Source organism: Dyadobacter sp. HNCC25DJ187 (assembly GCF_056895255.1).
In genome coordinates this window covers 1,095,758-1,211,100 of record NZ_JBXHAT010000001.1, presented here as the reverse complement: position 1 = coordinate 1,211,100, position 115,343 = coordinate 1,095,758, and the positions used below count along the sequence as shown (strand labels likewise).

Below are 115,343 nucleotides of genomic sequence, written 5' to 3'. Positions count from 1 at the left end.
GGCCCAGTACTGCAGTACCATTGCTGATTACAGCAACAAGGTTTCCTTTGGCTGTATAGAGGTATGCATTTTCGACATTTTCTGCGATTTCAAGGCAAGGCTCTGCAACACCTGGCGAATAGGCAAGAGAAAGGTCTCTCTGGGTATTGGTTTCCTTGGTAGGAATAACCTGGATCTTCCCTGGTCTTCCTTTAGAGTGGTAGTAAAGAGCGTCTTCTTTTCTAATTTTTTTGTTCATACCTGTGGACAATTATTTGGCACTAAGGTACAAACAATCAATTTACAGCATTAAGAAAACAGACTTTTAATGTTGAAATTGATAATATCTGATTATAGGTCTTTCAAAAGTTTTTGAGTAGGTGAAATCCCTTTCTCATTGAATGTGGGTGATTTAGTGCGTTTTTTTTTCTCTTGTGAAGTGGCAATCCTTTTTTTCATATAGTAAGCCACCACCATATACGCGCAGAACATACCTATATAGATATAGAGTGATGCTGTATTAGTGATATTACCATGGAAAGTGAAGAATAATGCAGTGTTCATGATTGTTACCATCCAAAGAGTAAATGAAGCCCAAAAGTGATTCAGACCACAATCAATAAGGATGTGATGCATATGGTTTCTGTCCGCAATAAAAGGAGATCCGCCTTTTACAATACGCACAATGAATACTCTCAAAGTATCAAAAATAGGGACAATCAAAAGGACCATTACAATAATGGGCGCATTAAAATAGGCGTTTGGATCGTGCAGGTAGCCAACATTCAATGACAGGAATTCAACCGCAAAAATTGATAGCAGATAACCTACAATAAGGGATCCTGTATCTCCCATAAAGATTTTACTGGTTTTCGAAAAATTGAATCTGAGAAAACCCAATAGTGAGCCTGACATGGCAAAGGCAAGACAACCGAATGAGAAATGGTCGTTAAGGATAAACCAGATTCCAAATCCGAGTCCCGCAATTAGACTGATACCTCCAGCCAAACCATCAATACCGTCAATCAGATTGATGGCGTTGATAATCGCGATAAATACGAATACTGTAAGGGGAATGCTAACAATATCGGGAACTGCATCTATCCCGAAAATTCCATAGAAATGATCAATTTTAAAATTACCCATCGCTACCAGTATCAAAGAAGCGAATATTTGTATAATGAGCTTCTTTGTCGGGTCAACAGCGAGTATATCATCCTTTAAACCTAGAAAAAACAGGATTAATACTCCCGTAATGGAGAGATTGATAATATTGGAATCAATCGCATTTTCAGCATGTGGCCATAAAAAATAGGCGATCAATGTAGACGCAAAAATGGCTATACCGCCCAATGTAGGAGTTTCGGTATGGTGTGAGCTACGAAAACCTGGCTTAGCTGTAAGATGTAGCAAATTGGACAGGTTAATAATAACAGGAATGGAAATGATTGATAAGAAGCAGGCAATGAGGAATGACAAAAAGCACTGATACACATCATGATGTACCATACTGTTAAAGTTTCCGTCACTAATGATCTGCAGGGGTATTTGTAAATCCATTTTTATTGATGACTAAGCAATCTTCTATAAATGAACTTTAACATATTTACGCCAAATTTTAACAAAATATGTCGTAAATCAAATATGTAAAGTTCTGTGTGTCAAAATATTTATTCCTTCGTGCCTTCTGTCAGCGTCTGCGATAAAAGAGTTCTATATAAACTGGAGAACTTTTCGTAGCGGTTTTAGCCAGAGCGTATAAAATTTCGGTCTCAATTCATTGATTTTCCAGGCAAGCCTGTCATTTTTATTGGCGGCAATCCTGTTGGATACATTGCTGTTACTTACGCCACCCGCTCTCATTTTGACAAGCACCTTAGGTACATAAGCCAAGGTGATACCAAATTTGTGAATCATTCTCAGCATCAGCTCATAGTCTGCAGCACTTCCCAAATCCAGTCTGAACTTGCCATATCTTTCATACAAACTTCTTTTAACAAAGAAGGTGGGATGTGGAGGCATCCAGCCGTGTACAAAAGATACTTTACTATAGCTACCGGATTTCCAGTTTCTTTTTACCCTGGTCAAATCAGTCGCATCTACATATTGTAAGTCGCCATAAGCTCCATCGGTATTTTCTGATATCATTGTCTGCATAACATCTGATAACACAGTATTGCTAGCATAGAAATCATCCGCATTCAGGATACCAACAACGTCTCCACTTGCCAGTGCAATTCCTTTATTCATGGCATCATAGATACCTTTATCGGGCTCGCTTACAAACTGATGAATTTGATCGCCATACGATTTGACGATAGCTTCAGTATCATCCGTGGATTTGCCATCAACAACGATGTACTCAACAGATTCATAGTCCTGCGACAGCACCGAATCAATACATGATCTCAGTGTAGAAGCTCCATTAAACACAACCGTTATAATACTTACTTTCAATGTTTAATCTGTCTTTTTTTTACAAATACCGCAGGATTCCCCTGGTAAATTCCGTACGATTCCATGTCCTTAGTTGCGACCGAATTAACGGTCAGCACTGCATGGGATGCAACAGTTACGCCTGGGCAAACCGTTGCCTGGGCCCCAATCCATGCCCCATCTTCCAACGTAATCGGCTTTACGATCAGGTCAAACGTACTGATGGTGAAATTGTGATTGCCGGTCAGCAGCATGCAACCTTGTGATAAGCATACATTTGCCCCAATATTCACCGTCGTGAGGTTGTCTATCCACACTTTTTCACCGATCCAGGTATGATCCCCGATACTGAGAAACCAAGGATACTTAATAATTACTTTGGGCTTTAATACTACGTTTCGTCCGAGTTTTGCTCCAAATATTTTTAAAATAAATCGCTTTACTGGCATGGGTACCGGTAGATAAGTGTCTATAAACACAATAGATGTCAGATACCATACCAACCGTTTGATCCCGCTTCCCGGCTGATACCAGCTATTATCATACCCGGACAGATTGGTTTGGGTTTGCAAGGTCTTTTCCATATTCCGTCCTGAAATGTTCTATAATACTATCTTTATCCTTGCCCGCGCGCTGGTATACTTCGAAGATTTTCGCATCAACCAGAAACCGATACCAGAAACCTTGCAAAAAGTGCCAGATCAACCCTTTTTTGCCATCCAGAAATCCAAATTTGATAAAGTATCTGTAAACAAAATAGATGAATGGTCGTGTAAACAAAGGCATTCCTGCATACTTAATCTTCAGGTATCTCGTTCGTTGTTCTTGATTGCCCCAAAAATTAGGGGTTACTGTAGCTTTACTATCAAAGTTATATTTAATATTCAACAAGTCTATTACCTCCCTGATAGCATAATTGTTATGCTTTTGAGTCCACCAGGTAAGGTTATTCAAGTTATGATCTACGATATCATTTCGTAATTGAGCTGTACTACCGCTGCTTAGCTTGATATGCTCATCCATCCACAACTCTTCACAAATTCCCGTATCTCTGCGCCATAATCGTAACAACCAGATAGGATAGTAGCCTCCGCGACTAATCCACTGATTCATAAAAAATACCCTTCTTTTAACATACAATCCTGTAATGTTCGTAGGGGTAGTTATCAGGTTTCGATTGAGCTCTTCGGCGAGTTCGGGAGTGAGGTATTCATCTGCATCCATACGCATCAGCCAGGCTGTTTCAAATGGGTTGTTCTGTATACCAAAATTGTACTGGAAGGCGTAGGATACCCATGGATTCTGAACCACAGTGGCACCCAGCGAGGTTGCAATCTGTACGGTGTTGTCGGTTGAAAAAGAATCGACAATAAAAATTTTATCCGTTACCTGTTGCAGGCTTTTAATGCATCTCTCAATGTGCAAGGACTCATTATGCGTTAAGATGATGACGGATAAATCAACCATATAAATTATTTCAGGGCAATTCTATTAACGATGGACGTGTGTATAAATTCGAGGCAAAGATACTTAGATTTTCTTTACTTTCTTGTATTCTTCTAATAACTGATTCGCGACTACTTTGATGTCGAAATTTTCTACTACCATGTTGTAGGCGTTATTTGCAATGAGATTGGCATAAGATGAGTCTTGTAATATTTTAAGAAGTCCTTCTGCAACACTCTTAGGTTTTAAAGCAGTTAGAAATGCTGCATTATGTTTTTTAATATAATCTCCGAAACCTACCCGGTCGGAAACCAGTGCAGGAACGCCGGAAGTCATCGCCTCCAAAACAGCAATTGAAAATCCTTCTGAATAGGATGGGAGCACAAATAGGTCTGCATCTGCCAATGCTTCTTTTTTGTCTGAGTCGGTGAGCATACCCACCAGCTTCACGCGATCCAGCAACTGGTGTTTTTCAATAAATTCTTCTGTTTCTTTTTGATAACCGTCGTCGGGGCCTGCCAGGATAAGGATCGCTTTTGGAATTTGCTGATGTACTTTTAAAAATGCAGGTAAAAGAAGATCAAGACCCTTTTTGATATTGAGCCTACCCATAAATAATATGACTTGCTGATCCGGTGAGATGCTGTATTTTTTCCTAAAAAGCCCTTTTGCAGGGAGTTTAGTATACTCTGACACCTTCATGCCGTTGGGAACGATAACCATGTTTTTCGGACGATATCCAAGATACCGGATCACATCCTGTTCCTCGTCAGTATTATTAATCTGTATCAGGTCCGCCTTACCCAGTAACCGCTTTTGGTATAAAACAGTTACCAGCTTTTTCTTCCATTTGCTATGTTCTACGGCCCAATGGTCGAGCAGTCCATGAATCGTGATAACCAATACAGCTTTATTGGGAATAAGAAATGGGGCCAAACTCCCGAAATGCCAAATACCATGCATGTGTATGACGTCGTACAGATGGATATTAGCTTTCAGGTAGCGATACATTTCCACAGAAAACTCGCGGTAGTAATTGCTGATCGGAGTCGTCCTGGCACATTCTATCAACTTAGCTCCTTCGGGCACAGGATAGCTTTTTTCACCCGGCGTCATCGGACTAAGTATATCGACCTGATGTCCTTGTTTAAGTACCTCGTTGGTATGGTCGTATATAATTCTGGCCGGGCCACCAATTGCCCATGTATAGGCGCATATATTTAGAATTCGCATCGCTAGATTGTTGTGTGCGTAGTTTTACTTTATTAATATTAACTGGTCAGCTTAGCATAACATGCAACCATTTGCCGCGCAACATGGCTTGAATTAAAACGTGCTACTAATTTTTCGGAAACTTGTCCCATAGCATTAATGCTGTCGGAATTGGTTATGAAAAATTGTAGGGCATCTTTCAGTGTTACGGGATTGTCGGGATCTATGATAAAGCCATTTTTCCCATCATTTACTAAATCTTCAACACACCCGCAGGTTTTCGAAACGATGACAGGTAGCCCGCAAACCATCGCCTCATTCACTACAAGACCCCATGGTTCAGAAATACTTGGAAGAACAAGCACGTCACTCTGAGCGAGCCATCCCGGCACTTCGTACCATGGGAAAGCGCCCGCAAACTGAATACTTTCCGGGTTAGGACTTGTTGATGCCAGTTCTTCTAATTCATTTCGCATGGGGCCGTCTCCAACAAATAGCAATTTCCAGTTGGTGGCAGGTTGCAGCTGTTTGAATACCTCAATAAGCATCCGCAGGTTTTTCTCAGGAGCGAGCCTGCCAACGTAAATAAATGTCTTGTTTACGGGTATTTTATTTTTTTGTTTCGACCGTTCGAAAGCATTTTTAACTAAGGTCTCATCGATTACGGCCGCGTTGTTAACTACAATCTTTCTGGTGTCAACGCCCAGAGAAATGAGATAATTTGCGGAAGACTTGCCGAAGCAGAAAAAAGCATCAGCCATGCCTACGATGCCTTTTTTTATCTTTTCTTTAATTCCTGACCTGTTGTGATCCAGTGTTGAAGATTCTGAAGAGAGTACGATTTTGACTCCTTTGCTACGGGCATATATCATCAGCAAAACCTGCGCCCAGTCGAACCATCCCGTTACGTTAAGTACAGTTGGTTTGAATGTATTGAAAGTTTTGAACAATTCCCTCAGCTTTTCCGGAAAACCTACCTGATCCAGACTTTTATTGAAAAGAACCTGATACGGATATATATATGGGAAGCTTTTCTCATCCTGCATGCTGCTGCGGCTGGCTTCATATAATGCTATATGCGCTACTAAAAACTCGCTTTCGGGATGCTGGCTGAGCATAGACTGATGAATCTCGCTGAAAAGTTTCGATTTATAATGTGCCCAGAGCTGGTTATGAATGATTAAAACGCGCATCAGGGCTTGTGGGTTAAATATTCAGAAAACAATGGGTACAAATTATTTGCCAGAAAGACCTGTCCCTTGTTGTTATAATGCACAACATCCAGATTCCGGTAGTATTCCAGTTTGACGCCCAGATCAAATTCATTGATCAGACGGATGTTTCTTTCTTTGGCAAACGCAATGATTTCCATACCCTGGTCATTAAAATGTCCCAATTCGATTTCAGAAATTTCGGGATGCAGATATATGAAGAATGGAATGTTCTCCCTTTGGGTCATTTCATAAAGTTGCTGATAACCAGGATTGAATCCTATACCGGGTTTTCGGATCCCTGCGTCGTTAAGTTCTATTTTTTTAATTGTGTCTTTCCGAATAGAGTCCGGAACAGTTTGCTTTACCTCTTCTTTCTTAGCTACCGTTTCCTCGCTTTGCAATTTATCTTCATCAAAAGAGGGTAGAAGAGCAAGGAAATTGTACCAAATCCACCAGCGGTATCTGTCCCAAAGTTCTACCCAGGCGATACTGTACTGTTTGTCGGGCATGCCGGGATCAATACCCACCGGACTGATGTGCGACATGATATCGTGCGCATCGTGGCTGCTGGTCACCAGACCTATCACTTTGGCATTGAAGAAACCGTATTTTTTAAGATAAGCGGCAATATTATCGGGTCCCCAGGAGCCTGCAGAAATATTCAGCACCCTTGTCTTCTTCCCAAAACTTTTCTGGAAACGCTTTTCAAGCATGCTGGTGCCAATGCTGTCATGGGTAGTGAGGCTACCGCCATTGATTACAGAGTCGCCAAGAAGAAGTATGATAAGACTATCGGATTCAGAAAGCTCTTCACTTCTCATTGACAGGCTATTGGTTCTGATCAGATTTCCGAAACGATTAACTTCCTGATTAGGTGCGTATATGTATTCAAAGTCAGGATCATTGATGTACAAAGGTGCATTACAGAATCCATAAACTTTTCGGAGTACGATTTCGGTAGCACCTGCTAAAACAACAATTACAACTAATACTTTTAAAAAAACTTTAAACATACATGTTATTGGCCTGCGATGAATGCGGGTGCAAATTTAGAATTACTTTTTCCATTTACGAGCTTTTCACAGTCAGGAAAGGAAATTAGTAAAACGAAAGAACTGAGTATGACTACCATTTTTCAGGCAACTCAAAGATATTCGATTAATTCAATGCGATTTCCGAAGGGGTCTCTGAATGAAAAGCGGTTACGATCAGGAATTTTGCTGAGGTAGGTAACTGCTACTCCATTTTCGGTAAGGATACGATCTGCTTCAGCCAGATTTTGCACCGTAAATGCCGGATGACGCTGTGAAAGTTGCTGTTCTCCTTCTGCGCGAATATGAAGCTGTACATCACCCATTTGAAACCAGATAGCTTTGTGAGGAATAGGATAACCCAAATCTGTCAGCTCCTGTAAACCCAGTACTTCTCCATAAAACTGACGTGCCTGTTGTTCTGCTCCATCAGGAATGCAAAGCATGATATGGTCAAATTTTTTAAATTCAATTTTCATTATGTATTAAACTGATGAAGTGTAACTTATTTCAGTGCAGGCTTACCATCTTTCCAAACAGCATTAATTTTTCTCGTATTCGTTATATCTGTAAGCGGATCTGCATCCAAAATGACAAAGTCTGCTTTTTTGCCTACCTGTATGCTCCCATAGTCTTTCCCAATTTTCATGGCATTTGCAGCATTCAGCGTACTTATCTTAATTACGTCAATGGGTTTAATGCCCGCATTCACCATTAGTTCCATCTCATAGTGTTCGGCAAACCCTTGGGCTCGCTCAGGAAACGCGCCGGAATCCGTACCTAGGGCGACAGTAATTCCATGATCGAAAATCTTTTTTAGATTATGCAGCGCGATCTGAGCGTCCTTTTTCTTTTTGTCGTAATCGGCAGAATTTTTCAATTTTGTCTGATAACCTGGATCAGACAGCATTTCCCATACACCTGGTTCAAGTGAATTTTTGAAAAAATCGGATTGCATCCATTCGGGCTTATCGGCATAGATATAGGCAAAATGATCAAGAGTCAGGGTGGGAATGTACACTATGTTTTTTGCTTTCATTAAATCCAGTAATTCTTTGTCGACTTGTTTATCACGAATACTATGACCAATGATATCCAATCCGGCATTGACCAGTTTTTTTGTGTCCTCAACATAGAAGAGATGGGCAGTAACCGATATATTGTTTTTATGTGCTTCTGAAATGATTTTTGAATAAATCTCAGGCTTCATCTTCGCAGCTTTGCCACCATGGTCATCCACCCACATTTTGACTGTTGTTGGCTTAAGTTCAGCAAGCTTGTTCATCATAGCAGGCACCTGATCCGGATTTTCGGGGCGGAATAACAGATTCATCCATGAACCAGGATTAGGATCAGGCACATTGAAACCATAACCTGCTGAATAAAGTCTTGCTCCTGGTAAGAGCCCTGCAGTTGTGGAATCACGCAAACCACCTTCAAAAATAAGTGGCCTGTCTGTTCCCATTACCAAAACCGAATTGATGCCATACTGCTGATAATGTCGAAGTTGGCGAATGATGTTCTCGCGGGTATAGTTCTCTGCTTTGGATGTAGTTCCTTTCAGCGTGCCCACATGGGTATGTGCAGATATAAAGGAAGGAACTATTGTCTTTCCGCTTAAGTCCAGAATTTCAGCAGCATCTGATTTAATATTCTCTCCGATTTCAACGATCCGGTCGCCTGCAACAAGAATATTTGTTTTTTTGATAGCTGGTTTTCCGGTACCGTCAATGAGTGTGACATTTGTAATTAATGTAGACTCCTGCGCAAAAGTTGCTGGAAGGTAAATTAATTTCAGAAATAAGATATATACAAGATGGCGATAGCACATAATAGTAATGTTTCAATTTTGATTTACTAAAATACTTCCCAAATAAGTATACCATTCCTACGTGTCAGCTTCATACCAAAGGTTCGGCACTGTTATCGATCATAATTATTTTCAGAAACTATTAATCAGTCTAAACCGGCGAAGTAGTCAATAGTAGCTTGTTTATCAATATTGATCTGAGCAATCAATTCCGGCAATCCGTTAAACTTTTGCTCGGCACGTAAATAGTGCAGCAATTCAAGTTTCACTTCTTCACCATATATTTCCCGATCAAAATCCAGGATATTCACTTCAATCGTTTTCGAGGTACCGTCAACGGTAGGTCTTACGCCAATATTAAGCATTCCGTTAAAAACCCAATCTTTGTAACTGGCTTTCACCACATACACTCCGTTTTGTGGGATAAGTTTATAGGATTCGTCGGGATGAATATTAGCTGTAGGAAATCCGATTGTTCGTCCCAATTGCTTTCCTTTCACCACTGTTCCTGAAACCGTGTAGGCGCGGCCCAGTAGTTCATTGGCTTCATGAATTGCTCCGGTCAATAATGCTTCACGAATGCGTGATGAACTGATAGCAAGATCTTCAATATCTTGTCGGGGAATTTCCTCTACCTCGAAGCCAAATGACGAACAGTTCTTTTGCAGAAATTCAAAACTACCTTCCCTGTTTTTTCCGAATCTGTGATCATAACCGATGACAAGCTTACGGGTTCCAATTTTATCAACAAGTACCTGCTGAATAAATTCCAGTGAAGAGAGCTCTGAAAATGATCTGGTGAACGGAATAATGAGCAGATGATCAATACCCATTTCAGCAAACAATTCAATCTTTTCATCAATGGTCGATAATAGCTGTAAGGATTGGCTATCTTCCGAAACCACCATACGGGGATGCGGCCAAAAGGTAAGCACCACAGTTTCTCCTCCAGACTGCTGACTGATTTCTTTCAGTCGGGACAATATTTTTTTATGGCCTACATGAACACCGTCAAAAGTTCCACTTGTAACTACACCGTAGCCGAGTTTTTGAAACTCGTCCAGATTATGGTAAATTTTCATTCGTCAACTGATAACTTCAATTCAATCCTTTTCTGGTAAATAAACTCGGTGAGGTCCGCTGCATTTTTTAATTCAAATGCTCCTATTCGAGTCCGGCATAAAGCACTAAGATAAGCACCACTGCCTGCATATTCGCCAAAGTCACGGACCATACTACGGATATATGTTCCTTTGGTACATACAATACGAAAGTCGATAGAAGGAAAACGGGTTGTATCAATCTCAAAAGCAGAAATTTCCACTTGCCTCTTCTTAATTTCAGCTGTTTCTCCTCTTCTGGCTTTCTTATATAATCTTTCTCCATCCACTTTTACGGCTGAGTAAATAGGAGGAATCTGTTCTATAACACCTGTTAGTTTTTGCCGGGCACTTTCCAGAACTTCTGCCGTAATGTGCTCTGTTGGGAACTCTGCGTCAAATTCAGTCTCCAGGTCAATGGACGGTGTGGTTTTTCCCAACACAAAAGTTCCAGTATATTCTTTTTCCTGAGCCTGATAAGTATCAATTTGTTTTGTTTTTTTTCCTGTACAAAGTATAAGCAGGCCCGTAGCAAGAGGATCCAGTGTGCCTGCATGCCCGATTTTTTTGAATTTGCATGCTCTTTTCAGCTTATTGGCAACATCAAATGAAGTCCATTGAAGGGGCTTGTTGATCAGTATTACTTCACCTTCATCAGGTAGGGGCGCTTCCGTATTCAAGTTCGTCAGTTATTTAAATTTCAGGTTTTGCGCTCCATATACAGTAATAGGATGCATAAAAACCACATTCAGTAAAAAATAATAAACCACAGAGACTACCCTGTGGTTTACTGTAAGATGTCGTTACGTATATTAAACCACGTCCAGTTTGTAGCCAGATGCCAGTAATCCGAGTAACACAATTCCAAGAATAATTCGGTAGTAACCAAACACCTTGAAGCCATATTTAGTCACAAAACTGATAAAGAATTTGATAGCTAAAAGCGCTACAACAAATGCAACAAGATTGCCAATTGCTAATACTTTGATATCTTCCGCTTGGATCGTATCGTAAGTCTTTAACAACTTATATCCTCCTGCTGCGGCCATTGTGGGTACAGCCAGAAAGAATGAAAACTCTGCCGCCTGCTTACGTGATAGCCCCTGCAACATACCTCCAATAATGGTAGATGCCGATCTGGAAACCCCAGGAATCATAGCAATGCATTGGAAAAAACCAATTTTAAGGGCGTCAAAGTAAGATATTTCTCTTTCTGAAACCGTATTGTTTGCAATACGATCGATAAATAGAAGAATGATACCCCCTACAAGAAGAGAAATCGCTACAACTATTACATTTTCAAGCATGGCATCAATGATGTCGTTCAGGAGAAAACCCAGAACAGCTGCCGGAAGAAATGCAACGAAAAGTTTAAAATAGAATTCGGTAGATTGAAAAAAGCGCTTCCAGTAAAGTACCAATACTGAAAGAATGGCACCAAACTGAATATTAACCGTAAACATTTTGGTGAAATCCAGGTGGCTGATGCCCATAAAGGATGACGCTATAATCATATGTCCCGTAGAAGATACGGGTAAAAATTCTGTAATCCCTTCAATGATAGCAAGGATAATGGCCTGCCATATACTCATGAATTCGAAGGTTTACGTAAGATTGCCCAAAACTCTATAATGAACCCTGCGATGACGATCAGTGGTCCGACGGTAAGCCCTAACGCGCCAAAGCCAAATTCCGCAGTTTCAAATGTCATAATCAGAAAACCTCCCAGAATTACAGCAAGACCGATCAGCATGGTCGTGTAATTGGCAGAAGAAAAGGGTAAATTACTTTTTGGGTTGCTCATAGTCAATTATTAACTGTTTTGGTTATAAATCAGTAAAGGTCATCCAGTGCCATGCGAAGGTATCGGGACAGCGACTGGTAGGTGCTGGCAATACCAATGCATATGCCCAAGGCCAGAACTATACCTACTAAAATTACAATTTTGTCGTACTCCTGAAGCATTGCTAGTCCTTCCACATTACGAACGGCCACCTGTTGCATAGCGATCAGCAAGCCGCCCGCTACAATTCCGCCCGTAAGTCCCTGTAATGCTCCTCGAAGAATGTAAGGACGCTGAATGAAACCATTGGTGGCACCTACAAGCTGCATACTGCGAATGAGGAATCGCTGTGAGTAAATAGCCAGTTTGATTGTATTATTAACCAGAAGTACAATGATGATCAGCATGATCAGTGCAAAGCTGGCTAAAACGATGTAAATTTTAGTTACATTTCGGTTAATATTATCGGCAAGGTCTTCCTGATAGACCACTTCATATGTACCATTCATCTGTTCCAGATCCTTCTTGATCTGTTGCAGTTTAGCCTCTTCGAAGTATTCTTCCCCGATTTTTACCCGGTAAGAATCTCTCAGCGGATTTTCACCTAAAAATGCGGAAAAATCCTCCTTTGTGCCATCAATAAATTCTTTGGCAGCCTCTTCCTTTGAAAAGAATGTGATAGGAGTAACCTCAGAAGAAACAAGTACGTAAGGCTTGGACTTGATGATGTTAAGAACAGAATCCTGACCAGCTTTTGTAATTTCCTTATCCAGAAACACCCGAACTTCTATATTCTGACGGATGATAGAAACCAGTTTTTTGGATTGTATCACCAGCAATCCACAAAATCCAATCAGAAATAATGCCGCCGTAAGGCTCATTACAATCATTGCATTGGGATAACTACCAATCTTCTTCTTTTTAGGCATAAGCGCGTGAGATTTCGCATTTTGCTGTCCGGTTTTCATTTAGAACCAGATGCGATATGGGCAAAAGTACGATTTAAATGATAAGGATTTTTACTTAAAACGATGCTTAACTATTTTTAACTAAACAGACATCACTAGTTTCTGCGTCCCATTTCATCACGTACCTGGGCCGCTTTTTCATAATCTTCTTTTGAAAGTGCGTCGTCGAGAATACGCTGCAGCTCTTCAAATGACATATCCTGAAGGTGATCCTTATTGCCTTTTGATGATATAGTTTCGCGTACTGTTTCGTGATCGTCTTCCTCTTCTTCATCATCTTCTGAGGAGGAACTTGATATGATGCCTGCTTCGGACAGAATGGCTTCATATGTATAAATCGGAATGTCGAAACGCAGGCCTATAGCGATCGCATCGGAAGGACGGGCGTCTATTTCAATTTCCCGAAGGTCATCCTTACAAACAATCTTAGCGTAAAATATACCTTCCTTCAAGTCTGAAATCACAATCTCTTTTAGTGTGTAGTTCATACCGTCTGCAAATGACTTAAACAAATCGTGCGTCATGGGCCTGTTGGGAACGATGTTCTCTATCTGCACGGCGATTGCCTGGGCCTCAAACACGCCAATGATAATCGGTAAACGGCGATTCCCTAATTCTTCACCAAGAACCAATGCAAATGAGCCTGCCTGAGACTGGCTGGGGGAAAGACCCAGAATTTCTAACTTTATTTTTTTCACGTTTAAACTTTGATGCGCTAACGCAAGTTTTTGTTAACAGCTGTGGTGATTCAAACCTTGTCGTCACTGAATCAGATCTGATCGAATTTACTACAATCGCCAGGAAAATGATTGAATTTCAGTTTCTTAACGAAATAGCATATTAAACCGTTCCTGATGATGTGTACGGAACACGGGCTTTAAGCTTGCAAAAGTAAAAAACCCGTCCTGCATAAAAAAATGCCTGACGGGTTAAGTAATTTCCTGATATAATTACCAATTAACTAAATGGCTCTAACAGGTTGATTATCGCCTGTTTATATGCCGGTGGAATTTCTGATAAAGTTCATTAACCTTATTAAACAAGCACCGGAATAGCAGTTTAGCTTTTAGCGGAGTGCTTTTGCAGCTTCGGTAAGTTTAGGTAGTATTTCAAAAACATCTCCGACAATTCCGTAATCCGCTGCCTTAAAAAATGGTGCTTCAGGATCTTTATTGATAACCACAATACATTTCGAACCATTAACACCGGCCAGATGCTGTATAGCACCTGAGATGCCACACGCTATATAAAGATTAGGTGCGACTTTGATGCCCGTCTGGCCGATATGCTCATGGTGCGGGCGCCAGTCCAGATCTGATACCGGTTTGGAGCACCCTGTGGCCGCACCAAGTGCACCCGCCAGATCCAGTAAAGGTTGCCAGTGATCAGCCCCCTTCATTCCCCTGCCTCCGGAGACAATAATGTCGGCTTCTGTCAGAGACAATTCTGAACTCGCTTTCTCCACATCGGTTACCTGTGCCTGAAAGTCAGATTCCCGGCGGGATGGAGTGAAAGTCTCCACAGAAGCTTCAGTTCCAGCAAGAGCGGACTCATCCATTTCAATGGCATTTTTGCGGATCACCAGTAATTTGATATCAGACTTAATTTCCGTGGTTGCGAAAGCCTTACCGGTATAAATGCTTCTGGTTACCCTGAACGAGCTGCCGATCTGTGGAAGTTCGGTCACACCGGAAACGACACCCGCCTTGAGCCTGGCTGCTGCTCGTGCTGCAACGGCATCACCTAGTCCTGACTTGGAAAGGATAATGACTTTGCTTCCTTCTTGTGTCGCAGCCTGAAACAGAGCATCCGAGTAAGCAAGCGCATTTTCGTGCGCGAAATTCTCGTCAGATACATGTAATACCTTCGAGGCTCCATAGGATCCTGCTTTTTCCAGTTCTGCTATTTCCGCTTTTCCGATCGCAAGGACGGTTGCTGTTGAACCAGTCTGTGAAGCAACATTAGCGCCATAAGCAATTGCTTCCAGCGATGTTTTTTTGATTATACCGTTATCTAATTCTACGAATATGAGGACTGACATAATGAATCAAATTTGAATTGTGAATAATGTACGGGAGGCTACAATACCTTTGCTTCGGTTTGCAGCAGTTTGATCAGGCTAGCCGCCTCTTCGGCAGGTATCATCCTGCAGGCTCCCTTTGGTGCAGGCAAAGTGAATTTCTCCGGCGCTGTCATTTCATCCAGGCTAATCGGTTCAACAACTTGTAACGGTTTACTGCGCGCCGTCATAATTCCTCTCATATTTGGTATTTTCCATTCAGCAATGGGTTCCTGGCATCCAAGTACCAGTGGAAGCGTTGCAGTCAGCGTTTCTTTGCCTCCGTCAATCTCACGCGCAATTGTTGCTGTATTGCCGCTCAATTCCAATTTCATCACCGGCGAATAGGAGGGGATTCCCAGCATCTCTCCAACCAGGCCATGTACCACACCACTATTAAAATCGATGGATTCACGTCCCATTAATATCAAATCGTAATTATTTTGTTCAGCGATGTGCGCAATTTGTGCAGCAGTAAAGTAAGAATCCTGTGGGTTCGCATTGACACGGATTGCATCATCCGCCCCGATTGCCAGTGCTTTACGTATTTGCGGATCCGCGTCAGCTTCGCCAACATGCAGCACGGTAAGTGTTCCGCCGGTCTGATCTTTGATCTCAACTCCACGGGCCAATGCGTAGTCATCGTAAGGTCCGATGATGTATTGGACACCATTTTTATTAAGTTTGGTGTCATTATCTGTGAAAGATATTTTGGCTGTCGTATCTGGTACGTTGGTTATACAAACAAGTATTTTCATGATATTCGAGTTACCTGGTTAACTTATTCGGGAAATAACTTATGTCTTTCACAAATAAATAAAAATCTAAAATAGTATGCAAGCATAATAATTCTGATGAGCAATTCACTTCTTACTAATCTCCTGGCCTTCTATGAGGAGGATCCGGCCGATCCTTTTAACATTTATGCGTTAGCTTTGGAATACCTGAAATCGTCTCCTGAAAAGGCAGAGGTGTTTTTTAATATTTTACTCAAAGATCATCGTGATTACCTGCCTACCTATTATCATGCGGCAGATTTTTTCGCCTTAAAAGAAGATACCGACAGAGCAGAAAAGATCTATAAGGATGGCATCGCTCTGTCACTGGCTCAAAGCAATGTAAAGGCGCATCAGGAGCTCCAAAGGGCATACAGAAACTTTCTTGATGACCTGGAATATTAAATAGTTTAATAATCAAAATTTGTTTAGCTTAGCAAAAAGCCCTAACTTTCGAGGTTATTAGGAAATACTACATCACAGACATGCCGGGTATACTTCTAGTCTCTGCATCCGGTTCAGTTTGATATTTGTTTTTGAGTTCCTCGCTTAATTGAATAAAAATTATTCGTTGATATTTATGGAAAAGGAATCGTTCATTCCACTTGTTGTTAAGTGGGCACAAGCTCATGGTTTTAAGGAAATTCAAGCCAACATTGAAGGCTATGAGACTCCGAAATCGTACGAAAGAGCTGCTGATAATCTGAAGTTTACTCCGGATGTAACAGGAGTAAATATGTTTAACAGACATTATCTGGAGGTGTCTATGAAAACAGAACAGTTGAGAGGCAGTATTTCTAAATGGAAACTACTGAGCGAATTGGCGGGTATGAAAGGTGCAAAATTGTATTTAATGGCTCCAAGAGGCCATGTCCGTTTTACGCGTGAGGTAATAGAGCAGTATAACATTCCTGCTGAAGTTGTGAAAATCGACTAAGTACATTGGAATTGTTAAAAAGGCGGTTGAGCAAAGTTGTTTTTCAACCGCCTTTTCATTTACATAAAGGTCAGCAATTCTTTAAGGATCAATCGCATGGAAGGTTCGGCCTTTTTTGCCGCCGCTATGATTCTGCTTATATCCGCTTTCTCCAATGTCTCAGGAATTCCCAGGTCAGTAATCACTGACAAACCGAAGCAGCGCAGGCCTAACTGACGGGCTGCAATTATCTCAGGAACTGTACTCATTCCTACAACATCCCCGCCAAGCTGGCGGAGCAATCTGTATTCAGCACGGGTTTCCAATTGTGGCCCGGTAACTGCCACATAAACTCCTGAATGAATTGGAATCTCATGCGTGGTCGCTATGTCCAAAGCCCTGCTTACTAAAGTTTTGTCGTAGACCTCACTCATGTCGGGGAATCTGTCGCCAAATTCAGGAATATGCTTTCCCGTAAGCGGGTTGTGAGGTAAGAAAAGGCTAATGTGATCTTCAATGACCATTAGCTCCGTCACTTTATATGCAGGATTGAGACTTCCGCAGGCGTTGGATACGAGCAGCGTATGAACGCCCAGCCATTTCATAACACGTACCGGTAATACCACTTGCTGCATGTCATATCCTTCGTAATAATGGAAGCGTCCCTGCATACAAACAACCTTTTGTCCTGAGAGTTTTCCAAATATCAGCTTGCCGGAATGTGATTCGACAGTCGATACAGGAAAGCCCGGAATATCAGTGTAGGATAATGTATGGCTGATTTCTATCTCATTGACCAGAGAACCAAGACCGGTTCCGAGAATGATTCCGAAGTCAGGAATGAAGCCATCTGTTTTTTCTTTGATATATCGACTTGCTGTTTCAATTTGTTGTAGAGGCATTTTAATATGGATTGAATGGAATAAATTGTAAATGAATACAAAAAACAAATGCCAAGGTGGGGACCTATGGCACTTGAAATGGTTTTCACTTAAAATAATTGCTGCAAATTCAGTGATTGACGGCTTGACTATTTCCCTTTCAATTTGCCGACCAGCCAGTTATTCATAATTTCTCTTTCATCTGCATAGGTCCAGTGACCTGTATCCAGATACAGCTTTAAATCCTTCGGGGCTGTGGTTACGTTGTAAGCCGCATACATGGAAGTAGGAGGGCAGGTTTCGTCATTAAATCCCCACATATAGTATCCGGGTACTTTCACCCGGCGGGCAAAATTAACGACGTCATAGTAGCCCAGCGTATTTAGCTTTTCTTTTGTGTTGTTTAACTGAACATTATTTTTATCAAAATAGTGAGGCCAGCCACCTGCTCTTCCATGCAGATAGCCTGTCACATCGCTGAGTGCAGGATAGAATGCGCCCAGCCATTTCACGCGAGGGTCAAGTCCGGCCGTGATGATGGATAATGCCCCTCCCTGGCTACCACCTGTTACAGCCAGATTCTGCCCGTCGTACTGAGGCAGGCTCGTCAGGAAATCGTTGGCACGCACGCAACCCATGTAAACCCTTTTGTAATAGAATTTATCACGATCGTCCAGATTATAATTTGGATATCCGTTCAATACGCCTTGTCCCATGTCGGTATATACCGATGGATCCATGGTTACAGGAATGCCATGAATACCAATCTCCAGCGTGATAATATCTTTCTCGGCTGTGGCTGCATCGCCGTAATAAGGTCGTACTCCCGCTCCAGGTACGCGAAGCAAAGCCGGATACTTTCCTTCCTTTTTAGGCACACTTAATATTCCGTAGATACGTACGTTTGTGCGATTGTTTTGCAGGTTGACGTGATACACATTAACATTGGCAGTACAGCGTTCAGGCAATAAAGTCATTTTTGCATCAATGGGTACCGCTGCCAACTCCTTTTTAGCGGCTTCCCAGAAGGCATCAAAGTCATCCGGGTTATTTACCGTTGGCTGAATCTTTAACGGGTCGAAGCCTGCTGTAGCCAGGCCGCGGTACTCAGCTCCATCTACGGTTGCATACGCTATACATCGCAGGAAGCCCGGCGTCTTCAACGTGCCCGCATCAATGGTGATTTTCCCGTCTGTTGTCGTTTTTGTCTGTTTGATTGAAGGCTCCATTTTTTCAGGACCAACTTCATAGCGAACGGGAACATTTTTAACAAGATGACCATTGCGCATTACAGATATAGTAAATTGTGCCTTTTCTCCGGTTTTGTAAGTCCAATCTTCATGGTCGGCTGCCACTACTACTTCCACATAGCGCTTTACTGGTTGGGCATGTACTGTAATGAGGGATAGTAATAGTAAAATGGGAATCAGGTAATATCGATTTTTCATAAATTCTGTTTTTGTTTTTCTTAAACCTTCAAAGTATCCGTGTGATTGAATCTCTATGAATTAACCCGTATTTTTTTTGATTTAACCTCAGCTATTACCTCAGGCGAATTGTATATCCTGATTTTTGGCCGGAACTTTGTCATAGCGCAGTGCGTATCAGAAAAGATCAATTTGTCTGAACCCTGCAGCGATTGTGTTTAAACTTAAACTGAATGATCCGAATAAATAAATTTATAAGTGAAACGGGTTACTGCTCGCGCCGGGAAGCAGACAAGCTTGTGGAACTAGGACGAGTAACGCTGAATGGCAGAACGGCTGTGCTTGGTGATAAAGCATCAGATACTGATGATGTCAGAGTTGACGGCAAACTATTAAAGGAGAAGAAAGCTCCGGTGTATATTGCGTTTAATAAACCAGTGGGAATTACGTGTACTACAGAAAGGCAGATTAGAGGCAATATCGTTGATTTTATAGGACACAAGGAAAGAATTTTCCCGATCGGCAGGCTTGATAAGCCGTCCGAGGGTTTAATTTTCCTGACCAGCGATGGCGATATCGTGAACAAGATACTCAGAGCCGGTAATAATCATGAAAAAGAGTATGTTGTCACAGTTGACAAGATCATTACGTCTGACTTCATCACAAAAATGTCGGCAGGTGTTCCGATACTGGATACAGTTACAAAAAGGTGTTTTGTCAGAAAGGACGGGAGCCATGTATTTACAATTATATTGACGCAGGGACTTAACAGGCAGATCAGAAGAATGTGCGAGTATCTGGGTTACTCGGTCAACAAGTTGAAGCGGGTGCGGATCATGAATGTAACACTGGATAACATACCTGTTGGTAAATGGCGCGATCTTACAGATGAGGAGATGGCTTTCATTCACGCAGCAGTTGAAGGTTCTGTTAAAACAGAAGAAGGATCTTATATGGATACAGAGGAATAGATGAATCTGCATCTGCTAATAAAAAAAGCCGATCGGAAGTTGTAAAAACTGACTCCGACCGGCTTTTTATGCGTGTAAGCTATTTACTTATTCCACCAAAGGGCTGTCGTAATATCATCATTTCCCTGCGCGCCTACAGCTTTCTGATAATTGGCAAGATTCACACTTTGTTCTTTTGTAGGATAATAAAGCCGAAGTGGAACACCATTGCCAAAGAGAGGCTGGAACTTGTACTCAGTAGCGACGCCATCAACGACTCTTCTCCAAACCACATCACCTGGTTTTACTAAAAACGAAGGTCCGCCGGTTCTGCGAATTTCGCTCCATGCTTCATCACCTTGTGTAAACAAAGCCAGGTATTTCTGCGCGATCACGTTCTGTTTTGTTGCTGCCGGTAGTGCTGCAAGATATGTACTGATCTGCGTTTGAGGAATACCCCATTTTTCCAAAGAAGCAGTAACACCACTTACATAGGATTGCTGATCCCAGTTTTTATATTCAGATATCAAGAACGCTACTTCAGCATACTCCTGCAACACTTCACCAAAATTAGCTGCGTTTACAAGTGTACCAGGCAAACTGACGTCATTGGTAGTTAGCAACCCTGCTGCGGCAACAGGTAAGCCGTAGGGCTGCCCTACATAATTTCCAGCTGCATTTTTATTAGCATACACAGCCAAACGGGGATCTTCTACTTTCACAGGACCGGTCTGGCCTTTTAAAACATCAATGAGAACATGTGAAATAGCGAAGTCCTTACGGTTAGCAGTAACGGTTGCCCGGAAAAGAGGCGCTTCATTCGGAGCCTGTGTGAGGTACCTGAAAACCGCATTGTCGGCATTGGATGTAAATACACCTTTTTGCAATGCATCTGCGAAATGTGCTTCTGACTGCTCAGGAAGTTGTTTACGAATCCGTGTAGCTACACGAAGACGAAGTGAGTTGGCAAACTTCGCCCACTTTTCATTACTTCCTTTGTAAATCACATCATAGTTGCCAAAGGTATTCAGCGTCTTATACTTGATCAATGTATCTCCGGCTGCTTTCAGTTCATTGAGAATATCTGTATAAATCTTCTGCTGACTTGCATAAACCGGGCTTAAATTCTCCGGACTTTGCTGTAAAGCTTCAAACTCGGGGTCATTGTTGCCATAAGACTGATAAGGAATGTTGCCGAATACATCTGTCAATCCCTGAAAGGCGTAGGCCTTCAAAATCCTCGCAATGGCAATCTGATTCTGATTGGCCCCGGCTGTTCCGGCAGCTGCTACGTCCTTGGTGGCAGGATCCGTATTTTTGATGATGATATCATTCAGGTTATTCAGTGTCTTATAGGTCGTATTCCAGTAAGTATCTGAAGTAGAACGAGGGATATCATATCTGGATTGGTCGCTGTAAATATTCTGACTGTAATATTGTGCAAACAGTTGCGATCCTCTGAGCGAAATGTTCTCATTACGCAGGTTATCCATCAGTTGCTTTTCTGCAGCCACCAGAATTGTAGTGGTCGTCGCATTGCCTGGTCTGTTCGGATCTTTATTGATTTCCTCAAAATGGCTGTCGCTGCATGCATACAGAAACGCTGTGGCTGCAATAACAAGCGACTGTATGGTATATGATTTAATGGTTGTATTCATCATTTGAATTTGTCTTCTGAAATCGGAACCTAAGGGAGTCCCCATTAAAATTTAACATTAACATTTAGTCCGTATGTTGCAGGAACAGGGATATTACCTCCTTCAATGCCCTGGATGTTACCTCCGCTGCTGGTCATTTCGGGATCGATATATTTGCTTGCAGCGTAGAGATTCGCCAGGTTCCGTCCATACAAACCGAAATAAACCTGTTTGATCAGCTGATTCTTCAATGGCAAATTGTATCCAAAAGTAACTTCACGAAGTTTTACAAATGAGGCGTCGAAAATAGTAAGCGGAGTAGGGCCGTTGTATTCGTTACGGGCCCAGGCCTGAGCCGTAATGCGGGTATCATTCTGCGAAGTATTTGTTACGGCGTAAGAACCATCATTGTTGTAGGTAACAGTTCCTTTTACACCATCCAGTACCACACCTGTTTCGCGGACATCGTTGGCTGCCGTTTTATCCAAAATACCTGCATACATCGCCACCTTATAAGTTTGAGAGAAAAATTTACCTCCCACACGTCCATCGATCAAAAAGCCAAGGTTGAAGTTTTTGTACGTGAAACTGTTTTGGAAACCAAACAGATACTTCGGTAATACACTACCCAATGAGGTAAGTTGCTGTGCCCTTTCATAAGTTCCGTCTGCTTTGATCACCTTTTGTCCATCTGCAGCATATATAAAATCGTATCCCAATAACTGACCATACTGCTCTCCTTCACGTGCAACAAGTGTAACAAGGCTGTTGGATAGTTGGAAAGTGTTTACACCTTCTGCAAGCCTGATGACTTTGTTCTGATTGCGTGACCAGTTCAATGTACTGTTCCACTCAAATCCGTTGCTGCGTACAGGTGTGCCTGATAGGGTAATCTCGATACCTTTATTGTTAATCTTACCGGCATTGATCACCTTGGAGTCATATCCGAATGCAGAGGAAACAGGAATGTTAATGATCTGGTTACGGCTCACATTATCATAGTAGGTAAAGTCAAGCCCGACCCTGTTTTTAAATGCCTGAATATTCAGACCTGTTTCCCAGGAAGTGGTAATCTCTGGTTTCAGCAAGCTGTTATTGAGGCGTTCGGGAAGCTTGTATCCTGCTATTCCGTCAAATGACTGAGTTGCTTCGTAGGCGCGTTGCAGCTGATAAGGGTCTGTATCGTTACCTACCTGGGCCCATCCCAAACGTACTTTGGCGAAGTCCAGCCAACCAATTTCCTTGATACCGTTCAATTCGCTTAGTATTAAGCTTGTGGTAACAGAGGGATAAATGAACGAATTTCTGTCAACCGGCAGGGTAGAAGACCAGTCATTACGAACTGTACCATCTACAAAAAGCAGACTTTTATAACCTAAAGAGAAACTTCCGAATACGGAGTTGATCTGTTTCTGATAGAAGTTTGAATTAGGCAATACAGAACTTGCATTCCTTAAGTTATAGTACTGGGGCAAGGTTAGACCACCTTGTGTAACCTGATCATTAATACGTCTTTTCTGACTCATGATGTTTCCACCCACATTCACATTTAAAGACAGGTCGCCCCAGCTTTTGTTCGCCGAAGCAAGTAATTCGTAGTTAAACTCGCTGAAATTATTACTGTATTCCTGGTACTGTGATTGTGTACGTGAGTAAACCGCTATACGGTCCTGATACTGGTATTGATATACGTCGGCATTCACTTTACCACTTACTTTCAACCAGCTGTTTACATCATAAACCAATCCTACATTGCCGTAAAAGCGGTCACGGTTTTCATCCATGTAACTTTCGTAAGCCGACCAGTAGGGGTTGTCAATGAACCTGGCTGCTTCAGCCGCTGGTGTATTCTGGTATCCGGTACGGTTCCAAAGAATCTGGGTGCCATCCGCTCTTTTGTAGTTTTTCAGCTTATTGTAATCCACCTGAACAGCTCCCCATTGAAAGGCTTCCAGAATAATGTTCCGGTTGGTAGCACCTGTCCATGGACGACCTACAGATGTATTCCTCATGTAGTTGAAATTATTAAATACCTTCAGTTTCCCGAGTTGTGAGGAGCCAGAAAAGTTAATTGAATTCCGTTTCAGAGAAGAGTTGGGTACTGTTCCGTTTACATTTTTGTTGGTATACGAAAGTCTGTATGTAGAATTGCTATTACCACCGCTGATCGAGAAACTGTTGGTATTGGCTACACCCGTTTCAAAGAATGAGTGAACATCGTTTTTAGGGTATAGCCATGGCTGCGGCTGCAGATACTCTGCCGTGTTTTCAGGGTCTAGGTTATACCAGTGCAGTACAGGAGTGCCATCCAGCCTGGGTCCCCAGCTTTCATCAACAGCATATTCTACAATATTGTAATCATTTCCGCCGATATTGGCTTTCTGAAATGTGGAAGAGAAACCTTGTCCATACAATTTTTGACGCTTGGGCAGACGTACAATGTTTTCAAACTCAATACCTGTATTCAGCGCTATATTGACTTTGCTGTTTTCTTTTCCCTTTTTGGTTGTGATCAGAATTACACCATTGGCAGCACGCGTTCCGTAAAGTGCAGCTGCAGAAGGTCCTTTCAATACCGAGATATTCTCTATGTCGTCAGGGTTGATATCCTGGATCATGTTTCCCACATCCTTTCCACCGCTACCTGCACTGGTAGCTGCACTGTTCAGATCGGCATTGTCAACAGGTGTTCCGTCGATTACATATAAAGGCTGGTTGTTTCCGGAAATAGAGTTGATACCACGCAATAATACGCGAGATGATCCACCCATATTTCCTCCAGAACTTACTACCTGCAAACCAGCTACTTTTCCGGACAGAGCAGCCAGTGCGTTGGTGGGGCGAGTTTGCAGAGCCTCGCCTTTGATCTCCTGTACAGCATAACCGAGTGCACGTTTTTCACGGGATATACCGAGTGCGGTTACAACCACTTCGTTCAGAACTTTGGTATCAGGTTTCAGAGCGATATTGATCTCATTCTGATTGGCAATCTGAATTTCTTCTGCCAGGTAACCTATAAAAGAGATGACCAAGGTTGTGGCGTTCTGATTCACTTTGAGACTATAAGTCCCGTTCACGTCCGTAAGTGTACCTGTGGAAGTTCCTTTCACAGCAACCGATGCCCCCGGCAACGTACTGCCATCCGACACATCTGTAATAACACCGCTAATGGTTCTTTCCTGTGAATAAGCAAATCCCAATCCGCTTAACAGGAACCAAAAAAGTAATAAAGTTTTTCTTTTCATAAAATATGATTTTTGTAATATCACGCAATTGTAGCTTTGCCATCTGATTCTAATGTTTTCCATCTTTACAATTACTAATAATTTTTGGATATCTCTCTAAATCAGAATATTCTTCTCATTTCGCTTAGTTTATCCTGGTTTACTTATCAGTTGACAATAGATTGCTGAACAAAATTAATTAAAATTTATTAATTATTTATTCTCTATCGGCATTGTATAGTAATAATTTTTTTGTCTTTTTCTAATATTTCGTTTTTTTTGGTCAACCGAACTGACTGTGATATGGAGCAGGTCTCACACATTGAGCTTGTTAGATGTGGTATGTATACGGCAGGTGAACACGAGGATCATCCATACTGGATTTGGCCATTCGGATTTAACTTTTATCACCGGATATCCTGCGCCGGATCATTTTTTTTAGTTAATTATCCTTGAAAATTGCGTTACAAAAAATGGTTCGGTATACCAGAACTGATTAAAGTCATTAAACTTAGGCCGGTTATGAACACGATTCTTGTTCCCATAGATTTTTCTGAAAATGCAGCACGTGCTATTAGTGCTGCTAAGCTAATTGCTTCAAAAAATGAAGCCGAATTGGTATTTTTACACGCCTATCAGCCCTATATCACGGACGTCTCTCTTCCGGTAACAATGAGCTCGCTTCCGGTTTATAAAGAACACGAGGATGGCTTGAAAGCGCTGTTGGAAGAACAGGCAGAGTTAGCCAGGCAGGAAGGTTTTGAGGCTCACAGTATTTGGGAAGTTGATGCAATTCATGATGCTGTGATTCGCAATGCGGAAGAGCTCGTAGCAGATTTAATTGTGGTAGGCCGAACTGGTAAAGGTAGTTTTATGGATAAACTGATCGGAAGTTCTGCTACCCATATCGCCTTGGACTCGCCTTGTCCTGTTTTGGTCATACCTTCCCAGATTGAAAATTTTGAAGTTAATCGGGTTGTTTATGCCACTCAACTTGAATTTGAGGAAATGAGTAATCTGCGACAAGTGGCTGACTTGACAAAACAATTGGGAGCAAGCCTTTCTTTAATCAAAATCAGCTCTTTGGAACAACCTAATATTCAGCCAGATCACCAGTATATTTCTCAGATTGCTACCGGACTCAATATTGCGGAAAGTGATATTGTTGTCCGCAAAGGGGGAGGTGTTGAAGAAGGCATCATGAATTATTGTAAGGAAGTAAATGCAGATCTTCTCGTATTGTCGACCAGAGAGCGCGGTTTTCTGGAGCAACTGATCATCAATCCAAGTATTACTAAAAAGTTATTGGTTGAATCTCCACTTGCTTTACTTGTACATCATATCAGATGATGTACTACGATTCGGGAAAAAGTAAACGGGTAAGCTTATTTAAATAAAACAAGCTTACCCATTTTGCTATTTACGGCTGCGCATTACCTCAAAGTGATGCTTCCCTGATCTCACATTATCAATTTTATAAAATACACCATCTGTCATTGTTTTGATGATTTTGCCGTTGTATTTCACTGTACCTTTGGCTTCATTTTTTGGTAGGTAAACTACTCCGGTCATATTTGCCGGAAGTTGTACAGTCATAGAGAATGTACCTGCCTTATTCTGTATGCTTGTGTTGATATCTCCGCGAAGTGTACCTAATTTCAATGATGCACTTTCCAAATCACCTAATTGGGGCTTGATGCTTACCGTCTCGTATCCTGCAGTCAAAGGTTCAATTCCCATCAGTTTTCTTACAATGATATTAGCCGGTGCGGCACCCCATGCATGGTTCCAGTCCTGGTTGGGTTTGTATTTGGTATCCCAGGCTTCTGTTGTGATGGTAGAACCTGTTCTGATCATATTATACCAGCTTCTTTCAGCATCTGAGTTCATCAGAGAAAGCGCATAGCGCGCCTCATTTGCGTTGTATAGTCCGTCGAGCAGAAACTGAGAGCCGTAAACGCTGCATGCCATACCTCGTGAGCGTATATGTTCCAGTACCTGCTGGTGGTATTTGGCAGGTACCAATTCAAATGCAAGCGCCATCATGTTGGCATGCAAAGACGCGTGATCTGTACCTTCGCCGTCACGAACCAGGCCCGTTTCAGGATCAATAAAAGTTTTTTGAAATGCCAGCTTCACCTTGTTGGCAAGATTGAGATATTGAACTGCATCATCCTGACGTCCTAGGACTGTGCCTAGTTTGCTCATATAAATCAGCGCCTGATAATGAAACGCGTTTACAACTGAGTTGTAATCGGTAAACACAAAACCGTCAGTTTCACCTGCCTGCTTTTTTTCTAAACCTAAAACGCCCTGCTGAGGCCAGTCAACGATATCAACCAGTGTGCTTTTGCCATCGAAAGTATTAAAGTGAATCGATTTTTTAAAGGCATCATCCTGTTTGCCGGTACGGGTACTGATCAGGCCGTCAGCCCTGGAAAGTTCAGTAAGTAGTTTAGGTTTAAGTTGAGCATAAAGCGAAGCAACGGTTCTTGAATCTCCAGAATACAGGTAGTCATACCAGGCGACTAATAAGTTCTGAAGACTCCATTCGGTAGGCCAGGTAGCGTGATAAATCAAATAATCCAGCGAGCGTTTGGCCATATTGAATTCTGTGTCAGTTGCGTAGTGCGAAAGCTGGTTGATAAGCGCGTCGGCCTCATAAGGAATACGCTCACGATCTCCATCGACGTAATAGCCGGAAAATGTAGTGGCTTTGATAGAATATTTACAAAGATCCCATATCTGGTTGAGCGTTGTATCTGAACTACTAAATGTAACAGCATCGTCATTAAATGTATAGTTAATTACCTGCCGGCTAAGCTGATTGATCTTAACATCTTCTTTCTGAGCCTGTAATTCGATATACCGGAAAGGATAAACTTCGCCGATATAGTCCGGCATCAGAATAGCCTTTGAGCCGGTATTCCGCTTATCTGCTGCAAATTGCACGGCGTAGTCATGGGTGCCTTTCTGTAGTCTGAGAGGAATCCGACTGTAACGCAAGCTTCCTGATGGCTTTTTGTCTACAGTGTGCTGCGCAGTTCTAGCTTCACCAATATGTATCCATAATGTATCGCCTTCGGTACCTGACGTTACAGTGAGCAAAGGTTGCGAGAAAGCATCTTTCCCAAAATCATAAAAGATGTGTCCAGGCGCCATTTGTTTCTGACTGACAGGTTGCTGGCTTGTTTTGAGCAGCGGAACGAATGGCGGCTGATAGTCTGTGAGTTGTTTGTCGGTACGGAATGCTTTGATGGCAGAAAACGCACTTGCGACATCACTTTGATCCCAGGTTCTCACTTTCCAGTAATATATCTGGTCGGGAATCAGTAATTCTCTTTCTGGAATGATACCTGCACTTTGTTTACCTGCTGTTTTTCCTGAGTCCCAGACATCAGCTATTCCATTTTCAACTTTCTCCATAGAAGTGGCCACTACTATTTGGTAAGCAGACTGATACGTGCCCGGTATAGTATCACTGATGATCCAGCTAAACGATGGTTTTTTACTTCGGATGAGTGTAATCTGTCCTTTAAATTGTAGTGCTTGTGCCTGGGCCAGGGCCAGGCTGAAGTTAGTTGCCACACCATTTTGCCAGACTTTGTCCGTTTGTTCTGCCAGGTCAGTACGGAGGCGGACTGGCGCCGGACGTTGCGCATATAGGGGAATGGTACAAAAGAAAAGGCAATACAAAATCAGCAATCTCATAAAATAGGAAGTTCTCACAAAAAATTAAAATAAAATAATCTATAATATAAAACATGTGTTGTTGTTTTATCACTACATTTAGATAAATCTATTCTTTTATAGTGAAAATATATCTATATGTAAGACAAACAGTTTTGGTTTTTCAACTTTTTGCCTTATTTGTGTAGATTTATTTCTATAAAATCAAATTCGTTGTCTTTTTTGTCGAATAATTTTATTATTTATGACTATACCTTATACGTGGAGTACTATATTTGCCTAGAAGTTTAGCTTATTTGAAATTTGGAAATGAAACGTATTTTGCTTGCCGAGGATCATCCACTCATTGTCCTTGGCATTGAAAGTCTATTAAAAAGTTGCCTTCAGGATGTAGAGGTACATATTACAGGGGACTTCAACGTGGCACTGAGCACGCTGGAAAAGCAAAGTTTTGATCTGTTGATCATGGATGTAGGCATCCCGAACGGAGATCGTATGGACATGGTAGATCTTGTCAGACGTAAACAGCCGGATATTCCCATATTGATCTGTTCCGATTATGAAGAGAAATACTACGGTATTCCTTTTTTAAAAGCGGGAGCCAGTGGCTTCATCCCCAAAAACGCGCCCATTGAGGAATTCAAATTTGCCCTGGATCTTGTGATCAAGAACAGGATTTATATGAGTCCGTCACTGTTTGAAAGCTCTTTTGAGCAGCTTGTCAACCCTCAGAAGTCGGAAAATGTGATGGATATTCTTTCTGAGAAGGAATACGAAATTGCAAGACTTCTTGTAAAAGGCATGTCGATCAAGTCAATCGGGGAGATGGTGAATATATCTTCACCTGCGGTAAGTAACCATAAGTCGAAGGTTTTTAAGAAGTTGGGCATCAGCAATATTATCGAGCTGAATAGCTATTTCGATCAGTCTGCGTCATAGCATAGCCGGTGTTGCAGCACTGACTATTCAGAAAAAAGTTCTTTTCGACCTTCTTTGGTTATCATATCCGGATTCCATGCCGGCTCCCACACTAATATCAATCGTATTTTTCTGTCAGGGAAAGCTTCTGCCAATGCATGCTGAGCACCGTTTGTAATTGCTTCACCTAACGGACAATGCGGGGCTGATAGGGTCATTTTTACTTCGAGGAGGTTACTGGAGAAGTTAATGGCATAAACTAATCCCAAGTCTATAATATTGACAAAAAGTTCAGGATCAATAACCGTTTTGAGCGCCGTTACAGCCTGATTTCGGAAACCGATATCTGTAGATTCTTTATTGGTGTACATGGTGATGAAGTGGTTTATGAAGGATTATTTTGAATACGTTCACTACATAGAGCAGGGCCGTTATAATCAGCATCAATAGTGCAAAGCGGATCATTAGAAGCTGCGCGGAGAGAATTCCTATCGGCAGTACGGTCATTGAGGCGAAGTATAAATAATACTGGTATTTCAGCAACGAGTTTGAAAATAGCCCTGCGGGAAGTGGAATTCTCCCTTTTTCGTTTGCTGATTTGTAATGGTGATTCCAGACAATGAAAGGGAGCGTTTTAAAGGTTTGTCCAAGAATGATTGAGGTGATCCAGCCTAAGAAAAGTAACACACCATATACCATTGTCCAGTTGGTTTGAGGACTGTAATGGGCAATCGGTATAATCAGAAGCGCTGCTACAAGAAACAAACAGGATGACAAGGTCAGCTTCATGACGCGGTCTATTCGCTTTTTGATTCTGTGAACGATTACATCATACAGAAAATACAACCAACAAAATATACCAGTTCCGCAAACCAGTGCGTATAAAATGTCACGTACTGATGAGTTACTGAGATGGCTGTCTATCAGAAATCCGAATAAGCCGGCATTCTGAAAAATCCATGCCGCTTTAATCCACCTGTTTTTGGTGATTTTGGCTACCAGAAACATAGGTATCAGTTGTACGCTAATACCTGTAATCAGTTGTAGAAACCATCCGGCTATTCCTGCATGTGCGTGAAGTTTCATGATATCCAAATGGTTGCGACTCATGAATGGATACCGAAGATTAATCACCAGACAAAGTCCAAGTGTCACGGTAATCAATAGCCATAACGCAGAGCTGATCAGGAACTTCTGATGTAAGGAATGACTCTGACAGTTTCCTGCCGTGAACACTACATTTAATACATAGCAAAGCACTGCGACACATACGCACGAAGCTCCGGCAATCATGCGTGTGCCTGCTTCGAACAACCAAAATGCCGGTACAAGCTGTGTAATACCAATCAAAAGAAAAACGTAGGAGCCCGCGGCCAGACGGTTGCTGTACAGGGTCCTTTCACAGAGTACCGGCAAAAGCTCGTAGGCGGCTCCAAAAATAACCATGGTTCCCCATCCCAATACAGCAGTATGTACAACTGCCAGGAGGTGAGGACTGAAATAGTGTCCGGTCAAATCATTGAAGCTAATCAATAACATCACAGTAAAAATCAGAAAGAACAGCGCTCCGGTAATATAAAAAGGAATAACTACGCCCAAAGGTGGTGCTTTACTAATGTGTATATTATCCATTTTTCGGCTGGATTATTTGTAGATCAGCAAGCGAACTTCTCCTGCGCTCAGATCCAGAATGTGGATGGTAAAAGATTCGTTATGGATTTCTTCCAGCAAATACACAGGCACCTTTTTATGATATATATAAAGAGCGCGGCCGGCAGACAGAGTCTGCAACTGGTTTAGAATAACGTGCATGGGTTCGGGCATAGACAGCCCCCGCACATCTATACGAATGAGCTGCTGTTCTTCAAAATTGGTGAGGATTTTTCCGAATAATTCTTCATCCTCCATGTGAACGCCTTGGGCTACAGTCTCCTGCAATTCTTCGTGTCTCTGTCTCTTCAGGAACCATGTGTAATGTGTGGTCCCTTCCTTACCTTGTTCTGTATAGGTCAGCGATTGCTTAGCAAGTAAATTGATGAGAGGATAAGGAACAAAGGAATTGATGATACACAATATCTGGCCATCCCGCAGGACTCCGAATTTTTCGATAATTTGCCGGAGTGGATCTTATCCTTGTTCAATGACAGGCCGTACGTCAATCATGTCCTGTGGTACAGATAAAAACCATTGAGGTTTCTTTTCTTCTTCATTCATATCATTTTCAGCATTAAATGGTATGTGTTTAAATCCCAGAGGGATCAGTGCGCCGATGATATCACCAAGGTCACAACCACCAATAGAAGCTGCTTCTTGCAGAGTAACCCTTGGCGCCATAATTTTCCGGAGCAGGGGATTTTTTAGTTTTTGAAGCGGTCTGGCTATTGCAGCGATGACTTCAATACTGTCTGGATTGGCGTTGATGATCTCAGAGATCTTTGTACGATTGGTGATGGTGATCATGGCGATACGGTGTGGGTGATCAGGCGATTGCGTTGAGCGTTTGCCGCTGAATTTTTAGTACTTTCGGGAACAGAATATTGTTTTCAAGATGAATGTGATTGAACAGGTCGTTCTCAAATTCTTTCAGCTTTTCGAACAAATACGCATAGGAATTACAGGCACCTTTCGGCAACTCGTATTGGTTGCTGATCTTGCGCAAATTTCTCAGGTCATCACCGGCCGATTCATGTTCTGCTTCCATCAGTTCAATAGCCGAGGTAACACTGATCACATCCTGCAGATCATCTGCACTTTTAGCCGTTGCCCAAGCTTTAATAGCAGGGAACAAAATTGTTTCTTCTTTCACCAAGTGCTTGTAAAGGTCTGAGAGTAGCAAATGAACCTGCTGGGCAAGGGCGAATAGTTCAGGGTGATGATCCCCATGACGGTTTGCAACCTTATTGGCTAACCCGGCAATGATGGGTCCGTTTTCGCGTACATAGCTATGGTGGACATTGGTGATATAGTCAGCCAGAAAAGCGGGTTGCCAGCTGCTGAAATTCAGCGGTAACTGAGTAGCCGGTAATTTCGCGTTATCGTCCATTGTTTGTTGAAGCTGCTCTTCGGTAACACCTGCATCCCGTAGTGCATCTTTCAGTTTCTTTTTACCACCGCAACAGAAATCGATTCCAAGTTTCTTGAAGGCATCAGCCTTTCTGATATCCTGAGAAGCTATTTGTCCAACAGTTTGCTCTGTGAGTGAAGCTGCTTTTTTCTCAATTTTAACCTGCCAGTATTCGGGACCCTGCTGCTCATATTCCCAGGTAAAAATATCACCTCTTTCTCCAAGCAGCTGATAGTATAAGGGTTTTGGATCGTGGTCATTAAAGATGATAAAAGCTTCACCGCCGCTGAGTGCGTCGAAATGCTGGAAAATGGTTGAGTGCTTCAGTCTTGGTTCAATAACCGTTACGTCAATGGTCGGTATGGTTTGCATGCTATGAAAATTAAAGTGGATGATCAATTAAATGTGTATTTGTATTAAAGGTCTTTACTTCTGAAGCGCGCAGTTGAAATGTAAGCAGGTATTCCGATCCAAATCAGCATAATTGTTAAGGCGATCAGCATTCCGCCAGTGCTGCCAAAGAAGTCACGGAAGATAGCTCCCGTATATCCCATCATGGCGGAAACATCTATACGTAACAGGATGATTACGCGGCTCAGGTCTATAGGATTCAGGGCAGTTAGTGCCAATACGCTGTTCTCGATCGGATAGTCTGAGAATTGCAGAAGCAGAAATAGCAAAAGAGTATCAAACAACATGGAGAAATAGAGCCATAGCATGATCGCAGCACCGATGCCCCGAGCTTTGTCGCGGATGCCAACGGATGCCAGAAGTGAGATAGCCACAAACGCAATGGAAAGTAATATCCCCGATGCAAGCATGATGAGTCCGGTAGCCGACCAGGTGTAGATGATAATTACGACACCTGCGCCGAGTAAAAAGGCAATACTTAGTGATAACGACAGGCCGGTAAACATGCTGAGCCAGATCGCTTTTCTTTGCAATGGCTGGCTGACGAGCAATTCTATAAATTCACTGCTATTATAAATGTATATCGTTGAAAAAATGATACTTACCAAAGGCACGATAAACAGGACGATGTTCAAAAGACTCAATATTCCTTTGGCAGGATTGTCTTCAATCGCAAAAACGGAAAATGAGATAATTAAAAGCACAATCGTGTAGGCGATCATAATGCGGCTCTGCAGAATATCTGCAACGATGTATTTGATCATCTTTTTCATAGCCAGTGACCTTTTAAAGCTTTCTGCTGAATACTGTTTTGCTGCGCTTGTGCATCTTCGCGGCGCAGGATTGCAGCGATTGCGCGAGATAGTTTTTCTTGCCCTGTATCACTTTGCAAGGCTTGTATGTTCCTATGAAATCTGATGCTGCCATCCTGCAAATAAATTACTTGCGTGATCAGGTCATCGAGCTCACTGAGAATGTGGGACGTAATGATGATAAGCTTGTTGTTTTGCTTTTCAGTCAGGATTTTTTCACGGAGAATTTCGGAGGAAACAGGATCAAGACCGGCTGATGGTTCGTCGAGGATCAGCACCTGTGAGTTGAACATAAATGCCAGGCAGGCACTGACTTTTTGCCGCGTTCCACCCGAAAGCGTTGCCATTTTTTTGTCAGACAAATTCCCGATTTTGAACGCTTCGTAAAGATCCTGATCAAGATTTTTTTCAGGTATTTTACGTATGTCTTTGATCATATCCAGCACCTGACCAATGGTCATGTTTTCCGGGTAGCGTCCTATCTGAGGCATGTAGCCTATATTGCTGCGATAGGTCCAGTCATTGGCTATACTTTTTCCGTCAAATTCGATGGTGCCCTGGTCCGGAATAACCATGCCGAGAATCGTTTTGATGATTGTCGTTTTACCACTTCCGTTAGAGCCGATCAGCGCAATACATTGGCCTCTTTCACATTCGAAGGATATGTCATCCAGGGCTTGAAATTTGCCGAAGCGTTTAGAAATATTTTTTACAGAAATCATAGTTGCACAGGTTTCATCGCAGGAGTTGAGTCTTTGAGTTGTTCGGGCGTCATGCCGGGAATCATTTTTTCAGTTCGGTCCAGAAGTGTGACCATAAAACTTCTGAACAGGATCATGGCAGTAGGGAAGCGCTCGACAATCATCGAATACAAGCTTACAGGGCGGTAGGGAATATCTCCGATACCATCTTTGTCTAAATCGTAGCCTTCATATTTATCCCAGTAATTGGAATCAAAAGTGTTGAGTACCAGTGAGCTGTTTGTTGCTATATCGAAGGTGTTGCCCAGGAAATTGTTTTGCTCAATTTGGTTTTCCATACAGCTTGCCTGAATTTTTAAAGCCCATCCATTCGCATTGAAAATGTTGTTTTTGATACGTACCCGGGAGGCGCCTTCCATAAATATGGCCGAAGTATTGGCATCGAAACGGTTATTTTCAATATCACTGTCTGAGATTTCTTTTAGTAAAATACCGTATGACGAATCGCCCCAGTTGTCTTTGAAAATATTGTTTTTCATATGTACATGGTGCGTGTACATCACTGCTACGCCCGCTCCGTTGCTGCTGAATGTATTGTGTGTATAGGTATTATGATGTGCAAACATAAAGTGCAGACCGTACCGCAGGTTACCATGACTTGTATTCTGCCGGACCTGAGTATTGGTGGTGAATTCCAGGTAAATGCCATCACGATGACCTTCAATCCGATTTTCTGTAATGGTCAGACTATCGCTTTTCCAGCTATGTATTCCGTTTCCTATCAGATGTTCTGCTTTTCCATAAGCTCTTAGTCTGTTACCGGCAATCAGGCAGTTGTGAGAGTGCTGCAGGTATATCCCGAAAAAATTGTTTTCCAGCACATTGCTACTGATCGTGACGTGGCGTCTGTTATAGACCTTTATACCTGCTATATCTTGCATGGAAGATTGCCCGGAAGATTTTATGGTAAAACCTTTAACGGTTACATGATCTGATTTGATCGAGATGATCTCATACTTGCTCTGGCCATCCAGTATTGGCTGTTGAATCCCGACCAGATGTATAGGTCTATCGATCAAGACGTTTCCTTCACGATATAGGCCTTTGTCGACCAGAACTGTATCGCCCGGTTTAGCCATGCCAATTCCTGCGCGTATGCTCTTCACCGCACGCGTTTTTCCCACTCGGATCGTGCCAGCAAGTAATTTCGTGGCAAGTCCTGCAGTTAACCACATAAATAGGAGAAGAGTGATATTTTTATTGGTTTTGAGCATGGTAGTCTGTTTTGGTTTTATCTGTGACAACGGTCCGTTCTTCATCGCTGTCACCCTGAGCTTATGGTCCGCTGCTGCGGTCGAAGGGTATTTTGCACTGACGCAGATTGATTCCCTTTTTTAGCTTGGTAACCCTGGCTTCGACAGGCTCAGCCTGACAAGTCCATCGCATTGTTTTTTAAACTGACAAGGTTACAGGTATCATAATCACTTATTCAAGTACTCCCACTTCACCACCTCACCAGGAAACTTTTCCTGAGCATTTTTTAAGTCTGCTTGCATTTTGAAAGCGGCATAATTTCCACCCATCGGACTCCTCACATCTTCGCTATGCAGGATGTGCATTTCGTTTGCCTCTGACAACTCGTTAGTCGTGAAGTCGGGTAGATAAAATGTTTCAATTTCAGTCTTTCCGGTGCCATCTTGCTTCACGAACGAAGTCATGCACTGGAGATCGTCGAATTTGAATGCTCTTCCTTTTTTTGAAATAAACTCACAGCCAAACCGAAGATCGCTGATCGTCATTTTGCAATGTGCACAGGCATCTACCCCGGCACGGATCGGCTCTGCGCCACGAGGGCCACAGGATTGCGCTAAGAATAGTCCGGCGTACAAAGCAAGAGTAGATAACACCAAACGTGCTGTTCGTGAAATGGCTATGGTTTTGCGGGTGGCCAGCCATTCACTGACCATACAGTAGGCTGCCACAACACCGGTCAGAATGAAAATCCAACCGCCGGTTGCAGGAATACTGTAAGCGCCAAAATTGAGTAATTGTTTGAAACCAATCAACGGAGGTTGGTACGACATCCCCGGAACTTTAATGGCAGCATCCGGACTCAGATTATGCCCGTAATCGTATTCCCACAACCAGAAGTCAACCATGGCTGCTACACCAAACATCGCAAAAAGAACCAGCACGGTATACCCACACCAACGTTTCCCCCATACTCCGGCAAGCACAAATGCACCAGCAAAAAACACAACCAGATAGGGCAGGACGCTGAACTCGATGAAGTCATCAGTATGAAGTGTTTTCATGCCGATGTAGTGGTTTAATCCGTTTATGATGTCAACATTTCCGGCTAGTTTATTGCTGAAAATGAGCAGTTCGAGCCCTTCCGGATACTGTGGTGCATCCAGTTCGATACGCCATATGGGAAAGTAGTTTACCAGCAGCAGTGCTATTCCGCATAAGACCAGTAAAATCCTGTGTATACCAAGCATTTGGTTCGCTTTCATGGTGTTAAATTTGAATGAAAGATCAGTTCGCAATTCCTGTACGTACACTTGATGTTTGCACGTACAGGTTATTTTTGCCTTATTATTCAGCAGGCAGATTGGTGCCTGTGTTTCCTATTAAGGCGACCTTGCTGCCAGCAGGAGACACACGTACATATCCGGACATTTCCTGGTGGAGCGCACTGCAGAAGTCGGTGCAATAGATCGGGAATATACCAACGCGGTCAGGGACCCATTTCAACGTTTGCGTTTCTCCCGGCATCACGAGCAACTCTCCGTTGTTTGCACCTTTTACGGCAAATCCGTGAGGAACATCCCAGTCCTGTTCGAGATTGGTTAGGTGGAAGTAAACCTCATCACCGATTTTGATCCCTTCGATATTGTCCGGTGTTAAATGGGAGCGGATGGCAGTCATATATACATGTACCTTGTTTTTGTCACGAACGACTTTGGTTTCTCCTTCGCCTTTGGACACATAGGGATGCTTGTTTGCTTCGAGTTTGAAGGTTTTTACCGACTGCTCTTTTACTTTATCTGCTCTGATCGCCTGCGCATAGTGCGGTTCTCCAATGGTTGGGAAGTCAAGGATCAGCTGCATTTTGTCTCCTGAAATATCAAATAGTTGCGCACTTTGAGCCAGCTCAGGTCCGGTGGGCAGGAAGCGGTCTTTGGTGATTTTATTATAAGCAATCAGGTATTTGCCGTCCGGTTTTTTCGAATCTCCGCCGGGAATCATCAGGTGACCAGGGGAATAGTAAACCGGCTGGCGGTCGATTACTTTCAGATCTTTGATGTTCCATTTCACGATTTCAGAAGAGACAAACATGGTCGTAACTGCATTTCCTCTTCCGTCAAATTCGGTATGGAGAGGTCCGAGTCCAGGTTTTTGTACTTCACCATATAAAGCAGCCTCATATTTGATGACCGGAATGCCATTGTAATCACCTTCAAAGGTTTTGTTTTCAATGGCTTTGATCATTTTGCTGAATGAGAAAACAGGAATCAGAGCAGCCAGTTTTCCACTGCTTACCATGTATTCGCCCGTGGGGTCAATATCAATTCCGTGCGGCGATTTCGGGCAAGGAATGAAATAGCACAGGTCCTTCAATTCTTTTGAGCTCAATACGACAACTTCATTTTTGATTTCAGAAGTGGATGTATGGCTTTCTTCGCTGTACTTGTTATGCGCATATTTTACTTTTGTTTTTTTTCCCTTCCCGGCTTTCAGGTATTCTTCTGCTTTTTTCCAGTTGACCGCCATAATAAAGTCTTTGTCATTTTTAGAAGCATTGACTTCCAGTAATGTATTGGCCTGTTCGGTATTGTAACAGGAGAAGAAGAACCAGCCGTGTGACGGACCTTTCCCGGAACGGCTCAGGTCAAAGTTTACTCCTGGTGTTTCGATCTGAAAAGCGATATCCATGTTGCCGTCTTTCTGGTCTACACTCACGAAACTGAGCGTTCCCTTGAAGTTTTTCTTGTAGGTGTTGATAGGCACATCGCCATCAGATTCGTCAAGTGGTACGCTGAAACGTGTTCCTGCCACTACATATTCAGTGTTTTCAGTAATAAAAGGAGAGGAGTGATTCCCTCCGCTGTTCGGTAGTTCCAGTATCTCCGCAGTACGGAAAGTTTTCAGATCGATCCTTGCCAGACGGGGCGTATTATTGCCATTTACAAATACCCAGCGTCCATCATTTTCTCCGTTGGTTTTAGAAAGCTGAACGTGGTGCAGATCATCCCAGGGAACGCTGCCGTGGGAAGTGTAGAGCATGGGCTTGGTTTCTTCACTGAACCCCCATCCTTTTTCGGGATCCTGGGAAAACACAGGAATTACCCTGAGCAGTCTACCTGACGGAATACCATATACCGACAGTTGGCCACTGAAACCACCTGAAACAAAATTATAGAATTCGTCATACTTTCCGGGAGCTACGTATGTTTTGGCAGCGGCATCACCACTGATGGCCGTGTCGGCGCTTTTGGGTTTGCAAGATTGGATTCCACTGGCGAGAAGGGCTAAGGAAGCAACGCCAAGGGCATATTTTATTGGTTTCATAGTTTTATGGGTTGGTAAATATTTTTAGGGCTTTCGACAGTCGGCTTTCGGCCGTCAGCTCGTGGGTCCTAATAGAGGTTACATTTGATACATTACATTTTTTTAAGCCGATAGCTGATTGCCGAAAGCCGATTGCCAACTACTTCACTCCATCATTCTGCCGCATGAATTCAAGAATGTGGCGGGCGTCGTCATCAGTAAGATTTTGATTTGGCATTCGTACCAGACAAAGTTCGAGCTGTGCCTGTAGCTGTGGATCCTTATCAATCATCGCATCAGGGTTTGTAATGAAGTTCATCAGCCATTCAGGTTTGTGTTTGGTGCTGACACCCTTCCAGCCTGGCCCTACCATCTTTTCCTCGGTTAGTTTGTGACAGGCAGAGCACTTCATATCGAATACCTGTTTCCCGCTGGCAGCCATGGCAGCATCAAGCTTATCGGATATTTCAACGTTGTCGAATTTTCCTTCGCCGCGTTGTGGGTCATATTCTTCGGTTTTGGTCTTTTGTTCGGCTGCTGTGCTTTCTCCGGTTTGCTCGGTTTTCTGTCCGCATGCATACAGCATAACGGCGCCGAATATCAGAAGCATGGTCTTTTTCATTGTGGTAACATTTGGGTGAAAAATTGTTTCATCAAACAGTTTCTCAGCCTGACTGATTGCTGTCTGTTGCAAAAGTATCAGCTGCTTGTGCCGGTTTTTATGCGTGTACGCATAAACGGTTTTTTGCAGTTTATGACTAGAGGAAATATCCTTTTTAATACATTGTTTTGTTATTTAATTATTTGATAATCAATGGTTTGTACAATAGTGACTTATGTCAGTATTGGTTATGGGATTAATCATCACACCAGGTTTGGAATAGGATTAAGTTTGGGCGTAAAAACGTTATGACTATGATGATTCAAACTGATTTGCTGGTGCGCTACGGAGCAACTTACAAGAAGGTATCTGCGGGCGAAATCATTTTTCTTGAAGGCGATACAGGTCACTATTATCATCAGTTGGCGGAAGGGCGGGTGTGCTGGTCGAATTTCAATGATGATGGAAAGGAGATATTGCAGGAGCTGGTTTGGCCTGGTGAGTCATTTGGTGAACTGGTTCTATTCGATCAGATGCCTTATGCCTGCTCAGCTGTGGCGCTTACGGATTGTGTGATTCTGCGGCTTTCTGCTACTGCGTTTCAACAAATGCTGCAGGACGATGCTTCGATCAGTCGGGATTTTAATAAAATGTTTGCTGAAAAGCTGAGATTCAAACTATTCCTGATTCGTGAATTGGCAGGAAATTCTCCTGAGCACACAGTTGACAAACTTTTTCAGTATCTCCAGAAGCATAGTAATCAAGTTTGTCATGAGTGTAATAAGCTATTACTTACCCGACAGCAAATTGCGAATCTGACCGGCATGCGCGTTGAGACGATCATCAGAGCAACGAAAGCGCTGGAAAACAAGGGTAAATTAAGTATTGTGAAAGGGAAAGTTTTTCTGACTTCGGAAAACGAAACCAGTTGCTGTAAGTCGCGCCAGTCGATTGTATAGCGTGCAGATTCCAAAGTAATGAGTGTATGTTTAAATCCATGAAGGCCAGTCAATGGGCGGCAATTAGTATTTTAAATCTGGTTATAGTAGCAGGTCTTGGCCTTTTAATGAGACTGAAAATCCTTTACGAGCTTCCATGGATCGACCAGCGTTTCACACTGCACGCACACTCACATTTTGCTTTTTCGGGATGGATTACTCAGACATTAATGCTGTGTATTGCTCTGGTCATACTAGGTAAAAAATTTTCGGCCGCCTTACCGGTCCGTTACAATTATCTTCTGACGTTTAATCTGTTTTGCTCCTACGGCATGCTCATCAGTTTCCTTCAACAGGGATATGCGCCGGCTTCTATTGCTTTCTCAACTTTGAGTATTCTGATCAGTATCATCTTTTATATATTTTGTAAAAAGGATGTATCTGTCAGCAGTCAGAAGTCAGTTTGGTGGAGTTATATACATGCAGCGATGTTGTTTAACATGTTGTCGGCATTGGGAACATTTTCACTGGCATATACCATGTCGATGCAACCACAGCACACTGAACTGCGACTGGCGTCTGTATACTTTTATCTGCATTTTCAGTATAATGGCTGGTTTTTCCTATCCTGTATGGGGCTGTTCCATTACTGGCTGTCGGTGAATGTGATCCATATTCATACTTCAGGGGGTGTCAGTAAAGTTTTTATCATATGCTGTATCCCGACTTACCTGCTGTCCATTAACTGGATGCAACTTACTGACTATATACACACTTTTAATATTGTTACAGCTTTTGTTCAGTTTGGTATATGGAGTGTTTTTACATTATGTGTCTGGCGAAAGAGAAATGATATTTGTGCCAAACTACCTCTAACATCGCGCCTTCTTTTTGTATTGGTTCTGATTGCTGCCACCATCAAATTTGGTTTGCAAACTGCCTCCGCCTTCCCGTTTATTGCGACTTGGGCTTTCGGTCTCCGGCCGGTAGTGATAGCCTATTTACATCTGGTGCTTTTAGGGATGATCTCACTCTTTCTGATCGGATGGCTTTACTGCCAGAAGGCACTGGTACTTACCGGATCGAAAAGATCCGGCCTTTTTGCTTTTGTAGGTGGCGTAGTTTTAAACGAAGTATTTTTAATGATTCAGGGCGTCAGTTCCATGTCAGGAATATATGTTGCTTACATACCAGAGCTATTGGTCGCTGCAGGTTTGATGATGTTTATGGGACTGTTTTTCTTATTCTGCTCAGTTCATTGTAATACCAGGATTCGTAAGAATAAGTGATTTCTTGTTAAATTTGATTTTTACAAATTAGCGGGAATATGAAAATTACTACACTAGAAAAATTCTACGATGACATCGCCCAACGTTTTCCAGTCGAAATTGGAAATCAGATCGGTCATTTCAATGTATTCAGAATTGCTGATCTGCAAAAAAAGGGAGGTGGTAAATCAGCTATGCCCTATGATCGCCGTTCTTATTACAAGATCAGTTTGATTATCGGTCGAAACCGGGCTGAATATGCCGATAAAGTGATTAATATAGAACGAAGTGCATTATTATTCGCCACTCCAAAAATCCCATACCATTATCTTCCACAAGATGAGCAGCAAGCCGGCCAATTCTGTATTTTTACCTCTGAATTTGTAACTCCTGCCAATAGCGGTATTGTCATTGACGAGTTGCCACTTTTTAAATCGGGTGGCTATCCTGTTTTTGAATTGACTGAATCCCAAACTCAGGAATTAAGCGCTATTTTCGAAAAAATTCAAAATGAGCTCGGATCCGATTACGCTTTCAAGTACGACCTGATTCGAAATTATGTGCTGGAGCTGATTCATTATGGACAGAAGCTCCAGCCTGCCACGGCATTGTATCCCACACATAATGCCTCGGCAAGGATATCTTCGCTGTTTCTGGAACTGTTGGAAAGGCAGTTTCCCATTGAGTCGGTAGATCAGCAGCTTCGTTTGAGAACTGCAAAGGATTTCGCGGATTCGCTGGCCGTGCATGTCAACCACCTCAACAAAGTGCTTAAAGAAAATACCGGTCACACGACAACTGATCTGATTGCCGAGCGGATCATACGTGAAGCAAAGATCATTCTGAAGCAGACCAGCTGGAATGTATCGGAGATATCCTATTGCCTGGGTTTCGAACAAATCGCGCATTTTTCCAACTTTTTTAGAAAGCATACCCAACTCTCGCCCTTAGCGTATAGGGCTTAATGATTTGATTTTTATAAGTTTTGGATTGATAAATGCAAACACTGCTATGGGTAATCCAACCAACTTTGTACCATCAAAACAAACGACAGAACAAAGATGGCAAATAGTAAAATAGCATTAGTAACAGGTGGTAGTCGGGGATTGGGGAAAAATATGGCGGTCAGTCTTGCAAAAAAAGGAATCGATGTAGTGCTTACTTATCAAAGCAAACGTGATCAGGCTTTGGAAGTTGTAACGCAAATCGAGGCATTGGGCCAAAGGGCATCAGCACTCGAACTGAATGCGGGCGATACAAAAGGATTCCCTGCCTTTTTTGAATCTCTTCAAACAATATTAAAAAATAAGTTTGACACAGAAAGATTTGATTTTCTGATCAACAACGCCGGAATTGGCATCAACACACCTTACGCTGAAACAGCAGAAGACGACTTCGATCTGCTAATGAACGTTCATTTTAAGGGTGTATTTTTCCTTACGCAGGGGGCATTGGCGTATATCAATGATGGGGGAGGAATCGTAAATCTATCGTCCGGACTGGCACGTTTTTCAAATCCGGGTTACAGCGCTTACGGTAGTATGAAGGGTGCGATAGAGACATTAACGCGTTATCAGGCCAAAGAGCTGGGAAGTCGTGGAATCAGAGTGAATGTTGTTGCTCCGGGAGCTATTGAAACTGATTTTGGCGGAGGTGTCGTGCGTGATAACGAACAGGTGAATCAACACATTGCCAGTCTCACAGCGTTAGGACGTGTAGGCTTGCCTGACGATGTCGGTGGCGTAGTAGCATTCCTTTGTACGGAAGATGCCAAATGGGTGAATGCGCAGAGGATTGAAGTATCCGGTGGTGTCAATCTGTAGAAGTTATTAACTACCCTATACAAACAGCACGGTGCGTTTATTTGCACCGTGCTGTTTGTATAGGGATATGATCAGATTCTGTCAAAGGCGGGATATACAAACCGCCAGACTGTCTCTCCAGTAAGGAATATCTAAATTAAATTCTTTTTTGATTTTGGATTTGTCCATCACTGAATAAGCCGGACGAACTGCTTTGGTCACATATTCCGATGTTTTTACAGGATTTACTTCCACAGTCGTGTTGCTGATATCAAAAATCGTTTTCGCGAAATCGTACCAGGAGGTAACACCTTCATTACTGTAGTGGTAAATACCGTATGCTGTGCTTTTAGAAGCGATAATATCAAGAATAGCTCCTGCCAAATCAATTGCATAAGTAGGGGAGCCAGTCTGGTCGGCAATTACACCCAGCTGATCTCTTTCCTTACCCAGTCTGAGCATGGTTTTTACGAAGTTGTTGCCAAATTCTGAATAAAGCCAGCTTGTTCTCAAAGTAAAGTGTTTATCCAGAATACGTGTTATATCTTGTTCTCCTTCCAGTTTCGTAAGACCATAAATATTTTCAGGTTCAGCAGGATCTGTTTCGGAAAGTAGCTGAGGTACATTGCCTTTGAAGACAAAATCGGTAGAAACGTGAATCAGCGTAGCTCCATGTTTTACACAAGCTTCAGCGGTATTAGCAGCTCCGTCACGGTTCACCTTACGGCAGATATCCTGTTCGTCTTCCGCCTTATCTACGGCAGTATAAGCAGCGCAGTTAATTACAAAAGATGGTTGTTCGGAAGTGAAGAGCTTGTCTAGCAAATCGCTGTCAAGGATATTAGCTTCCTGCTCTCCAGGAAACGATATGTCGGTGATACTTCTTTCTGCTGCGACCTTTTTTAAGCAGCTTCCTAATTGTCCGGATGCTCCGAGTACAACGATTTTCATAGTTTGTGGTTTTGCTTTGATGTTGCAAATATAGGTTTTTGAAGCCGACCACGGGAATATATTCGGATGTTCTTGGAAAGTATTTGCGGGAGATACGGATGGAAATAATAACCATCACCAGCCCTACTGTATCCATCATTCGGAAATTTCAGGTGCTGGCGATCTAACGTTGAGTAAATTTCGAAGGAAGGTGAACCATGTGGAATGGCACTTTTGAGGCGTGACTTTTACCCGGTCTGCGGATAGATGATTACCTCTGAATTTTAGTTATTCCTAATGGTTATAACATTGAATGATTCAAAAGTATGGCTAATTGATATAGTATACTGGAAATTGTATGTGAAATAGGGGTTAAGAGATGTTAAAGCCATTACTTTTGTAGGTAAATTTCAACGTTAAGGATTACGTAAACTCTATGAAAACGCAGATTTTAATCGTCGAAGATGAGGCGGTGCTGGGAATGTATGTAAGTGACTTATTGGAGGCGAATGGTTATCAGGTGGTAGATGTTGTCGATAATGGAAGGGAAGCACTGAGCTTATTCCAGCAAAATCATGTAGACTTGCTTTTATGTGACATTCATATCAGAGGTGATTGGGATGGAGTGGAAACAGTAAGTAAAATATTAAAGATAAGAGAGGTGCCGGTTATTTATCTCACTGCTTTTGCCGACAGAGAGACTGTGGAACGTGCCAAACAAACCTATCCGACTGCTTACCTTTCCAAGCCTGTAAGATCGGACAACCTCAAACTCGCAGTAGAGTTGGCTTTAAATAATTTTGCCCGCCACAAGTTATCAGAAGTTGCCCTTCCTGAACAAAAGGTTACAGACAAAGAAGCAGGCAAAGAATCTATTTTGTTGGCGGATGATCATGTTTTTATTAAAAATAATTACCAGTTTGTAAAAATACCTCTGGCCGATATTCTGATGCTTCAGGCCGATAATACCTACACGCACATCATTACCTCCTATCAAAAATTAACGCTGCGGCAAACCATGAGCGGCACTCAGGAAAAACTGGGCTTTGCATCACTTGTCAGGGTTCACCGATCTTTCGTGGTAAATCTGAAAAAAATTACCGGTTTTAATGATCGTGAGATTTTTATAGGCGATACTGTGGTTCCATTGGGGGCGCAGTATAAGGATAGTTTTATGAACTATTTTAAGCCACGGTAACCATGAGGTCACAGCCCAGATATTACACTTCACAGATAGACAGCCAGGCTTTACCTACATTCTCTTCAATCTGAAAATGATAATCATTAATCTTGCAGGTCCTTCTGTTCTTAGATATATCCCTATTTTGTAGTTTTCTATGAAACGTATTTTGCCATTTTTGATCTGTTTGCCGTTTTTTATCAATACCCCCGGTTTCAGTCAGCCGAAGGAGAAAACATCCGTTTCTGAGTTTTTGAAAAAAATAGGAGGAGAATCGGATAGTGTTCGTTTCGAGAAACTATCGGGATTGGTGCTGGATCTTGCGGATCAGCTTCACTATGTGGAGGCCGAGCAGGCGGTCACCGAATTGCGCAAAATTGTTACGAAAACCAATAGTATTGGTTTTAAAGGGCGAATGTACATGTCAGTAGCCTACATCGCCAAACAGCAAAACGATCATACGACGGCAATCAACCATTACCAGAAGGCGCTGGAATGTTTCCACCAATCCGGTGATGTGAAACGTGAAATAAGATCACTGCAACGAATAAGTATGATTTACATTTCAACCAGAGATGTTACGCATGCAGAACAGTATGTACAGCGTGCATTAAAGCTGGCTAATGATCATAACCTGCCAGATGAAGTTGCTTATCTCTACACAGACCAGGCTACGGTTGAGGATATCCGTGGCGATTTTAATGCTGCGCTGGACTATAATCTGAAAGCCATCAATCTGATGAAGAAGATTGGTGAAGACCATTATATAACGCTTTTTAACAGAGGGATTATTTTGAAAAATGCCGGGCGTTATAAGGAATCAATCGACGTGTATGAGGAATGCCTGGCTTATACCCAAAAGCAAAATTTCACGGAAATGCTCGAAATGATCTACGTCAATATGCCGAACACATTGTTGCAGGTAAATGATTTGGACAGGGCAGAGGCGTATGCGCAAAAAGCACTTGAACTGGCATCTGCAAGCTTCAACAGGTTGGTTCTTACCAGAGAAGCCTATGATATTTTGGCCAAAGTTGCTGTTAAGAAAAAGTCTTATGAACATGCCTATCATTATCAGCAAAAATGGATCGTATATCGTGACAGTGTTTTTAATCTGGAAAGTAACCGGCAACTGGTAGAAGCAGAATCTAAATTTCAGGTAAAGGAAAAACAACAGGAAATACAGCGTCTTGATCAGGAAAATAGCGAGCGAAGGTTTCAGTTGATAGCGCTTACCGCCGGGATACTGTTGCTTGGCGTTGTTTTATGCATTGCAGTATGGCAATATATCGTAATCAGGAAGGTTAATGGTCAATTGGAGGAAACAAATGCGACGCTTCAAATGGCTAACCAGCAGATCAGCAAACAATCGTCCCAGCTAAAAGAATTGATGCAGGAGCTGCATCACCGGGTCAAAAATAACCTGGCAATCGTATCCAGTCTTCTCTCTTTGCAGGCCGATCAAATTGAGGATCAGAAAGCAGCACTTGCTGTGATGAATGGTCAACAGCGTGTAGAAGCCATGTCTTTGATCCATAATCAGCTCTATCTGACTGACAATGTAACGGGTGTAAATATGCAGGAATATGTATCAGATCTTACTGCAGGACTGATGCAGTCATTCCGGCAAAAGGATCATTTCAATTTGATTCTACATATAGAACCCATTATTTTGGATGTGGAGATGGCTGTTCCTATTGGTTTAATTATCAATGAGTTGGTTACCAACGCTTTTAAACATGCATATACCGATGTAGAGCAAGCTGAATTGAGCATCCACCTTTGGAATGAGGATAGAATGTATCTCGAAGTAAGAGATAATGGCCCTGGTATTGCTGCGGAGGAATGGCAAAAAGCAGGTGATTCTTTTGGCAAAAGACTTATTAAGTCGCTCACTAAGCAGGCTCAGGGACAAATCACTGTATTCTCAGAAAGCGGTGCCCGCTTCCTTTTAAGTTTCCCAAAATCAGTTATAAGCTCGCAAGAGGATGATAGCAATGTTTTGGTATAAATTGAAGACCTGAAGCATATATAATAGTTATATATGCGGTACTTGTTAGTCAGTCATCACAGGTACCGGCAAACTTAGTTGTACCCCTCACTATTTTTCTTTTTTATCAGTACCGCCTAACCATATTCAGAACCCAAAATGAGTCAGTTTTTAGCGACTGAACTCGCTTTACGCAATCCAAGTCTGTGAGTTTTAAAAACTGTTAAGAAAAGCTGGTTTTCAAAATCTGATGAGCCTTATGTCAATGGTTATCCTTTTCTAAATGGCAATTATCTCGTCCATTATCCCCTATGACATAATACGACACATCTAAGCGCCTGCTTTCCTAACAGATGTACATCGAATTCTTTCCGTTCCGGATAGCATCAGGTTATCATTCATAAAAGCATAACGCTACTTACCTCGGAGACTCTATCGAACTGGTTTCCGTATTCTTTTCCTTTACCGAATACTTCCATGCTACTTTCTGGATCATTTTTTGCTATTGCCGGCATCGAGAATGCTTTTATACATCGACGGTATACCTATTGTAAAGTGAAAAAGTTTCAATCCATCAGGATTTGCTGGTGAGGTTAAAACAAATAATGGCTCATCTTAAACTAAAATCTATTGAATGTAATGATTAACAGTTATTTATCTTCTAATCAGGTAGGGGTCAGCTTTGATTCTAATGGTCGCGCAGCAATTTCCTTATGGGCGCCACAGGCAGAGAAAGCAGAACTTTATATTGTTTCCCAAAATGCGTATTTATCGCTGCAATCAGATTCTCTGGGCTTTTGGCGTTTGGACACAGAAGCGCTGAAACCGGGAGATGAATATTTTTTCAGGCTTAACCAAGGTAAGCAGTTGCCAGATCCTGCATCTTTAAGCCAGCCGACTGGTATTTATGGCCCTTCGCAGGCAACCGACCTGAAAGCTTATCCATGGAACGATCAGCAATGGGAAAATAAGGATTTGCAAAACTACCTGATCTACGAATTACACACCGGCACTTTTACACAAGAGGGAACCTTTAAAGGAATAGAACAAAAGCTCGACTATTTGGTCGATCTTGGTATAACCGCCATTGAGATCATGCCTGTGAGTCAGTTTGCAGGTGAGCGGAACTGGGGATATGATGGCGTTTTTCCCTTCTGTGTACAAAATTCTTACGGCTCAGCTGCTGGTTTGCAAAGGCTCGTGGATATCTGCCATCAGAAAGGATTGGCCGTGATTCTTGATGTAGTTTACAACCACGTAGGTCCTGAGGGTAATATTCTTGCAGAATTCGGACCGTATTTTACAGATAAGTACTCAACGCCATGGGGTAATGCCATCAACTTCGATGACGCTTTCTGCGATCCGGTGCGGCAGTATTTCATACAAAACGCACTGATGTGGTTCCGTGATTTTCATATTGATGCTTTAAGGTTGGATGCGGTGCATGCGATCAAAGATTTCAGTCCTGTTCATATCCTCAAAGAAATTCGTGAGCAGGTCGATCTGCTGGAAAAGAGTACCGGTCGGAAGCATTATATGATCGTAGAACTGGATTTGAACGATGACTGCTACATTACGCCGTTAGCAGAGAGGGGATATGGCATGGATGGACAATGGATAGATGAATTTCATCATGCGTTAAGGGTCACATCCGGACAGAAGAAAATCGGCTACTATTCTGATTTTCATAGTATAGATTCACTTGCAAAAGCATATAACGATGCTTATGTATATGACGGACAATATTCAGAGCATAGAAAAAAGACTTTTGGTGTCAAGGCAAAAACCAACGAGGGAAAACAGTTTGTCGTTTTCTCTCAGAATCACGATCAGGTGGGTAACCGGATGCTTGGCGAGCGCACGAGTGAACTTGTAAGTTTTGAAATGCTTAAACTCATGGCAGGGTCGGTGTTCGTAAGTCCATATTTACCTATGCTTTTTATGGGCGAGGAATATGCAGAAACGAACCGTTTTCAGTATTTTATCAGTCATACTGATCCGCAACTTGTGCAGATGGTCCGCGACGGGCGCAAGAAAGAGTTCGGTGATTTTCACACTGATCAGCAGGTACCTGATCCTGCCGGAGAAGACACTTTTAAAAATTCGAAATTGCAATGGGAACTTCCTGAACAGGACAAGCACAAAACAATCCTGAGGTTTTATAAGGAATTGATTGCCATTCGCAAGTCAGACAATGCGCTGAGGAATTTGAACAGAGATGATTTACGTGTCATGCAGACTGACTCAGAAGATCAGACTTTGGTACTTCTTCGAAGCCACAAAGAAGAACAGGTGCTTTGCCTGATGAATTTTTCAGACCAGCCTAAGACTATATCCATTGAACATGATGCCACTAATTGGACAAAACTAATTGCTTCCTCCGATCCGGAATGGGGAGGCGTGCAGGAGATGTCTGTGGAGATATCGCATCTTTCGGAGCTGATCTTACCTGCTGAATCCGTTACACTTTACACTAACAAACGATGAATACGATTAACTCAACTTACCGTTTTCAATTTCATAAGGATTTTACTTTTGAACATGCCGAAAAGCTGGTTTCTTATCTGGAACAGCTGGGTATTGGTACACTTTATGCATCCCCGGTTTTTGAAGCAGTAGCTGATAGTATGCATGGCTATGACGGGATTAATCCAACCGTTATTAATCCGCAGATTGGCGGTATTGAGAAGCTTCAAAAGCTGGCAAAGGCTTTGCAGGAACGGCATATTGGGTGGCTTCAGGACATTGTACCTAACCACATGGCTTTTCATCCCTCCAATCGCTGGTTGATGGACGTGCTCGAAAAAGGAGAGCGTTCGTTATTTATTCAGTTTTTTGATATCAGCCTTGTAAGCAAATTGTTCGATGGCAAAATGATGGTTCCTTTCATGGCATCTGATTTGGATCAGGAAATTGATCAGGGGAATCTGATTATTTCGGTAGATGGAAAGCGGATGTATTTGAATTACATGGATTCTTTATTCCCGGTCTGTGCTGATTCTTATTTAACCTTATTGAAGGCGGCACATCCAGAAAAGCAGGAAAATTTGGAGCCGATCATTGCATTCCTACAGGAGCTGCGGCATATTGAAGAACCTGATGCTTACACTCAGAAATGGAAACAAATACAGTCCTGGTTTGAGAATGCAGGTGGGCTTGATAAGCTACTTCATGCAGAAATCGCAAAATGGAATGCCGATCCGGAAAAATTAAATTCGTTGGCCAATCAGCAGTATTACGTGCTTTGCAGTTCGTCGACGACCGATCAGGAAATCAATTTCAGACGGTTCTTTACAGTCAATGATCTGATTTGTCTGAACATACAAAATGAAGCTGTATTTGAGGCTTATCATGAGCTGATTTCGCATCTGGTTGGTAAAGGTGTTTTTCAGGGACTACGGATAGATCATGTCGATGGGTTATATGATCCTAAAAAGTACCTTCAGAAGCTACGTGATGTTAGTGGAAATGATACGTACATCAGCGTAGAAAAGATATTGGAGTCTGATGAGCAGCTCCCAACCGACTGGCCCGTTCAGGGTACTTCAGGATATGACTTTCTGGCTAAGGTCAATAGCCTTTTTACCAATACTGATGCAGAAAAAAGTTTTACTGAGTTTTACCAAAACATTACAGATAGTGATATGCCTGCATCGGAGAGCCTCTTGGAAAAGAAAAGATTGATTCTCTACGACCACATGGGTGGCGAGTATCAGAATCTTTTCCAGCTTCTACTGAAACTCAAACTGGTAGACGAAGAAAGGCTTGGCGAAGTAGGACCGGAGAATCTGCGGTATATGCTTGGAGAGTTTCTGATTTTTTTTCCTGTGTACCGTTTTTATGGTAATCATTTCCCGTTACAGGAGGATGAGGCCAAAGAAGTTGCCGATCTGCTCAATAGTCTGATACTGGCATATCCCGAATCTGCAGCGGCCGTGAAAGTACTGGAAGATGTATTACTGGTCAGACCCATTGAAGCTGACAGAGACTATTGCGAAAGAGTACAGGAGTTTTACCAACGCTGCATGCAATTCTCAGGACCGCTAATGGCCAAGGGTGTAGAGGATACTTTGATGTATACCTACAATCGTTTTATCGGAAACAATGACGTCGGCGGATCGGTGGAAAGTTTCGGCATATCTCCTGAAGCGTTTCATCACAGCATGATACTCCGGCAAAAGCATTGGCCTTTGACGATGAATACAACATCCACGCACGATACCAAACGCGGTGAGGACGTCAGAGCGAGATTGAATGTATTGACTGATGTACCGGAATTGTGGTTTAAGAAAGTGAATGAATGGATGGCCATGCATGATCAGATATCTGCTCCCGACCGCAATGATCAATACCTGATCTACCAAACAATTGTCGGTGCTTTTCCTATGCCGGGTGAAGCAGATGATGATTTTGCCAAGAGGCTGTCGGCGTATCTTGAAAAAGCGTTCAGAGAAGCAAAGAGAAAAACAACATGGACGGAGCCGAACGAAGCTTATGAAAAGGGCAGTCAGGATTTTGCTGCAAAGCTATTGAACCAGGAAGGGGAATTTTGGCAAAGCATTAAACCTTTTCATGACAAAATTTCTAACTATGCAATCAATAATTCGATTGCACAGCTTATTCTGAAATTTACGTGTCCGGGTATTCCTGATGTATACCAGGGTACTGAACTTTGGGATTTAAGCCTGGTTGATCCCGATAACAGAAGACCGGTAGATTACAGTCTGCGCCAGGAAATACTGGATGGTTTTGAAAGTGCAGACTCGGGTAAACTTCACCGGGAATTGTGGGAGCAAAGAACCAATGGACATATCAAATTATGGATGACCAATCAGTTGTTCAGGTACCGCAGAGAGCATGCTGAGTTTTTTCAATATGCGGATTATACACCCTTGGAAGTCAAAGGACCGCTTAAGAAACATGTTTTTGCTTTTTATCGTGTACACCGGAGTCAGGTTATGTTGGTAGCTATTCCATTGCACACCGCACTGCTCTGTGAGAAGCAAAACACAGATATACTGAATTTGGATTGGCAATCAACAAAAATTGTCATGCCTGATTTCCTGGATAAACAATGGACGAATGTTTTGACTGGGCAACAGGATAAATTTGAAAACGATATAGCGGTTCAGGATGTATTCACTGATTTGCCTGCCGTAATCCTGACAGGTACACAGCCGCCCAGCTCGAGGAAGGCGGGTGTACTCGCTCATATCACATCATTGCCATCGGCCTTCGGAATAGGCGATATTGGCCCGGAAGCTTACCGGTTCGCTGACTTTCTGTATATGGGTTATCAGAAAATCTGGCAAATGTTGCCGGTCAATCCGGTGGATTCAAAGCAGGGATTTTCTCCTTATAGCTCGTTGTCGAGCATGGCTGCAGAGCCGATGCTGATCAGTCCTGAACTATTGCAGGAGCAGGGATGGCTTCGCTATGATGACTTGCAGGCTTACAGAATGGAATGTAGTGACTGTACCGATTACCTGAACGTGCAAGAAAGCAAGGAACAGTTGCTCAAAATGGCTTACGATAATTTCAGCAGACAGTCAGATCATAGGTCAGAAGATGAATTTGAAGAATTTTGCAAACTGAACGATGACTGGCTGCATGATCACGCTATGTTTGTAGCGCTCAGGACAAAGTTTGAGGATAAGCCCTGGACAGAATGGGATGAGTCATTCAGGAAACTAGATCCGCAGGCACTTGCCAAATTTGCAGAAAGCCATACCGATGAGATTCGGTATCACCAGTGGCTGCAGTATATATTTGATCAGCAATGGCGGCAGCTCAGAGTTTATTGCAATAAACTGGAGATTGAACTGTTTGGAGATATACCATTTTATGTGGGAGCTAATTCGAGTGATGTATGGGCGCACCAGGATTTGTTTATGCTGGATGAAAAAGGCAATATCACAAGTAAGGCAGGAGTGCCACCAGATCAGTTTTCAGAGAGTGGGCAACTCTGGGGTATGCCTGTTTTCAATTGGGACGCTCACAAAAAAGATAACTATCAATGGTGGACCGCGCGACTCAAACGGAATATGGAAATATACGATCTGGTGCGACTGGATCATTTCCGGGCTTTTGCCGATTACTGGGCTGTGGATGGTAATGAAAAAACAGCAGAAAACGGGGAGTGGTTACCAGGTCCCGGAGCTGGCTTTTTTGAAGTCATCAGTGATCAATTAGGCGATTTGCCTTTCGTAGCAGAAGATCTTGGTGAAATCAGTCCGGATGTTTTTGAGCTGAGAGATCAATTTAAACTACCCGGAATGAAGGTATTACAGTTCGCATTCGGTCAGGAATTGGCTAAGGCACTGCATATTCCGCATAACTATGATAAAAACTTCATCGTGTATTCCGGAACGCATGATAACAACACCTCTATAGGTTGGTTGAAAGAGCAGACTGATTCCCAAGTTATTGAAAGTCTGAACAAGTACTTTGGTCAGCAAGTAAATGAGAAAAATATCAATCGGCTCTTTAGCTCTGCTGCCTACGGGTCTGTAGCACAGACAGCCATTTTGCCGATGCAGGATATTCTGGATTTGGATGAAAAGAGCAGGCTGAACAGTCCGGGTTCAGAAGAGGGAAATTGGAGCTGGCGTATCATGCCCGGTCAGCTCAACGAAGCAGTCCACAGCAAGTTGAGAGAACTGACTAAATTTTACAACAGAATTTAGCTCTCATTACTGAGATTGGTTTTTTACAACAGGCATCTCCATTGCAACGGAGTGCCTGTTGTTTTTCTGTATCTGCTGTTTACCTGATTTTCGTATAGTGCCACAGTTGGATGGATGGGGATTTTGAAAATCAATGAAGTGGAACCACCATCAGCAAAGGTATAATTCTACTTTCAGGTGGTGGTTGATGATTTTTTATTAGCTAGAAATCCTTCTATTCTCTCTCTGTGGTTTCCCACATTTTTGATCGCTTCCCTGACTTGTTCTACAGTGACCCCCATTTTTTTTACTATATAGTTGATCTCATAGTCATCGCTTGTCGAAACCTTGTTATGGTTTTCGTTATCCGGTTTAGTCTTATCGTCAGCCATAATTGAAAACAATTTAAAGTTTGATAGTCTTAAGGATATGCTCAAAAATCATGCTAATGACCTAACTTCGCAAGTGTTGCCCAACTGATAAGTCCGATCAGGTATATAGGTCACTGCAGACAGAAATTTGTATGATTTACGGAACGTGATCATAGTCGCTATTGTAGACAGCTGCTCAAAGCGGGGATGTGGCATAATGTTTTCTATATCCGGCTCCTTTACATTGCCCGATATTTATGAAAACAAAATCAAGAAAGCGATTTAGAAATGCAGTGCTGATCATCATTGGCATTTTGATTCTGGTAAGGGTAGCGCTACCTTATGTAGTGTTACATTATGCTAACAAGACACTGGCCGGTATGCATGGTTATTATGGCCATGTAGAAGACATTGACCTTGCGTTGATCCGCGGCGCTTATAAGATTGACAGCATTTACCTGAACAAAGCGGACACAATAACCGGAAACCAGACGCCATTCTTTGCCGCGCAGATAATTGACCTGTCCATTGAATGGAAGGCACTGCTGAAGGGATCAATCGTTAGTCAAATAAATATAGATCGTCCTGAGTTGATTTTTACAAAAGACAAAGTGGAGCCGAAGGAAGTTGTAAAAGATTCAGCAGACTTTAAAAAGGTCCTTGAAGGTTTTATGCCTTTGGATATTAACGTGTTGACAATCAAAGATGGCATTATTCGATACAGAGATAATACGAGTAGTCCTCGGGTAGATCTGGAAGCTAACCGTGTATCTGTCACTGCTAAAAACCTGAAGAACAGTTATGATTCCGCTGCCGTACTTCCCGCCAGTATCGATGCAAGTGCCATGATTTATGAAGGGAACTTCGATCTGCATGCAAAGCTAAATCCACTGGGGGCTAATCCAACATTTGATGTAAGCGCAGAGTTGAAGAATACCAATCTGGTCAAATTGAATGACTTTTTTCAGGCGTATGCAAAAATCGATGTGAACGATGGAAGGTTTGGCCTCTACACGGAAGTGGCTGCGAAGGACAATGCATTTGTAGGATATGTTAAACCAGTTATTAATAACCTGGATGTACTCGGAAAAGAGGACAGAAAGGATAATTTGCTTCAAAAATTATGGGAAGCCGTGGCCGGAGGAATGGGTGAGCTTTTTGAAAACCAGAAAAAAGACCAGGTCGCAACCAAAATTCCTTTTAAAGGTAAATTAGACTCACCTTCGACAAATCTGTGGGTAGCCATCGGCACCATACTCCAGAATGCATTTATTCATGCACTACAACCATCGATCGACAATGAGATTAACATCGGTTCGGTAAAAGCGGAAACCGAAGATAAAAAGACCCTTCTTCAAAAGGTATTCGGTTCGAAAGACAAGGATGAGAAATCTGATAAAAAGAATGCGAAGAAGCATCAAAAATGATGTTTTTAGTATTTTTTTTTACAATGCGATGCTGATTTTTAACCAATTGGAAGTTAGTCATGTGGAAAATGTATCAGTTATTAATTCATTTAAAAGAACAAACAAGTACCATAGCGATCCGTCAACTTACTTTAGAAAAATGCATGACTTTGTCTTTGGTTATAATTTTGAGGACTATCCGGTCCAGCTCTTTATTACGGGCGATGACGGATCCGGCATTTGTTTTCGGATTGAGTGTTCCGATCCCTCGACCCGTAGCCGGCTAGAAAATGTGCTGAGGCAATATTTGGTTGAACAGCATGTTTAATTGCAATGGATATGTAAACCCTGATCTTATTTCAGTAACCCCCGGAGATTATCACTTTACCTTATCATTGTTTCAATTAATTCTCTTAAAGGTCAAAGAGAATAGTCCCCGGGAAAAATACCACTTAAGGTAGTACCTGGTCAACCCGATACCATTTATAGCCGTAAGCTTTAAGGTCAATTTTTACGCTGGAATCAGTCAGCGTCTCATCCTGCTCTTTATTCCATAAATTATAAAGCTTTCGGGCATCCTGAACCTTGAAGTTGACAGAAGCAGGCTTATCTGAAAAGTTGTGTACCATAATCAGCCTTCTTCCTTCGTCGTTATATTCTGTTACCATCACACTCTGTGGTTCGGTTTGCAGGATTTTATATTCACCCAGGCCAATCTCAGGACATGATTTGCGTATCCGTGCCATCTCAGCTATTGTACGTAGTAATGATGTCTTTTCACGCCATTGTTGTTCAACATTCAAAACATGAAAACCGTACTCAGTATCGTCAATAACTGGTCTGAATGCTGTATCGGCTTCGGTAAATCCTGCATTTTTTTCGGTATTCCACTGCATAGGAGTTCTTACAGATATTCTTTCTTTCAGGCTTAGATCATCGCCCATACCCAGTTCTTCTCCATAGCGAAGTACCGGTGCACCTGGTAGCGAAAACAATAAGCTGTATGCCAATTCGATATGCTTCCGGTTGTTGCCTAGCATCGGTGCCAGTCTGCGTCGGATACCTCGTTCGTAAAGCTGCATATCGGGATCCGGACCAAATTTTTCATACACTTTCTGACGCTGTTTTTCCGTTAACCTGCCCAGGTCAATTTCATCATGGTTGCGCAGAAAGCTTGCCCACTGCGAGCTTTGCGGTTTTTGACTCGTAATTTGTAAAGCATCTTTGAGAGGTTTAATATCCGAAGTAGCAAGGCCGTAGAATAGGTACTGATTTGCATAAAAATTAAACATCATCTGAATACCTTCTCCATTTTTTCCGAAATACTCCACGTTCTCTTTGGGATCCACATTCGCTTCTCCTAAAATGGCTGCATCAGCGCTTCGTGATTGAATAAACTGTCTGAGGTTCATCAGAAAGCTGAAATCCAGTTGGGGCTTGGTAGTTCCGGTATGAGGAACTTCAAGAATAAACGGAACTGCATCCAAACGGAAACCGGATATGCCCTGGTTGAGCCAGAAAGCTATGACGCGCTGAATTTCCTTCATTACTTCTGCATGAGCGAAATTCAGGTCTGGTTGAAATTCGTAAAATCGATGGAAGTAATATTCATTGGATGAAGAGTCCAAAGACCACACCGCTTTTTGCACCCCGGGAAATACCATTCCTTTCTCCGCATCGGCAGGTTTTTTCTTTGACCATATGTACCAATCTCTATATTTCGACTCTGTTGAACTACGCGAATTGACAAACCACGGATGCGCATCGGAAGTGTGATTAATGACAAGATCCATAATGACACGCATGCCACGTTTTTTAACCTGATGCACTAATTCGGCAAAGTCACCCAGTGTACCTAATTTCGGATCAACTGCATAATAGTCGGCCACGTCATAACCATCATCCTTACCGGGAGTAGGCTGAAATGGTGCCAGCCATATTACGTCCACACCCATCATTTTCAGATAATCCAGCCGTTGGATCAGTCCGTTGATATCACCCCGGCCGTCTCCGTCGCTGTCCTGAAAAACACCGATTTCCAGGTTATAGATGAAAGCATTTTTATACCAAAAATTCTCTTTGATTTCCCTCGGTGCCATTTTCGATTGGGCAAGTCCGGGTAATGAGAGCAATATAAGTGCGGCTGATAAAATCGTACGGTGGATGGTCATGTCAGATAAATGATTTGTATTGTTATTGAACTGCATTCTCTTTTTGCTGCGAACCACAATAGCAACAGGGATCTGAAAGTGGCTTTGAGCCCGCAGGCTGCCCGCATCGGCTACAAAGCAGCAAGTCAGCGGTGCGGCAACTGTGCTGGATGAACTCCGTATCGATGTCTGGAAGTATGCACAAACCAGGCTTCTTCTCATTGTTTAACACAACCGAAAATTCTCCGTTTGCTTCAAAATATAGCCGCTTAACTTCTCCCAGATGTCTGATTCCATTACTTCTCAGCTGAGCGAATGCACTTTCTCTGGTAATGCCGGTTCTCTTCATGTTTTTCAATACCAGTTGACTATCCGCAATAATTGTTGTCAGATTTCCCTGGGCTATTGACTCAAATTGCTGATTTCTGGAAGAGAGCCAGGCAGTGGCCTGCTGGAGAAATATGACCACAGCAGCAATGATAAAAATCGCCAGTATGCCGCGCTCCGGCGTTTGCATAGCCACCCCGATGGCAGCGGCAAGCGACACCATAGCGATCATTTCACTCCGGCTCATTTGAGATGCCATTCTCTTTCCCATCAGTTTCATAGAGATCATCAGGGCAAGATAAATAACTGCGATCCGAAGGATAACTTCCAGGTAAAATGCAGGTGGTATATCACCTACAAACATTCTTTGCCAGTCAGGAAATTGTATATCATCTTTTTTCATTTTGGTAAACGGGAAAAATTATGTCTTTGAAATAATGTATGCAGTTTTTAATTCTTGCGCATGACAATGATCGCATGCAGTGGTTTTAGATGGGGTTTCCTGAACAGTACCGCAATTAGAGCACACCATGATGTTGGCAGCTTCTTCCTGCTGGAAAGCTCCGATTGCCGCATCGGCAGGTGGAAAGATGATCAGTCCGGCTTTGGGTTCACTTTTCTTATAGATGCTGAAAAGTCCCGTAGCTTCCAGATAAACCCGGTCGATTTGCCCGAGGTTGTGGATTTTTTTGCTTCTGAGCACAGCGAAAAGCTGCTGCTTCGAAACCTTGGTCCTATTCATTTCGTCAAGCTGAAGTATGCCGTTTTTTATAAGTATACTCAATTGGCCGTGGTTCAGTTTTTCGAATTTTCGGTATGTGAACTCCAGGTAATTGATACCTCTCTGAAATCCCAGGGCGCATACCAGAATCATGGCACAAAGTAAAAGTCCGGTCTGCGGTAATTGCATTCCGGGTGACACAATCGCACCAAGCGTAACCATGATGGCGATTTCCGAAATAGTCAGTTGGCCACCCATTCTTTTTCCCATCAGTCTGACGACTGTTAGCAGGACCAGGTACATCACAGTAGCCCTAAGTAATATTTCAACGGAAAATATGACCGGCGCATCACCAAATACAATTCTATATAAATCACCAGGAGTTATATCGTCCTTTTTCATACTATCATTTACAATTTAGAATCTGTTGCGGCACAATGAAATACACATACGGAATGGGCAGCAAGTTTAATTTGTTTGCCGGGAGCAAAATTTTCGGATTTTTCGCCTACAAAGTTTTCGCTTGTTGAAACCACCATACCCCAGCCCGATCCACATTCTTCGGCTGGTAAGGTAAAGTCGACCTGATTTCCCGACGGATTAAAGATGAGGTAGAAATGATCATCGGCAAGCACTTGTCCGCTCAGGTCCACGCAGCGGATGCCCAAACCATTCAGAAAAACGCCGAATGCTTCCGCTTTTGCATCACCCCATTTATCTTCCTGGATTGCGTTGCCGTCCGGTGCAAACCAGATAATGTCATTGATCTCAGTTCCATTTACAGGCAAATCCTGGAACCACCGGCGTCTCTGGAACGTCGGGTGGTTTTTTCTTAGCTTGATAAGGGCCTTTGTGAATTCCAGAAGTTCAAGATCTGCTGTGTCCCAGTTTTGCCACGATAGCTCATTGTCCTGACAGTATGTATTATTATTTCCTTGTTTTGATTTCGAACATTCATCACCTGCCAGAATCATCGGAACGCCTTGTGACAAAAGCAGCGTGGTGAGCATGTTTCGTTTTTGCCGGCCGCGCAACTGATTGATTTCCTGATCGTCGGTAGGCCCTTCAACTCCACAATTCCAGGAATGGTTCTCATCACTTCCATCCGTATTATTGTCTTCGTTTGCTTCATTGTGTTTCTCGTTGTAGCTGACCAGGTCATTCAGCGTGAAACCATCGTGCGCAGTAATAAAGTTGATACTGGCTGTAGGGCGGCGATAACTATTGTTGTATAGGTCAGGGCTTCCGGTGAAACGCTGGGCGAACTCAGTCATTTCAGTATCTCCACCACGCCAGAAATCCCGAACATGATCCCTGTACATACCATTCCACTCACCCCAGCCAACCGGAAACTTGCCTACCATATATCCCTGATCGCCAATGTCCCATGGTTCGGCAATAAGCTTCACCTGAGAGATGACAGGGTCCTGGTATATGATGTTAAAAAATGAGCTTAGCGTGTCCGTTTCATGCAATGTCCGGGCAAGTGCCGCAGCCAGATCAAACCTGAATCCATCGACATGCATCTCCGTTATCCAATATCTCAGACTATCCATGATCAGTGCAAGTACATTTGGCAGCTGGGCATTAATGGTATTCCCCGTCCCGGTGTAGTCCATGTATTGCTTTTTTTCATTTTCGACAAGGCGATAGTAGGAGGCGTTATCCAGTCCTTTGAAAGATAGAGTCGGACCCAAATGATTTCCCTCAGCAGTGTGATTGTACACGACATCAAGGATGACTTCAATGCCCGCTTTGTGCAATTCCCTGACCATGTATTTGAATTCGTTCACCTGTGCACCCGCTGTCTTGTCACTGCTGTATCCGGGATCAGGAGCAAAGAAGCTTAGTGTATTGTACCCCCAGTAATTATTCAAACCCTTTTCTATCAGATGCCGATCGCTAACAAAGTGATGTACCGGCAGCAGTTCAATGGCGGTAATGCCTAATTCTTTCAGGTAGGTAATTACTTCGAGGTGTGCAAGTCCCGCGTAAGTACCTCTTATCTGTTCTGGTATTTTCTCATTTAATACCGTAAAACCTTTTACGTGTGTTTCATAAATGATGGTTTCATGATAGGGGCGATTAATCCTACGGTCGCCCTGCCAGTCGAATTCAGAGCTGATCACGATTGATCTGGGTACGAAGGGGCCGCTATCTTCTGAGCTGTAACTCAAATCTTCCTGCTCATGACCAATCTGGTATCCAAACAGCGAATCATCCCAAGTGAGTGCATAGGTGAGTGCTTTTGCATAAGGGTCGGTAAGTAGTTTGGCAGGATTGAACCGGTGACCGTTATCTGGATCGTGAGGACCATGTGCCCGGTAGCCGTAACGTTGTCCCGGCTTCAGCCCCGGCACATAAACGTGCCAGATATGATGTGTAACTTCTTCAATTTTAATTTTAGCAGACTCCTCGTTGTTTTCATCAAACAGACAAAGCTCAATCATATCTGCATTCTCTGAGAACACAGCAAAGTTTACACCAACACCATCCCAGGTCGGCCCTAGAGGATATGGTTGGCCGGGGCAGACCTTTAAATCAGATGAACCGTGTGCATCAAGGATTTCATTTTTTATTTTTCTGTCCATCGTTGTTATTACTGATCAAATGATCTGGTGAGGGATTAGTACTAATTGCTATGATGTGGTTGCCAGTCTTTCACTTCATCTTCCGGAATGACATACTAACTTCATAGCCTGAATTTTATTTAAAAAGTTTTGCTTGGTTGAATAGGAAACTGTGATCTACACACCCCCCTTTTTTAGTGATCCGTGCTTCATAAAAAATCATTCCGAGCATGGAATGATTTTTTATGCGGTAAGCCACTTGTAATCGGCGGTGACGTAGCCGTTTGATGATGGATCATAAACCTATCAGACCATGGAAAATTATACAAATGTCATTATTCATGCCGCGCGGGTGGGTAATACAGAAGTACTCGATGAATTAATCAGCAGAGGAGTGGATGTAAATCTTCAGGATGAGAAAGGACATACACCTCTAATTATTGCCTGCTACAATAATCAACCTGCCGCTGTAGAGCTATTACTGAATGCAGGTGCAGACGTCAACGCTGCAGACTATGGTGGTAATACAGCATTGATGGGTGCTGCATTTAAAGGCTTTGATGAAATCGCTAATAAACTCATTCGGCATGGCGCAGACCTGGACCTGCAGCATGGTAATGGCGGTACCGCATTGATGTTCGCCGCTATGTTTGGCAGGAACAATATGGTACACCTGCTACGGGAAAAAGGAGCGGACCTTGGAATTGTTGATGTAAGAGGACTGTCTGCTTATGATCTGGCTGCCCAACAGGGAAATGCAGGAGCCATGGATTTGCTATCGGCGGATTAAATGTGATGATATCTTTATATAAAAAACGGGTCAACTGTGAAGTCGACCCGTTTTTGTTGATTTATGCTGGTACCTTTCTGGGCACTTCACGTTCCCAGAATCTGTGTTGAGCAATTGCTTTTGCAAACAACGATGCAAGATTTTCAGCATTATCACTTACTACCACACCTTCAAGCAATACAGATTCTTCAGTAAAGTCGTCAGGTAATTTTCTGGCAAAATAAGTCGCTTCTAAAACCTGTGTGGCTTCGAGATCAGCAGCGATTGGTTTGCAGTGTTTAAATGCTTCATTCAGGAAATGTACAGCTGCAGCCTCGGCTTCCACCGTTGCAACACTGTTCAATCCTCCTGGCACATACACAGCATCAAATAAAACGGATGCAGCCGTGAGATAGCTGTGTTGTACAGGAATTTGCTCATCCGTGTCAGAAATGACATAGTTTTGACGGGGCGCTATCATTTCAACGATGGCACCTCCATTTTCCAATACGGATTTTACTGTATGAACTGACGAAGCACTGACGCCGTCCGCAACCAAGAATGCGATCTTTCTTGTGGCAATACTGTTTTTAGGCGTATTGGCCATACTCAGCGCATCAGAGATTACCACTTCGCCATCCTTCATAATCGGATCATAGTCAGCGGGGTCTGCGTCAGCCGGGAAACTCAAGTTTACAGGAAGTTCAGGATCTTCAGGCACCGGCAGTCTGAGTGCGAAGGCAACCTCACTTGCCAGTTTCTTATCGATAAGGGATAGCACACCCAACATTCTTGTGCGCACATCTTTGGAGTTCACCTTACCCAGTTCAAAACTTAAGGCATCGATGATGTGATTTTTTTCCGGTTCCGACTGGCTGTTCAAAAACAAGCGAGCCTGGCTGAAATGATCGAGAAAACTTTTACTTCTCGCCCTGATTTTTCTTGCATCAATTCGTTCCGGATAAGATGTGAATCCACCCTCAGATGCTTTTGCCTGACGTGGCGAATTATCATTCAGCAAATTTGGTCCGTAGCTCACTTTCCCGCGGTTAATCGTCTGGCGCATGAATCCGTCGCGCTGATTATTATGTACAGGAACAATAGGTCTGTTAATCGGAATCTCCTGAAAGTTAGGTCCGCCAAGGCGAATCAACTGGGTATCAGTATATGAGAATAAACGTCCTTGTAATAAAGGATCATTTGTGAAGTCAATTCCGGGAACCACATGACCTATATGAAAAGCGGATTGCTCTGTTTCAGCAAAGAAGTTTTCCGGGTTTCGGTTTAGCGTCAATTTTCCCACACGTTGAACCGGCACAAGTTCTTCAGGGATGATTTTGGTAGGGTCAAGTAAGTCGAAATCAAACTTAAATTCGTCACTCTCCGGCACAATTTGCAGACCAAGTTCCCATTCTGGGTAGTTCCCACTCTCAATCGCATCCCATAGATCACGACGGTGGAAATCGGGATCTTTACCAGATATTTTCTGTGCCTCATCCCACGCAACCGAATGTACACCTAGCAAAGGTTTCCAATGGAACTTCACAAAGTGACTTTCGCCCTGTTCATTGATCAGTCTGAAAGTATGGACGCCAAATCCTTCCATCATTCTGTAGCTACGTGGAATACCACGGTCGCTCATTGCCCACATGATCATATGTGCAGACTCAGGCATTACGGAAATGAAATCCCAGAAAGTATCATGTGCCGAGGCAGCTTGCGGCATTTCATTGTCAGGCTCTGGTTTTACAGCATGGACAAGGTCCGGAAACTTCATGGCATCCTGTATGAAGAACACGGGCATATTGTTTCCTACCAAATCAAAATTGCCTTCCTGTGTGTAGAATTTTACTGCAAATCCTCTCACATCCCGGGCAAGATCCGTGGACCCTTTTGAGCCGGCGACAGTCGAAAAGCGCACAAATACAGGGGTTTCAATTTCCGTGTCATTTAAAAACTGCGCTTTGGTATATTTATCCAGGGACTCATATACCTTGAAAATACCATGAGCACCAGATCCTCTTGCATGTACTACACGTTCCGGGATACGTTCATGATCAAAATGGGTAATTTTTTCACGAAGAATAAAATCTTCCAATAATGATGCACCGCGTTCACCAGCTTTCAGAGAATTCTGATCGTCATTGATGCGTAAACCGGTATTGGTGTTCATTAACTCCCCTGATGAATCCTCCATGTTTCTGGCCAGATCTCTGGTTTTGTCATTCTCAGGCTGTTGATTTCCCTGATTCTGGTTATCTTGGTTGTTGGCCATAGCTTTTTAATATTGTTTAATTATGCTTCCTCCGACGCCTTTTTCGCAGTGTTGTTAGTTGCAATTTCTGTTAGCACCTGATCTGTTTCCAATTCTTCACTCAGCGTTTGCTGCAGGATTTCAGCGACTTCGCTGTGGCCAAGTGTATTGGCAAGCCGGATGAGTCCCGAATAGGAAGCAATTTCATAGTGCTCTACCTTTTGAGAAGATAAAATGATGCCAATGTCCCGGGTGAATGTACCCTTATCTGTACTTTCAATAACGCCTTCACCTTCTTTGGTAATCCCCTCAATTGCATCACACTTTTTTGCAACAGGATCTTTTCCCAACAGTAGAAAAACCTGCTCCAAACGCTCGACGTGAACCTTGGTTTGTTTAAGATGCAGATCGATTGCATCTGCGAGTTCAGCGGAATGTGCCGACTGGACCATCTTGGGTAGTGTTTTTACCAAATGGTTTTCAGCCCAGAAAATATCTCTTATGCAATCCAGAAATAGCTCCTGCAATGCTGGCTCTGCGTTAGGCTGAGTACCTGTCTTAAATTTAGGATCTGAATTTGTTTCGTTCTTCATCGTGATTTATTTTTTGGTTGTGCCCTGTTATCAAAAGCTGTTCCAGCACAAACCGGTGACGGAATGACCCAAAGTGATGAAGCCAGTGAATGTGCATGCGTCAGTCCTGATGACTACCAAAATTTCTAATGAAAAAGTAGGGAAATAGACAAGTTGGCTTAGAAATTGCTATCTAAACAGCAGCAGCCCTTCCTTATAGGCCTTATTGACTTTCAACCTTACCTTCATAACATATAACAAGAAATGAAAACACTTATATTTTCCAGTAATGTAACTCTGGATGGTAGACCTGCTGGATTTTCGGGCCAATTTAAGATGCTCCATACAGAAACAGGCAGGATGTATATTTACAAAGTCCATGTCTCGAAGCATTCTTATTCAGGTTCTCATTTACCTGGCGGAGGAAGCGCAAAAGAAGATCAGGCATGGTGGAAAAGTATGTACTACGCGCTCACTGTGTTTATTGAGAAGTACAACCAGGTTCATGGCGAGCTGCCTTCGGATAAAAATACCTTTTACGACGGCCGGTATTACACCCCTGATGACAATATGTTTGGGGAGAAAATACGCTTTCGCGTAGAGTATAGAAAGCAGCGTGATCTGAGCAACAGGGAATTAGTACTGAAGGATGAGGAAGTATTTTAAGTACAAAAAAAGGTCATGTTTTGCATGACCTTTTTTTGATAGCTGATACAGATAAAATTTTATCTATGATTCAAAATGGGACATATCCTGCTCAACATGGGCCAGAATATTATAATCTACCCAATAATGGCAAATAGTCTCCAGCAGTGTTTTCAACTCTTCAAAATCAACAGGTTTAACGAAAAAAGAATTAGCTCCTGCCTGGTAGCACCGGTTCACATCGTGCTGCGTACTGGTGCCGCTTAGCATTACAACCGGCAGGGTCTTCCAATCCGTAACGTTGTTTGAGGGTGTTTGGCGGATAAGCTTCAAAATTTCATATCCGTTCAGTGTGGGTAAATTCAAATCCATGATAATCAGTGAAGGACGCTTGCCGGTATATCCATCCGACGATTGCATCACCATGTATTGATACAACTCACTACCTCCCTGAAAAGATCTTACGCTATACTCAGGAAGAAATTTAGCGAAAATAGTCCTGACGAGTTGGCGGAAATCTGAGGAGTCCTCAACAAGAAATATATCTTTTTGTGTCATTGTTAAATTGATTTAGGAAAAATTTCGTAGTTAAGTAAAGGGTAATGACAACTAAGAATTAATCATTATTAAACATCTGGCCAGGATTACTTACTTGAACGCTTAACACTGTATGTCGAAGAATTGATAACTCATAGTTCTCTGTAAATGATAAAAAACAAACAGAATGAATTGAATTTAAAAGGGAGAGGTATTTGTTATCACATATTATTTCCTTTTGCATAGCGAAAACTAATTGGTAAGCGCGAAAGTTACAACACACGTTATCAGTCATCCTATTCATTATTTCCTGCTGAAGCAGATTTCTTTTCAATTTCACGATCTGTAAGTATGTCTGTTCATACTCGTAATCAAAGCAATTTCTGATTACTCATGCTGGTTCTGATTTCTCAATGTGTAGCAAGCTTTTTTAAGTAACTGTTTTTTTGAATTTGGGTCAGCCCATTGCTTGATTCTGGTATATGATACGCTCCATAGCGATTTAACGGCACGGTGTTCCAGCCTTCCTTCGTATTCATTGGTAAAATTGAAGTTTTCGTGTTTTGGCTTGATATAAAAGTGCTATGTGTATGCTATAAATTCATGCCACACATAATTTTCCACACAAACGCTTATTAATTTCCTCACCCTGTTATTCATGGTGAAGATGAGAATATTAATGACGTTTTTTAAAGGGCTGTAAATTAGTTTGTTGTATTCTTAAAAGTTGTAGAACTAATTTGTTTCAGCCAAGCTCGAAAATAGGCTTTTGAGGCATTTATAAACAGGAATAGTTTTTATGTAACTGCACATACAACAAGGGCGGATGTATCTGAGAGTAACGTTGCCCGTACAAGAACATTTTAGAAACGGGACGATAACCAGGAAAAAGGATGAACAACGGGAACGAAATGGTGAGATGCATAGCCAGAATCTGGCGTATGTATAAAAAGCAAGAACTATTGTTACGTTCAGTAATGAGTCTGGACACATCCTATAAACTGCGTAAAATCTGCAGTCATGGTTATCTAACAACGGTTCTTTTCAAAAAAGATGTTGGTAACATCTATGACTCGATGAAAAGTAGTCTGGATGATGGTGATCTTGGAAGTATCACGGTCAGCGGACCAGATGTAGAGCAGATATCCAAGGACCAGCGTGCTATATTCTCTGAGATTGCTCTGCGACATGACTCGCTTCTTAAAGAGTATAGTCAATTATTGCAGGTAATAGACGAGCATGAAGAAATAGCCCATTCATGTCGGGGACACATTGACAAACTGACATTGCTGAGAGATTCCCTGGTGAATGAATTGGACAAGCTTCCCAAAACAGATGAGAAAGAGCTGGTATCAGTCGCTTAGTTCGTTATGATCTTTTTATTTCTTACCTGAACTTTTTAATTATTATGGAACACGAAAATCTGGTTCCGGAGCATACTTCCGGTAAAAGAATTGATGCAAAGAGCTTTCGTGAATTTCCTGATACGCAGCTTGCCAAAAGGCATTTCGAAAATGCAAAGTCCTGGCTGTTAGATATGAACCATTGGGATGAAATAGCTAGTGACATCATGGCTACTTTCAAACTGTGCGATGAAAACGGCAATCATATTGATCAGATAGCCAGTATTGGGTTGCCGCTTCGGATCGATATTCCCGGCCCTGGCAGCGCAGATGGAGCTGGATACGACTGGGTTCGTATCGAAGACATCAATGAAACAAGTGAGGGGGACTTTGAAAGTATGGCCATTATGGTAAGACCCATGGCTGCTCCCGGAACATTACAAGACAGCACTGCCCATTTTTATTCAGAGGATTCCACAAGCACTTTTGTAATAAGCAGAAGAGGTAAAACAATTGAAGCGGCCGTATATGATCGCAATATCGATGTGAACAGGGAGTCGGATAGTCTCATTGGAAAACTTCGTAATATGATCACAGGCTTTATTGCAAAAGAAGGTTTTTCAAAAAGCCAGTGGCAGGCATTAACCGATGGATTGGTTGGCTGATATACCAGGGCTTTACCTGTAGAAAGAAAGTTAATCATCCGTACCAAAAGATTTCAATGCCTGTTCAGCGAGAATTTTTACCTGTAACTTCAATTCAGGCGGCTCCACAATTTTTATACTGCCTGCGAACGTCAGAAGCCATCTCGCAATATAGTGCAGGTCTCCAACCATAAATGTCAATTCCAATTCGTGCTGTGAAAGCTCATTTTGTTGATGAAAGCCATATTGGTTTTTGTTCTCAATCAGTTGTTGTAGCAGATATGCAGGAGTATACTCAAGCTCGACGATGATTACCACTTTTTGCTTTGATCGGCTCCTGAGCTGTTCATCCCAATACTGCTGTAACGTCTCTGTACGTGCACTGAAAATTTCAGAAGTTGGTTCTATATCCCTGATGCGATCCAACCTGAAATCTCTGAAATCCTGCCTCAGACGGCAAAATGCAACCACATGCCAGTGTTGACTTAGATACAAACCAATCGGTTCGATAATGCGGTTCATACCTAACAACGAAGTAGCAGATGAATAACAGATGCGCACGACACGATGTGCAGTGATTGCATTCAATAGTACTTGATAGGTATCACTGCCCGAAACCCCATGTTGGGCGTCCAGTATCTGAATATGATGTGTAATACTCTCCAATTGGTCACGATCGTTGTACCGCAGAGCAGAACGAAGCTTATCCATAGCTGCGGTAATGAGTTCTGCCGTTTTTACATCCGTTCGGTTGAACACGAGCTTTTCTGCCGTTATTAAAGACAGTGCTTCCTGTTGCGTAAAATTCACCGGTGCGATCCTGTAACCCTCAAGCATTGAAAAACCCTTCCCTTCAATCGTCACAACTGGTATGCCTGCACTCTCGAGGGTCCTTACATCCCGGTAAATTGTACGGGTGCTCACGCCGAACCTACTGGCAAGCTCAGTAGCTGTAACGGTGCGTTTTGCTTGCAGCAAAGTGGTTAGGTTTATCAACCTGGCTAGTCTGCTTACCTCGTTATCTTTCATTGGTGCGGCGGTAGGTCAGGTAAATTTAACATGGCAGGTTTCACTTTTTTACCCATGCTATGGCCTTTGGCTTCATGCGCTGGTTTGCGCAATCTACTATTTCTGCAATACGCCTCATACGGGTATCAGTCCTGCGTGCCAGCATGAGCCATTGCAGCATGCTGCGTTTGTCAGAGTTACTGAGCTGATGGACGTACTCATTGGCATCCGTGTTCTGTTCCAATGCTTGTTGCAGGTCAGCAGGTAGCAGCAATTGATTTACTTCGTCAAGCGATTCCCAATAACCGTTTGCTTTGGCTATATCAATAGCTGCCAGACCCGCTTTTGTCATCCTGTCAGATGCGATAAGTACTTCAACTTTTCTTTTGTTAATTTGAGACCAGACACTTCTTGGTTTTCGCCTGGTGAATAAACGCATGAATTGCCGATCATCGATAGGTTTTACCAAACTATCTATCCAACCAAAACATAAAGCTTCATCAACTGTTTCACTCCAGCTTACGGTAGCCAGACCAGTATGCTTTTTGAAATATACCAGCCATACAGATTCCGCCTCGAGATGGTTCTGTTCCAACCAATTTCTCCAATCATCGCTGCTTTGCGGAGTAAATATTGCAATGTCCTTGTCTGGCATAGTGGATTAGTGTTACACTTCAAAAATAGCATTTAATCCGATTTGATGTTGAGTCAACAAAAATGATTAGACCTTAAATTCTCATTCTTATTTCATCCAAACCAGTATAACACAAACCATCACAATTCCTGCCATATGATAAGCGCCCGAAATAAGACCATACAGAAGCGGGCGGGGGATGTTAGGGTTTATGGCTATATTGACCGTATTCGCTACCAGATATCCACCACCAACTATCAGGGCAAACAAACTGCCATCCCGCATATTGCTGATCTGCAACGCATAAATGAGTACAGAGCTTGCTACCGTTATGACAAGGCAGCATAGTGCGGGACCCAGTATGAAAATCAATTCAGGCTTTTGCTGCGTTTGGTGTTCTTTTCCAAGAGACAAATGATAAGCTTTGGGGAAGAGCACGGTAAACCACAAAGCGCCAAGCATAAAGTATGGGATAAAGGCGCATATAACACTAAGCCAATTGATCTGAGGTAATACATCAAACATAATCTGGTTGTTTTTAGATAAAAAATCGTTTATGCCACAAATCAAACATTGACTTGTGACAGCCCTATGTCATACCTATCAACAAAATTTTTTAATCGGTGTATTTTTTGTGATCCAAGCAGCTTTTACTGGCAGAGCAGAAGAATTCCGAAGCAGTTCAGCTACATCTTATCAGTGCATCAGGCTCCATAGGTAAGCATTAAGAGAAAACTATTTATCGCTGTTACGAATTAGGAAAAAGCCTTTATCATATCCCTGTTTGCTACCATCTATTTCCATTTCTTCCTCTCCGGGAACAGAAGACTCAAATTCAGTTTTGATATGGTAATTCTTAAAATGAGCCAAAAAATCGGTTTCATTGAAAAACCAGGCAGGATACCGGGCAGTGTAGATATGAGGTGGAACGATTTGTAATGTCAGACGATCGGACCGGTCTCCTTTTACAAATGCAGTTCTGTCTATAATAATGAATTTGAAACCATAATGCTGTATTTCCTGAAGAAATGCGTGAGGATCGGGTAGGTACTGCACCACGCTGGAAAGCAGCAAGACATCCGCTTTTTTTGCCTTCATGCTATCTGCTATTGTAAAATGAAACTGAAGTGTTTCATCCTGGAAATGTGTTTGTCCGCATTTGACATACCCGTTCTGTTCCACAACACTCCAGTTTACCGAAACAGATCCTGGAATGAGATCTCTCACCTGATAATATGTACTACCCAAAGACCCACCAAAGTCAATGACATTCAGCGAACCGTCGCACTCTGCTGCTGTATAGAGAAGGGCCGTAATCACAGAATAAGGATATAGTTTTTTGTCGAAAAGAACCGAATCCCTTTCATAAACTGCTTCGCCGTTTTTTACTTTTAACAGCGCTTTTTTTGTGATATCCAGGATGGACTGTTCTTCATAACCTCCCGTTATTGCAGTCAGCTCGTCCCAGTCCTTATAATCACCAAACCAGCCGTACTGTTTTTTTTTCGTTTTTCTTAATCCAAACAAAGACATCTGCTCATGTTAAAGTATGGTGCAATTTACTGTTTTATTCTCCAATCCGATGCAGGAATTTGGGTATGTTGCGTCTGAATATGAGCATTTTGATCAGTAGACAAATCTTATCCAGCATGTAAAAAGTGGTTACATGTACTTATGATATATTTGATAAAAAATGTACTCTTTCTATGTTTGAATTTTTTTTGGAGCGAACGAGTCAAGTGATTGATTAATAACTGATATTTGTGAAAGAGTTACAAGGCCCTAATCAGTGTAATCATTTTTCATGCAGTACTTTTGCACGCTTTTCAACTCATTCTATCTTTCGCGTGGGTTGGCGATGTACAATTCTTTGGTCAGGGAAACGTCTGACTTTCATTTATTTATTTTTGCGTTTGATCAGTCTTCCTGTGAGCTGCTCCGGGAAATGAATTTGTCTTCTGCAACCATTATTTCTTTGCAGGAATTTGAAACAAAAGAATTACTTTCAGTAAAAGATAGCCGTACAGCCGGGGAGTATTGCTGGACCTGTACGCCGTTTACGATCTGGCATTGCATTCATCACTACAATTTGGATCATTGTACTTACCTGGATGCAGACTTACTCTTTTTTTCTGACCCAAAAGTATTGACAGACGAAATGGGAGAAAAGGATGTACTTATCACGCGGCATAATTACAGTCCGGAGTATGATCAGTCAAAGCTTAGTGGTGTTTATTGCGTTCAGTTTGTGACTTTCAAAAACACGATAAAAGGTCTGGATGTACTTAACTGGTGGCGACAGTCTTGTCTGGACTGGTGCTACAACCGGTTTGAGGATGGCAAGTTCGGAGATCAAAAATACCTGGATGACTGGACAGAGCGATTTGATGGAGTACACGTGTTGAAGAATTATGGTGGTGGTGTAGCGCCTTGGAATTCAAAAGATTACAAGTTTTATTGCGCGGGTGCAAGTGTTGTGATACAAGAGGAGGGTAGTGAGGAAACAGCACTTGTTTTTTATCATTTTCATGATTTCAGATATTGTGAAAATAGTAGTTTCAGACTAACAGCTGAGCAATATCTGCTACATAAGGATGTTATTCAAAATGTATATCAACCTTATGTAAAAGCTCTGAAACAGGCTGAACAACAGGTCATACAGTTAGATGCAAAGGCTATCTATCACGAGAAGTTGCTGCCATTAAAATGGATTTACGTGAGCCTTTCGCGTAGGATTCGTTTTATGGTGCATGGATCGCATAAAAATTATTCGAAAAGAATTAGTTTACGATAAATACAATACCAATTGGCTCACGTAATAAATCTAAAAACCTTCACTGACGTTCGAGGTAATCTTACTGTGATAGAACGTGTTATTCCATTTGATATCAAACGTATCTTTTACATTTACGGTGTAGATGATTCTGTGCGCGGTGGGCACAGACACCATAAAACCATCCAAGCTGCGATATGTTTGACGGGAAGCTGTAAAATTATTAGTGATAATGGGTTGCAGCAGCATGAGTTTATCCTTGATTCAGCCGATCAGTGCCTTGTTCTAAATCCTGAAGACTGGCATCAGATGCTTGAGTTTACACCGAATGCCATATTGATGGTGCTCGCGTCCGACTTTTTCGATGAAACAGATTATATCTATCAACCCTATCCGGGACCTTTCGCTACGCTACATCAGCCGGTATTGTCTGAAGCAGTTCAAAAGATTTAAGTGAGAATGATAAATACTGAATTTCCCAGAATTACAATTGTAACTGCATCGTTTAATCAGGGTAAATATCTGGAAGATACAATATTGTCCGTTGTAGGGCAGAGGTATCCTAACCTTGAATACATTATTGTAGATGGAGGAAGTACAGATGAGTCTATAGATATAATAAAGAAATATGAAGATCAACTTTTTTATTGGGTAAGTGAGCAGGATGGGGGTTTGTATGATGCGATACAGAAAGGGTTCGCCAAGTCTACAGGGAGTATAATGGCTTGGATAAATGCAGATGATTTGTACCATCGGAAAAGTTTGTTTCAGGTAGCTACAATTTTTACTAAATATCCTGATGTAAAATGGATTATGGGCAGTAATACCTATTTTAATGATTCCGGGTATCCATTTGTTTTTGAACACCAACCATACGCACAGCGTTGGTCGAGGAAGCGACTACTTCTTGGAGACGGATACTTTATTCAACAAGAGTCAGTTTTTTGGCGAAGAGAACTGTGGGAGAGGGTAGGCGGTTACTTGGATCAAAATAATTCCCTTGCAGCGGACCTCGAATTGTGGCTTCGGTTTTCGAGATTCGAAAAGCTATACTCAACCGCTTTTATGCTAGCGGGCTTCCGCTTACGTAATGAAAATCAGAAGAGCTTTAATCAGCGGGATGCTTATCTGCAACAAGCACGGACCTTGTGTAAAGAAGAAAGAAAACGGGCAGATGGAATGAAATCTGTCCTTTTCTATAAATTTTTCTTAGTATGCATTACACTTTTACCAATACAAAAGTGGCGAGCTTGGCTGGCGGCAAGATTACTAGATCTTCCCCCGAAGATAGTTTTTGACAGATCTGAAATATCTATATTAACATACAGGCCTTATTAGTTTGCTAACACTTTAGCTTTCAGATTTTTAAATAAAAATCTGAAATAGATGCCTAATCCGTAATTCTGCAAAATCAGATTGGCTTTGCTGCTTTCAAAAAGCAAATCCTTGCGTAGAGAAGATACCCCTGTGTCATTGAAAACGGCAATGGTGTAATCCTTAAATTCGAAGTTGTATAACGGATTCCTGTTCAATTCCATATTCAGTACATGGTCAGCGGATATGCTGTATTGCGTATCATACCGTTTTTTGGCAAACACTTCCGCAGGGTAAACCATAGCCTGGTGATTAATGCCCGTTTTTGCCTGGTGATAGGCTGAAAGCTGTCCCAGATATTTCCTGCCTGCTTTCCAGACGCTTCCGTAATAAATTTTGCTCGTATCGGTTAACTGTTGTGCCAGCGAGGAAAACTCCGGAGTCAATATATCATCGGCTCCTATAAAATATACCCATTGCCCATTGATATGGTCAAGAGCCTTGTTCATCGCATCATATATACCATGGTCCTTTTCGCTCTTCCAGAATGCAATTCTATCTGCATTGTTTTTTACAATAGTAATAGTACTATCACTACTACCCCCATCGATTAGTATAACTTCTATATGCGTATATTCCTGACCGTATATACTGTCAAGGCATCTCTGCAAAAGTGCCTCAACATTATAAGTTACCAGTACAATGGATATTAATCCCGTTGCATTCATGTAGCACTACGCAAAAGCAAGTTCAGTTGTATTTTCAGTGGCATAGTCGAAAGTGGCTACATACTGGTTGACTCCATGAGGGCAGTAGACAGACTTCTCTGCCAACGCCTGAATCAGGTATTTTTCATTTTCATCACATCCTGATCTGTCAGCTTCCTTATGGTGAATATGGTATACAATTCCTCCGAATTTGACTGCCCGTTTTCTTATGCCGGAGTTCATCAGTCGGACGGCAATTTCATTGTCCTCGCGACCCCATCCCAGAAAATGTTCATTATAGCCATTTATACGAAGAAGGTCTTCCCGCCAGAAAGCCATGTTGCAGCCGCGTAGCGCATAGATGTCACCAGGTTTATAACGATCAGCCATATACCTGCTTAGCCAATCAATATGCAGGTGATTAAGGAAATTTCCCAATCCACTTTGGAATGTTGCTATCTTTGGGCACTGGCTTTGCAGCATTTTTCCGGACAGTTCTGCATTCATCATCACCCTACTACCTGCAACAAAACATCCGGGTCTGCTGATTTTGAGGTGATCCTTGATAAAATGCCGATGTAGAATCAAATCGCCGTCGATCTGGATCACGTAGTCTCCGGTACTTGCCGCAATAGCTTTGTTACGAATTTTAGACAGCTGGAAACCCTCATCCTCATGCCATACATGGATCAGTTTTACAGGTAAAATGGCACGAAATGTATCAATAAGCTGAAAGGTTTGGGATGTTGACCCATCATCTGCTATGATAACTTCGTAAGGCATCAACGACTGTTGCTGAATACTCAGTAAACAAAGACGCAAAGCTTCGGGCCAATTATATGTGGAGATTATAAGAGAAATTTTAGTAAAGTTTTTCATATCCGTCTATGCAGTTTTTGATTTTGGAGGCCAGTGTATGGTCAATCACTTGTCGGTGAAGACCTTCATTTGGTTGGGGCAACTCCTGGTGATGCAGATGAAATTGAACTGCTCCCAGTTTCACAATTTTTTTACATATATCATTATTGATAAACCTGGCGGCAAGCTCTTCATCTTCATGACCCCATCCATTCAGGTCATTATTGTAGCCATTAACCTGGATAAAGTCCTTTTTCCAAAATGCCAGATTACTTCCGCGTACACTACGGCTTTTCATTTCCTTTCGCTGGCCAAGCATTCGGAAAAAAGGAATTCGTACCGCATTGAGTCTGTTGTAAACGCCTCTGGAATAGAACGCTACATGGATGTTACGACGCTGAAGAATATCTATTGTTCTTGCAGGTGTTAGCCGGGCTCGACTTCCGCGAACGAATACACCAGTTTCCGCTGTCGACAAATGATCAGCAATAAAAGAGGGGTGAAGTATTACGTCACCATCTATCTGAATCACGTAATCTGCAGTGCATTTGCTTACAGCTTTATTGAGAATCTGCGTTTTGCGAAAACCATGATCTTCCTGCCACACGTGTACAACATGTATGGGAAGATATTTCCGCATTTTATCAATAATGTCACACGTGCGCTGGTCAGATCCATCGTCAGCAATAATTACTTCATTTGGTAGTGTAGTTTGCCGGGCTACACTCAAAAGACAGCATTGCAAAGCGTCGGGCCAGTTGTAGGTGGCAATAACAAGGGCGGTAGCCGGGACGAAATTCATCGGTTGAAACAATGAACTGACAAGGTTTCCTTAAACAGAAATTACAGCGTGGACAAGACATAATCACTCTTATCTAATATATCTTACATGGATTACCAGATTGCTATGATATCATGCAGGTAAAGTAAAAATCAGAAGATTATATTTTTGTAGGAACCAATAGCGCTGCACTCCGGAAACACAGGATCAGGATAGTACTATTTTATGGTAACCCGAATAGAACAGTGAGGTGATTGCCTGCCAGATTGGTGGCGGAGAATTAAAAAAAATGATCTGATTAGAGGACATGATTGATGTTTTGTTAGGGATTGAACACTGCCGTATTATAGGCGGTATAAATATCGAAAAACTACCCGAATTAAATCAAAGAAATTTCCAATTTTTTTCAAATATATTTTTAACGAATTTTTAATGTGCCAAACCGATCGAGGATATTGAAAAGTACTTCAGAAGTATCCTAAGGTAACAAAGTGTAGTCTTGTATGTAACCGATATTTACTTTGAGGAATACTATCGCTATGTGATTATTCTCTGCTTCCGCTTTCGCAATACCAGAATAGTGCAATTGTAACAAATGATTCAGCAGTGCATATTTTTGCAACGAAAACTGATATACGTCTTGTAACTCTAAACCAAAGAAGGTAATTTGGTTTTTGATGAAAAATGAGAATCCCTCGCATGCTATATACTGCGAGGGATTACTCAATTTTATTTACCTACTTTTCTGGTCAGTTGTTTATCCAGTTCCAGTGCGGAACTGATTAAACCCAGGTGGGTAAATGCCTGCGGAAAATTACCCAGGTGCTCACCCTTTTTGCTGATCTGCTCAGCAAAAAGACCCAGGTGGTTGCCGTAACCGATCATTTTAGCAAAGTTTTCTACTGCTTCTTCAATCCTGCCTGCTTTGGCAAGACATTCGATGTACCAGAACGAGCACATGGTAAAGGTACCTTCTTCACCCTGTAAACCGTCAATTCCAGATTCATCATTGTCATATCTGTAAACCAGTACGTCAAGCCTTAAATGTTGATTCACGGCTTCTAGTGTGGATTCCCAACGTGGTTCATTGGGCACCACAAAATGCACCAGAGGCATTAACAACACACTGGCATCAATCGTGTCAGAAACCTTCTCGCCATTTTTATACTGTACCCAGCTTTTGAGATCTTCATTCCAGAAATTATGGTAAATATCCTGATAAATTTCATCTCTTACCTTAATCCATTCATCCTGAGGAAATGGAAATGATCTGTCCTGCCCAATTTTGATAGCTCTGTCCATAGCCACCCAACACATCAGTCTGGAATGCAGAAACTCCTGCTCCTGGTTCCTGATTTCCCATATACCATGATCAGGCTCCTGCCATTTGTCCATGACAATTTTTACTTCTTTACAGATAATCTGCCAGAGATCATAAGTGATAGGCTTATGGTATTTGTTAAAGATGTAAATCGTGTCCAACAGCTCACCGTAAATGTCGAGTTGTAACTGATTATTAGCCTCATTTCCGATACGTACCGGAGCGGATTTTTTGTAGCCTTCAAAATGAGTTAAGATCTGTTCTTCCATGTCCGAACTACCGTCCAGTTTGTACAACAAATGCAAATCCCGGTTTTGATCCTGCTCAATAATCCAGTTCAGGAAATCTTCTGACTCCCGGGTGAAACCCAACTTCAGAAATGCATACATGGTAAAAGCTGCATCCCGTATCCAGGTGTATCGATAGTCCCAGTTGCGGTCGCCACCCAGCTCCTCAGGAAGTCCGAATGTAGCGGCTGCTACAACTGATCCGTACTGAGAAGATGTAAGTAATTTCAAAGTAATTGCTGATCGTAATACAATTTCCTTCCATCGCCCTGTATAAGTACACTGATTACTCCAGGTTCTCCAGTAATCAATGGTTTGAAAATAAGTATGTTCCGCGTAAAAAGACAGGTCTTTGTAATGTTCTTCATAACCCTCATCCACACATTCTAGAACGACGACAGTTTTCTCGGATTCCTTCAATTCAAATTCCGCATAAGCATCCTGATCCTGCATCTCTAATGGGAATTCGGCTTGCAAACGAAGCCTGGCCTTGTTATCCTCTTCAGAACTGAAAAGAAGGGTACTATCTTCTTTTTTTGTGGTGTGAGACTGTCGTCCGTAGTCAAATCTTGGTTGCATTTTCAACACAAATTTGATCGTTCCTCTCACTGCTTTTACCTTTCTTACAATCGAATTGTAACTATTACAGGTTTCATCCCTCACCGGCATGTAGTCTGCAATCTCGGCGATCCCTTCATCTGAAAAAAAACGAGTGATCAAAACAGCCGTTTCGGGCAGATATAGCTGCTTGATCTGTACATTTTGCATTTCTGGCTCAATGGAAAAAAAACCTCCTTTCTGGTGATCAAGAATTTTGGCGAATATACTGGGCGAATCAAATGATGGAAAACATAAAAAATCAATGGATCCGTCCATGCCAACCAGCCCCGCCGTTTTCATGTTTCCGATTACACCATAGTTTTCAATTGGTTGATAGTTGTCTGTGTTGATGTCCATTTGTATGCGTTTATAGAGACGATAATATATGCTCCACCTGATCTTGTCTCTGTTGGTATAGGCGAAGATGGATTTAGTGTCTTATGACACGAAAAGTTCTCAGGATAATATTGAAGAAGTGGAGCAGGCAATAAGCACATGCTAAACAAAATCTGTTCCTGAAAATCAGTTGATCTGTTTTTCAGGTCTTTCTTAGTGTATGCACGGAAGCCACCCATTCCTTATTTGAACACCTGCTGCATGTGTGTTGTGGCAGTTTAATATGTTCAACCTGACCGCAGTAGGTACAGGCATAGTCTCCGGATTCAGTGATATTTTCGCTTTTTTTTCGGTATTGTTTTGGTAAAACAGGAAGACCCGGACGGACCTGCTCATCTTCATAGTAGAATATGCTTAAATTGCCGTTGGTCTCCAGAATGGCGGTTTGAATTTGCCCAAGGTGTTCTACATTTTGCTGTCTTATTTCCGAGAAAAATTCGTCCTTCCCGAAACCGTGGTTTCCTTCATCGATCAGTACGAACATCCCATTTTCAATAATATAGATCGGGTCACCTTCAAGTATTCTTTCAAAGCGCTCGTTTTTCGCTGCGCACCAGATAATGGCTCGGTAAAAGGCCAGAATCGTAATGAAAACGATCAGAGATGGAATGATTGCATTTTCACCGCTGAGCATCGGATCGCCGGCGGCTGAGCCCAGCGCAATGATGATTGCTACCTCAAATATTGAAAGTTGCTTCACACCTTTCTTCCCGGTCACTCGCAGAAATATCAGAATAATAGTAAACATGACCAGCGTACGGATCATGATTTCGAATATAATACCCAGATCCAAATCCCGAAGGAAGACCTCTTGCCAGTCAAGCTTCATATAAATTCCGTCAATTAGTTCGATATGCAGCCAGCTCCTAAAATTGTACCTGTCTGATTCATATGAATTTAGCGTCGAATTTATTGCTCAGGTATTACGGATGGTGATCCCTATTCGCCGCATTATTCTTAACTCTTTGCATCAAGTTGGGGTGCATTTTAAACATGGTCAATTCAATATACTTTTTAGGGCTGGTTGTTTTACATGGAATGTGAATTGCTATGACATTGTCATTCAGTCAGCGTGACTGCGTTGTTTTTTCAAAAACATACTCCCGGTGGATCAGCAACAAAAAATCAGAATGGACAGACGAATACGATTCGTACTTGCCCTGCTTACCATTTTTCCACTTGTATCGGGCATATTAGGACTGATGGGTATTGACAATCCGATATACAGTCCATCGTCTGATTTGATTCTGGACAGCAATCTCAGGTTTTTGAATGGAATGTCTGTAGGCGTAGCTTTATCTGTTTACCTGATTTTGCCACGTATTCGTAAGGAAACAACAGCTTTCAGAATTTTGATGGGAGCCATTATCTGTGGGGGAGCAGGCAGGGCTTTATCACTACTGGTATACTCATATGTTTCTTTTCCGGTTTTGATCGTGGTATTAGCCGAACTCATTAGCCCTGCTGTTCTGGTGTATTATCAAAGCAAGATTAAAGACTAAGTTAGGTATCAAAATATGGCTGGAGTCTATACCTGGCATAACTTTTTGCCCGGAAGCCGCCGTAAAAGTCTTCAACTAAAAACATCTGCTATGAATAAATTACAACATCGCCGACGCTTCCTGCAAACGCTGGGACAGACTGCCATTTTCTTACCAGTATCAGCCATGGCATCTTCGGATATGCTTTTTTCAAATGAAGTACGTAATGAGAAAATAGAAGAAGGAAGTGCTGAAGTGCAGAAGAAATTAGGTATCGCACTGGTAGGTCTTGGAAAATACAGTGAGGAGGAACTGGCGCCAGCATTGACTGAAACACAATGGTGCAAGCTCTCTGCTATTGTTACGGGCACACCTTCGAAGGTGAAGAAGTGGAGAGATAAATACAGTATTCCGGAAAAGAATGTCTATAACTACGAGAATTTTGATTCGATCAGCAAAAACCCGGATGTTGATATTGTCTATATTGTTTTACCCAATTCGATGCACGCTGAATTCTCGATCCGCGCTGCCAAAGCGGGAAAACATGTCATATGTGAAAAACCAATGGCAACTTCTGTTGCGGATTGTCAGGCGATGATCAAGGCCTGTGAGGACGCCGGGAAAATGCTTTCTATCGGATACCGCCTGCATTTTGAACCCCATAATATGACCATAGCTGAGTTTGGGAAAAAGAAAACACATGGTAAGATCAAGACAATTTCAGCCATTGATAGCCAGAAGATGGAAGCAGGGGAGTGGAGGCTGGATAAAAAGCTAGCAGGTGGCGGTCCTGTCATGGATCTTGGGGTATACTGCGTGCAAGCAGCAATTTATGCAGCCGGTGAAAATCCTGTGAGTGTGACAGCCACACCTGGTAAAAAAACGGATATGGAACGTTTTGCTACTGTGGAGCAAAGCATGAAATTTAAACTGGAATTCCCTTCTGGCGCGGTAGCTAATTGTGAAACAAGTTATGATGAGTCAGGAAATCTGCTGCGAATTGATGCTGCCGAGGGCTGGTATGAACTGCAACCGGCTTATCCTTACAAGGGGATCAAGGGTAAAACTTCACAAGGAGCCATGAATCTTAAAGACATTAATCAACAGGCTGCCCAGATGGACGATTTTGCGAACTGCGTGGCAAAGAAAAAGCCAACACGGGTTCCGGGAGAAATGGGACTTCGGGATGTTAAAATTCTGATGGCAATCTATGAATCTGCGCGATCCGGTAAGAAGGTATCGCTGAACTTGGGTTAATATTTATATAATGTAGATCAAACAAGCGTAGGTTGGTTATCATAATGCCAACCTACGCTTGTTTGTGTTAAGCTTATCTTAACGGTACAAAGGATGCTGTTTTAAATTTGGATTTACGTCCAGCTCATCCTGAGGTATTGGGAAGACATAACTCTTTGCAGTAGTACTGAAAGATGTAATTCTTCTCGTAATCGCATCCTGTCGTTTCAGATCAAAAAATGCGTGACCTTCCTCGCAGAGCTCCCACGAGCGTTCCTGTATAATAGCTTCTCTGAGTGAAGCCTTAGTCATGGAGCCAGGTGTAAGCAAAGCAAGACCAGCGCGTTGTCTGACGATATTGATTCCTTTCACCGCTTCGGCACTCGGACCGTTGGCTTCGTTTTCAGCCTCAGATTGCATCAGCAATACATCAGAATAGCGTGTGATCGGCAGGTTAGTGGCATAATCTCCCGTACCTGTAGCTTTGTTATCATCTGCATTAATCAATTTGTTGAAATGAGGCAAGGTAATGGTCTGTGGGTAGGTATACACAGTTCCGTTGCCCCGGATATCAGGGTAGGACAGTACGAACGTTTTGCTCCGGCGTTTATCAGTAGGATCCATGGAGTCAATAAATTTTTTTTCTGCCACCAGAGAGGACCAACCATCAAGTCTCAACTGATTACCACTACGAATTCCTGTGAAAGTCGGGAAGTCTTTACCCAGATTCATTCCGCTTTCAAGTTCAAGACTGAATACATACTCCTTCGCATGCTCATTAGCCAGGGTGAATACTTCGCCATAATTAGCATGTAAGCCATAACCATAACTTGTATTGTTCATGATTTTGTTAGCTTCAGCTGCGGCAAGAGCCCAGTATTCAGCTTTGTTCCAGGGTTTGCCGGCACGTGTCAGATACGCCTTGGTAAGCATGGTCTGAGCTGCTCCGGAAGTGGCACGGCCTACATTGCCTCCTGTATATACGGCTGGCAAGATCGAATGGGCATATTTGAAGTCTTCAATGATCAGCTCCCAAACCTTATCGTCGGTTCCCTCATTTGATGGATAGAGTTCATCCGCATTCTGTTCTGTCAGATAAGGTACGTGATCGAAGAAACGAACCAATGTCAGATAAGCCAAACCACGTAGAAAACGCGTCTCTGCAAGCATCTGATCTTTCCTTGCCGGGCTGCTGTACGACACTCCTTCTGCATATTGCAGTACTGTATTCGCACGGTTTACCATTCTGTACAAGCCAGTCCATATGGCCTTGAAGCCAGTTGAACTTGGCGTCCAGGTATACTGATCCAATTCAGTTCGCCATGCCTCGCCCGAGCTGTTAGGCCAGGATGATTCTCCGGGATACTCTGCTGCCAGCCAAACTTGCCTACCCCAGCAATCTCCGCTATGCATGGCATTGTATACAGCAGTTACGCCAGCCTGTATATCAGCTTCAGACTTATAAAAATTGATGGGGGTTAATGTATCAAATACTTTTTCCTCCAAAAAGCCCTCATGGCAACCCAACACACCGGTTGCAAATAATGCCGAACTAATCCATATTTTGAAATTCTTTTTCATCTTCATCCTGTTTAATGTCATTTACATCAGATCAAAAACCAACATTTACACCCACCATAAACGTACGTGCGGCAGGGTAGGCATTATAGTCAACACCTAGTTGCAGGTTGCTATTTCCAGGGGAATTTACTTCCGGGTCAAACCCTGAATACTTGGTAAAAGTCAGCAGGTTCAGGCCCGACACATATACCCTGCAGGACTTGATTCCTTTGGAAGGGGTGAAGGTATAACCCAATGTAGCTGTTTTCACCCGTAGGAAGGAGCCGTCTTCGATCAACCATGATGATTGTAAAAGCAAAGGGTCTACTGTAGTACGGGCGCGGGGAATGTTGGTGTTCGTATTATCCGGCGTCCAGCGATCCAATATTTCTCTTCTCTGATTTCCCCATGGACCAGACACATTGCTTTCAGCTCTTTGCACGTTCAGGATATCATTACCGTAGGTTCCCTGCATGTAAACGGCGAGATCAAATCCTTTATAAGAGAAATTGTTTGACCAGCCAAAAATAAAGTCAGGATTAGGATCACCCACAATCATACGATCTTCTGCCAGGTTAATACTTCCGTTTCCGTTGCGATCCACAAACCTGGCATCTCCAAGTCTGGTTTGAGCTGTAGGCCTCGGTCCCTGATCAAGTTGCTGCTGATTCTGGAACACGCCGTCGTACTGCAGCAGATTCCATACACCTACCGGTAAACCCGGAGCAAGCCAGCTTCCATTTATTTTCAGGTGGCCTGAAATTTCACTTTGTGTAGTAGGCGTGTAGCCCGGAATCGCCAATACCTTGTTACGGTTCATCGACCAGTTAAGTTGCGTATTCCATTTGAAGTCTTTCTGGAAAACCGCTCCACCCAAACTTAATTCAAGGCCTTTATTTTCCAGACTTCCAATATTTCTGAAAATTGAGCCGAAGCCAGACGTGAGCGGTACACTGATATTCCATAACAGGTCCGTTGTTTTCTTGTAATAATAATCGGCTACGAAATTAAGGCGGTTGCCAAACAGATCCAGGTCTATACCAAAGTCGGTCGTAGCCGTCGTTTCCCATCGCAGGTCCGGATTGGCAATATTGTTCGGGGCGAGTCCGGATACAAGTGATCCTCCGAAATCATAATTAAAAACGTTCAGACGAGCCAGGGAACGATAGCTGGCAATATTCTGATTACCTGTTTTACCATAACTGGCGCGGATTTTCAAATTGCTGATCGCATCAATATTCTGAATAAAGGATTCTTCAGAAAGTTTATAGCCCACAGCTACCGAAGGGAAAAATGCCCATTTGTTATTTGCACCGAACTTTGAACTACCATCGGAGCGTCCGGTCAGAGATATCAGGTACTTATTATCGAAAGTGTAATTGATCCTTCCCAGGTAGGATACCAGTTGGCTCTGATTTTTCCGGGATGTCGGTGGGGCAAAAACGGCTCCGGCTCCCAGGTTGTCAGCCTCATACATATCTGTAAGGAAATTACTTGATGATGTACTGAAGGACTGATCAGTGTCCATTTGCCATGTATATCCGGCCACAACATTGAATGAGTGCTTGTTCAGAAGCTTGTTGTAAGTCAGGATATTTTCATTCAGATATGAGCTTGATCTGCGGTTTGCCTGAGTTGCCCGGCCATTGGCATTGTATCCATTTACCGTCTGACGTGGTTCATACATGTCCCGGTTCGCATTGGACATATCCGTACCCACAGACACCCGCAAAGACAAATCGCTGATAATGTTCCAGTTCAGCGCCATTGTTCCCATGATTCTGTCAATATTCTGAAAGTCTTTATTGAAGTTGACAATGGGTACAGGATTGTGGACAGTAGATCCACCCGGAGTCGGATTAAGTCTGGTATAGGATCCGTCCTGCTGGAATATGGGAACTGTTGGAGGCATAATTAACGCCGCATTCACAGTATTTGCATTGCCACCGCCATCTCCTTCGGAACGGCCATTATTTCCCCATACTTTGCTGGTTGTCAGGTTTGTAGTGAGCATCAGGTTTTTGCTCAACTTTGTATCAATGTTGGCTCTTAAAGATGCTCGCTTGAAATCAGAGCCTTTCAATACTCCCTTCTGATCAAAGTAACTTCCTGATACTGCGATTTTGGTAATGTCATTTCCGCCTGAGATATTAATCGAATGATTTTGGATGGCAGCGGAACGAAATACTTCATTCTGATAATCAACGCCTTCTCCCATTGTTGATGGATCCGGGAAGTTGTAAAGGTCGGTAGGGTTGGGGTATACCGGAGTAGTGATTCCGTCATTCACCCTGGCCTCGTTAACGAGTGTAGCAAATTCTCTGGCATTCATCATATCCAGTTTCTTGATCACTTTTTGCACACCATAGTAACCGTCATAGGATACCGATGTTTTCCCGGACTTACCTCGTTTTGTAGTTACAAGCACGACACCATTAGCACCCCTCGAACCGTAAATGGCTGTTGCTGATGCATCTTTAAGTATTTCCATGGACTCTATATCGTTGGGCGAGATGGAAGCAAGTGGGTTTTGGCCTGCTCCGTTGGATCCGGACCCGTTATCGCTGGCTGTACCTCCGGCTGTGATCGGATAGCCGTCAATGACATAAAGCGGTTCATTGCCACTGCTCAAAGAGTTGCCTCCACGAATACGAATGGATACACGGCCACCAGGTGCAGAGGAAGCCTGTGTTACCTGAACTCCGGCAGCTCTTCCCTGAATAGCCTGGTCAAAGGATGTTGTAGGGAGCTTTTTTAGATCTTCAGATTTTATAGAAGAGATAGAGCCCGTCAGATCACTTTTCTTCTGGGTACCATAACCAACCACTACTACCTCTTCAAGTGCTTTGTCATCTGTTTTGAGCACTATATCAAGTGTGGTTTTGTTTCCAGGTTGTAATTCCTGTGTGATGTAGCCTACATAGGAGAATACCAATATGGGATTAGTCTCTGTCAGGTCGAGCTGATAGATTCCTGATACATCAGTTGTAGCGCCCTTCGAAGTTCCTTTCACAATGATATTCACACCGGGCAGTGGTTCGCCTTTTTCATCCGTTACTTTCCCTGTAAGTTGTTGTATAGCAGGCTGAGCTCGCAGAGGAGCTACAACAGCTTCTTCTTTTGTTTTTTGCTCCTTTCTGATGACGATGTTCTTATTGAAAATCTTGTAGGATAGCGGTAGGTTCTCAAATAGCTGATTCAAAGTTTGATCTATCGTACCATTTTTTATATGAAGCGATACAAGCCTGGATGATGGCAGATCCAGCTTATCATAAAGGAAAAGATATTCGGTTTGGCTCTCAATGGCCTTAAATGCAGCTTCAATAGAAATGTTTCGCCTTTCCAGCGTTATTTTCTGGCTATATCCGTTGGCGGCCACCTGCGACAACGTTGCTATCAGCAGTAACGTTACGAGTTTCATAGTCTTTATCAGATTAGCAGCGGTGGGCAGCCTGTGGGGGTTCCCACGCCATTGTAAAAGGTTTATTTTCATATCTTTGGAAAATTTAGGTAAGTAATAATCGCTTTCTTGACAAGAAAAGATTTGTAGCCTGGATTGACATAGGGGGAAATGTTCGCAGCATTTTTCCCTTTTTCAGTTTCAGGCCTTCCCGTTAGTCGGGGGAGGATTTGCATACTTTTTCATGTGATTGGGTTCAGGTTTAGTAAAAATGGTAAACAATGATGTATATACGTAGATGGGCTAATTTGTAATGATTACTTTTTTATTTTCAATTTTGCAGCTCACGCCTGCATATCTGAGCATATGGAGCAGTTCTGAAATGTTAACATCCATAGATACCTTTCCGGTGAACTGCCGAACAGGTATACTACCCTGATATTCAACCTGTATATCATACCATCGCGATGCTTTTTTCATAATCTGCTCAATGCTTTCATCCCGGAAGTGGAACAGACCTTTTTTCCAGGCAATCGCTTCGTCGACGTCAACATCTATGGTTTTTATATTTCCATCGCCGCTAATAGCTGCCTGCTGTCCGGGAACGAGCTTTTTGGTTATGCTTTTGCTTTGTAATGCCACAGATCCTTCAATCAGCGTAGTTTTAGAAGAGAGCTCATCCGGGTAGGCCATCACATTAAAACTGGTGCCGAGCACCTCAATCTTACTATCTTGAAAATGCACACGGAATGGTCTTTTCTTGTCTTTTTTAATTTCAAAATAAACTTCTCCGGTGATGTCGACGCTTCTTTCGTTGCGGGCAAAGGAGGCAGGAAAACGTATCGAAGAGGAAGAATTCAGCCAAACTTTACTGCCATCAGGAAGTGTAATCTGATACTGCCCACCTTTGGGTGTTGACAGCACGTTGACTTGGTTTGGATCTGATGCTGACTCGCTATGCTGCGGGTCGTAAGTCAGCTGTCCATCACTATTTTTTCTGATTTGTGCACCTCCCTGTGTTGCCAATAGTCCGTTAGACACACTGTCGAGCAGAATGGCGGACCCATCAGCAAGTGTAAGTGTTGCGCGATTGCCCCCGGGCTCCACATCATTAATCAACTGTGGCGCAACTGCCTGTTTATTTGAACTGGTTTTATTGTCAAATTTATAAAAGGTAAAAAAGCTGATTAATAACAATATAGCAGCTGCAACATATCGCCACCAATATAATTTTCTCAGAGGAGGATTTTCAATTTTGTCCCTGTCGTCAGACTGTCGGTGAAGAATACCATTAAAAATATCATCACTTTTATATAACGAGAAAAAATCTGGCTTTTCGGCTGGGTGTTCCCAGGCATCTTTTAATAAATCAAGCAGTTGTTGATCGTCCTGAGCGCTTTGTACAAGAGCCATCAGTTCATCCGTCTCAGCCATTGTTGCTTCGCCGGAATAGTACTTTTGAAACAGGTAAGATAGTCTTTTGGTAAAGTCATGCATGGGCCCAACGATTATTCCTGATCATTACAAATTTGGTATTTATACTGATGACAGAAAAAATGCTGAAAAGGGGGTATCGAAATATGACTTTTTTTAAAATAAATTGGACATAAGTAAAAACATACTGATTGTCAGTCTTTTGCGAATGTAATTACTGATCGATTCTGTAGAAAGCTGCAGATATTTTTTCACCGTCTCGCGGGAAAGGCTCATACGATCGGCAATCTCAGTATACCGAAGTCCTTCATGCCGACTCATCAGATATACCAATTTTTGCTGTTGGGGTAAACGGTCAATGGCTTCATCAATAAGTATGTATCTTTCATTTGCTTCCTGTGGATCTTCCAATATCATTTCATTTGATAACTCCTCCAGGTCTGTAACAGCCACGTGTCTGGATGCCGTATTTTTCAGACAGTTCAATGCATGATTTTTTGAAATAATAAATAAGTAGCCTTGAAAATTATTGATTTCATTCAGGTTCGCTCTGTTGTTCCAGATCTTCAGAAATACATCCTGTACAATCTCTTCTGCTAATTCCCTGGATTTGGTAATACCATAAATGTAAGCACCCAGCTTATGATGATACAGGTCAAACAGCCTGCGAAATGCACGCTGGTCGCCTTCGGCTACCTGCCGCAAAACGTCGTTTTCTGCACAACTCGGAGTCAGGTTTACCATCTCTTTCAAAGTCTTTTGCATTAAAATGTTCAGGAAACTCCTTCGATATCAAAGCAAATGTAAGCCAATCATACTGTGTATGACGATATGTTTATATTTTAACCTGATATAATATTGTTTATTTTAAAAAATATGCATGTATATTCGCTGTCGTACAAATTTGACGCTTGTTGAACTTTCAGAAGGTTGTAAGTGTCTATGTTGTTAAGAATCATCTTCAACTTATACCAGCAAAACCATATAGTGAAACAGAGGAAAAATTTTCATGTACTGCTTGTCGAGGATGATATCGACGATCAGATGCTGATCGAAGAGGCGTTTCAGGATTCAGATACGCCTGTACATCTGGACTTTGCAACAGACGGACGTCAGGCTTTGGATATGCTCTCTAAGGAAGCCTACACACCGGACCTGATTCTGCTGGATCTCAATATGCCTGTGATGAATGGCTTTGAAGTACTGAGTCAGCTGCAATCCCGGAATCTTTCTTCCCGTACGCCAATAGTCATTTTAACAACTTCCTCTGACAAAGATCAGGTGAATCGTTCATATGATTTGGGTGCGAGCAGTTTTATCGTTAAGCCTAAAAAATATACCGAATTACAAGTAATGGCTGAAAATCTCAGAAGCTATTGGTTCCAGACAGTCGTACTGCCAACTTAGTACTTATCAGATGCAATCTAGTTGTTCATGTGCGATAGTTGATATTCAAAAGCATCATTGATGGTCATTTTTTCGGTTCCAGAAGAGCAATGACATATTGTATTTCCTGTGTCAACTGTGCATAGATTTCTTTTACTGTTGTGTAATCAAATGCCTTTGAATGCTCCAGTTGCATTGCCATTTTTGCTATGACATGAAGTCCTGCGGTAGCGGAAGTTCCGTAAAGTTTGTGTCCTATGCTCTTAATTAAACCCAGGTCTTCTCTGTCAAGGCCTGTTTTTAATTTTTCCAAAGAATCAGTAAGCTCATTTTTAACCAGTTGTATCACTTCCGAAACAATTTCCGGATCGTTACCAGCATATTTGGTAAGCTGATCGCGATCAAAATGAACGTCGGATGCAGCAGCAGCATCAGTGCTGGATGGGTTTTCGGAGGTTCCGTAGCCAAGCCACTTACTGAGCATAGCTCGAAGCACTTTCTCTATGATGGGTTTCACCATAAAATCGTCCATACCTGCTTGAAGACATCTTTCTCTTTCGTCCTTCACATTTCCGGCTGTTAATGCAACAATCGGAAGTCGACCCTTGTTCATAAGACGGATTTGCCGGGTGGCTTCCAGCCCATTCATTTCAGGCATTTGCATATCCATCAATATCAGATCCGGCCAAACCCTCTGGCAAGAATCAACGGCCTGAATGCCATTGTTTGCCTGCAATAGGATGGCATTAGGAAGAATTCTTTTCAATATGGTTTTCGCCAGCAGCATATTGACAGGATTGTCTTCAACGATCAGAATGCTATATTCCTCAGCGTTAGCCGCTGTATCCGTAAGCACATCTACAGTGGAGATGGTCTCCGGAGCAGGATTGTGTAGCTGAGCCAGGGCGCTGTACAGCTCCTTTACTTTCACAGGTTTTATCAATCTTTGTGATACAGCAAGTGCTTCGCTTTCAGATTTAACGATTTCTTTATCTGAAGAAGTCCAGAGTAAAACAATAGGCAAATCTTTGTGAGCATGGCCGGCTAATTGTCTTATTTTTCCTATCGTTTCCAAGCCGTCCCAATAAGGCATATGATAGTCGATCAGTGCTACATCAAAATGTTTTCCGGATGCAAGTTGTTGTATGGCTTCATAACCATTCTTTACCTGTAGCGAACTGATACCTTTTAATGCTAATATATCGGCGATGATCTGACGGTTATTTTCGTTGTCATCGACGATCAGGACACTTTTAATTTCATTGAGATTAGCGTAAAAATCTGGTTCCGCGTTAGCAGATTGTACAGTGATGTCAAAAAAGAAGTTACTGCCTTTCCCGGGAATACTTTCAACTTGCAACTGACTACCCATCATGGAAAGTAACTGATTAGATATGGTCAAACCCAGGCCTGTTCCGCCATATTTTTTTGTAGTGGAACCATCTTCCTGTGAAAAAGCTTCAAAAATTTTACTCTGCTTATCCGGCTTGATTCCTATTCCGGTATCTCTGACAGAAAAGCGTAACGTGGAGCTGTTTTCATCCCGACTTTTGGTGGTGATGCCCAGTTCTATCTCACCTTTTTCAGTAAACTTGGCTGCATTAGTGAGCAAATTGATAAGTATCTGCTTTAATCTGACAACGTCAATCCAAATATAGTCAGGTAAGTCGGATGGAAGATTCAATAGCATTTCCAATCCTTTGTTCTGAACCTGATAGGCGACAATATCTATAGTTTGCGCGCTTAGTTCATACAGATTGATCCGTTCGATATCCAGCTCGAGTTTGCCGGCTTCAATTTTAGAGAAATCCAGAATATCATTAATAATACTTAACAACGCATTGGCCGACTGGTTGACGATTGTCAGGTACTGCTGCTGAGTATCACTGAGCTTAGTTTCCAAAACAAGATCTGTAAAACCTATCACGCCGTTAAGCGGTGTTCGGATCTCATGACTCATGTTAGCCAAAAACTCTGATTTTGCCATGCTGGCCTCTTCAGCCAGAGTTTTAGCTGTTCTGAGCTGCTCACGTTGCTGTATTGCTTCTGTAACATCCTGTGTAAAAATCATAATGCCCCCAATGCTTCCGTCGAGCTGATACCAGGGGCGCATTTCCCACGCCACGTAACGCAGATTTGCATCGCCGACCCGAATAAAGGAATCCTGGTCATTTCTCTCAACGGCTCCGGCAAGAATGCGCTGATGTCTTTGCTTACCCTCCGAAGAGATATTCGGAAAAAGGTCGTAGTGTGAAACGCCAACCACTATTTTGTCCTGCAGCTGGTAATCTTCGAGCCATTTATTACTCGTGGCGATATACCTCATTTGCGTATCAAACATAGCTACCGAAGCGGGAGCGTGTTCGACAAAAGCAGATAGAATTGCCTTTGATTTAAGAACCTCAATCTGGATTTTCTTCTTATCGTCAATATCCTGAAAAGTTCCGTAGAGCCGATGACAAACACCGTCTTTCCATTCTGTTTTCCCTATCGCTCTCACCCACAGCTCATGGCCGTTTTTGTCTACAATCTGTAATTCATGACTCCAGGGAGTGCCATTTTTTAATGCTTTATCAACAGCGACCCTGATTATTTCCCGGCTTTCACCTTCCTTATAAAAGTTAATGGCGGTGTTGATATCTGGTTCAAATTCAGGACTTACGCCATGTATTTCTTTGGTTACAGAGGTCCAGTAGAGTTTCTGGTTATCCAGGTCAATTTGCCAACCGCCTATTCTGGCCATTTGGTTGGTTTCTTCCAGCATTTTTTTTGTTTGATACAGATTTGTTTCCATCTCAAACCTTTCAGTAATATCGAGTCCATTCGCGATCACATATATCTCTCCGTCTGCTGACTTCTCCAGTGCGTTACTGAACATCCAAGTCTGTCTGAATCCCTCTTTGTGAATCATAGTCACCTGTCCCTGCGCTGATCCTTCCCTGCGTACCTGTTCGAGATAGGCACTCAGTGCAGCATGTCTACTTTTGGGAATGAGATCATACAATGTCTGGCCAATCAATTCCTCAGAGGAATATCCCAGCATTTTGGCACCGGCGCGGTTTACTGACAAAAATTTTCCTTTCAGATCGTGGGTACTCATGAGTCCCAGGGAGTTTTCGAAAAATGCGCGTAACCTCGATTCACTGTCAGAAAGTTTTAATTCTCTGATCAAGTCCTCTGTGAGATCCCTACCAACCGCAAACAGATTTTCGGTGCCCTTTTCTGGCGATGCAGCCCATTCAATACTTCTATATCCCCCGTTTGAAGCACGTATTCTGGTAACAAAATTTTGAACCTGATTTCCCTTGCGGATAGTGTCGATCTTTTCGGTCGCCGCCGGGTGGTCGTCAGGATGTATCAGATCAAACAGAGACGTAGTCGTTAACAGATTTGAATCAATCCCTATCAGCTGCTGAAATGCAGGATTGACTTTTCGTAAGAAGCCATCTGTTCCGGCAATACATATCAGATCCGGAGATAGTTGGAACAGGTTTTCAAAATTTTTCAGCTCATCTTTTTGTCTGCGCTCTACAATAAGCCCTATTACTTCCTTAGACAGTAATTGCAGTGCTCTTTTTTGTTTATCAGAGAGATATTTGGGTACCCGGTCAATGACACAAATTGTTCCCAGATTATATCCCGATGGGTCAGTAAGCGGGTATCCGGCATAAAATCGAAGATGTGGTTCGTCAGTTACCAACGGATTATTACTAAACCGAATGTCATTTTGAGCATCCTGCACCTCGAACAGGGTATTATGCATGATTGTATGCTGGCAGAACGCAATCGTTCTGGGAGTCTCATTGATTTCCAGACCAACTTTCGATTTGAACCATTGACGCTTTTCATCCAGGAGCGTTATAAGAGCAATTGGCGTATCACAAATGATAGATGCCAGTTCAGTAATCCTATCAAATTCCTCTTCATTTAAGGAATTAAGTATATGGTAGTTTTTTAAAGCTTCAAGACGTTCTTTCTCGTTTTCAGGTTGCATGATAGTAGTGTCTGTTTATTCAGAAAAATGGGGTTTAGATATATATTGTACAATACAGACGGCAAAATATATAAAACTATTTCTACATCGCCCAATTACGCTATTTGCTAATCTTAAAGTAAATATATTTTTAGGTAGTACTATGCTATAGTTTCAAATTATTCTCAATAAAATTCAAATTTTATTTGGCGGTTGTTTAACAATATTCGTGCCTGCTGAAAATAAATTAACTAATAATGAATTTGTTCACTTTGTGGACTTACTGATTTTACTTGTAATATTTCTACCTGATATGCGCTGCATAGATTTCGGATAGTCCGAGCCCATTATTTCACTTGGCACACTTCTTATACTTGGTGGCCCATGTATTTTAAACGGATAAACGAATGAAGTCAAACTTGCAAACAGACGGTACCTCTGAGCTTAAAGGTTTATCGTCACAAGTAGTCAGATTAAACATCAATGAAGCATGGCGTGATCTAACGCTACTTCCTTGGGTGAGCCTGCTGGATGCACTGCGCGAACATGCGGATCTGACCGGAACAAAAAAAGGATGTGATCATGGCCAGTGCGGGGCATGTACGGTGCTGTGCGACGGTAAGCGAATACTGAGTTGTCTGACGCTGGCCGTTATGAAAGACGGATCAGAAATTACGACCATCGAAGGGATTGGTAAACCAGAGAAGCTTCATCCTTTACAGCAGGCGTTTATTGATCGTGACGCTTTTCAATGCGGTTATTGTACGCCCGGTCAGATCTGCAGTGCTATAGGTATGTTGGAGGAAGGCAAGGCCAACACACGTGAAGAGGTGAAGGAGCTAATGAGCGGTAACCTGTGTCGTTGTGGCGCAAATACCAATATTATTGATGCAATCATGGACGTTAAAATGCAGGCAAACTATGAATCACTTTGAATATGTAAAGGCGCCGGATCTGCAAGCTGCAATTCGGAAGAACAGTGAACAATCCGGATCCAGGTTCATTGCAGGCGGAACGAACCTGATTGATCTGATGAAATACAATATCACCAATGCCGATGTTCTGATAGATATCAATCAATTGGGTGATGAGTCAGTTACTGAACTTGAAAATGGAGGGGTTCGAATCAGTGCTATGCTTACCAATGCCGATACCGCCTACCACCCTCTGATTGCCGACAGATATCCGCTTTTGTCACGTGCGATTCTCGCTGGTGCTTCAGCACAGATACGAAACATGGCAACCAATGGCGGTAATCTGCTACAGAGAACAAGATGTTATTATTTTTACGACGTAAATACGGCCTGTAACAAAAGAGAGCCTGGATCAGGTTGTTCAGCAATTGGTGGATACAATCGTATCATGGCAATTATGGGCACCAGTGAGCAATGTATTGCTGTTTTTCCTTCGGATATGTGTATTGCTTTGTCGGCTCTTGATGCAGTTGTAAATCTTACAGGGCCAAAAGGAGACAGGTCCATAGCTTTTACAGAATTTCACCGTTTGCCGGGTGAGACTCCACATATCGATAATAATCTGGGCGATGGAGAGGTCATCACAAGCATTGATCTTCCGGCGACTGGTTTTTCTAACCATTATTCTTATTTGAAGTTAAGAGACCGCAATTCATATGCATTTGCACTCGTATCGGTGGCAACTGGTTTTGATTTGCAGAACGGAATAATCGCAGAAGCCAGGCTGGCACTGGGAGGTGTGGCGCACAAACCATGGCGTGCTGTGGAGGCTGAAATGTATCTTAGGGACAAGGAGCCGATCAGAGAACATTTTGAGCAAGCAGCGCAGATTGCATTAGTCTCAGCAATTGGTTATGAATATAATAGCTTTAAGATAGAGCTGGCCAAAAGGGCAATCGTAAGGAACTGTATGATGGCACTTGATCCGCTGTCTCAGCTTCCCGGAGCGCAGCCATCCTGTTAACAGGAAATTATCAGGTTACAGTACCTTCACCAAGGTGCTGAATTTTCATCTCATTCATCATGAATTATGCCAATTTCATCATCAATAGGACAATCGATCAACAGGTTGGAAGGACCTTTGAAAGTTACAGGAACAGCCAGGTATTCCGGAGATTATAACATTGCCGGACTACTATACGGTTACGTGGTTAACAGCACCATTACCAAGGGCGAAATTAAAGCTTTTAATACGGATAAGGCAGAACTGCTTCCAGGGCTGATAGCCATTTTTACACATGAGAACAGACCGGATCTGGCTTGGTTTAATCAAATGTATTCTGATATGGACGCTCCTCCGGGCTCGCCCTTCAGACCGCTTTACGATAATAAAGTTTTATATAACGGGCAGCCCATTGCACTGGTTGTGGCTGAAACATTTGAAATTGCACGACATGCAGCAGCACTCATTGAAGTAAGTTACAGTATTGATACTTTTACGATCAATCTGGAAGAAAACCTGCACAATGCACATGCTCCGGCTGTGGGTATGGCTACGATGCTGAAACCCCCACCACCGAAGCCGCAGGGCGATTTCGAGAAGGCATTTGATGCTTCGTTTGCCCAGGTTTCTGCCAAATACAAACATGGTACCGAGCACCACAATCCGCTTGAGTTATTTGCAACCACCACCATTTATGAAGGGGATGGTAAATTAACTATCTATGACAAAACGCAAGGCACCGTCAATAGTCAGTTGTATGTCGGAAATGTCTTCGGGCTCCATTACAAAGATGTGAGGGTTGTTTCGCCTTACGTTGGCGGAGCATTTGGTTCAGGATTGCGGCCTCAATACCAGCTTTTTATGAGTGTTATGGCTGCTTTACATTTGAAGAAGCCGGTAAGAGTAACGCTTGACCGCAGCCAGATGTTTACTTTTGGTCACAGACCACCGACTATTCAGCATACCCGCTTTGGTGCACAGGCAGACGGAAAGCTGACAGCTATGAATCATGGGGCTGTTGCGGAAACATCGCGTTTCGAAGATTACACTGAAGTTGTAGTCAATTGGGCACATATGTTGTATCCTGCTCCCAATACACTGATGGAATACAAACTTGTCAATCTGGATGTGTATAGCCCGCTGGATATGCGCTCTCCCGGAGGTAGCACCGGGCTTCATGCCATTGAAAGTACCATGGATGAATTGTCATATAAACTCAATATTGATCCGGTAGAGCTCCGTCTTATCAACTATGCCGAAACAGACGAGAGCATGGGGCGTCCATATAGTAGTAAGGAATTGAGAAAGTGTTACCTGGAAGGAGCTGAAAAATTTGGCTGGAAAAAAAGAAATCCACAACCACGTTCGATGCGCAAAGGGAATAAGCTGATAGGTTACGGAATGGCGACAGGAATATGGGAAGCCAATCATTTGCCAGCCCGTGCAGAGGCAAAAATTAATAAAGAAGGAAAGCTGGTTGTGAAAAGCGCAGTGACTGATATCGGTACGGGAACAAAAACGATTATGGCGCAGATTGCAGCAGATGAGTTTGGGATGGCTATGGATGACGTCGATTTTCTATATGGTGACAGTAAAAAGCCATTTGCGCCCATACAAGGTGGCTCATTTACAACTTCTACGGTGGGATCGGCTATACTAGCGGCTAGCAAGGCTTTGAGAAAAAAATTATTCAAAAAAGCGCTTGAAATGCCCGATAGCCTGTTAAAGGGAACGAAGCTAGAGGATACAGTATTCACAAATGGACGTATTGAAGTTAAATCCGACCCCGGACGTTCTGTATCATTCATAGACATTATTGCGTTTAACAACGGCAGGTCAATAAAGACGACGAATTTGTCTGTACCTAATGTTTTTAAGCTGAAAAAATACTCTCGGGCAGCGCACAGCGCAGTTTTTGTTGAGGTGGAAGTGGATGAAGAGCTGGGAATCATTAATGTGACCAGAGCGCTTACAGCTGTTGCTGCAGGCAGAATAATCAATCCGAAAACTGCACGCAGTCAGATTTTGGGAGGTATGGTCTGGAGTATCAGCAAGGCTTTAAGGGAAGAAACGATCAGTGATTACGGACTGGGCAAGTACATGAACCAGAACCTGGCTGAGTACCATATACCGGTTCATGCCGATATTCATGATCTGGATGTTATGTTTGTTGAAGAACATGATTCTGTGATCAATGAACTGGGAACAAAAGGGGTAGGAGAGATTGGACTGGTAGGCATGCCGCCAGCCATCGCAAATGCGATCTATCATGCTACAGGAAAAAGAATTAACGAATTCCCGATACATTTTGAGTATCTGCTGTAGGTAGTCCGGAAATATATAAATATGCGATCAATCGAAAATCCGCAGGTCATTATGAAGTGAACTTGCGGATTTTTTTGTGTTTGGAAAGTCTTTATCTGTAAAAATATTATCATCAAATCATGCTAATGCAGATCACTTACGGCTTTCATTGAATCCTATTAAACCTATAAGTTGTAGCCCACATAAGTAAAATTCGGGGACATATGGAAATACGCTGAAAAGCAGATAGCTTTATATCGTGATCGATATAAGATCCAGGACTTTGTTATTTTAAGAATTATGCCGGAGCGCAGGACACATGCTTTTTCCCAGGATATAGATCAACTCAAGGCTGCGTTAAGTGTAGCTGGAATAGGCATCTGGGAGGTTGATATTGCCAACAATATGGTGTATTGGGACGATCGTTGCTGCGAGCTGATCGGATTGGAAAAGCAGCATGCCATACCTTTCGATCAATCTTATCAATACATCTATCCGGAAGATTTACCCTATGTAACGGCATTACTTAACGCTGCAATACGAGGTGAAAATGGCGGAGCCTATGATGCTACCTACAGGACAGTAGGTGCAGATGATCTTGTACGCTGGGTTCATTTTACCGGTTCTTCCTATACCGACGAGGCAGGTCAGGTGCAGCGTTTAGGGGGGGTGGCACGGGATGTTACCATTCGGCACCAAGCCCAGCAGCAGGCAACTGAAAGTGAGGAGTTTATCGAGTTTCTAAGCAACTCTGTACCTGCTATGATTTTCTACCTTGATGATCGGCAGTGTTATAAATCCTACAATAATACATTCATGCAATGGTACGGTGTTGGTGAAACAGAGGCCATTGGTGTGCATGTCAGGAACTTTATTGGCGAAGCGGCTTACGCACGGATATATCCCCGTCTGATAAAAGCATATGCAGGCGAGCAAGTTAGCTTTGAAATGCCTGCCCCTAACAGAATTGGTACAGATAGATGGTTGAGTATTGTATATACACCAGACATTCAGGAAGACGGAACAATAGCCGGTATTATCATACATGCAACGGATGCAACAGATAATAAAAGGACTGAAATTGCACTTCGTGAAAGTGAATCCAGATTTCGGACTATATTCGAACAGGCGCCTATGGGAATAGCACTGGCGGAGGGGAGGGATATGGTGATTACACTTGGGAATGACCGCATGTTTGAAATATGGGGTAAAAGTGCTGATATGACCGGTTGGCCAATTTTACAGATACTTCCTGAGCTTGAAGGGCAACCATTTATACAGCTGATGCAGGACGTATATGACACAGGTATTCCCTACTTCGGCGCAGCTACACTGGCTATATTGAAGCGGAAGGGGGTATTGGAAGAAGCATACTTCGATTTTGTTTATACACCTATCAGGAATGATAGCGGAGAAGTGACGGGTGTGATGACGCTTGCTACTGAAGTAACCAGTCGTGAGATATCCAACCAAGCCATTGCAAATAGTGAGGCCAGGTTTCGTTCTTTAATCGAACAAGCTCCCGTTGCGACTTGCCTTTTTACAGGCCGGGAATTCAAAATTGAAGTGGCCAACGACAAGATGATCAGTGTATGGGGCAAAGACAGTTCAGTTATTGGCAGGCCGTTAGGTGAGGTAGTCCCTGAGCTCGTTGGACAACCCTTTTTTGATATACTCGATCAGGTTTACACGACAGGAGTCGCTTATTCTTCCACAGCAGCTCCGGCAGATCTGATTGTTAACGGAGTATTGTCCACGTACTATTTCAATTTTACGTATAAGCCGCTCTTTGATAGCAAGGGGCAGGTCTATGGGATCATTGATATGGCCGTGGATGTTACAGAGCAGGTGCTAGCCATACAAGCTACGGAAAAAAGTGAGGCCAGATTCAGGTCATTAATTGAAGAAGCTCCTATTGCAACCTGTTTGTTTCTCGGGAAAGAAATGAAAATAGAGGTGGCTAATGAAACATTTTTGAAGTTTATAGGAAAGGATGATTCTGTAATTGGAAAGCCCCTGCTTGCAGCCATGCCAGAACTAAAGGATCAGCCATTTCTTGATATTTTAGATCACGTATACACATCAGGTGAATCTTACAGTGCAACCGGTGCCCCGGCCGTTATTGATATAGATGGTAAGGTCGTTACACACTATTTTGATTTCACTTACAAGCCCCTTCGTGACGAGGATGATCAGGTTTATGGTATTTTGGAGGTGTCTGCCAACGTAACGCCCCAAATACTTGCACACCAGGCGTTGGAAGAGAAGGAGATTATTCTCAATAATGCTGTAGAACTGGCAGAATTGGGGAACTGGACGGTTTATCTTCCCGATGGAAGAACCACGCTGGCTCTAAGAATGGCCGAGTGGTTCGGCGTTCAGATGGCCGAGGCAGATATCAATGTTTTTATCCAGTCAATCCTTGAGGAAGATCGCTCACGTGTACTTGATGCGCTTTTTCGTACGCAGGACGCAGAGTCAGATGGCTGGTTCAGGGAGGAATACACGGTTGTTAGTCCGCAGACAGGCCAGAGAAGAATAATCAGTGCCATAGGGCGATCGTTTTTTGACAAAGCAGGCAAACCTTATAAGATTGAAGGCACGGCACAGGATATTACGTCTGATCGGCTGCATCAGTATGAACTGGAGCAAAAAGAAGCTGCTTTCAGAAATGCAATTGAGCTCGCCGAGCTTGGCACCTGGACTGTAGATTTGGCTACAGACACTGTCGTATATTCAGAAAGGCTGAAAAACTGGCTCGGTGGCGCGTTGCCGGACTCAGACCTTGGGGCTTTGTCGCATGTGCATCCTGATGATCAGGAAAGGATAGGGATTGCTTTGTCAAAGGCTACTGCCGATAACGGAAGATTCGATGAAATATATAAACTTGCTGGTAGTCCTGATGATCAAACGCGTGTTGTACATTCCAGCGGAAAAGTTCATTTTAATAAAGAAGGCGATCCGATCCGGATTGTGGGTACCGCGCAGGATATTACCGTACAACAGGATTTAAAAGCAGCTCTGGAAGCGCAGGTTCATATACGGACAGAAGAATTGCAGCTGGCCAATTACGAACTGGCCGGAACTAATGAATTACTGGTGCGTTCAAATGAAGAGCTGGCCCAGTATGCGTATGTTGCAAGTCATGATTTGCAGGAGCCATTGAGAAAGATCCAGGTTTTTACAGACATGCTTTCCTCGGATGATATGCTCTCAGCGCCTGCCAAGGACCTTGTGTCGAAAATATTTGCATCAGCGGAACGCATGAGAATGTTAATTATCAATCTGCTGGACTTTTCACAATTATCTAAATCCGAATCTCCTTTTCACCTTATTGATCTGAATTTGATTGTCCGGAACGTGTTCATTGATTTTGAATTGGTCGCTCAGGAAAAGGACGCTGTATTCCGATTGGATAAGTTGCCATCTGTTGAGGCTGTAAGTCTTCAGATGAACCAGTTGTTTTATAATCTGATCAGTAATAGTCTTAAATTTACCAAACCTCACGAGCCTCCTGTAATCTCCATTTCCTGTGACATTTGCCCGGCTGATCTGGTAAAAGCCAATATCAAATTTCCACATCCTTTTGCTACCTATTATCGAATTTGTGTTCAGGATAATGGTATAGGGTTCGAAAAGCAATATGCCGATCAGATTTTTGAAATATTCAAACGACTGCATGGTCGCAAAAGCTATCCCGGATCAGGCATTGGCTTAGCATTATGCAGAAGGATTGTATCAAACCATGGTGGTGCGCTGCTAACTGAATCCACACCTGGAAAAGGGACATGCTTTTGGCTGATATTGCCTGACAAACAATCCTGAACTTAACACAAGGCTGCGGATCGGAGTGCACTGGTTATATATTTTGCCCTGATTTAATTAGTTTTATTAATTCTAAATTCGGATAATGTCGTAATACTAGTATTATTTGTACAACAAATTGTTGTTTTATAGTAATAATTTTATTGTTTGGTCTGATTCTTTTGAAAACGGTTTTATGTGATTCTAAGATTTAATAACTTCGGACATTCCTTTCATTGCGTATGAAAATAGCTATAATCGACGACGATCCTATATTCCAGATTTTACTGAATAAGCTGATTCAAAAAATGCCATCCGATAATGTTGTCCAACAATATACAAACGGTCGCATGGCAGCAGAATTTATAGCAGAATTTTCGGAAACCGTAAATGTATTGCCAGAACTGATCTTTCTGGATATTAACATGCCCGAAATGAATGGTTGGCAATTTTTGGAAGCACTAAGGACTTTGTCGATTAAAGACTATAGCCCTGTCATATATTTGTCAAGTTCATCATTGGACGACAAGGATTATCTTCGGGCGAAGTCCTTTGCAGAGCTCAAAGGCTTTCTGAACAAACCAATCTCATTTCCTGAACTTTCACATATTCTCGAGTCATTTAGTTAAAAATGATTCTTCCTTTCTCTTTCAGCCCGATAACCGATACTACATCAGGGTCATAAAAGCCAATACGAGTAAATAACTTTTATATTTTGCTGATTTGAGTCATTTCCGTACTAGCCGCGGGTCTGATCCGATTTACCCGATTCTGGCATAATTTTTATCCCCACAGGGAGAATGGTCGTAATATCTACACCTGGTTACACGAGAAAAAGCAGCACAAAATATGGTAAAGGTCAAATTTATTATCTCTCTTCTTAAGGATAGTTTATCAGAGTTCATAGAGGATAACTGTATGAAGCTCGCTGCCGCGTTATCCTATTATACCATTTTTTCTCTGGCGCCTTTGTTGTTGCTGATAATTTCCATTGTAAGTATTTTCTTTGGCAAGGAAGCATTCGAAGGAGAATTATATGCCCAGATCAGTGGCCTTGTGGGGAGCCAAGCATCCCTTCAGGTTCAGGAAATTGTAAAGAATGCTGCCCTTACCAATAAGTCGTCTACTGCGGCTATCATCGGTGCTGTAACTTTGGCCATTGGTGCTACAGCGGTGTTCGCAGAAATTCAGGATTCTATTAACTACATCTGGTCCATCAAGTCAAAACCTAAGAAAAGCTGGCTCCAATACCTGAAAAACAGGTTACTTTCCTTTTCGGTGATTATCACGCTGGGATTCCTGATGATTGTGTCGTTGGGGATCAATGCGATGGTAGATTTACTTAGCAGCAGGTTGGAACGCTACTTTTCCGAAGGTTCGGTGGTGTTATTCTCTATCTTAAATGTAGCGTTGGTACTGGCAATTATTACTGCGCTTTTCACAGTGATTTTTAAAATTCTTCCGGATGGGAAAGTCCGCTGGAAAGAGTGCCTTGTAGGGGCAGGATTTACCGCTGTCCTTTTTGCAATTGGTAAGTTTGGCATCAGTTTTTATCTGGGGCAATCAGATCTGGGAGCGACTTACGGGGCTTCTGCTTCCATTGTAATTTTATTGACCTGGATATATTACTCCTCTATTATTCTTTATTTCGGAGCTGAATTCACAAAGGTTTATGCAAAATCTGATGGTATGGCCATCAAACCCAATGATCATGCAGTTTTAATTGTCCGCAGAGAAGCAGAGCAAAATGATCCGGTTGTAGAAAAGGCGCAGGAAGGAGTTGCCAAAGTTGTGGCTGTGTTGAGACCGGAGGCAATCAAACATAAGATGATTGACACTGTAACTTCCTTCGTGGATGATAAGATCAACGGGATCAGAACAGTGATTAACACAACCGTCTCCAAGCTGACTTCACCGGTTCTCTTTTACACTGTCGGTTTTGTTATGTTTTTGATGATATTGATCGTAGGTACACTGATCGTCGGTCGTTTGTTAAACCAATGGCTTAATAGCGATTATCTGGGTTATGTAATTCTGCTTGGCATTTGTTTGGTAACCGCAGCAACAACAGTAATGTTTGGTTCAAAAATCCAGCTTTTTTTCCGAAAGACCTTATTCCGCTTTCTTCAGGACAAAATTTGATTTTGTGGCAGTCCTGTTCAAATAAGGAAGGCGTTTTCAGCGCTGATTGCTTTCATGTATGGGTTTGACCACAGGCCAGCTCCATTCAACATTCGTGGTATATCAGGCGCCTTTGGGTTTGTTGGCTACGCATAGCCGTAAGGGTTACTTCTAAATGGTGCATTCCGGACATATCCAATGTCTGAAATTGGCATGATGTTTATAGTTTTCATTGTATATATCGGGCTGATGGGCGTATATTGTCCGGACCCTAAAACCAATACCAATTAAACAATACCACATGGAAGGCAGTGCAGAGCCATTTAATACCGATAATTATTTAGAAATTAAGAGATTAGAGCTCGCGCTCGAGTCTGCGGGTATAGGAACATGGGAATTGGATCTTCGAAATATGCAGTTTCGTTGGTGCCGGAGAGCCAAGTCGCTGTTCGATTTTATTGGTGATGATGTGGTGCAGTTGGACGATATGTTGACTCTGGTAGATATTGATCTACAAGATTTATTTAAAAGAACACTGCTGAATGCGAAGTCAGAGGAATCCTTTTCTATTGAAATCAGCGTGCACGGCATAGACAACCAGCTACCCAAGTGGGTGCTTTGCAGAGGTAAAGCACATCAGGATGCTGCCGATACCCTACCACGCATACTTGGAACTTTTACAGACATAACCCATGAAATACATCTTCGGGACGAAAAATTAAAAACCAGCAAACAAAGTCAGTTATTTAAAAGTGTCGTTGAACAAGCTCCTATGGCCATCGGCCTGCTCCAGGGGCAGCAACTTACTGTAGAGCTGGGGAATGAGAAGATATTCGAAATGTGGGGAAAATCCAGCTCAATTACGGGAATGCCGTTAGCAGATGCACTGCCCGAAATTGAAGGACAGGGGTTTCTGGAATTACTCGATGAGGTTTATCAAACTGGCAGGCCCTATTTTGGTACTGGTGCACCGGTGACGTTGCAAAGGAATAATAGGACAGAACAGGCACATTTTGATTTTGTCTATTCTCCTGTTCGGAATCATGAGGGAGCTGTTACCGGAATCCTGATTATGGCTACCGAAGTGACTGAGCAGTATAATGCTATTGCCAGGCTTGAGGAAAGTGAACTGAAATTTCGTACGCTAATTGAACAAATGCCTGTTGGAGTCAGCCTTTTTACAGGCAAGGAGATGATCGTGGAACTGATCAATCAACCCATGATTGAGTATTGGGGTAAAGATAGTTCTGTGATCGGGAAACCACTTCATAAAGCACTTCCTGAGCTTGAGGGCCAACCTTTCCTTCAGCTGCTAGCGGATATTTATGAAAACGGAAACACATTTACATCTGTTGACGCACCGGTCGATCTGGTGGTAGATGGAGTTTTACAGCGTTTTTATTTTACATATACATATAAGCCACTGTTTGACGAGTCGGGTAAAGTGTATTCGATCATTGATATGTCGATTGATGTGACTGAACAGGTCCTGGCTAAAAAGGCACTTCAGGAAAGTGAGGCTAAACTTAAATCTGTGATCGCTTCTGCACCGGCTGCAATCGGACTGTTTGTAGGGAGAGAATTGAAAGTTGAAATGCCTAATCAATCTTTTATTGATATCGTAGGAAAGGGGCCAGACATCGTGGGCAAGCCACTTAGCGAGGTGATGCCCGAACTGCACAACCAGCCTTTTCTGCAAATTCTTGATGATGTCTTTACTACCGGAGTTACCTATCAGAGTTACAGTACGCAGGTTGACATCGTACAACATGGTGTGATGAGCCATAATTATTACGATATCACTTATTCACCGCTTTTCGACGGTGATGGACATGTGTATGCAATACTCGACATCGCTATTGATGTAACTAACAGGGTAAATGTAGAAAAACAGATACACGAAAGCCAGTTGCAACTATTGTCACTTTTTGAGCAATCTCCGGTAGGCGTTGCAATGATTGCGAAGCAGGATCTAATGTTCACAATGGCTAATCCATTTTACTGCAAGTTAGTAGGGCGCAGTGCAACTGAAATTGTAGGAAAGCCCCTGATGGAAGCACTACCGGAAATGCAGGGTCAGGGCTTCGACGAGTTGCTCAACAATGTAATCGACACGGGTATACCATTTCATTCGAAAGAGCAATCAGTAGATATTGCTTATGATGATGTGTTGGAAACTATTTATGTAGATCTTACCTATCAGCCACAGCGCAATACAGAGGGGACGATTATAGGTGTATTAGTGGTAGCGACGGATTTGACTGAGCAGGTAAGAAGCAGAAAAAGACTACAGCAAACCGAAATATTTTTGAGAGGAGCCATAGAGCTTGCTGAATTGGGTACTTATTCCATTCATGTTGAAACAGGCAGTGTAGAATGTTCGGATCGTCTGAAAGAGTGGTTTGGACTGCGGGACCATCGGGAGATCACTGATCAGATGATTTATGATGTTGTAGCAGAGACAGACCTGCCAGCACTGCTGGGTGCCATTGACCATGCCCTGGCTCCGGGGACAAACGGTGTGTATGATATTGAGTATAACCTTGATCCGATAAAAGCAGGTGCACCTAGAATTCTCCATGCACAGGGTAAAGTATTGTATGGTCAAAATCATGAACCAGTGACCATTATCGGGTCGATCCAGGATGTAACTAATCAGAGAATTACTGAATTGTCTCTGGAAGGGCAGGTCCAGGAAAGGACTGAGCAGTTGGAAGCAACGAATGAAGAATTGGCGGCGATCAATGAAGAATACATGGCAACCAATGAGGAACTTTCCGAGCTGAATAATTTATTAAAACAGTCGAACGTTAACTTACAACAGTTTGCTTACGTAGCTTCGCATGACTTACAGGAGCCATTACGTAAAATCCAGTCCTTTTCGACGCTTTTGGTGGATCGTTATGGCCCCAAGCTTGCTGACGGAATGGATTATCTTATGCGGATGCAGGCTGCCGCTAAAAGAATGTCAGAGTTGATTGATGATCTTCTGGCGTTTTCAAGAGTGACCTCACCCAAAAGTGTACAAGGGAAGCTATCCTTAACAAAAATAGTTTCAGGCGTATTGAATGATCTCGAAATTGCCATACAGGAATCACATACGCACGTTATAGTAGGAGCGTTACCCGAATTGCAGGGTGATAGTACTCAGTTATCACAGTTGTTTCTGAACCTGATCAGCAATGCGATCAAATTTAGAAAGCCTGATGTACATCCCCAGATTATCGTGGAGAACAAGCTCGTTTATCACTATGAATTACCTGCAGGAGTTAAACCCACACGTACATCAAGTTCTTACTATCAGATTGATGTGATCGACAATGGTGTTGGATTTGAACAACAGTATGCAGAGCGTATTTTCCAATTATTTCAGCGCCTGCATGGTCGGAGCGAATATTCCGGGACCGGTATTGGTTTGGCAATTTGCGAGCGGGTGGTAAGTAACCATGGTGGTGCAATCACAGCGACAAGCAAACCCGGAGAAGGGGCTACATTCAGTGTGTTTCTACCTTTGTAATTCTATCAGGGCTGGCTCATAATTTCCTTTCTATGGGCCAGACCCCAGTAATGAAGTTCTTCCATTACTTTCTCCAGTGACATCCCGTGTTGAGTAATTGAGTATTCTACAGTAGGTGGAAATGTATCATATACCTGGCGGAGAATAAGCTTATTGGATTCAAGCGCTTTCAATTCTTTGGAAAGCGTCTTATCTGTGATTCCCTTCACTTCTTTTGCTATCTGCTTAAATCTTAGCGGTTGCGACGACAGTGCAAACAGTATTAATAATTTCCATCTACCTTCCAGTGCTTCCAGCGCATCTTTGATTGAAAGTGCAGTTTTCGGACATCCGCCGTTTGTTAACATATTCGTCTCTGGTTTAAAATCAACGATACTATCCCGGTAGGAAGTGCTATCCAACCGGGAAGTGCTTTCGTGCGGATAGTAAATGTAATTAGGTTTGCCGTACAAACAAACAATAGCGAAAACATGACCAATCTGAAATTTTCGAAAACAATGAATCTTGCACTGTGGACAGCACAATGTGTTTTATCTCTTCTGCTGCTATCCGGAGCCGTTATGAAAATGTTACCAATCAGGGAAATAGCTCCCATCATGCCGTGGATGGGGGAGGTGCCAGCGTATATAGTCCGAAGTCTGTCATTGATTGATCTTGCAGGAGCCATCGGAATTATCCTTCCCGGTACGAAACGAAGGATAAACCATTTAACACTTTATGCCGCAGCTGGCGTATTTTTGCTCATGGTATGCGCAATTACATTTCATGTAATCCGGGGTGAGGCAGCGTCCATCTGGATTAATGTTTTCACAGGTATTCTGGCACTTTTTATTGGTATAGGGCGATCATATCAAATACGCGACACGGGTAGAGAACGATTGCGAAGCTGCTGAAATTTTTCTTCGGAATCTGAACTGGATCATATCCCTGTTCTCATGTTAATGCTAACTGATTACTGGGGTTCAAAATACTTTTCTACCAGATCATCGAGCATATGGCTGCGCAGAGGCTTAGGTAAAAAATCGACAATCTGTCCATCAAGTAAAGCTTTTTCACGGTCTTCCGGATTCAAAGATGTTGTGAGCATCACTACGATCACTTTGGCTCTTAGCGCTGAGTCAATGTTTCGATAATACTCCATAAAATCCCATCCTGTAAGTCCGGGCATATTGATATCCAGAAAAATAATGCCCGGTCGGGGTGCTTCAGCGGTATTTTCAAATTCACCTTTTTGCGTTAGAAAATCCAGAGCATCTTCCACGTTAGTGACACCTATTATAGTAGTCTCTATTTCAGATTTTTGTATCACCTTGGTGTGAACGAAGTTGGTAAGCTCATTATCATCTATTAATAATATGCATTCCAGGTCTTTAAATTTTTTCATCTTGGTATTGCGTATTGAACAGGTATTGTAAAATGGAAAGTGCTGCCTTGACCCTTTTCGGATGTTACTCCGATGATGCCTGAATGCATATCAACGATTTTTTTGCAGTTAGCCAGTCCTATTCCGGTTCCTTCATAAACACTGCTGGGATGCAATCTTTGAAATATCTTAAAAATGCGTTCGTGAAAGGCGGGCGCTATACCAATGCCATTATCAGTAACAGAAAATTTCCAATATTCTCCTTCTTGTTTACATTGAATATGTACTATACACTGTGTGGACGGTTTTCTAAACTTGATCGCATTGGATATCAGGTTTTGAAATAGCTGGCGAATTTCCAGTGGAAATGCAGTGATAACTGGAAGGCCATGATAGGTCAGAACTGCTCCTGAGTTTCTCAGGCTCGCCGACATATCTTCAGCAATGTCGGCCAGCAGCTGCATAGTATCTACCTTTGTACGTACTGCTTTATTTCCAATCCGGGAGTAATCCAGTAACCCACGGATCAGTCCGCTCATGCGGTCTGCAGACTGATGAATGACATTCAGGTACAACTCTGCTCCGGTTTCAAATATATGAGGGAACTCTTCTTTTGTCAAATCCATGAAGTCTCTGATCGTGAGAAGAGGCTCCTGTAAATCATGAGATGCGATATATACAAATTGCTCCAATTCGCGGTTTTTCTGCTTTAGTTCTGTGAGCTGATCTTTGATAAGCTGCTCGTTAAGCATCCGCTCTGTCAAATCCCTGGTGATTTTACAAAAACCGGTCACTGTGCCATCTGAATCATGACTTGCTGTGATCACGACAGCTCCCCAAAAAGTGGTGCCGTCTTGTCTGACTCTCCATCCCTCATGATAAGCCCGGCCATCTGTGTAGGCGAGGCGAAGCAAGCTGGGAGGTAATCCTTCACTTTGATCAGTCTGTGTATAAAAAATTGAAAAATTTTGCCCAATGATTTCGTGAGCTGTATATCCCTTTATTTTTTCGGCTCCTCTGTTCCATGATTCTATCGTACCGGAGAGGCCAAGCGAGATAATGGCATAGTCTTCAATTTCGTCGAGCGTGTGCAGTAATCTTAGCTGCGGATCTTCGTATAACATGTTGGAGCAGGTGATTGAAAAAGCATAGATTATGCTTGCAGAACTAATACGCGAAAATAGCTCCAAAGTCGCATCTTAGGAAGTTTCTGTGGTAAATATTTGGAAACCTGTGGTGAAGGTAAATGAGTGTCTGTTAATATCTGTGACGACTACGACACAAAGCACCATATCGTGTAGATGGATTAGGTTTTTGTGTAGAAGTGTATTAAATATCGGCGCTATTTTAATGCAGCGAGGGTATTTTTAATATCCGCTGACTTGATCAACTGCCAGCGAAAAACAGTACTTACCGGATGATGGTCTGAGAGAGGGAAGTTATTTTTGTTTTTGAAGAGCTGATCCTGAACCTGATAATCTGATATGTGTAAAGCAACATCGTCACTGCTGCGGTAAATAATTTTATCAATAGATTCTGTGCTGTTGTTCACTTTTAAGACCTGTTTGTCGGGGAGTTGGGTAGATACAGGGGGCCGTTGATGGTTATTTTTAAGTTCAAGCCAGGCATCTGTCAGGTTATTGGTATGCAGCAGTTCGTGTAGATTATCCAGATAAAAGTCATAGTGTGCATTCAGATCTCCCATAATAATAACTGCCTGTTTCTGTGAGTTCTTTGCAATGAAAGCAGAAAGCTGCCGCACATTTTCCCTGCGTGCAGCGGCAGCCGATTCGTGGTTATAGGCGTTGGTATGTACGTTGTAAAGATCTATGTACGTATTCCGCGCTATTTGCAATCTCGAATAGGTAAACCCTTTAGGTGTCAGGCAATCCGCACCGGTACAATGTAACCATGGTATTCTGATTGTATTCTGTACAGGATAACGGGATAGCGTGTTGAGTCCGTCTCCAAACGGAACCTTACCTTTGGTCCTGGTACGGTAGGTGTGGGTGTTTCCGGAGTGATAGAGGTACCTGTTATAATTAAAATCTTCCTGCACGTTGACGATATCAAATTGATTGACCAGTTGCCCGATCTGTGCGATGCTGGCGGCACGTTTTGTTTTAGCGCTTGATATAATTTCGGGCAGACCGGCTATGTTGTAGGTAAGGACTGAAAATACGCCGCAGCTTAATGTATCGCAGCTTTCTTCTCTATCGATCAAAATGCTTGCTTTTCTATTTTCCTTTGCAGCTGCTTCTTCCAATCCGGTACATGGAATAGTCAGTAGAGCAAAAGCCATGGAAAGTTGTAATACTTTTCTCTTTATGACGGTAGATTTCAGGCTCATGTGATCTGGATTTAATCCCAAAATTACGATCCATTAATTACCTCATTTGTAATTGAGTATTAAGCTTGCATTATCAAACAGCTGATTTTTTGAGTGTGGTATAGGAAATTGATTTCTTTGAATATATTCACAATTCTTTAATCAATTAAGGTATACAAAAGAGGAAGGCTGCATTGCGCAACCTTCCTCTTCTGTGATGAGTTGTTGTGAGTCAACTAAACAGATAATTTCTTCATGTACTCAGCATCGTTCTTCAAACTGATCAGCGGAGATTCCGGATACTCTTCCTGCTCTACAAGGAAATATTTGATGCCATTATCAAGCGCCTGGCGAAGCGTCTTTTTAAAATCAACATTTCCTTTGCCCAGGTCATTTTGTACCGGTTTCCCATTCTCCTTTTTGTAATCCTTTACGTGGCAAAGTTCGTAACGCTTACCGTATTTCTTAAGGTGTGCTCCCGTGTCGACGCCAGCCACATCAATCCAACAAAGATCCAGCTCAAACATGACCAATTTTGGGTCGGTATTAGCAAGTAAATAATCCTGTGGTAACTTGCCATCCAGCGCTTTGAAAGAGTAATCATGGTTATGGTATCCGAATTTCATTCCGGCAGCATTTACCTGTTCCCCCACTTTGTTGAAGCTTTCTGCAATTTTTTTCCATTCATCCCAGGTCTTCTGCGGTCCGATCCACGGGCAGATCATATAGCTTAAACCTGCGCCTTGCGCCATTTCAATCTGCTCTTTCAGCAGATCAGGATTTGCTGCTGCTTTGCTGAAGTCGAAGTGTGTACTTACCATTTTCACACCCAATCCGTCAAGGAAAGATTTGATCTCCTTTGGTTGCATTCCCCACAGAAATCCTTTTGGACCACCATAGCTCTCAAATTGCTTGTAACCCATTTCTGCAAGCTTTGTCATCACTCCTTTGGGATCAGCCGGAAGAATGTCACGTGCACTGTAAAGCTGCACTCCGAAAGGATCAATCAGTTTTTTGGGCGATCCGGCCAGTGCATTCAGAGCGGTAGAAGATATGATACTCGCAGCTAGCAGACCAGTGTTTTGAAGAAAGTCTCTTCTTTTCATAGGTTATTGTTGGTAGGTGAAGCCTTTATAAGGCCGATTTTAATAATAAACCGCAAGATGCACTAAATCTGCTTTATTTTGATATTCCGAAATGAGATTCCCTTCGCCCAATCCTGTAAAGCAAGGTGTCCTTTTGTATGTTTACCAAATTCGGGAAAGGTTTTAAAATTACTGGACGCTACTGTTTTTTTCCATTTTTCTGACTGAAGATTTTCCTGAGCTGTAAGTACTCCGTTCAGATAAAATTCAACTTTTCCGTTTATCTGCCTGATGCATGATTGGTTCCATTGGCCGGCAGCTTTCGCGGGAGCTTCATTCTTTTGAGGATAAAGATTAAACAAACATCCAGCTCTTTTTAAAGGGTTAGTGCTATGGTCGGGGTGCGATTTTTCCAAAAGCTGATATTCCGGCCCTGACGCCCATGCGGTTGGTAGCTCTTTATTTTCCTGTACATTGATAAAAACACCACTGTTACCTGCCTTTGCTATTTTCCATTCAAACCTTAAATCATAGTTTTCATACTGCTTATCAGTTACCAGGTCACCTCGTTGTGCCGTATAGTCATCCGCCTTGCACTGTAACTCACCATTTTGGACGTTCCAGGCAGTTGGGATTTTTCCTTTGTTGTAAATATGCCAGCCGTTGGTTGATTTGCCATCAAACAGCAAATTCCACCCTTCTTTCTGCTCTTGGGCGGTAAGTTGGTTGGGCTTTTGGTCAGTAAATGCATTCAGGGTAACAGTCAGTCCAAGCAGTGCAGCCAGGTAAAGTGTTTTTCTTTTCATGATTAAAGATTAAAAAAATGAAATGCGTAAGCGAACGTATCAGGATTTGCAAATTATGGAAAGTTGAAGGATTCAACGCTATATTTACGCCTCTATTAACGATTGCAGACAAACAGAATTGTACAATTGCTTACGCAGTGATGTGCCTGCAGGATTTGTCACTGGCATTGTTATTTCGATGCCTCTGTGTATTTATACTGAAAAATAAAAACCAAGAAAATCCATTCATCAAATGAAAAGCGAAAAAGAAAAAATGCTGGCCGGCGAGCTCTACAACGCATTGGATACAGAATTGACTCAGATGAGAACCGATGCACGCCTGCTGATGCTGGAACTTAATAATGGTCGTGAAGACGAACCGGCTAAACGACTGGAAATTCTTGAAAAACTTATTCCGAATTCAGGTGCTGACTTATGGGTTCAACCTCCGTTTTACTGTGACTATGGAAGTAATATGGTCTTGGGTGACAGGGTATTTTTTAATTTCAATTGTGTGGTTTTGGACGTTATGCCTGTGAGGATAGGTAGTAGAACGCTGTTTGGGCCGAATGTGCAGATCTACACTGCAACGCATCCGATAGACCATGTCGTTCGCGCGACGGGTCTCGAATCAGCGAAACCGATCACCATCGGAGAGGATGTGTGGGTAGGGGGAGGAGCTATCATTTGTCCGGGCGTAACGATCGGCAGCAGAAGTATCATCGGAGCCGGCAGTGTAGTTACGAAAGATATTCCCGACGACGTGATAGCGGCAGGGAATCCCTGTAAAGTGATTCGTTCTTTGAAGGAGGTGGAATGACCGCAAACTTCACAACTATTCCTTATCCTGACACTCTCCCTTTGTAAAAGCAATGATTCCGTGCGCCAGCGCCTCGCATTCGTTACCGTAGGTTTTTTTATTGCAGCCACACACAGGGTCATATTTGGCAAGGCACATAGAAGAGTCCCTTGGTTTTTCAACACAATCTGCTTTTGGGCCTTTACCGGTATGGCAACCTAATAAAAGTAATGTCGGAAGAAGTCGGTACTTGTAGTTCATGATTGATTACTGGTGCTTTCAGCTTTTAATGAAGGTACATATATCGGAAACACCTGTAAGTCCGACACCACAATTTACTATTTAATGTTATATGTTGTAAATATAAAAATTTGAATCATTTAGTTTCGGAGAGTTTGTGTTTGATTTTCAATGAGTTAGGTTTGTATTTTTGCTGCGCTGGAAAAGTGTGCCACAGTGGAAGCGGAAAAAATTGTATTTTAGACTCATATACAAATCAGATATGAGTTACAGTGATGAAGATTTGGAACGGGATGTGGAACGTGTAAAAAGCATTTCTATCATACCGACTTTGCTTAACGTGATTTGCGAGACCACCGGAATGGGCTTTGCAGCCATCGCAAGGGTGACAGATAAAAGATGGATCACATGCTTCGTGCGTGACGATATCAGCTTTGGGCTGGTGCCAGGCAGTGAGCTTAAGATTGAAACCACCATTTGTAATGGTATCAGAGATGATCTGCAACCCGTAATTATTGATAATGTAAAGGAAGATAACTTTTTTTGCGAACATCCTGTTCCATTATTGTACGGTTTTCAAAGCTATATTTCCTTTCCAATCATACTCAAATCGGGAGAGTTTTTTGGGACGTTATGCGCCATTGATCCCCAACCTCACAAGCTAGAGAAGCCCAGTGTGATAGGGATGTTTACTGCTTTTGCCGAACTGATCTCTTTTCACTTACAGCAAGATGATGAGATGAGGGTCAAAAAAGAGAAAATTCGTGAGCTAAACCGCGATCTGGCTAATTCCCGGGATGAAAACCGACAGTACCAACATGTTTCGAGCCATACGCTTCAGGAGCCTTTAAGAAAGCTGAAGATTTTCTCGGGTATGTTGATCGAGGCGCTTCAGAGCAAGCAATTCGATAAGGCGGAGCTTTTGGCATCAAGAATACAAAAAGGTGCAGACCGGTTCTCCATTCTGATTGATGACCTGACCGAGTTTTCAAATTTGAATGTAAACAAAACTGAACTTCAACTCACCGATCTGAATGAGATCATAGCAAGTGTTCATTCAAGACTGATCGCACGGTTGGATGAGATATCGGCGAGGGTAGTTGTGGGGGAACTGCCCGCTTTGTTGGTATATCCCGATCAGATAGAGCAGCTGTTTTATCATTTGTTTGACAATGCCATTAAATTTGCCAAAAAGGATGTTCCTCTTGAAATTTCCGTATCGGCTATCCGGGTTGAACCGTCAGGCAA

98 protein-coding genes (2 of these 98 running past the window's edge) are annotated in these 115,343 nt (G+C 42.5%); 34 read left to right on the top strand and 64 right to left on the bottom strand.

The annotated features are described in order from the left end of the window. The 18 genes from AC1XUE_RS04940 to AC1XUE_RS04855 form a co-directional block, all read right to left on the bottom strand. Nucleotides 1–238 carry the 5' portion of an NADP-dependent malic enzyme gene (locus AC1XUE_RS04940; RefSeq protein WP_483354821.1) on the bottom strand. Its footprint begins 2,033 nt before the window's first position, so the window shows 238 of its 2,271 coding nt (coding positions 1–238); the start codon lies at nt 236–238; its stop codon lies off the left edge, out of view. A 92-nt stretch (nt 239–330) separates the two neighbouring features. Continuing rightward, entirely contained in the window at nt 331–1,539 is a 1,209-nt protein-coding gene (locus AC1XUE_RS04935; protein ID WP_483354820.1) for an MraY family glycosyltransferase, read from the bottom strand. Between the two features lie 153 nt (nt 1,540–1,692). Then, nucleotides 1,693–2,436, bottom strand: a complete 744-nt coding sequence (locus AC1XUE_RS04930) for a glycosyltransferase family 2 protein (RefSeq protein ID WP_483354819.1) — start codon at nt 2,434–2,436, stop codon at nt 1,693–1,695. Next, entirely contained in the window at nt 2,433–2,999 is a 567-nt protein-coding gene (locus AC1XUE_RS04925) for a WcaF family extracellular polysaccharide biosynthesis acetyltransferase (protein WP_483354818.1), read from the bottom strand. The genes AC1XUE_RS04930 and AC1XUE_RS04925 overlap by 4 nt, the downstream gene beginning before the upstream one ends. Continuing rightward, the gene (locus AC1XUE_RS04920; RefSeq protein WP_483354817.1) at nt 2,956–3,882 is read right to left on the bottom strand and encodes a glycosyltransferase family 2 protein; all 927 of its coding nucleotides are present in this window, start codon (nt 3,880–3,882) and stop codon (nt 2,956–2,958) included. The genes AC1XUE_RS04925 and AC1XUE_RS04920 overlap by 44 nt, the downstream gene beginning before the upstream one ends. A 63-nt stretch (nt 3,883–3,945) precedes the next feature. Beyond that, complete coding sequence (locus AC1XUE_RS04915; protein ID WP_483354816.1) at nt 3,946–5,094, bottom strand: glycosyltransferase; 1,149 nt, start codon at nt 5,092–5,094, stop codon at nt 3,946–3,948. A 38-nt stretch (nt 5,095–5,132) separates the two neighbouring features. Further along, nucleotides 5,133–6,266, bottom strand: a complete 1,134-nt coding sequence (locus tag AC1XUE_RS04910; protein WP_483354815.1) for a glycosyltransferase family 4 protein — start codon at nt 6,264–6,266, stop codon at nt 5,133–5,135. Then, entirely contained in the window at nt 6,266–7,300 is a 1,035-nt protein-coding gene (locus AC1XUE_RS04905; RefSeq protein ID WP_483354814.1) for a hypothetical protein, read from the bottom strand. Before AC1XUE_RS04905 ends, AC1XUE_RS04910 begins: the two co-directional genes overlap by 1 nt. A gap of 131 nt (nt 7,301–7,431) precedes the next feature. Then, the gene (locus AC1XUE_RS04900; protein ID WP_483354813.1) at nt 7,432–7,797 is read right to left on the bottom strand and encodes a VOC family protein; all 366 of its coding nucleotides are present in this window, start codon (nt 7,795–7,797) and stop codon (nt 7,432–7,434) included. Nucleotides 7,798–7,823: 26 nt separating this feature from the next. Beyond that, nucleotides 7,824–9,149, bottom strand: a complete 1,326-nt coding sequence (locus AC1XUE_RS04895; protein ID WP_483354812.1) for an amidohydrolase family protein — start codon at nt 9,147–9,149, stop codon at nt 7,824–7,826. Nucleotides 9,150–9,274: 125 nt separating this feature from the next. Continuing rightward, complete coding sequence (locus AC1XUE_RS04890) at nt 9,275–10,210, bottom strand: bifunctional riboflavin kinase/FAD synthetase (RefSeq protein ID WP_483354811.1); 936 nt, start codon at nt 10,208–10,210, stop codon at nt 9,275–9,277. Continuing rightward, the gene (truB, locus tag AC1XUE_RS04885) at nt 10,207–10,908 is read right to left on the bottom strand and encodes a tRNA pseudouridine(55) synthase TruB (protein WP_483354810.1); all 702 of its coding nucleotides are present in this window, start codon (nt 10,906–10,908) and stop codon (nt 10,207–10,209) included. Before truB ends, AC1XUE_RS04890 begins: the two co-directional genes overlap by 4 nt. A gap of 132 nt (nt 10,909–11,040) precedes the next feature. Next, nucleotides 11,041–11,820 carry an undecaprenyl-diphosphate phosphatase gene (locus tag AC1XUE_RS04880; RefSeq protein WP_483354809.1) on the bottom strand — a complete coding sequence of 260 codons (780 nt, stop codon included), beginning with the start codon at nt 11,818–11,820 and terminating at the stop codon, nt 11,041–11,043. Continuing rightward, nucleotides 11,817–12,032 (bottom strand): DUF3098 domain-containing protein, encoded by a 216-nt coding sequence (locus AC1XUE_RS04875; RefSeq protein WP_483354808.1) that lies wholly within the window; start codon nt 12,030–12,032, stop codon nt 11,817–11,819. The genes AC1XUE_RS04880 and AC1XUE_RS04875 overlap by 4 nt, the downstream gene beginning before the upstream one ends. 29 nt (nt 12,033–12,061) lie before the next feature. Continuing rightward, nucleotides 12,062–12,940 (bottom strand): cell division protein FtsX, encoded by an 879-nt coding sequence (locus AC1XUE_RS04870; protein ID WP_483355996.1) that lies wholly within the window; start codon nt 12,938–12,940, stop codon nt 12,062–12,064. Nucleotides 12,941–13,074: 134 nt separating this feature from the next. Next, on the bottom strand, nt 13,075–13,677 hold the full coding sequence (locus AC1XUE_RS04865) for a bifunctional nuclease family protein (RefSeq protein WP_483354807.1): 603 nt from the start codon (nt 13,675–13,677) through the stop codon (nt 13,075–13,077). A gap of 368 nt (nt 13,678–14,045) precedes the next feature. Beyond that, nucleotides 14,046–15,020 carry an electron transfer flavoprotein subunit alpha/FixB family protein gene (locus AC1XUE_RS04860; protein ID WP_483354806.1) on the bottom strand — a complete coding sequence of 325 codons (975 nt, stop codon included), beginning with the start codon at nt 15,018–15,020 and terminating at the stop codon, nt 14,046–14,048. Nucleotides 15,021–15,058: 38 nt separating this feature from the next. Continuing rightward, nucleotides 15,059–15,796, bottom strand: coding sequence for an electron transfer flavoprotein subunit beta/FixA family protein (locus tag AC1XUE_RS04855; RefSeq protein ID WP_483354805.1), 738 nt, complete (start codon nt 15,794–15,796; stop codon nt 15,059–15,061). 96 nt (nt 15,797–15,892) lie between these two features. Here AC1XUE_RS04855 and AC1XUE_RS04850 point away from each other — a divergent pair, with 96 nt between their 5' ends. Together AC1XUE_RS04850 and AC1XUE_RS04845 are read left to right on the top strand one after the other, a co-directional pair. Next, nucleotides 15,893–16,219, top strand: a complete 327-nt coding sequence (locus AC1XUE_RS04850) for a tetratricopeptide repeat protein (RefSeq protein WP_483354804.1) — start codon at nt 15,893–15,895, stop codon at nt 16,217–16,219. Nucleotides 16,220–16,394: 175 nt separating this feature from the next. Continuing rightward, complete coding sequence (locus AC1XUE_RS04845) at nt 16,395–16,751, top strand: hypothetical protein (RefSeq protein WP_483354803.1); 357 nt, start codon at nt 16,395–16,397, stop codon at nt 16,749–16,751. A gap of 59 nt (nt 16,752–16,810) precedes the next feature. Here AC1XUE_RS04845 and AC1XUE_RS04840 read toward each other — a convergent pair whose 3' ends face one another. Both AC1XUE_RS04840 and AC1XUE_RS04835 read right to left on the bottom strand, forming a co-directional pair. Continuing rightward, nucleotides 16,811–17,632, bottom strand: coding sequence for a purine-nucleoside phosphorylase (locus AC1XUE_RS04840; protein ID WP_483354802.1), 822 nt, complete (start codon nt 17,630–17,632; stop codon nt 16,811–16,813). Nucleotides 17,633–17,760: 128 nt separating this feature from the next. Continuing rightward, complete coding sequence (locus AC1XUE_RS04835) at nt 17,761–19,059, bottom strand: acetylxylan esterase (protein WP_483354801.1); 1,299 nt, start codon at nt 19,057–19,059, stop codon at nt 17,761–17,763. A 212-nt stretch (nt 19,060–19,271) separates the two neighbouring features. Between AC1XUE_RS04835 and rluF the strand changes: the two genes are divergently transcribed. Then, nucleotides 19,272–20,009, top strand: coding sequence for a 23S rRNA pseudouridine(2604) synthase RluF (gene rluF / locus AC1XUE_RS04830; protein WP_483354800.1), 738 nt, complete (start codon nt 19,272–19,274; stop codon nt 20,007–20,009). Between the two features lie 83 nt (nt 20,010–20,092). On the opposite strand, the gene AC1XUE_RS04825 is transcribed toward rluF, so the two are convergent. After that, nucleotides 20,093–21,649, bottom strand: coding sequence for a SusD/RagB family nutrient-binding outer membrane lipoprotein (locus AC1XUE_RS04825; RefSeq protein WP_483354799.1), 1,557 nt, complete (start codon nt 21,647–21,649; stop codon nt 20,093–20,095). A gap of 41 nt (nt 21,650–21,690) precedes the next feature. Then, nucleotides 21,691–24,870 carry a SusC/RagA family TonB-linked outer membrane protein gene (locus AC1XUE_RS04820; protein WP_483354798.1) on the bottom strand — a complete coding sequence of 1,060 codons (3,180 nt, stop codon included), beginning with the start codon at nt 24,868–24,870 and terminating at the stop codon, nt 21,691–21,693. 501 nt (nt 24,871–25,371) lie between these two features. Here AC1XUE_RS04820 and AC1XUE_RS04815 point away from each other — a divergent pair. Next, nucleotides 25,372–26,199, top strand: a complete 828-nt coding sequence (locus AC1XUE_RS04815; RefSeq protein ID WP_483354797.1) for a universal stress protein — start codon at nt 25,372–25,374, stop codon at nt 26,197–26,199. Nucleotides 26,200–26,265: 66 nt separating this feature from the next. Here AC1XUE_RS04815 and AC1XUE_RS04810 read toward each other — a convergent pair whose 3' ends face one another. Beyond that, nucleotides 26,266–28,560, bottom strand: coding sequence for an alpha-L-rhamnosidase-related protein (locus AC1XUE_RS04810; RefSeq protein ID WP_483354796.1), 2,295 nt, complete (start codon nt 28,558–28,560; stop codon nt 26,266–26,268). A gap of 288 nt (nt 28,561–28,848) precedes the next feature. Here AC1XUE_RS04810 and AC1XUE_RS04805 point away from each other — a divergent pair, with 288 nt between their 5' ends. Next, nucleotides 28,849–29,478: a response regulator gene (locus tag AC1XUE_RS04805; RefSeq protein ID WP_483354795.1), complete on the top strand. Its 630-nt coding sequence runs from the start codon at nt 28,849–28,851 to the stop codon at nt 29,476–29,478. Between the two features lie 23 nt (nt 29,479–29,501). On the opposite strand, the gene AC1XUE_RS04800 is transcribed toward AC1XUE_RS04805, so the two are convergent. The 11 genes from AC1XUE_RS04800 to AC1XUE_RS04750 all read right to left on the bottom strand — a co-directional run bounded on the left by AC1XUE_RS04800 (nt 29,502) and on the right by AC1XUE_RS04750 (nt 39,621). Next, a complete protein-coding gene (locus AC1XUE_RS04800) occupies nt 29,502–29,828 on the bottom strand; it encodes a metal-sulfur cluster assembly factor (protein ID WP_483354794.1) in 327 nt (108 codons plus the stop codon). Then, a complete protein-coding gene (locus AC1XUE_RS04795; RefSeq protein ID WP_483354793.1) occupies nt 29,815–31,089 on the bottom strand; it encodes a hypothetical protein in 1,275 nt (424 codons plus the stop codon). The genes AC1XUE_RS04800 and AC1XUE_RS04795 overlap by 14 nt, the downstream gene beginning before the upstream one ends. Before the next feature lie 12 nt (nt 31,090–31,101). Next, nucleotides 31,102–31,530 (bottom strand): DUF2249 domain-containing protein, encoded by a 429-nt coding sequence (locus AC1XUE_RS04790; RefSeq protein WP_483354792.1) that lies wholly within the window; start codon nt 31,528–31,530, stop codon nt 31,102–31,104. Between the two features lie 54 nt (nt 31,531–31,584). After that, a complete protein-coding gene (locus AC1XUE_RS04785; RefSeq protein WP_483354791.1) occupies nt 31,585–31,917 on the bottom strand; it encodes a DUF1858 domain-containing protein in 333 nt (110 codons plus the stop codon). 19 nt (nt 31,918–31,936) lie between these two features. Continuing rightward, nucleotides 31,937–32,893, bottom strand: coding sequence for an iron-sulfur cluster repair di-iron protein (ric, locus tag AC1XUE_RS04780; RefSeq protein ID WP_483354790.1), 957 nt, complete (start codon nt 32,891–32,893; stop codon nt 31,937–31,939). 44 nt (nt 32,894–32,937) lie between these two features. Further along, on the bottom strand, nt 32,938–33,705 hold the full coding sequence (locus tag AC1XUE_RS04775) for an ABC transporter permease subunit (protein WP_483354789.1): 768 nt from the start codon (nt 33,703–33,705) through the stop codon (nt 32,938–32,940). Further along, complete coding sequence (locus AC1XUE_RS04770; protein WP_483354788.1) at nt 33,702–34,466, bottom strand: ABC transporter ATP-binding protein; 765 nt, start codon at nt 34,464–34,466, stop codon at nt 33,702–33,704. Before AC1XUE_RS04770 ends, AC1XUE_RS04775 begins: the two co-directional genes overlap by 4 nt. Beyond that, nucleotides 34,463–35,719 carry a nitrous oxide reductase family maturation protein NosD gene (locus AC1XUE_RS04765; protein WP_483354787.1) on the bottom strand — a complete coding sequence of 419 codons (1,257 nt, stop codon included), beginning with the start codon at nt 35,717–35,719 and terminating at the stop codon, nt 34,463–34,465. The genes AC1XUE_RS04770 and AC1XUE_RS04765 overlap by 4 nt, the downstream gene beginning before the upstream one ends. 207 nt (nt 35,720–35,926) lie before the next feature. Next, the gene (locus AC1XUE_RS04760; RefSeq protein WP_483354786.1) at nt 35,927–36,961 is read right to left on the bottom strand and encodes a nitrous oxide reductase accessory protein NosL; all 1,035 of its coding nucleotides are present in this window, start codon (nt 36,959–36,961) and stop codon (nt 35,927–35,929) included. 82 nt (nt 36,962–37,043) lie between these two features. Continuing rightward, nucleotides 37,044–39,020, bottom strand: coding sequence for a Sec-dependent nitrous-oxide reductase (gene nosZ / locus AC1XUE_RS04755; RefSeq protein WP_483354785.1), 1,977 nt, complete (start codon nt 39,018–39,020; stop codon nt 37,044–37,046). A gap of 139 nt (nt 39,021–39,159) precedes the next feature. Then, on the bottom strand, nt 39,160–39,621 hold the full coding sequence (locus tag AC1XUE_RS04750) for a c-type cytochrome (RefSeq protein ID WP_483354784.1): 462 nt from the start codon (nt 39,619–39,621) through the stop codon (nt 39,160–39,162). A 293-nt stretch (nt 39,622–39,914) separates the two neighbouring features. Between AC1XUE_RS04750 and AC1XUE_RS04745 the strand changes: the two genes are divergently transcribed. The 4 genes from AC1XUE_RS04745 (at nt 39,915) to AC1XUE_RS04730 (ending at nt 43,629) form a co-directional block, all read left to right on the top strand. Then, complete coding sequence (locus tag AC1XUE_RS04745) at nt 39,915–40,559, top strand: Crp/Fnr family transcriptional regulator (RefSeq protein ID WP_483354783.1); 645 nt, start codon at nt 39,915–39,917, stop codon at nt 40,557–40,559. 26 nt (nt 40,560–40,585) lie between these two features. Further along, nucleotides 40,586–41,827 (top strand): hypothetical protein, encoded by a 1,242-nt coding sequence (locus tag AC1XUE_RS04740; protein WP_483354782.1) that lies wholly within the window; start codon nt 40,586–40,588, stop codon nt 41,825–41,827. Between the two features lie 38 nt (nt 41,828–41,865). Continuing rightward, complete coding sequence (locus tag AC1XUE_RS04735) at nt 41,866–42,771, top strand: helix-turn-helix domain-containing protein (protein WP_483354781.1); 906 nt, start codon at nt 41,866–41,868, stop codon at nt 42,769–42,771. A gap of 96 nt (nt 42,772–42,867) precedes the next feature. Beyond that, nucleotides 42,868–43,629, top strand: a complete 762-nt coding sequence (locus tag AC1XUE_RS04730) for an SDR family NAD(P)-dependent oxidoreductase (protein WP_483354780.1) — start codon at nt 42,868–42,870, stop codon at nt 43,627–43,629. An 81-nt stretch (nt 43,630–43,710) separates the two neighbouring features. Here AC1XUE_RS04730 and rfbD read toward each other — a convergent pair whose 3' ends face one another. Further along, complete coding sequence (rfbD, locus tag AC1XUE_RS04725) at nt 43,711–44,559, bottom strand: dTDP-4-dehydrorhamnose reductase (protein ID WP_483354779.1); 849 nt, start codon at nt 44,557–44,559, stop codon at nt 43,711–43,713. 415 nt (nt 44,560–44,974) lie between these two features. On the opposite strand from rfbD, the gene AC1XUE_RS04720 reads away from it, so the two are divergent. From AC1XUE_RS04720 to treY, 4 genes are all read left to right on the top strand, one after another. Then, nucleotides 44,975–45,736: a response regulator gene (locus AC1XUE_RS04720; RefSeq protein WP_483354778.1), complete on the top strand. Its 762-nt coding sequence runs from the start codon at nt 44,975–44,977 to the stop codon at nt 45,734–45,736. A 139-nt stretch (nt 45,737–45,875) separates the two neighbouring features. Further along, complete coding sequence (locus AC1XUE_RS04715; protein WP_483354777.1) at nt 45,876–47,729, top strand: histidine kinase dimerization/phosphoacceptor domain -containing protein; 1,854 nt, start codon at nt 45,876–45,878, stop codon at nt 47,727–47,729. Nucleotides 47,730–48,347: 618 nt separating this feature from the next. Continuing rightward, entirely contained in the window at nt 48,348–50,195 is a 1,848-nt protein-coding gene (gene treZ / locus AC1XUE_RS04710; RefSeq protein ID WP_483354776.1) for a malto-oligosyltrehalose trehalohydrolase, read from the top strand. Beyond that, complete coding sequence (gene treY, locus AC1XUE_RS04705; RefSeq protein WP_483354775.1) at nt 50,192–54,394, top strand: malto-oligosyltrehalose synthase; 4,203 nt, start codon at nt 50,192–50,194, stop codon at nt 54,392–54,394. Before treZ ends, treY begins: the two co-directional genes overlap by 4 nt. 173 nt (nt 54,395–54,567) lie before the next feature. Here treY and AC1XUE_RS04700 read toward each other — a convergent pair whose 3' ends face one another. Then, on the bottom strand, nt 54,568–54,765 hold the full coding sequence (locus AC1XUE_RS04700; protein ID WP_483354774.1) for a DUF3606 domain-containing protein: 198 nt from the start codon (nt 54,763–54,765) through the stop codon (nt 54,568–54,570). A gap of 236 nt (nt 54,766–55,001) precedes the next feature. On the opposite strand from AC1XUE_RS04700, the gene AC1XUE_RS04695 reads away from it, so the two are divergent. Beyond that, complete coding sequence (locus AC1XUE_RS04695) at nt 55,002–56,171, top strand: DUF748 domain-containing protein (protein WP_483354773.1); 1,170 nt, start codon at nt 55,002–55,004, stop codon at nt 56,169–56,171. 431 nt (nt 56,172–56,602) lie between these two features. Here AC1XUE_RS04695 and AC1XUE_RS04690 read toward each other — a convergent pair whose 3' ends face one another. The 4 genes from AC1XUE_RS04690 to glgX are packed head-to-tail and all read right to left on the bottom strand — an operon-like array spanning nt 56,603 to nt 61,939. Beyond that, nucleotides 56,603–58,357, bottom strand: coding sequence for an alpha-amylase family protein (locus AC1XUE_RS04690; RefSeq protein WP_483354772.1), 1,755 nt, complete (start codon nt 58,355–58,357; stop codon nt 56,603–56,605). After that, the gene (locus AC1XUE_RS04685) at nt 58,344–59,030 is read right to left on the bottom strand and encodes a DUF421 domain-containing protein (protein WP_483354771.1); all 687 of its coding nucleotides are present in this window, start codon (nt 59,028–59,030) and stop codon (nt 58,344–58,346) included. The genes AC1XUE_RS04690 and AC1XUE_RS04685 overlap by 14 nt, the downstream gene beginning before the upstream one ends. An 18-nt stretch (nt 59,031–59,048) precedes the next feature. Further along, nucleotides 59,049–59,750, bottom strand: coding sequence for a DUF421 domain-containing protein (locus AC1XUE_RS04680; protein ID WP_483354770.1), 702 nt, complete (start codon nt 59,748–59,750; stop codon nt 59,049–59,051). 8 nt (nt 59,751–59,758) lie between these two features. Beyond that, on the bottom strand, nt 59,759–61,939 hold the full coding sequence (glgX, locus tag AC1XUE_RS04675) for a glycogen debranching protein GlgX (protein ID WP_483354769.1): 2,181 nt from the start codon (nt 61,937–61,939) through the stop codon (nt 59,759–59,761). A gap of 292 nt (nt 61,940–62,231) precedes the next feature. Here glgX and AC1XUE_RS04670 point away from each other — a divergent pair, with 292 nt between their 5' ends. Beyond that, on the top strand, nt 62,232–62,708 hold the full coding sequence (locus tag AC1XUE_RS04670) for an ankyrin repeat domain-containing protein (RefSeq protein ID WP_483354768.1): 477 nt from the start codon (nt 62,232–62,234) through the stop codon (nt 62,706–62,708). A 61-nt stretch (nt 62,709–62,769) separates the two neighbouring features. Here AC1XUE_RS04670 and AC1XUE_RS04665 read toward each other — a convergent pair whose 3' ends face one another. Then, nucleotides 62,770–64,962 carry a catalase gene (locus AC1XUE_RS04665; protein ID WP_483354767.1) on the bottom strand — a complete coding sequence of 731 codons (2,193 nt, stop codon included), beginning with the start codon at nt 64,960–64,962 and terminating at the stop codon, nt 62,770–62,772. 20 nt (nt 64,963–64,982) lie between these two features. Then, nucleotides 64,983–65,534, bottom strand: a complete 552-nt coding sequence (locus tag AC1XUE_RS04660; RefSeq protein WP_483354766.1) for a YciE/YciF ferroxidase family protein — start codon at nt 65,532–65,534, stop codon at nt 64,983–64,985. Nucleotides 65,535–65,777: 243 nt separating this feature from the next. Between AC1XUE_RS04660 and AC1XUE_RS04655 the strand changes: the two genes are divergently transcribed. Further along, the gene (locus AC1XUE_RS04655; protein WP_483354765.1) at nt 65,778–66,179 is read left to right on the top strand and encodes a hypothetical protein; all 402 of its coding nucleotides are present in this window, start codon (nt 65,778–65,780) and stop codon (nt 66,177–66,179) included. Between the two features lie 63 nt (nt 66,180–66,242). Here AC1XUE_RS04655 and AC1XUE_RS04650 read toward each other — a convergent pair whose 3' ends face one another. Next, nucleotides 66,243–66,716, bottom strand: coding sequence for a response regulator (locus AC1XUE_RS04650; protein ID WP_483354764.1), 474 nt, complete (start codon nt 66,714–66,716; stop codon nt 66,243–66,245). 872 nt (nt 66,717–67,588) lie between these two features. Between AC1XUE_RS04650 and AC1XUE_RS04645 the strand changes: the two genes are divergently transcribed. Both AC1XUE_RS04645 and AC1XUE_RS04640 read left to right on the top strand, forming a co-directional pair. After that, complete coding sequence (locus AC1XUE_RS04645) at nt 67,589–68,059, top strand: hypothetical protein (RefSeq protein ID WP_483354763.1); 471 nt, start codon at nt 67,589–67,591, stop codon at nt 68,057–68,059. Nucleotides 68,060–68,103: 44 nt separating this feature from the next. Further along, nucleotides 68,104–68,703, top strand: a complete 600-nt coding sequence (locus AC1XUE_RS04640; RefSeq protein ID WP_483354762.1) for a hypothetical protein — start codon at nt 68,104–68,106, stop codon at nt 68,701–68,703. 30 nt (nt 68,704–68,733) lie between these two features. On the opposite strand, the gene AC1XUE_RS04635 is transcribed toward AC1XUE_RS04640, so the two are convergent. The 4 genes from AC1XUE_RS04635 to AC1XUE_RS04620 all read right to left on the bottom strand — a co-directional run bounded on the left by AC1XUE_RS04635 (nt 68,734) and on the right by AC1XUE_RS04620 (nt 71,857). Continuing rightward, nucleotides 68,734–69,711 (bottom strand): helix-turn-helix transcriptional regulator, encoded by a 978-nt coding sequence (locus AC1XUE_RS04635; protein WP_483354761.1) that lies wholly within the window; start codon nt 69,709–69,711, stop codon nt 68,734–68,736. A 40-nt stretch (nt 69,712–69,751) separates the two neighbouring features. Then, nucleotides 69,752–70,345 carry a YdeI/OmpD-associated family protein gene (locus AC1XUE_RS04630; protein ID WP_483354760.1) on the bottom strand — a complete coding sequence of 198 codons (594 nt, stop codon included), beginning with the start codon at nt 70,343–70,345 and terminating at the stop codon, nt 69,752–69,754. A gap of 87 nt (nt 70,346–70,432) precedes the next feature. Then, on the bottom strand, nt 70,433–70,849 hold the full coding sequence (locus AC1XUE_RS04625; protein ID WP_483354759.1) for a DUF1761 domain-containing protein: 417 nt from the start codon (nt 70,847–70,849) through the stop codon (nt 70,433–70,435). A 210-nt stretch (nt 70,850–71,059) separates the two neighbouring features. Next, nucleotides 71,060–71,857 carry a methyltransferase, TIGR04325 family gene (locus AC1XUE_RS04620; RefSeq protein ID WP_483354758.1) on the bottom strand — a complete coding sequence of 266 codons (798 nt, stop codon included), beginning with the start codon at nt 71,855–71,857 and terminating at the stop codon, nt 71,060–71,062. 271 nt (nt 71,858–72,128) lie between these two features. Between AC1XUE_RS04620 and AC1XUE_RS04615 the strand changes: the two genes are divergently transcribed. The 3 genes from AC1XUE_RS04615 to AC1XUE_RS04605 are packed head-to-tail and all read left to right on the top strand — an operon-like array spanning nt 72,129 to nt 74,435. Further along, nucleotides 72,129–73,118, top strand: a complete 990-nt coding sequence (locus tag AC1XUE_RS04615; RefSeq protein WP_483354757.1) for a glycosyl transferase — start codon at nt 72,129–72,131, stop codon at nt 73,116–73,118. A gap of 12 nt (nt 73,119–73,130) precedes the next feature. After that, on the top strand, nt 73,131–73,550 hold the full coding sequence (locus AC1XUE_RS04610) for a sugar 3,4-ketoisomerase (protein ID WP_483354756.1): 420 nt from the start codon (nt 73,131–73,133) through the stop codon (nt 73,548–73,550). Nucleotides 73,551–73,556: 6 nt separating this feature from the next. Further along, the gene (locus tag AC1XUE_RS04605; RefSeq protein WP_483354755.1) at nt 73,557–74,435 is read left to right on the top strand and encodes a glycosyltransferase family 2 protein; all 879 of its coding nucleotides are present in this window, start codon (nt 73,557–73,559) and stop codon (nt 74,433–74,435) included. Here AC1XUE_RS04605 and AC1XUE_RS04600 read toward each other — a convergent pair. The 5 genes from AC1XUE_RS04600 to AC1XUE_RS04580 all read right to left on the bottom strand — a co-directional run bounded on the left by AC1XUE_RS04600 (nt 74,432) and on the right by AC1XUE_RS04580 (nt 80,190). Further along, a complete protein-coding gene (locus AC1XUE_RS04600; protein ID WP_483354754.1) occupies nt 74,432–75,139 on the bottom strand; it encodes a glycosyltransferase in 708 nt (235 codons plus the stop codon). The two genes, AC1XUE_RS04605 and AC1XUE_RS04600, sit on opposite strands and share 4 nt — an antisense overlap. 6 nt (nt 75,140–75,145) lie before the next feature. Continuing rightward, nucleotides 75,146–75,997, bottom strand: a complete 852-nt coding sequence (locus AC1XUE_RS04595) for a glycosyltransferase family 2 protein (RefSeq protein ID WP_483354753.1) — start codon at nt 75,995–75,997, stop codon at nt 75,146–75,148. Continuing rightward, on the bottom strand, nt 75,981–76,778 hold the full coding sequence (locus tag AC1XUE_RS04590) for a glycosyltransferase family 2 protein (protein WP_483354752.1): 798 nt from the start codon (nt 76,776–76,778) through the stop codon (nt 75,981–75,983). The genes AC1XUE_RS04595 and AC1XUE_RS04590 overlap by 17 nt, the downstream gene beginning before the upstream one ends. 708 nt (nt 76,779–77,486) lie before the next feature. After that, entirely contained in the window at nt 77,487–79,322 is a 1,836-nt protein-coding gene (locus AC1XUE_RS04585) for a glycoside hydrolase family 15 protein (protein ID WP_483354751.1), read from the bottom strand. A 181-nt stretch (nt 79,323–79,503) separates the two neighbouring features. Then, complete coding sequence (locus AC1XUE_RS04580) at nt 79,504–80,190, bottom strand: DUF421 domain-containing protein (RefSeq protein WP_483354750.1); 687 nt, start codon at nt 80,188–80,190, stop codon at nt 79,504–79,506. 301 nt (nt 80,191–80,491) lie between these two features. Here AC1XUE_RS04580 and AC1XUE_RS04575 point away from each other — a divergent pair, with 301 nt between their 5' ends. Both AC1XUE_RS04575 and AC1XUE_RS04570 read left to right on the top strand, forming a co-directional pair. Continuing rightward, a complete protein-coding gene (locus AC1XUE_RS04575) occupies nt 80,492–80,863 on the top strand; it encodes a DUF4345 domain-containing protein (RefSeq protein WP_483354749.1) in 372 nt (123 codons plus the stop codon). Between the two features lie 90 nt (nt 80,864–80,953). Then, nucleotides 80,954–82,099: a Gfo/Idh/MocA family protein gene (locus AC1XUE_RS04570; protein WP_483354748.1), complete on the top strand. Its 1,146-nt coding sequence runs from the start codon at nt 80,954–80,956 to the stop codon at nt 82,097–82,099. Between the two features lie 78 nt (nt 82,100–82,177). On the opposite strand, the gene AC1XUE_RS04565 is transcribed toward AC1XUE_RS04570, so the two are convergent. The 4 genes from AC1XUE_RS04565 to AC1XUE_RS04550 form a co-directional block, all read right to left on the bottom strand. After that, entirely contained in the window at nt 82,178–83,659 is a 1,482-nt protein-coding gene (locus AC1XUE_RS04565) for a RagB/SusD family nutrient uptake outer membrane protein (protein WP_483354747.1), read from the bottom strand. Between the two features lie 31 nt (nt 83,660–83,690). Then, nucleotides 83,691–87,059, bottom strand: coding sequence for a TonB-dependent receptor (locus AC1XUE_RS04560; RefSeq protein ID WP_483354746.1), 3,369 nt, complete (start codon nt 87,057–87,059; stop codon nt 83,691–83,693). 282 nt (nt 87,060–87,341) lie between these two features. Next, on the bottom strand, nt 87,342–88,535 hold the full coding sequence (locus AC1XUE_RS04555) for a FecR domain-containing protein (protein ID WP_483354745.1): 1,194 nt from the start codon (nt 88,533–88,535) through the stop codon (nt 87,342–87,344). Between the two features lie 93 nt (nt 88,536–88,628). Then, nucleotides 88,629–89,237, bottom strand: coding sequence for an RNA polymerase sigma factor (locus AC1XUE_RS04550; protein ID WP_483354744.1), 609 nt, complete (start codon nt 89,235–89,237; stop codon nt 88,629–88,631). 222 nt (nt 89,238–89,459) lie between these two features. Here AC1XUE_RS04550 and AC1XUE_RS04545 point away from each other — a divergent pair, with 222 nt between their 5' ends. Then, entirely contained in the window at nt 89,460–89,879 is a 420-nt protein-coding gene (locus AC1XUE_RS04545) for a response regulator (RefSeq protein WP_483354743.1), read from the top strand. Between the two features lie 64 nt (nt 89,880–89,943). Here the strand turns inward: AC1XUE_RS04545 and AC1XUE_RS04540 are convergent, their stop codons facing one another. Next, nucleotides 89,944–93,852, bottom strand: coding sequence for a PAS domain S-box protein (locus tag AC1XUE_RS04540; RefSeq protein WP_483354742.1), 3,909 nt, complete (start codon nt 93,850–93,852; stop codon nt 89,944–89,946). A gap of 386 nt (nt 93,853–94,238) precedes the next feature. Between AC1XUE_RS04540 and AC1XUE_RS04535 the strand changes: the two genes are divergently transcribed. The 7 genes from AC1XUE_RS04535 (at nt 94,239) to AC1XUE_RS04505 (ending at nt 107,494) form a co-directional block, all read left to right on the top strand. Then, nucleotides 94,239–94,766, top strand: a complete 528-nt coding sequence (locus AC1XUE_RS04535) for a (2Fe-2S)-binding protein (RefSeq protein WP_483354741.1) — start codon at nt 94,239–94,241, stop codon at nt 94,764–94,766. Continuing rightward, nucleotides 94,753–95,769 carry an FAD binding domain-containing protein gene (locus tag AC1XUE_RS04530; protein WP_483354740.1) on the top strand — a complete coding sequence of 339 codons (1,017 nt, stop codon included), beginning with the start codon at nt 94,753–94,755 and terminating at the stop codon, nt 95,767–95,769. Before AC1XUE_RS04535 ends, AC1XUE_RS04530 begins: the two co-directional genes overlap by 14 nt. Before the next feature lie 66 nt (nt 95,770–95,835). Continuing rightward, nucleotides 95,836–98,073 carry a xanthine dehydrogenase family protein molybdopterin-binding subunit gene (locus tag AC1XUE_RS04525; RefSeq protein ID WP_483354739.1) on the top strand — a complete coding sequence of 746 codons (2,238 nt, stop codon included), beginning with the start codon at nt 95,836–95,838 and terminating at the stop codon, nt 98,071–98,073. Nucleotides 98,074–98,352: 279 nt separating this feature from the next. Beyond that, on the top strand, nt 98,353–101,877 hold the full coding sequence (locus tag AC1XUE_RS04520) for a PAS domain-containing protein (protein WP_483354738.1): 3,525 nt from the start codon (nt 98,353–98,355) through the stop codon (nt 101,875–101,877). 221 nt (nt 101,878–102,098) lie between these two features. Then, a complete protein-coding gene (locus AC1XUE_RS04515) occupies nt 102,099–102,485 on the top strand; it encodes a response regulator (RefSeq protein WP_483354737.1) in 387 nt (128 codons plus the stop codon). A 220-nt stretch (nt 102,486–102,705) separates the two neighbouring features. After that, nucleotides 102,706–103,998: a YihY/virulence factor BrkB family protein gene (locus AC1XUE_RS04510; RefSeq protein ID WP_483354736.1), complete on the top strand. Its 1,293-nt coding sequence runs from the start codon at nt 102,706–102,708 to the stop codon at nt 103,996–103,998. Between the two features lie 280 nt (nt 103,999–104,278). Further along, nucleotides 104,279–107,494, top strand: coding sequence for a PAS domain-containing sensor histidine kinase (locus AC1XUE_RS04505; RefSeq protein WP_483354735.1), 3,216 nt, complete (start codon nt 104,279–104,281; stop codon nt 107,492–107,494). 5 nt (nt 107,495–107,499) lie between these two features. On the opposite strand, the gene AC1XUE_RS04500 is transcribed toward AC1XUE_RS04505, so the two are convergent. Beyond that, a complete protein-coding gene (locus tag AC1XUE_RS04500; protein WP_483354734.1) occupies nt 107,500–107,841 on the bottom strand; it encodes a winged helix-turn-helix transcriptional regulator in 342 nt (113 codons plus the stop codon). Between the two features lie 123 nt (nt 107,842–107,964). Between AC1XUE_RS04500 and AC1XUE_RS04495 the strand changes: the two genes are divergently transcribed. Next, the gene (locus tag AC1XUE_RS04495; RefSeq protein WP_483354733.1) at nt 107,965–108,387 is read left to right on the top strand and encodes a DoxX family protein; all 423 of its coding nucleotides are present in this window, start codon (nt 107,965–107,967) and stop codon (nt 108,385–108,387) included. A gap of 59 nt (nt 108,388–108,446) precedes the next feature. On the opposite strand, the gene AC1XUE_RS04490 is transcribed toward AC1XUE_RS04495, so the two are convergent. From AC1XUE_RS04490 to AC1XUE_RS04470, 5 genes are all read right to left on the bottom strand, one after another. After that, on the bottom strand, nt 108,447–108,878 hold the full coding sequence (locus AC1XUE_RS04490; RefSeq protein ID WP_483354732.1) for a response regulator: 432 nt from the start codon (nt 108,876–108,878) through the stop codon (nt 108,447–108,449). Further along, nucleotides 108,875–109,981 (bottom strand): sensor histidine kinase, encoded by a 1,107-nt coding sequence (locus AC1XUE_RS04485; RefSeq protein ID WP_483354731.1) that lies wholly within the window; start codon nt 109,979–109,981, stop codon nt 108,875–108,877. Before AC1XUE_RS04485 ends, AC1XUE_RS04490 begins: the two co-directional genes overlap by 4 nt. Before the next feature lie 218 nt (nt 109,982–110,199). Then, nucleotides 110,200–111,207, bottom strand: a complete 1,008-nt coding sequence (locus tag AC1XUE_RS04480; RefSeq protein ID WP_483354730.1) for an endonuclease/exonuclease/phosphatase family protein — start codon at nt 111,205–111,207, stop codon at nt 110,200–110,202. Between the two features lie 215 nt (nt 111,208–111,422). Continuing rightward, nucleotides 111,423–112,292 carry a sugar phosphate isomerase/epimerase family protein gene (locus AC1XUE_RS04475; protein WP_483354729.1) on the bottom strand — a complete coding sequence of 290 codons (870 nt, stop codon included), beginning with the start codon at nt 112,290–112,292 and terminating at the stop codon, nt 111,423–111,425. A gap of 62 nt (nt 112,293–112,354) precedes the next feature. Beyond that, complete coding sequence (locus AC1XUE_RS04470; RefSeq protein WP_483354728.1) at nt 112,355–113,077, bottom strand: 3-keto-disaccharide hydrolase; 723 nt, start codon at nt 113,075–113,077, stop codon at nt 112,355–112,357. A gap of 232 nt (nt 113,078–113,309) precedes the next feature. Here AC1XUE_RS04470 and AC1XUE_RS04465 point away from each other — a divergent pair, with 232 nt between their 5' ends. Further along, entirely contained in the window at nt 113,310–113,876 is a 567-nt protein-coding gene (locus AC1XUE_RS04465; protein WP_483354727.1) for a sugar O-acetyltransferase, read from the top strand. 15 nt (nt 113,877–113,891) lie between these two features. On the opposite strand, the gene AC1XUE_RS04460 is transcribed toward AC1XUE_RS04465, so the two are convergent. Beyond that, nucleotides 113,892–114,116, bottom strand: coding sequence for a Kazal-type serine protease inhibitor family protein (locus AC1XUE_RS04460; protein ID WP_483354726.1), 225 nt, complete (start codon nt 114,114–114,116; stop codon nt 113,892–113,894). 241 nt (nt 114,117–114,357) lie between these two features. On the opposite strand from AC1XUE_RS04460, the gene AC1XUE_RS04455 reads away from it, so the two are divergent. Next, nucleotides 114,358–115,343, top strand: the 5' portion of a protein-coding gene (locus AC1XUE_RS04455; RefSeq protein WP_483354725.1) for a sensor histidine kinase. Its footprint extends 250 nt past the window's final position; the window shows 986 of its 1,236 coding nt (coding positions 1–986); its start codon is at nt 114,358–114,360; its stop codon lies off the right edge, out of view.

Coding starts and splice junctions, on each gene's coding strand:
- AC1XUE_RS04535 (WP_483354741.1), top strand. CDS start 94,239: ATGAAGTCAAACTTGCAAACAGACGGTACCTCTGAGCTTAAAGGTTTA.
- AC1XUE_RS04855 (WP_483354805.1), bottom strand. CDS start 15,796: ATGAAAATACTTGTTTGTATAACCAACGTACCAGATACGACAGCCAAA.
- AC1XUE_RS04835 (WP_483354801.1), bottom strand. CDS start 19,059: ATGAAAAATCGATATTACCTGATTCCCATTTTACTATTACTATCCCTC.
- AC1XUE_RS04890 (WP_483354811.1), bottom strand. CDS start 10,210: ATGAAAATTTACCATAATCTGGACGAGTTTCAAAAACTCGGCTACGGT.
- AC1XUE_RS04745 (WP_483354783.1), top strand. CDS start 39,915: ATGATGATTCAAACTGATTTGCTGGTGCGCTACGGAGCAACTTACAAG.
- rfbD (WP_483354779.1), bottom strand. CDS start 44,559: ATGAAAATCGTTGTACTCGGAGCATCCGGACAATTAGGAAGCTGCTTA.
- AC1XUE_RS04510 (WP_483354736.1), top strand. CDS start 102,706: ATGGTAAAGGTCAAATTTATTATCTCTCTTCTTAAGGATAGTTTATCA.
- AC1XUE_RS04730 (WP_483354780.1), top strand. CDS start 42,868: ATGGCAAATAGTAAAATAGCATTAGTAACAGGTGGTAGTCGGGGATTG.
- AC1XUE_RS04870 (WP_483355996.1), bottom strand. CDS start 12,940: ATGCCTAAAAAGAAGAAGATTGGTAGTTATCCCAATGCAATGATTGTA.
- AC1XUE_RS04475 (WP_483354729.1), bottom strand. CDS start 112,292: ATGAAAAGAAGAGACTTTCTTCAAAACACTGGTCTGCTAGCTGCGAGT.
- AC1XUE_RS04605 (WP_483354755.1), top strand. CDS start 73,557: ATGATAAATACTGAATTTCCCAGAATTACAATTGTAACTGCATCGTTT.
- treZ (WP_483354776.1), top strand. CDS start 48,348: ATGATTAACAGTTATTTATCTTCTAATCAGGTAGGGGTCAGCTTTGAT.
- AC1XUE_RS04820 (WP_483354798.1), bottom strand. CDS start 24,870: ATGAAAAGAAAAACTTTATTACTTTTTTGGTTCCTGTTAAGCGGATTG.
- AC1XUE_RS04520 (WP_483354738.1), top strand. CDS start 98,353: ATGCCGGAGCGCAGGACACATGCTTTTTCCCAGGATATAGATCAACTC.
- rluF (WP_483354800.1), top strand. CDS start 19,272: ATGATCCGAATAAATAAATTTATAAGTGAAACGGGTTACTGCTCGCGC.
- AC1XUE_RS04585 (WP_483354751.1), bottom strand. CDS start 79,322: ATGGACATCAACACAGACAACTATCAACCAATTGAAAACTATGGTGTA.
- AC1XUE_RS04750 (WP_483354784.1), bottom strand. CDS start 39,621: ATGAAAAAGACCATGCTTCTGATATTCGGCGCCGTTATGCTGTATGCA.
- ric (WP_483354790.1), bottom strand. CDS start 32,893: ATGCAAACCATACCGACCATTGACGTAACGGTTATTGAACCAAGACTG.
- AC1XUE_RS04530 (WP_483354740.1), top strand. CDS start 94,753: ATGAATCACTTTGAATATGTAAAGGCGCCGGATCTGCAAGCTGCAATT.
- AC1XUE_RS04515 (WP_483354737.1), top strand. CDS start 102,099: ATGAAAATAGCTATAATCGACGACGATCCTATATTCCAGATTTTACTG.
- AC1XUE_RS04575 (WP_483354749.1), top strand. CDS start 80,492: ATGGACAGACGAATACGATTCGTACTTGCCCTGCTTACCATTTTTCCA.
- AC1XUE_RS04660 (WP_483354766.1), bottom strand. CDS start 65,534: ATGAAGAACGAAACAAATTCAGATCCTAAATTTAAGACAGGTACTCAG.
- AC1XUE_RS04880 (WP_483354809.1), bottom strand. CDS start 11,820: ATGAGTATATGGCAGGCCATTATCCTTGCTATCATTGAAGGGATTACA.
- AC1XUE_RS04785 (WP_483354791.1), bottom strand. CDS start 31,917: ATGATCACCATCACCAATCGTACAAAGATCTCTGAGATCATCAACGCC.
- AC1XUE_RS04895 (WP_483354812.1), bottom strand. CDS start 9,149: ATGTGCTATCGCCATCTTGTATATATCTTATTTCTGAAATTAATTTAC.
- AC1XUE_RS04735 (WP_483354781.1), top strand. CDS start 41,866: ATGAAAATTACTACACTAGAAAAATTCTACGATGACATCGCCCAACGT.
- AC1XUE_RS04490 (WP_483354732.1), bottom strand. CDS start 108,878: ATGAAAAAATTTAAAGACCTGGAATGCATATTATTAATAGATGATAAT.
- AC1XUE_RS04910 (WP_483354815.1), bottom strand. CDS start 6,266: ATGCGCGTTTTAATCATTCATAACCAGCTCTGGGCACATTATAAATCG.
- AC1XUE_RS04565 (WP_483354747.1), bottom strand. CDS start 83,659: ATGAAAAAGAATTTCAAAATATGGATTAGTTCGGCATTATTTGCAACC.
- AC1XUE_RS04700 (WP_483354774.1), bottom strand. CDS start 54,765: ATGGCTGACGATAAGACTAAACCGGATAACGAAAACCATAACAAGGTT.
- AC1XUE_RS04470 (WP_483354728.1), bottom strand. CDS start 113,077: ATGAAAAGAAAAACACTTTACCTGGCTGCACTGCTTGGACTGACTGTT.
- AC1XUE_RS04825 (WP_483354799.1), bottom strand. CDS start 21,649: ATGATGAATACAACCATTAAATCATATACCATACAGTCGCTTGTTATT.
- AC1XUE_RS04615 (WP_483354757.1), top strand. CDS start 72,129: ATGCAGTACTTTTGCACGCTTTTCAACTCATTCTATCTTTCGCGTGGG.
- AC1XUE_RS04555 (WP_483354745.1), bottom strand. CDS start 88,535: ATGCATGACTTTACCAAAAGACTATCTTACCTGTTTCAAAAGTACTAT.
- AC1XUE_RS04580 (WP_483354750.1), bottom strand. CDS start 80,190: ATGAAGCTTGACTGGCAAGAGGTCTTCCTTCGGGATTTGGATCTGGGT.
- AC1XUE_RS04690 (WP_483354772.1), bottom strand. CDS start 58,357: ATGCAGTTCAATAACAATACAAATCATTTATCTGACATGACCATCCAC.
- AC1XUE_RS04595 (WP_483354753.1), bottom strand. CDS start 75,997: ATGAAAAACTTTACTAAAATTTCTCTTATAATCTCCACATATAATTGG.
- AC1XUE_RS04925 (WP_483354818.1), bottom strand. CDS start 2,999: ATGGAAAAGACCTTGCAAACCCAAACCAATCTGTCCGGGTATGATAAT.
- AC1XUE_RS04645 (WP_483354763.1), top strand. CDS start 67,589: ATGAACAACGGGAACGAAATGGTGAGATGCATAGCCAGAATCTGGCGT.
- AC1XUE_RS04540 (WP_483354742.1), bottom strand. CDS start 93,852: ATGCAACCTGAAAACGAGAAAGAACGTCTTGAAGCTTTAAAAAACTAC.
- AC1XUE_RS04810 (WP_483354796.1), bottom strand. CDS start 28,560: ATGAGATTGCTGATTTTGTATTGCCTTTTCTTTTGTACCATTCCCCTA.
- AC1XUE_RS04935 (WP_483354820.1), bottom strand. CDS start 1,539: ATGGATTTACAAATACCCCTGCAGATCATTAGTGACGGAAACTTTAAC.
- AC1XUE_RS04860 (WP_483354806.1), bottom strand. CDS start 15,020: ATGTCAGTCCTCATATTCGTAGAATTAGATAACGGTATAATCAAAAAA.
- AC1XUE_RS04720 (WP_483354778.1), top strand. CDS start 44,975: ATGAAAACGCAGATTTTAATCGTCGAAGATGAGGCGGTGCTGGGAATG.
- AC1XUE_RS04695 (WP_483354773.1), top strand. CDS start 55,002: ATGAAAACAAAATCAAGAAAGCGATTTAGAAATGCAGTGCTGATCATC.
- AC1XUE_RS04905 (WP_483354814.1), bottom strand. CDS start 7,300: ATGTTTAAAGTTTTTTTAAAAGTATTAGTTGTAATTGTTGTTTTAGCA.
- AC1XUE_RS04665 (WP_483354767.1), bottom strand. CDS start 64,962: ATGGCCAACAACCAAGATAACCAGAATCAGGGAAATCAACAGCCTGAG.
- AC1XUE_RS04805 (WP_483354795.1), top strand. CDS start 28,849: ATGAAACGTATTTTGCTTGCCGAGGATCATCCACTCATTGTCCTTGGC.
- AC1XUE_RS04600 (WP_483354754.1), bottom strand. CDS start 75,139: ATGAATGCAACGGGATTAATATCCATTGTACTGGTAACTTATAATGTT.
- AC1XUE_RS04845 (WP_483354803.1), top strand. CDS start 16,395: ATGGAAAAGGAATCGTTCATTCCACTTGTTGTTAAGTGGGCACAAGCT.
- AC1XUE_RS04620 (WP_483354758.1), bottom strand. CDS start 71,857: ATGTCTTTGTTTGGATTAAGAAAAACGAAAAAAAAACAGTACGGCTGG.
- AC1XUE_RS04770 (WP_483354788.1), bottom strand. CDS start 34,466: ATGATTTCTGTAAAAAATATTTCTAAACGCTTCGGCAAATTTCAAGCC.
- AC1XUE_RS04495 (WP_483354733.1), top strand. CDS start 107,965: ATGACCAATCTGAAATTTTCGAAAACAATGAATCTTGCACTGTGGACA.
- nosZ (WP_483354785.1), bottom strand. CDS start 39,020: ATGAAACCAATAAAATATGCCCTTGGCGTTGCTTCCTTAGCCCTTCTC.
- AC1XUE_RS04550 (WP_483354744.1), bottom strand. CDS start 89,237: ATGCAAAAGACTTTGAAAGAGATGGTAAACCTGACTCCGAGTTGTGCA.
- AC1XUE_RS04915 (WP_483354816.1), bottom strand. CDS start 5,094: ATGCGAATTCTAAATATATGCGCCTATACATGGGCAATTGGTGGCCCG.
- AC1XUE_RS04630 (WP_483354760.1), bottom strand. CDS start 70,345: ATGCCAGACAAGGACATTGCAATATTTACTCCGCAAAGCAGCGATGAT.
- AC1XUE_RS04900 (WP_483354813.1), bottom strand. CDS start 7,797: ATGAAAATTGAATTTAAAAAATTTGACCATATCATGCTTTGCATTCCT.
- AC1XUE_RS04875 (WP_483354808.1), bottom strand. CDS start 12,032: ATGAGCAACCCAAAAAGTAATTTACCCTTTTCTTCTGCCAATTACACG.
- AC1XUE_RS04505 (WP_483354735.1), top strand. CDS start 104,279: ATGGAAGGCAGTGCAGAGCCATTTAATACCGATAATTATTTAGAAATT.
- AC1XUE_RS04625 (WP_483354759.1), bottom strand. CDS start 70,849: ATGTTTGATGTATTACCTCAGATCAATTGGCTTAGTGTTATATGCGCC.
- AC1XUE_RS04680 (WP_483354770.1), bottom strand. CDS start 59,750: ATGAAAAAGGACGATATAACTCCTGGTGATTTATATAGAATTGTATTT.
- AC1XUE_RS04800 (WP_483354794.1), bottom strand. CDS start 29,828: ATGTACACCAATAAAGAATCTACAGATATCGGTTTCCGAAATCAGGCT.
- AC1XUE_RS04760 (WP_483354786.1), bottom strand. CDS start 36,961: ATGAAAGCGAACCAAATGCTTGGTATACACAGGATTTTACTGGTCTTA.
- AC1XUE_RS04840 (WP_483354802.1), bottom strand. CDS start 17,632: ATGCCTCTACAACAAATTGAAACAGCAAGTCGATATATCAAAGAAAAA.
- AC1XUE_RS04465 (WP_483354727.1), top strand. CDS start 113,310: ATGAAAAGCGAAAAAGAAAAAATGCTGGCCGGCGAGCTCTACAACGCA.
- AC1XUE_RS04485 (WP_483354731.1), bottom strand. CDS start 109,981: ATGTTATACGAAGATCCGCAGCTAAGATTACTGCACACGCTCGACGAA.
- AC1XUE_RS04570 (WP_483354748.1), top strand. CDS start 80,954: ATGAATAAATTACAACATCGCCGACGCTTCCTGCAAACGCTGGGACAG.
- AC1XUE_RS04815 (WP_483354797.1), top strand. CDS start 25,372: ATGAACACGATTCTTGTTCCCATAGATTTTTCTGAAAATGCAGCACGT.
- AC1XUE_RS04635 (WP_483354761.1), bottom strand. CDS start 69,711: ATGAAAGATAACGAGGTAAGCAGACTAGCCAGGTTGATAAACCTAACC.
- AC1XUE_RS04650 (WP_483354764.1), bottom strand. CDS start 66,716: ATGACACAAAAAGATATATTTCTTGTTGAGGACTCCTCAGATTTCCGC.
- AC1XUE_RS04525 (WP_483354739.1), top strand. CDS start 95,836: ATGCCAATTTCATCATCAATAGGACAATCGATCAACAGGTTGGAAGGA.
- AC1XUE_RS04740 (WP_483354782.1), top strand. CDS start 40,586: ATGTTTAAATCCATGAAGGCCAGTCAATGGGCGGCAATTAGTATTTTA.
- AC1XUE_RS04640 (WP_483354762.1), top strand. CDS start 68,104: ATGGAACACGAAAATCTGGTTCCGGAGCATACTTCCGGTAAAAGAATT.
- AC1XUE_RS04765 (WP_483354787.1), bottom strand. CDS start 35,719: ATGCTCAAAACCAATAAAAATATCACTCTTCTCCTATTTATGTGGTTA.
- glgX (WP_483354769.1), bottom strand. CDS start 61,939: ATGGACAGAAAAATAAAAAATGAAATCCTTGATGCACACGGTTCATCT.
- AC1XUE_RS04795 (WP_483354793.1), bottom strand. CDS start 31,089: ATGGATAATATACACATTAGTAAAGCACCACCTTTGGGCGTAGTTATT.
- AC1XUE_RS04560 (WP_483354746.1), bottom strand. CDS start 87,059: ATGAAACTCGTAACGTTACTGCTGATAGCAACGTTGTCGCAGGTGGCC.
- AC1XUE_RS04775 (WP_483354789.1), bottom strand. CDS start 33,705: ATGAAAAAGATGATCAAATACATCGTTGCAGATATTCTGCAGAGCCGC.
- AC1XUE_RS04670 (WP_483354768.1), top strand. CDS start 62,232: ATGGAAAATTATACAAATGTCATTATTCATGCCGCGCGGGTGGGTAAT.
- AC1XUE_RS04850 (WP_483354804.1), top strand. CDS start 15,893: ATGAGCAATTCACTTCTTACTAATCTCCTGGCCTTCTATGAGGAGGAT.
- AC1XUE_RS04715 (WP_483354777.1), top strand. CDS start 45,876: ATGAAACGTATTTTGCCATTTTTGATCTGTTTGCCGTTTTTTATCAAT.
- AC1XUE_RS04460 (WP_483354726.1), bottom strand. CDS start 114,116: ATGAACTACAAGTACCGACTTCTTCCGACATTACTTTTATTAGGTTGC.
- AC1XUE_RS04480 (WP_483354730.1), bottom strand. CDS start 111,207: ATGAGCCTGAAATCTACCGTCATAAAGAGAAAAGTATTACAACTTTCC.
- AC1XUE_RS04920 (WP_483354817.1), bottom strand. CDS start 3,882: ATGGTTGATTTATCCGTCATCATCTTAACGCATAATGAGTCCTTGCAC.
- AC1XUE_RS04590 (WP_483354752.1), bottom strand. CDS start 76,778: ATGAATTTCGTCCCGGCTACCGCCCTTGTTATTGCCACCTACAACTGG.
- treY (WP_483354775.1), top strand. CDS start 50,192: ATGAATACGATTAACTCAACTTACCGTTTTCAATTTCATAAGGATTTT.
- AC1XUE_RS04500 (WP_483354734.1), bottom strand. CDS start 107,841: ATGTTAACAAACGGCGGATGTCCGAAAACTGCACTTTCAATCAAAGAT.
- AC1XUE_RS04655 (WP_483354765.1), top strand. CDS start 65,778: ATGAAAACACTTATATTTTCCAGTAATGTAACTCTGGATGGTAGACCT.
- AC1XUE_RS04685 (WP_483354771.1), bottom strand. CDS start 59,030: ATGAAAAAAGATGATATACAATTTCCTGACTGGCAAAGAATGTTTGTA.